Annotated in this window: 99 protein-coding genes, 2 tRNA genes and 1 riboswitch (2 of these 102 only partly in view); of the genes, 46 read left to right on the forward strand and 55 right to left on the reverse strand. The window is 70.7% G+C overall.

The features are described from left to right. From hutI to hutU, 4 genes are all read right to left on the reverse strand, one after another. Window positions 1-566, reverse strand: the 5' end (the start) of a protein-coding gene (gene hutI / locus ACIQ7Q_RS15005) for an imidazolonepropionase (RefSeq protein ID WP_403862111.1). 643 nt of this gene lie to the left of the window's left edge; 566 of the gene's 1,209 nt are visible here — the first part of the coding sequence; it begins with the start codon at window positions 564-566; its stop codon lies off the left edge, out of view. 56 nt (window positions 567-622) lie between these two features. Further along, complete coding sequence (locus tag ACIQ7Q_RS15010; protein ID WP_403860731.1) at window positions 623-1,960, reverse strand: formimidoylglutamate deiminase; 1,338 nt, start codon at window positions 1,958-1,960, stop codon at window positions 623-625. After that, a complete protein-coding gene (locus tag ACIQ7Q_RS15015) occupies window positions 1,951-3,141 on the reverse strand; it encodes an allantoate amidohydrolase (RefSeq protein ID WP_403862114.1) in 1,191 nt (396 codons plus the stop codon). The genes ACIQ7Q_RS15010 and ACIQ7Q_RS15015 overlap by 10 nt, the downstream gene beginning before the upstream one ends. 104 nt (window positions 3,142-3,245) lie before the next feature. Then, entirely contained in the window at window positions 3,246-4,907 is a 1,662-nt protein-coding gene (hutU, locus tag ACIQ7Q_RS15020; protein WP_403860734.1) for a urocanate hydratase, read from the reverse strand. 106 nt (window positions 4,908-5,013) lie between these two features. Between hutU and ACIQ7Q_RS15025 the strand changes: the two genes are divergently transcribed. The 7 genes from ACIQ7Q_RS15025 (at window position 5,014) to ACIQ7Q_RS15055 (ending at window position 10,698) form a co-directional block, all read left to right on the forward strand. Beyond that, window positions 5,014-6,336 carry a diaminopimelate decarboxylase gene (locus ACIQ7Q_RS15025; protein ID WP_403860737.1) on the forward strand — a complete coding sequence of 441 codons (1,323 nt, stop codon included), beginning with the start codon at window positions 5,014-5,016 and terminating at the stop codon, window positions 6,334-6,336. A gap of 103 nt (window positions 6,337-6,439) precedes the next feature. Next, complete coding sequence (locus tag ACIQ7Q_RS15030; RefSeq protein ID WP_403860740.1) at window positions 6,440-6,904, forward strand: SRPBCC family protein; 465 nt, start codon at window positions 6,440-6,442, stop codon at window positions 6,902-6,904. A 106-nt stretch (window positions 6,905-7,010) separates the two neighbouring features. Next, complete coding sequence (locus tag ACIQ7Q_RS15035; protein WP_403860742.1) at window positions 7,011-8,390, forward strand: APC family permease; 1,380 nt, start codon at window positions 7,011-7,013, stop codon at window positions 8,388-8,390. A gap of 156 nt (window positions 8,391-8,546) precedes the next feature. Beyond that, the gene (locus ACIQ7Q_RS15040) at window positions 8,547-8,945 is read left to right on the forward strand and encodes a hypothetical protein (protein ID WP_403860745.1); all 399 of its coding nucleotides are present in this window, start codon (window positions 8,547-8,549) and stop codon (window positions 8,943-8,945) included. Beyond that, entirely contained in the window at window positions 8,942-9,739 is a 798-nt protein-coding gene (locus ACIQ7Q_RS15045; RefSeq protein WP_403860748.1) for a transcriptional regulator, read from the forward strand. Before ACIQ7Q_RS15040 ends, ACIQ7Q_RS15045 begins: the two co-directional genes overlap by 4 nt. 79 nt (window positions 9,740-9,818) lie before the next feature. After that, window positions 9,819-10,205, forward strand: coding sequence for a roadblock/LC7 domain-containing protein (locus ACIQ7Q_RS15050; protein WP_403860751.1), 387 nt, complete (start codon window positions 9,819-9,821; stop codon window positions 10,203-10,205). 121 nt (window positions 10,206-10,326) lie between these two features. Beyond that, a complete protein-coding gene (locus tag ACIQ7Q_RS15055) occupies window positions 10,327-10,698 on the forward strand; it encodes a hypothetical protein (RefSeq protein WP_403860754.1) in 372 nt (123 codons plus the stop codon). Window positions 10,699-10,711: 13 nt separating this feature from the next. On the opposite strand, the gene ACIQ7Q_RS15060 is transcribed toward ACIQ7Q_RS15055, so the two are convergent. The 3 genes from ACIQ7Q_RS15060 to ACIQ7Q_RS15070 all read right to left on the reverse strand — a co-directional run bounded on the left by ACIQ7Q_RS15060 (window position 10,712) and on the right by ACIQ7Q_RS15070 (window position 12,729). Beyond that, window positions 10,712-11,272, reverse strand: a complete 561-nt coding sequence (locus tag ACIQ7Q_RS15060) for a hypothetical protein (RefSeq protein ID WP_403860757.1) — start codon at window positions 11,270-11,272, stop codon at window positions 10,712-10,714. Between the two features lie 110 nt (window positions 11,273-11,382). Further along, the gene (locus tag ACIQ7Q_RS15065; RefSeq protein ID WP_403860760.1) at window positions 11,383-12,219 is read right to left on the reverse strand and encodes a MurR/RpiR family transcriptional regulator; all 837 of its coding nucleotides are present in this window, start codon (window positions 12,217-12,219) and stop codon (window positions 11,383-11,385) included. A gap of 114 nt (window positions 12,220-12,333) precedes the next feature. After that, the gene (locus ACIQ7Q_RS15070) at window positions 12,334-12,729 is read right to left on the reverse strand and encodes a VOC family protein (RefSeq protein WP_403860762.1); all 396 of its coding nucleotides are present in this window, start codon (window positions 12,727-12,729) and stop codon (window positions 12,334-12,336) included. A gap of 166 nt (window positions 12,730-12,895) precedes the next feature. On the opposite strand from ACIQ7Q_RS15070, the gene ACIQ7Q_RS15075 reads away from it, so the two are divergent. Beyond that, on the forward strand, window positions 12,896-13,312 hold the full coding sequence (locus ACIQ7Q_RS15075) for a hypothetical protein (RefSeq protein ID WP_403860765.1): 417 nt from the start codon (window positions 12,896-12,898) through the stop codon (window positions 13,310-13,312). 371 nt (window positions 13,313-13,683) lie between these two features. Here the strand turns inward: ACIQ7Q_RS15075 and ACIQ7Q_RS15080 are convergent, their stop codons facing one another. Beyond that, window positions 13,684-15,069, reverse strand: coding sequence for a cystathionine beta-synthase (locus tag ACIQ7Q_RS15080; RefSeq protein WP_403860768.1), 1,386 nt, complete (start codon window positions 15,067-15,069; stop codon window positions 13,684-13,686). A gap of 181 nt (window positions 15,070-15,250) precedes the next feature. Here ACIQ7Q_RS15080 and ACIQ7Q_RS15085 point away from each other — a divergent pair, with 181 nt between their 5' ends. The 3 genes from ACIQ7Q_RS15085 to ACIQ7Q_RS15095 all read left to right on the forward strand — a co-directional run bounded on the left by ACIQ7Q_RS15085 (window position 15,251) and on the right by ACIQ7Q_RS15095 (window position 18,822). Further along, window positions 15,251-16,261: an SGNH/GDSL hydrolase family protein gene (locus ACIQ7Q_RS15085; protein WP_403862118.1), complete on the forward strand. Its 1,011-nt coding sequence runs from the start codon at window positions 15,251-15,253 to the stop codon at window positions 16,259-16,261. 236 nt (window positions 16,262-16,497) lie between these two features. After that, window positions 16,498-17,718 (forward strand): acetyl-CoA C-acetyltransferase, encoded by a 1,221-nt coding sequence (locus tag ACIQ7Q_RS15090; protein ID WP_403860771.1) that lies wholly within the window; start codon window positions 16,498-16,500, stop codon window positions 17,716-17,718. A 255-nt stretch (window positions 17,719-17,973) separates the two neighbouring features. Further along, the gene (locus ACIQ7Q_RS15095; RefSeq protein WP_403862121.1) at window positions 17,974-18,822 is read left to right on the forward strand and encodes a hypothetical protein; all 849 of its coding nucleotides are present in this window, start codon (window positions 17,974-17,976) and stop codon (window positions 18,820-18,822) included. A gap of 298 nt (window positions 18,823-19,120) precedes the next feature. Here ACIQ7Q_RS15095 and ACIQ7Q_RS15100 read toward each other — a convergent pair whose 3' ends face one another. Then, window positions 19,121-19,447, reverse strand: coding sequence for a hypothetical protein (locus tag ACIQ7Q_RS15100; protein WP_403860774.1), 327 nt, complete (start codon window positions 19,445-19,447; stop codon window positions 19,121-19,123). A gap of 99 nt (window positions 19,448-19,546) precedes the next feature. Between ACIQ7Q_RS15100 and ACIQ7Q_RS15105 the strand changes: the two genes are divergently transcribed. Further along, window positions 19,547-19,777, forward strand: coding sequence for a DUF4287 domain-containing protein (locus tag ACIQ7Q_RS15105; RefSeq protein WP_356637552.1), 231 nt, complete (start codon window positions 19,547-19,549; stop codon window positions 19,775-19,777). A 90-nt stretch (window positions 19,778-19,867) separates the two neighbouring features. Here the strand turns inward: ACIQ7Q_RS15105 and ACIQ7Q_RS15110 are convergent, their stop codons facing one another. After that, a complete protein-coding gene (locus ACIQ7Q_RS15110; RefSeq protein WP_403860777.1) occupies window positions 19,868-20,740 on the reverse strand; it encodes a Bax inhibitor-1/YccA family protein in 873 nt (290 codons plus the stop codon). Window positions 20,741-21,019: 279 nt separating this feature from the next. Continuing rightward, a tRNA-Leu gene (locus ACIQ7Q_RS15115) sits at window positions 21,020-21,101 on the reverse strand. Between the two features lie 364 nt (window positions 21,102-21,465). On the opposite strand from ACIQ7Q_RS15115, the gene ACIQ7Q_RS15120 reads away from it, so the two are divergent. Beyond that, on the forward strand, window positions 21,466-22,236 hold the full coding sequence (locus tag ACIQ7Q_RS15120; protein ID WP_403860780.1) for an ABC transporter ATP-binding protein: 771 nt from the start codon (window positions 21,466-21,468) through the stop codon (window positions 22,234-22,236). Between the two features lie 215 nt (window positions 22,237-22,451). Further along, complete coding sequence (locus ACIQ7Q_RS15125; protein WP_403860784.1) at window positions 22,452-24,989, forward strand: ABC transporter permease; 2,538 nt, start codon at window positions 22,452-22,454, stop codon at window positions 24,987-24,989. Between the two features lie 73 nt (window positions 24,990-25,062). On the opposite strand, the gene ACIQ7Q_RS15130 is transcribed toward ACIQ7Q_RS15125, so the two are convergent. From ACIQ7Q_RS15130 to ACIQ7Q_RS15140, 3 genes are all read right to left on the reverse strand, one after another. Beyond that, complete coding sequence (locus ACIQ7Q_RS15130; protein WP_403860787.1) at window positions 25,063-26,352, reverse strand: class I SAM-dependent methyltransferase; 1,290 nt, start codon at window positions 26,350-26,352, stop codon at window positions 25,063-25,065. A 256-nt stretch (window positions 26,353-26,608) separates the two neighbouring features. Continuing rightward, window positions 26,609-27,988 (reverse strand): NAD(P)/FAD-dependent oxidoreductase, encoded by a 1,380-nt coding sequence (locus tag ACIQ7Q_RS15135; RefSeq protein ID WP_403860790.1) that lies wholly within the window; start codon window positions 27,986-27,988, stop codon window positions 26,609-26,611. A gap of 517 nt (window positions 27,989-28,505) precedes the next feature. Continuing rightward, on the reverse strand, window positions 28,506-29,387 hold the full coding sequence (locus ACIQ7Q_RS15140; RefSeq protein WP_403860793.1) for an NAD(P)-dependent oxidoreductase: 882 nt from the start codon (window positions 29,385-29,387) through the stop codon (window positions 28,506-28,508). A gap of 96 nt (window positions 29,388-29,483) precedes the next feature. Here ACIQ7Q_RS15140 and ACIQ7Q_RS15145 point away from each other — a divergent pair, with 96 nt between their 5' ends. After that, window positions 29,484-29,840: a winged helix-turn-helix transcriptional regulator gene (locus tag ACIQ7Q_RS15145; protein ID WP_403860796.1), complete on the forward strand. Its 357-nt coding sequence runs from the start codon at window positions 29,484-29,486 to the stop codon at window positions 29,838-29,840. Window positions 29,841-30,005: 165 nt separating this feature from the next. After that, on the forward strand, window positions 30,006-30,800 hold the full coding sequence (locus ACIQ7Q_RS15150; protein WP_403860799.1) for a VOC family protein: 795 nt from the start codon (window positions 30,006-30,008) through the stop codon (window positions 30,798-30,800). A 30-nt stretch (window positions 30,801-30,830) separates the two neighbouring features. Here the strand turns inward: ACIQ7Q_RS15150 and ACIQ7Q_RS15155 are convergent, their stop codons facing one another. The 11 genes from ACIQ7Q_RS15155 to ACIQ7Q_RS15205 form a co-directional block, all read right to left on the reverse strand. Further along, window positions 30,831-31,772, reverse strand: coding sequence for an exopolyphosphatase (locus tag ACIQ7Q_RS15155; RefSeq protein WP_403860802.1), 942 nt, complete (start codon window positions 31,770-31,772; stop codon window positions 30,831-30,833). Between the two features lie 125 nt (window positions 31,773-31,897). Continuing rightward, the gene (locus tag ACIQ7Q_RS15160; protein ID WP_356632945.1) at window positions 31,898-32,416 is read right to left on the reverse strand and encodes a DUF501 domain-containing protein; all 519 of its coding nucleotides are present in this window, start codon (window positions 32,414-32,416) and stop codon (window positions 31,898-31,900) included. 59 nt (window positions 32,417-32,475) lie between these two features. Next, a complete protein-coding gene (locus ACIQ7Q_RS15165; RefSeq protein ID WP_403860805.1) occupies window positions 32,476-32,964 on the reverse strand; it encodes a septum formation initiator family protein in 489 nt (162 codons plus the stop codon). A gap of 114 nt (window positions 32,965-33,078) precedes the next feature. After that, window positions 33,079-34,368 (reverse strand): phosphopyruvate hydratase, encoded by a 1,290-nt coding sequence (eno, locus tag ACIQ7Q_RS15170; protein ID WP_403860808.1) that lies wholly within the window; start codon window positions 34,366-34,368, stop codon window positions 33,079-33,081. Between the two features lie 328 nt (window positions 34,369-34,696). Continuing rightward, a complete protein-coding gene (locus tag ACIQ7Q_RS15175) occupies window positions 34,697-35,362 on the reverse strand; it encodes a transglycosylase family protein (protein ID WP_403860811.1) in 666 nt (221 codons plus the stop codon). Between the two features lie 3 nt (window positions 35,363-35,365). Beyond that, window positions 35,366-35,537: riboswitch (cyclic di-AMP (ydaO/yuaA leader) on the reverse strand. A 276-nt stretch (window positions 35,538-35,813) separates the two neighbouring features. Continuing rightward, a complete protein-coding gene (locus tag ACIQ7Q_RS15180; RefSeq protein ID WP_403860814.1) occupies window positions 35,814-36,776 on the reverse strand; it encodes a transglycosylase family protein in 963 nt (320 codons plus the stop codon). Between the two features lie 141 nt (window positions 36,777-36,917). Further along, the gene (locus tag ACIQ7Q_RS15185) at window positions 36,918-38,180 is read right to left on the reverse strand and encodes a cytochrome P450 (RefSeq protein ID WP_403860817.1); all 1,263 of its coding nucleotides are present in this window, start codon (window positions 38,178-38,180) and stop codon (window positions 36,918-36,920) included. Then, window positions 38,177-39,181, reverse strand: coding sequence for a nucleoside triphosphate pyrophosphohydrolase (locus ACIQ7Q_RS15190; RefSeq protein WP_403860820.1), 1,005 nt, complete (start codon window positions 39,179-39,181; stop codon window positions 38,177-38,179). Before ACIQ7Q_RS15190 ends, ACIQ7Q_RS15185 begins: the two co-directional genes overlap by 4 nt. A 19-nt stretch (window positions 39,182-39,200) precedes the next feature. After that, window positions 39,201-39,851 (reverse strand): SurA N-terminal domain-containing protein, encoded by a 651-nt coding sequence (locus ACIQ7Q_RS15195; protein ID WP_403860823.1) that lies wholly within the window; start codon window positions 39,849-39,851, stop codon window positions 39,201-39,203. Between the two features lie 203 nt (window positions 39,852-40,054). Next, on the reverse strand, window positions 40,055-40,492 hold the full coding sequence (locus ACIQ7Q_RS15200; RefSeq protein ID WP_403860826.1) for a GtrA family protein: 438 nt from the start codon (window positions 40,490-40,492) through the stop codon (window positions 40,055-40,057). Continuing rightward, complete coding sequence (locus tag ACIQ7Q_RS15205; protein WP_403860829.1) at window positions 40,489-41,478, reverse strand: glycosyltransferase family 2 protein; 990 nt, start codon at window positions 41,476-41,478, stop codon at window positions 40,489-40,491. The genes ACIQ7Q_RS15200 and ACIQ7Q_RS15205 overlap by 4 nt, the downstream gene beginning before the upstream one ends. Window positions 41,479-41,602: 124 nt before the next feature. On the opposite strand from ACIQ7Q_RS15205, the gene ACIQ7Q_RS15210 reads away from it, so the two are divergent. Further along, window positions 41,603-44,002, forward strand: a complete 2,400-nt coding sequence (locus ACIQ7Q_RS15210; protein WP_403860832.1) for a YfhO family protein — start codon at window positions 41,603-41,605, stop codon at window positions 44,000-44,002. Between the two features lie 43 nt (window positions 44,003-44,045). Then, a complete protein-coding gene (locus ACIQ7Q_RS15215; RefSeq protein WP_403860835.1) occupies window positions 44,046-44,942 on the forward strand; it encodes a class I SAM-dependent methyltransferase in 897 nt (298 codons plus the stop codon). A gap of 19 nt (window positions 44,943-44,961) precedes the next feature. Here ACIQ7Q_RS15215 and ACIQ7Q_RS15220 read toward each other — a convergent pair whose 3' ends face one another. The 3 genes from ACIQ7Q_RS15220 to ACIQ7Q_RS15230 all read right to left on the reverse strand — a co-directional run bounded on the left by ACIQ7Q_RS15220 (window position 44,962) and on the right by ACIQ7Q_RS15230 (window position 49,339). Continuing rightward, entirely contained in the window at window positions 44,962-46,470 is a 1,509-nt protein-coding gene (locus ACIQ7Q_RS15220) for a protein kinase (protein ID WP_403860837.1), read from the reverse strand. Beyond that, window positions 46,467-47,123, reverse strand: a complete 657-nt coding sequence (locus ACIQ7Q_RS15225) for a hypothetical protein (RefSeq protein ID WP_403860840.1) — start codon at window positions 47,121-47,123, stop codon at window positions 46,467-46,469. The genes ACIQ7Q_RS15220 and ACIQ7Q_RS15225 overlap by 4 nt, the downstream gene beginning before the upstream one ends. A 164-nt stretch (window positions 47,124-47,287) precedes the next feature. Beyond that, window positions 47,288-49,339 (reverse strand): N-6 DNA methylase, encoded by a 2,052-nt coding sequence (locus ACIQ7Q_RS15230; RefSeq protein ID WP_403860843.1) that lies wholly within the window; start codon window positions 49,337-49,339, stop codon window positions 47,288-47,290. Between the two features lie 196 nt (window positions 49,340-49,535). On the opposite strand from ACIQ7Q_RS15230, the gene ACIQ7Q_RS15235 reads away from it, so the two are divergent. Next, on the forward strand, window positions 49,536-50,333 hold the full coding sequence (locus tag ACIQ7Q_RS15235; protein WP_403860846.1) for a DUF4190 domain-containing protein: 798 nt from the start codon (window positions 49,536-49,538) through the stop codon (window positions 50,331-50,333). 218 nt (window positions 50,334-50,551) lie between these two features. After that, complete coding sequence (locus tag ACIQ7Q_RS15240) at window positions 50,552-51,280, forward strand: uridine kinase (protein ID WP_403860849.1); 729 nt, start codon at window positions 50,552-50,554, stop codon at window positions 51,278-51,280. Between the two features lie 7 nt (window positions 51,281-51,287). Here the strand turns inward: ACIQ7Q_RS15240 and ACIQ7Q_RS15245 are convergent, their stop codons facing one another. From ACIQ7Q_RS15245 to ACIQ7Q_RS15255, 3 genes are read right to left on the reverse strand one after another with little or no spacing between them, the layout of a single operon-like run. Next, on the reverse strand, window positions 51,288-52,034 hold the full coding sequence (locus ACIQ7Q_RS15245; protein ID WP_403860852.1) for an N-acetyltransferase: 747 nt from the start codon (window positions 52,032-52,034) through the stop codon (window positions 51,288-51,290). Window positions 52,035-52,083: 49 nt separating this feature from the next. Beyond that, window positions 52,084-52,839: an HNH endonuclease family protein gene (locus ACIQ7Q_RS15250; RefSeq protein ID WP_403860855.1), complete on the reverse strand. Its 756-nt coding sequence runs from the start codon at window positions 52,837-52,839 to the stop codon at window positions 52,084-52,086. Window positions 52,840-52,861: 22 nt separating this feature from the next. Further along, entirely contained in the window at window positions 52,862-53,728 is an 867-nt protein-coding gene (locus ACIQ7Q_RS15255) for a hypothetical protein (protein WP_403860858.1), read from the reverse strand. Window positions 53,729-53,855: 127 nt separating this feature from the next. Here ACIQ7Q_RS15255 and ACIQ7Q_RS15260 point away from each other — a divergent pair, with 127 nt between their 5' ends. After that, on the forward strand, window positions 53,856-54,458 hold the full coding sequence (locus tag ACIQ7Q_RS15260) for a TetR/AcrR family transcriptional regulator (protein ID WP_403860861.1): 603 nt from the start codon (window positions 53,856-53,858) through the stop codon (window positions 54,456-54,458). Window positions 54,459-54,539: 81 nt separating this feature from the next. Further along, window positions 54,540-55,829 (forward strand): SGNH/GDSL hydrolase family protein, encoded by a 1,290-nt coding sequence (locus ACIQ7Q_RS15265; protein WP_403860864.1) that lies wholly within the window; start codon window positions 54,540-54,542, stop codon window positions 55,827-55,829. 144 nt (window positions 55,830-55,973) lie between these two features. On the opposite strand, the gene mfd is transcribed toward ACIQ7Q_RS15265, so the two are convergent. Further along, complete coding sequence (gene mfd, locus ACIQ7Q_RS15270; RefSeq protein ID WP_403860867.1) at window positions 55,974-59,507, reverse strand: transcription-repair coupling factor; 3,534 nt, start codon at window positions 59,505-59,507, stop codon at window positions 55,974-55,976. Between the two features lie 228 nt (window positions 59,508-59,735). On the opposite strand from mfd, the gene ACIQ7Q_RS15275 reads away from it, so the two are divergent. After that, window positions 59,736-59,999, forward strand: a complete 264-nt coding sequence (locus ACIQ7Q_RS15275; protein WP_403860870.1) for a type II toxin-antitoxin system Phd/YefM family antitoxin — start codon at window positions 59,736-59,738, stop codon at window positions 59,997-59,999. After that, complete coding sequence (locus ACIQ7Q_RS15280; RefSeq protein WP_403860873.1) at window positions 59,996-60,370, forward strand: type II toxin-antitoxin system VapC family toxin; 375 nt, start codon at window positions 59,996-59,998, stop codon at window positions 60,368-60,370. The genes ACIQ7Q_RS15275 and ACIQ7Q_RS15280 overlap by 4 nt, the downstream gene beginning before the upstream one ends. Before the next feature lie 111 nt (window positions 60,371-60,481). Here the strand turns inward: ACIQ7Q_RS15280 and ACIQ7Q_RS15285 are convergent, their stop codons facing one another. Together ACIQ7Q_RS15285 and ACIQ7Q_RS15290 are read right to left on the reverse strand one after the other, a co-directional pair. After that, window positions 60,482-63,055, reverse strand: a complete 2,574-nt coding sequence (locus tag ACIQ7Q_RS15285; RefSeq protein WP_403860875.1) for an ABC transporter permease — start codon at window positions 63,053-63,055, stop codon at window positions 60,482-60,484. After that, window positions 63,052-63,840, reverse strand: coding sequence for an ABC transporter ATP-binding protein (locus tag ACIQ7Q_RS15290; RefSeq protein WP_403860878.1), 789 nt, complete (start codon window positions 63,838-63,840; stop codon window positions 63,052-63,054). Before ACIQ7Q_RS15290 ends, ACIQ7Q_RS15285 begins: the two co-directional genes overlap by 4 nt. Before the next feature lie 397 nt (window positions 63,841-64,237). On the opposite strand from ACIQ7Q_RS15290, the gene ACIQ7Q_RS15295 reads away from it, so the two are divergent. The 4 genes from ACIQ7Q_RS15295 to ACIQ7Q_RS15310 all read left to right on the forward strand — a co-directional run bounded on the left by ACIQ7Q_RS15295 (window position 64,238) and on the right by ACIQ7Q_RS15310 (window position 68,697). Next, a complete protein-coding gene (locus ACIQ7Q_RS15295) occupies window positions 64,238-65,764 on the forward strand; it encodes an MFS transporter (RefSeq protein WP_403860881.1) in 1,527 nt (508 codons plus the stop codon). A gap of 161 nt (window positions 65,765-65,925) precedes the next feature. Next, on the forward strand, window positions 65,926-66,408 hold the full coding sequence (locus ACIQ7Q_RS15300) for a DUF485 domain-containing protein (protein ID WP_403860884.1): 483 nt from the start codon (window positions 65,926-65,928) through the stop codon (window positions 66,406-66,408). Continuing rightward, window positions 66,405-68,006 carry a cation acetate symporter gene (locus ACIQ7Q_RS15305; RefSeq protein ID WP_403860887.1) on the forward strand — a complete coding sequence of 534 codons (1,602 nt, stop codon included), beginning with the start codon at window positions 66,405-66,407 and terminating at the stop codon, window positions 68,004-68,006. Before ACIQ7Q_RS15300 ends, ACIQ7Q_RS15305 begins: the two co-directional genes overlap by 4 nt. Before the next feature lie 382 nt (window positions 68,007-68,388). Next, window positions 68,389-68,697, forward strand: a complete 309-nt coding sequence (locus tag ACIQ7Q_RS15310) for a hypothetical protein (RefSeq protein ID WP_403860889.1) — start codon at window positions 68,389-68,391, stop codon at window positions 68,695-68,697. An 84-nt stretch (window positions 68,698-68,781) separates the two neighbouring features. Here the strand turns inward: ACIQ7Q_RS15310 and ACIQ7Q_RS15315 are convergent, their stop codons facing one another. Both ACIQ7Q_RS15315 and ACIQ7Q_RS15320 read right to left on the reverse strand, forming a co-directional pair. Beyond that, window positions 68,782-71,436 carry an SUKH-4 family immunity protein gene (locus tag ACIQ7Q_RS15315; RefSeq protein ID WP_403860891.1) on the reverse strand — a complete coding sequence of 885 codons (2,655 nt, stop codon included), beginning with the start codon at window positions 71,434-71,436 and terminating at the stop codon, window positions 68,782-68,784. Window positions 71,437-71,443: 7 nt separating this feature from the next. Then, window positions 71,444-72,457, reverse strand: a complete 1,014-nt coding sequence (locus ACIQ7Q_RS15320) for an SMI1/KNR4 family protein (RefSeq protein WP_403860894.1) — start codon at window positions 72,455-72,457, stop codon at window positions 71,444-71,446. 232 nt (window positions 72,458-72,689) lie between these two features. Here ACIQ7Q_RS15320 and ACIQ7Q_RS15325 point away from each other — a divergent pair, with 232 nt between their 5' ends. Together ACIQ7Q_RS15325 and ACIQ7Q_RS15330 are read left to right on the forward strand one after the other, a co-directional pair. Continuing rightward, window positions 72,690-73,196, forward strand: a complete 507-nt coding sequence (locus ACIQ7Q_RS15325) for a YwqJ-related putative deaminase (protein WP_403860896.1) — start codon at window positions 72,690-72,692, stop codon at window positions 73,194-73,196. Between the two features lie 10 nt (window positions 73,197-73,206). Continuing rightward, complete coding sequence (locus ACIQ7Q_RS15330) at window positions 73,207-73,698, forward strand: SUKH-3 domain-containing protein (protein ID WP_403860899.1); 492 nt, start codon at window positions 73,207-73,209, stop codon at window positions 73,696-73,698. A gap of 134 nt (window positions 73,699-73,832) precedes the next feature. On the opposite strand, the gene ACIQ7Q_RS15335 is transcribed toward ACIQ7Q_RS15330, so the two are convergent. Next, on the reverse strand, window positions 73,833-75,161 hold the full coding sequence (locus ACIQ7Q_RS15335) for a sensor histidine kinase (protein WP_403860902.1): 1,329 nt from the start codon (window positions 75,159-75,161) through the stop codon (window positions 73,833-73,835). Window positions 75,162-75,279: 118 nt separating this feature from the next. Here ACIQ7Q_RS15335 and ACIQ7Q_RS15340 point away from each other — a divergent pair. The 8 genes from ACIQ7Q_RS15340 to ACIQ7Q_RS15375 all read left to right on the forward strand — a co-directional run bounded on the left by ACIQ7Q_RS15340 (window position 75,280) and on the right by ACIQ7Q_RS15375 (window position 81,442). Beyond that, a tRNA-Gln gene (locus ACIQ7Q_RS15340) sits at window positions 75,280-75,351 on the forward strand. A gap of 185 nt (window positions 75,352-75,536) precedes the next feature. Next, window positions 75,537-76,985, forward strand: a complete 1,449-nt coding sequence (gene glmU, locus ACIQ7Q_RS15345) for a bifunctional UDP-N-acetylglucosamine diphosphorylase/glucosamine-1-phosphate N-acetyltransferase GlmU (protein ID WP_403860905.1) — start codon at window positions 75,537-75,539, stop codon at window positions 76,983-76,985. A 124-nt stretch (window positions 76,986-77,109) separates the two neighbouring features. After that, complete coding sequence (locus tag ACIQ7Q_RS15350) at window positions 77,110-78,087, forward strand: ribose-phosphate diphosphokinase (protein WP_356639477.1); 978 nt, start codon at window positions 77,110-77,112, stop codon at window positions 78,085-78,087. A 289-nt stretch (window positions 78,088-78,376) separates the two neighbouring features. Then, window positions 78,377-78,973 carry a 50S ribosomal protein L25/general stress protein Ctc gene (locus tag ACIQ7Q_RS15355; protein ID WP_403860908.1) on the forward strand — a complete coding sequence of 199 codons (597 nt, stop codon included), beginning with the start codon at window positions 78,377-78,379 and terminating at the stop codon, window positions 78,971-78,973. Between the two features lie 139 nt (window positions 78,974-79,112). Further along, on the forward strand, window positions 79,113-79,706 hold the full coding sequence (gene pth, locus ACIQ7Q_RS15360) for an aminoacyl-tRNA hydrolase (protein WP_403860911.1): 594 nt from the start codon (window positions 79,113-79,115) through the stop codon (window positions 79,704-79,706). A 118-nt stretch (window positions 79,707-79,824) separates the two neighbouring features. Further along, window positions 79,825-79,977, forward strand: a complete 153-nt coding sequence (locus tag ACIQ7Q_RS15365; RefSeq protein ID WP_403860914.1) for a hypothetical protein — start codon at window positions 79,825-79,827, stop codon at window positions 79,975-79,977. Between the two features lie 58 nt (window positions 79,978-80,035). Next, window positions 80,036-80,509 carry a hypothetical protein gene (locus ACIQ7Q_RS15370; protein WP_403860917.1) on the forward strand — a complete coding sequence of 158 codons (474 nt, stop codon included), beginning with the start codon at window positions 80,036-80,038 and terminating at the stop codon, window positions 80,507-80,509. Between the two features lie 252 nt (window positions 80,510-80,761). Continuing rightward, window positions 80,762-81,442: a hypothetical protein gene (locus ACIQ7Q_RS15375; protein WP_403860920.1), complete on the forward strand. Its 681-nt coding sequence runs from the start codon at window positions 80,762-80,764 to the stop codon at window positions 81,440-81,442. A gap of 86 nt (window positions 81,443-81,528) precedes the next feature. On the opposite strand, the gene ppc is transcribed toward ACIQ7Q_RS15375, so the two are convergent. Beyond that, entirely contained in the window at window positions 81,529-84,258 is a 2,730-nt protein-coding gene (gene ppc / locus ACIQ7Q_RS15380) for a phosphoenolpyruvate carboxylase (RefSeq protein WP_403860923.1), read from the reverse strand. A gap of 214 nt (window positions 84,259-84,472) precedes the next feature. On the opposite strand from ppc, the gene ACIQ7Q_RS15385 reads away from it, so the two are divergent. The 3 genes from ACIQ7Q_RS15385 to ACIQ7Q_RS15395 all read left to right on the forward strand — a co-directional run bounded on the left by ACIQ7Q_RS15385 (window position 84,473) and on the right by ACIQ7Q_RS15395 (window position 88,052). Next, entirely contained in the window at window positions 84,473-85,492 is a 1,020-nt protein-coding gene (locus tag ACIQ7Q_RS15385; RefSeq protein ID WP_403860926.1) for an acyl-CoA desaturase, read from the forward strand. Next, complete coding sequence (locus tag ACIQ7Q_RS15390; RefSeq protein ID WP_403860929.1) at window positions 85,489-86,178, forward strand: TetR family transcriptional regulator; 690 nt, start codon at window positions 85,489-85,491, stop codon at window positions 86,176-86,178. Before ACIQ7Q_RS15385 ends, ACIQ7Q_RS15390 begins: the two co-directional genes overlap by 4 nt. A 158-nt stretch (window positions 86,179-86,336) precedes the next feature. Next, the gene (locus ACIQ7Q_RS15395) at window positions 86,337-88,052 is read left to right on the forward strand and encodes an FG-GAP repeat domain-containing protein (protein WP_403860932.1); all 1,716 of its coding nucleotides are present in this window, start codon (window positions 86,337-86,339) and stop codon (window positions 88,050-88,052) included. A gap of 137 nt (window positions 88,053-88,189) precedes the next feature. On the opposite strand, the gene ACIQ7Q_RS15400 is transcribed toward ACIQ7Q_RS15395, so the two are convergent. Then, the gene (locus tag ACIQ7Q_RS15400) at window positions 88,190-89,011 is read right to left on the reverse strand and encodes a trans-aconitate 2-methyltransferase (RefSeq protein WP_403860935.1); all 822 of its coding nucleotides are present in this window, start codon (window positions 89,009-89,011) and stop codon (window positions 88,190-88,192) included. Between the two features lie 132 nt (window positions 89,012-89,143). Here ACIQ7Q_RS15400 and ACIQ7Q_RS15405 point away from each other — a divergent pair, with 132 nt between their 5' ends. Further along, complete coding sequence (locus tag ACIQ7Q_RS15405) at window positions 89,144-89,641, forward strand: MarR family transcriptional regulator (RefSeq protein ID WP_356637267.1); 498 nt, start codon at window positions 89,144-89,146, stop codon at window positions 89,639-89,641. Here ACIQ7Q_RS15405 and ACIQ7Q_RS15410 read toward each other — a convergent pair. From ACIQ7Q_RS15410 to galT, 4 genes are all read right to left on the reverse strand, one after another. Next, window positions 89,600-90,391, reverse strand: coding sequence for a LuxR C-terminal-related transcriptional regulator (locus tag ACIQ7Q_RS15410; RefSeq protein WP_403862124.1), 792 nt, complete (start codon window positions 90,389-90,391; stop codon window positions 89,600-89,602). The genes ACIQ7Q_RS15405 and ACIQ7Q_RS15410 overlap by 42 nt on opposite strands. A 305-nt stretch (window positions 90,392-90,696) precedes the next feature. After that, complete coding sequence (galK, locus tag ACIQ7Q_RS15415) at window positions 90,697-91,809, reverse strand: galactokinase (RefSeq protein ID WP_403860938.1); 1,113 nt, start codon at window positions 91,807-91,809, stop codon at window positions 90,697-90,699. Continuing rightward, window positions 91,806-92,774, reverse strand: coding sequence for a UDP-glucose 4-epimerase GalE (gene galE / locus ACIQ7Q_RS15420; RefSeq protein WP_403860941.1), 969 nt, complete (start codon window positions 92,772-92,774; stop codon window positions 91,806-91,808). Before galE ends, galK begins: the two co-directional genes overlap by 4 nt. Next, a complete protein-coding gene (gene galT, locus ACIQ7Q_RS15425; protein ID WP_403860944.1) occupies window positions 92,774-93,814 on the reverse strand; it encodes a galactose-1-phosphate uridylyltransferase in 1,041 nt (346 codons plus the stop codon). The genes galE and galT overlap by 1 nt, the downstream gene beginning before the upstream one ends. A 231-nt stretch (window positions 93,815-94,045) precedes the next feature. On the opposite strand from galT, the gene ACIQ7Q_RS15430 reads away from it, so the two are divergent. Together ACIQ7Q_RS15430 and ACIQ7Q_RS15435 are read left to right on the forward strand one after the other, a co-directional pair. Beyond that, window positions 94,046-95,716: a sodium:solute symporter family protein gene (locus tag ACIQ7Q_RS15430; RefSeq protein ID WP_403860947.1), complete on the forward strand. Its 1,671-nt coding sequence runs from the start codon at window positions 94,046-94,048 to the stop codon at window positions 95,714-95,716. Between the two features lie 21 nt (window positions 95,717-95,737). Further along, window positions 95,738-96,010, forward strand: coding sequence for a hypothetical protein (locus ACIQ7Q_RS15435; protein ID WP_403860950.1), 273 nt, complete (start codon window positions 95,738-95,740; stop codon window positions 96,008-96,010). A gap of 8 nt (window positions 96,011-96,018) precedes the next feature. Here the strand turns inward: ACIQ7Q_RS15435 and ACIQ7Q_RS15440 are convergent, their stop codons facing one another. The 11 genes from ACIQ7Q_RS15440 to rsmI all read right to left on the reverse strand — a co-directional run bounded on the left by ACIQ7Q_RS15440 (window position 96,019) and on the right by rsmI (window position 110,046). Beyond that, a complete protein-coding gene (locus ACIQ7Q_RS15440; RefSeq protein WP_356637279.1) occupies window positions 96,019-96,711 on the reverse strand; it encodes a LuxR C-terminal-related transcriptional regulator in 693 nt (230 codons plus the stop codon). Window positions 96,712-97,001: 290 nt separating this feature from the next. Then, on the reverse strand, window positions 97,002-98,846 hold the full coding sequence (locus ACIQ7Q_RS15445; protein ID WP_403860953.1) for a PQQ-binding-like beta-propeller repeat protein: 1,845 nt from the start codon (window positions 98,844-98,846) through the stop codon (window positions 97,002-97,004). Window positions 98,847-98,898: 52 nt separating this feature from the next. After that, window positions 98,899-100,701 (reverse strand): PQQ-binding-like beta-propeller repeat protein, encoded by a 1,803-nt coding sequence (locus ACIQ7Q_RS15450; RefSeq protein WP_403860956.1) that lies wholly within the window; start codon window positions 100,699-100,701, stop codon window positions 98,899-98,901. Window positions 100,702-100,959: 258 nt separating this feature from the next. Continuing rightward, window positions 100,960-102,765, reverse strand: coding sequence for an ABC-F family ATP-binding cassette domain-containing protein (locus ACIQ7Q_RS15455; RefSeq protein ID WP_403860959.1), 1,806 nt, complete (start codon window positions 102,763-102,765; stop codon window positions 100,960-100,962). A 36-nt stretch (window positions 102,766-102,801) separates the two neighbouring features. Then, window positions 102,802-104,121 carry an acyltransferase gene (locus ACIQ7Q_RS15460; RefSeq protein WP_403860962.1) on the reverse strand — a complete coding sequence of 440 codons (1,320 nt, stop codon included), beginning with the start codon at window positions 104,119-104,121 and terminating at the stop codon, window positions 102,802-102,804. 80 nt (window positions 104,122-104,201) lie between these two features. Next, the gene (locus ACIQ7Q_RS15465) at window positions 104,202-105,134 is read right to left on the reverse strand and encodes a 4-(cytidine 5'-diphospho)-2-C-methyl-D-erythritol kinase (RefSeq protein WP_403860964.1); all 933 of its coding nucleotides are present in this window, start codon (window positions 105,132-105,134) and stop codon (window positions 104,202-104,204) included. Continuing rightward, window positions 105,131-105,991, reverse strand: coding sequence for a 16S rRNA (adenine(1518)-N(6)/adenine(1519)-N(6))-dimethyltransferase RsmA (gene rsmA, locus ACIQ7Q_RS15470; protein WP_403860967.1), 861 nt, complete (start codon window positions 105,989-105,991; stop codon window positions 105,131-105,133). Before rsmA ends, ACIQ7Q_RS15465 begins: the two co-directional genes overlap by 4 nt. Further along, window positions 105,988-107,193, reverse strand: coding sequence for a ubiquitin-like domain-containing protein (locus ACIQ7Q_RS15475; protein ID WP_403862127.1), 1,206 nt, complete (start codon window positions 107,191-107,193; stop codon window positions 105,988-105,990). The genes rsmA and ACIQ7Q_RS15475 overlap by 4 nt, the downstream gene beginning before the upstream one ends. A 442-nt stretch (window positions 107,194-107,635) precedes the next feature. Further along, window positions 107,636-108,535: a TatD family hydrolase gene (locus ACIQ7Q_RS15480; RefSeq protein ID WP_403860970.1), complete on the reverse strand. Its 900-nt coding sequence runs from the start codon at window positions 108,533-108,535 to the stop codon at window positions 107,636-107,638. Between the two features lie 57 nt (window positions 108,536-108,592). Continuing rightward, window positions 108,593-109,045 (reverse strand): hypothetical protein, encoded by a 453-nt coding sequence (locus ACIQ7Q_RS15485; protein ID WP_403860973.1) that lies wholly within the window; start codon window positions 109,043-109,045, stop codon window positions 108,593-108,595. A 122-nt stretch (window positions 109,046-109,167) separates the two neighbouring features. Further along, a complete protein-coding gene (rsmI, locus tag ACIQ7Q_RS15490; RefSeq protein WP_403860976.1) occupies window positions 109,168-110,046 on the reverse strand; it encodes a 16S rRNA (cytidine(1402)-2'-O)-methyltransferase in 879 nt (292 codons plus the stop codon). 62 nt (window positions 110,047-110,108) lie between these two features. On the opposite strand from rsmI, the gene ACIQ7Q_RS15495 reads away from it, so the two are divergent. Then, window positions 110,109-111,839 carry a dolichyl-phosphate-mannose--protein mannosyltransferase gene (locus ACIQ7Q_RS15495; protein WP_403860979.1) on the forward strand — a complete coding sequence of 577 codons (1,731 nt, stop codon included), beginning with the start codon at window positions 110,109-110,111 and terminating at the stop codon, window positions 111,837-111,839. Between the two features lie 231 nt (window positions 111,840-112,070). Next, entirely contained in the window at window positions 112,071-112,811 is a 741-nt protein-coding gene (locus ACIQ7Q_RS15500; RefSeq protein WP_403860982.1) for an alpha/beta fold hydrolase, read from the forward strand. A gap of 422 nt (window positions 112,812-113,233) precedes the next feature. Here the strand turns inward: ACIQ7Q_RS15500 and ACIQ7Q_RS15505 are convergent, their stop codons facing one another. Beyond that, window positions 113,234-113,506: the 3' end of an EamA family transporter gene (locus ACIQ7Q_RS15505; RefSeq protein WP_403860985.1), read on the reverse strand. Its footprint extends 603 nt past the window's final position; the window shows 273 of its 876 coding nt (coding positions 604-876); its start codon lies beyond the right edge, outside the window; its stop codon occupies window positions 113,234-113,236.

Consider the following 113,506-nt stretch of genomic DNA (forward strand, 5'->3'; position numbering starts at 1 on the left):
GCGGCGGGGTCGTCGGCGTAGTCGGGAGACACGATGTGCGCCCCGAGGTAGGTGACCTCGTCGGTGTGCGCGGCGGCGATCCTCAGGGCCCGCGCCTCGTCCTCGACGGTCAGCCCGTAGCCGGACTTGGTCTCCATGACGGTGGTGCCCTGGCGCAGCGCCTCCGCGAGGTAGCGGGCGACGTTCGCGTCGAGTTCCGCGTCGGACGCGGCGCGGGTCGCCGCGACGGTGGTGCGGATGCCGCCGGCGGCGTACGCCTGCCCGGACATACGGGCGTTGAACTCGGCGGTGCGGTCGCCGGCGAAGACGAGGTGCGAGTGCGAGTCGACGAAACCGGGGATGACGGCCCGGCCGTCGGCGTCGACCCGATTGTCAGTGGCGGGTGCTTTGCTCTTCTCACCGATCCAGGCGATGCGGTCGCCGTCGATGACGACGGCCGCGTCCTGGATCAGTCCGAGGGGGGATCCGTCACCGAGGGAGGGGTCGTTGGTGACCAGGCTGGCGATGTTGGTGATGACGGTGGCCGTCGCCGCGACGGCGCTGTTCGTCGTCGCGGGGGCGGGCATCGCCGGGGGGTTGTTCGTCGTCTCGGGGCCGCTGTTCATGATGCGGGGTGTCTCCTTCAGCCGTGCAGTGCGGCGATCGCGTCCGTCAGGGCTCGGGGAACGTCCGGGACGGCGGCGTGCTCCCCGTCCCGGACGACATGGCGGCCGCCCACGACCGTATGGCGCACATCCGCTGCCGACGCTGCGAATACCGCCGTCTCAGCTCCCAGACGCGGCGGTGGCCCGGCTGTCCTGACGCTGGTCAGGGCGATGGTCGTGAAGTCGGCGAGCGCGCCGGGCTCGAGGCTGCCGGCCTCGGGCCACCCGAGCGCGGCGTGGCCGTCGGCCGTCGCGGCGCGGAGCAGCGCGCCCGCCGTCCAGTGGCCGCGGGTGCGGGAGCGCAGGCGCTCGTTCAGCTCCATGGCGCGCGCCTCCTCGAAAAGGTCGATCACGGCGTGGCTGTCGCTGCCGAGGGACAGCGGCGAACCCACCGCCTGGAGGGCCGGCGCGGGGCCGATGCCGTCGGCGAGGTCGCGCTCGGTCGTCGGGCACATGCAGGTGGCCGTCGTCGTGCCGCCGAGCAGCGCGATGTCCTCCTCGGTGAGGTGCGTGTTGTGGACGCCGGTGGTGCGCGCGCCGAGCACACCGTGGTCGGCGAGCAGCCGTGTGGGCGTGCAGCCGTGCGCGGCGAGACACGCGTCGTTCTCCGCGGTCTGCTCGGAGAGGTGGACGTGCAGAGGCGCATGGCGAACGGAGGCCCAGGACGCGACCGTCGACAGCTGGTCCGCGGGCACGGCCCGTACGGAGTGGATCGCGGCCCCGATCCGTACGTGCTCACCGTCCTTCAGCGCGTCGGCCCGCTCGGCCCACGCGTCCGCCGTGCCGTCGCTGAAGCGCCGCTGGTGGTAGTTGGGCGGCTGGTCGAAGCCCGCGGCCAGATACGCGGTGTCGAGCAGTGTGATCCGGATGCCGGCCTCACCGGCCGCGGCGATCAGCGCCTCGCCCATCGCGTTGGGGTCGGCGTACGGGACGCCTCCGGGCGCGTGGTGCACGTAGTGGAATTCGCCCACGGCCGTGATCCCGGCCAGCGCCATCTCGGCGTAGACGGCGCGTGCCAGCGCGAAGTACGACTCCGGTGTCAGCTGCGAGGCGACCTGGTACATCACCTCGCGCCACGTCCAGAACGTCCCCGAGCCGACCTGCACCGTGCCGCGCAGCGCGCGGTGGAAGGCGTGCGAGTGGGCGTTGGCGAGGCCTGGGAGCGTCAGGCCGCGCAGGATCTCCGCGCCCGGCGGCGGGGTTGCGGCGCCGTCCCGTACGGCGGCGATGCGCCCGTCGGCCACGTGCAGCGCCACGCCCGGTTCGACGTGCGTGCCGAGCCACGCGTGTTCCAGCCAGTACGTCGTCACCTGCACGCCAGGCCCTCCAGTACGTCGGCGAGTGCGACCACCCCGACCACGCAGTCGTCCTCGGCCGCGGATTCGGCGGGGGAGTGCGAGACACCCGTGGGGTTGCGTACGAACAGCATGGCGGTCGGGATCGAGCCGGACAGGATTCCGGCGTCGTGTCCGGCTCCCGTCCCGAGAACGGGTACCGCGCCCCCGAGGATCTTGTTCAGCTCGTCGCGCAGGGCGTGCTCGAACTCGATCACGGGCGTGAACGACTCCCGGACGACCGTGAGGTCCACGCCGTCGCGTTCCGCGCGTTCCCGCGCGGCCTGCTCGACTGCGGAGACGACGGTGTCGAGAGCCGCCAGGTCGGGGGCGCGGGAGTCAAGCCAGCCGCGGACGAGGGACGGGATCGCGTTGACGCCGTTCGGCTCGACGGAGATCTTGCCGAACGTGGCCACTGCTCCCGCGAGTTCCGCCTCGCGGCGGGCGGCGAGGACGGTCTCCGCGTACGTCAGCATCGGATCGCGCCGGTCGACGAGCCGGGTGGTGCCGGCGTGGTTGGCCTCGCCGGCGAAGTCGAACCGCCAGCGGCCGTGCGGCCAGATGGCGGACGCGATGCCCACGGCGTCGCCCGTCAGGTCGAGCGCACGCCCCTGCTCGACGTGCAGCTCGACGAACGCGCCGATGCGGGCGAGGCGTTCGGGGTCCGCGCCGATGGCGCCCGGGTCGTGACCGGCCGCCTCCATCGCCTGCGGGAGGGTGACGCCGTCCGCGTCGCGGAGTTCGTACGCCTTCTCCCGCGTCAGCTGCCCGGCGGCGAGCCGGGAGCCGACGCAGGCGAGCCCGAACCGGGCGCCCTCCTCGTCACCGAAGTTGGTGATGGCGAGGGGCCGGGTGAACTCCGCACCTCTGCGACGGAGTTCGTCGAGCGCGGCGAAGGACGAGACGACACCGAGCGGGCCGTCGAAGGCGCCGCCGTCGGGTACGGAGTCGAGGTGCGATCCGGTGACGACGGCGTCACCCGCGAGGGGGTCGCCGAGCCAGGCCCACTGGTTGCCGTTGCGGTCGATCTCGCAGGTGAGCCCACGGCTTGCGGCCTGCGCCTCGAACCAGGCGCGGCAGTCCCGGTCCGCGGCGGTCCACGCGAACCGGCGGTAGCCGCGGGTGTCCGCGTGGCGGCCGATGGGGAGCAGGTCGCGCCACATCTCGTGGAACGAGGCCGGCTCCGCCGGGCCGCGCCCACCCGCCCCCGGAGCTCCACCCGGGCGGTGCCCCCGCTGCTCTGCGGGACGACGGCCCGCAGACCCGGTCACGCGTCGCCCTCCCGCATCGGGACGCGTACGCCCTTGGCGTCGGCAACCGACTCCGCGATGTCGTAGCCCGCGTCCACGTGGCGGATCACGCCCATACCCGGGTCGTTCGTCAGGACCCGGCGGATCTTCTCGCCCGCGAGCTTCGTGCCGTCCGCGACGGACACCTGGCCGGCGTGGATCGAGCGGCCCATGCCGACGCCGCCACCGTGGTGGAGAGAGACCCACGACGCGCCCGAGGCGACGTTCACCATCGCGTTCAGCAGCGGCCAGTCCGCGATCGCGTCGGAGCCGTCGAGCATGGCCTCGGTCTCGCGGTACGGGGAGGCGACGGAGCCGCAGTCCAGGTGGTCGCGGCCGATCGCGAGCGGCGCTGCCAGCTCGCCGCTCGCCACCATGTCGTTGAAGCGTTCTCCCGCGCGATCGCGCTCGCCGTAGCCGAGCCAGCAGATGCGGGCGGGAAGGCCCTGGAAGTGCACACGCTCTCCGGCCATCTTGATCCAGCGGTGCAGGGACTCGTTCTCCGGGAAGAGGTCCAGGATCGCCTTGTCCGTCTTGGCGATGTCCGACGCCTCGCCCGAGAGCGCCGCCCAGCGGAACGGGCCCTTTCCCTCGCAGAACAGCGGCCTGATGTACGCCGGAACGAAGCCGGGGAAGGCGAACGCCCGGTCGTATCCCGCCAGTTGTGCCTCGCCGCGGATCGAATTGCCGTAGTCGAACACCTCGGTACCCGCGTCCATGAAGCCGACCATCGCCTCCACGTGGCGGGCCATCGACTCACGGGCGCGGGTGGTGAATCCGGCCGGGTCCTTGGCCGCGTACGAGGCCATGTCGTCGAAGTCGACGCCCGTCGGCAGGTAGGCGAGCGGGTCGTGGGCCGAGGTCTGGTCGGTCACGATGTCGATCGGCGCGCCCTCCGCGAGCATCCGGGGCAGCAGGTCGGAGGCGTTGCCGAGCAGGCCGATGGAGAGGGGGCGGCGGGCGTCGCGGGCCTCGACGGCGAGCTGGAGCGCGTGCTCCAGGGAGTCGGCCTTGACGTCCAGGTAGCGGTGCTCGATGCGTCGCTCGATGGCGCGCGGGTCGCAGTCGATGCAGATGGCGACGCCGTCGTTCATGGTGACGGCGAGCGGCTGGGCGCCCCCCATGCCGCCGAGTCCGGCGGTGAGGGTGATCGTGCCGGCCAGGGTGCCGCCGAACTTCTTGGCGGCGACGGCGGCGAACGTCTCGTACGTGCCCTGCAGGATGCCCTGCGTGCCGATGTAGATCCAGGAGCCGGCGGTCATCTGGCCGTACATGGTCAGACCCAGCTGCTCCAGCCGCCGGAACTCCTCCCAGTTCGCCCAGTCGCCGACCAGGTTGGAGTTGGCGATGAGGACACGCGGCGCCCACTCGTGGGTCTGCATGACGCCGACGGGACGGCCGGACTGGACGAGCATCGTCTCGTCCTGCTTCAGGGTCTGCAGCGTGCGCACCATCGCGTCGAAGGAGCGCCAGTCACGGGCGGCCTTGCCGGTGCCGCCGTAGACGACGAGCTTGTCGGGGTGCTCGGCGACCTCGGGGTCGAGGTTGTTCTGCAGCATGCGGAGGGCGGCTTCCTGCTGCCATCCCAGGGCGCTCAGTTCCGTACCGCGCGGTGCCCGTACGGGGCGGGGTCCTGACATGGCGATGCCTCCTCGCAACGATGTGGGTTTTCTATTCACATACTCGCCATCTGAATAGATGTAGTCAACCGCTGCGGCGCGACCCGCCGGGTGATTGGCTGGCGCCATGACTGTCGACCGCCGGGATGTGGCCGTACGAGCGGCCGTGGAACAGGGACTTCTCACCGAGGAGCAGCCCGTGGCCGCCCTTCTCGATGTGGCGGGTATCCGCTCTTCGGTGGCAGCCCTGCGGGGCGCGTTCGCCGCCGTCACGGACGCGCCGGTGCTGCACGCCTTCGCCGTGAAGGCCGCCCCGCTGGTGCCCGTCCTCGCGCTGCTCCACGCGGAAGGAATGGGCGCGGAGGTCGCGAGCCCGGGTGAGCTCGCACTGGCACGGGCCGCCGGCCTGCCGCCGGACCGGATCGTGCTCGACTCCCCCGCCAAGACCGTCGCCGAGCTGAGCGAAGCCCTCGAACTGGGCATCGCCGTCAACGCCGACAACTGGCAGGAACTCGGCCGCCTCGACACCCTCGTCAGCGGCGGCGACGGGCAGCCCGCCTCCCCGCTCGGCCTGCGGGTCAATCCACAGGTCGGCGGCGGCTCGATCGGGGCGCTGTCGACGGCCACCCCCACGTCCAAGTTCGGCGTGGCGCTGAACGACGCGGGCGCCCGGGAGCGGGTCGTACGGGCCTACCTCGAGCGCCCCTGGATGACACGGCTGCACGCCCACTCCGGCTCCCAGGGAATGGCGCTGGCGCGCATGGCACAGGGCATCCACGCGCTGTACGAGCTCGCCGAGGAGATCAACGCGGCGGCCGGCCGGCAGCAGATCGACACGATCGACATCGGCGGCGGTCTCCCGGTCAACTTCTCCTCCGACGAACACACCCCGGCCTTCGCCGACTACGCCGGACTCCTGAAGGAACGCGTCCCCGGACTGCTCGACGGCCGGTACGGCCTGGTCACCGAGTTCGGCCGCTCGCTGCTCGCCAAGCACGGCACGGTCCTCGCCCGGGTCGAGTACGCCAAGTCCGCCGGTTCCCGGCCGATCGCGGTCACCCACGCGGGCGTCCAGGTCGCCACCCGCACCGTCTACGACCCCGTGTCCTGGCCGCTGCGAATCGCCGCGTACGACGTCACGGGCGTGCCCAAGGCCGGTCCGGACGTCGAGCAGGACATCGCCGGGCCGGCCTGCTTCGCCGGTGACCTGCTGGCGGAGAAGCGGCGGCTGCCGCTGCTGGAGGCGGGCGACGTGATCGCTGCGCTCGACACGGGCGCGTACTACTTCTCCAACCACTACGGCTACAACAGCCTGCCCAGGCCCGCCGTGCACGGCTTCACGGCCGGACAGGACAGCGAGGTGCGGTTCACCACCGTGCGGGAGGCCCAGAGCGTGGAGGAGATCGTCGCGGAGTCCGGCGGAGCACAACGGGACACGCTGCTCGATTGACAAGCGCAGCGCTGCCTCGGCCGGCCGAGGAGCGCGCTGGGACGCCTCGGCCGGTGAACGTTCAGCAGGGGCGATTGTCCGACCCCAATGGTTCCATGGACCCATGGCCACCAGCAGCGTTGTCGTCGAGCGTCTGATCCTCGCGCCGCCCGGCCCCGTATGGGATGCCCTGACCGACATCCGGGGCTGGGAGCGCACGCTCAGCGGCGTGGAGAAGGTCGAGGTGCTGACCGAAGGCGGCTTCGGCGTCGGCACCCGGTGGCGCGAGACCCGGCGGATGCTGGGCAAGGCAGCCACGGAGGAGATGTACGTGACGGTGTGCGAGCCCCCCGAGCGTTATGTGGTGGAGGCCGATTCGCGAGGCACCCACTATGTCTCCCAGTTCACCGTCGTCCCCGCCGGTCCCAAGGCGACGACCGTCCGGCTGACGTTCGGTGCCGAGCCGCCCGGCGGCTTCATGGGCCTGCTCGCCAAGGTCCTCGGTCCGCTCGGCGCCAAAGCCGTGCGCAAGGCGATAGCAAGGGATCTCGACGACGTGGCCGCCGCGGTGGAGCGCCGCGGCGGCTGACACGGCAGCGGCTCTCCCTCGGGTCCGCCCGCCTGGCGCAGGCAAGCATCACAGAGGGCTCACGCAGGGCAGAAACCTTCCCATCTGACTACGGGAGAGGTGTCTCATGGCCACATCCGCACCGACGTCCACCGACTCACCGGACCGGCAGCCGGCCCTGAAACGGGCCATCGGGCCGAAGCTGCTGATCCTCTTCGTGATCGGCGACATCCTGGGCACCGGCATCTACGCCACCACGGGCAAGGTGGCGGGCAAGGTCGGCGGCGCCCTGTGGCTGCCCTTCGCGATCGGCTTCGTGGTGGCCATCCTGACGGCGGCGTCGTACGTGGAACTGGTCGGGAAGTATCCGAAGGCCGCCGGTGCCGCGCTCTACACGCAGAAGGCGTTCAAGATCCCCTTCCTGACCTTCATCGTCGCCTTCATGGTGATGTGCTCCGGCCTCTCCTCGGCCAGCGCCGCCGCCCGGGCATTCAGTGGGGACTACTTCCAGGAGTTCACCGACGCCGTGCCGCCCACCCTCATCGCGATCGTCTTCATCGTCGCCCTCGCCGCGCTGGCACTGCGCGGTGTGTCCGAGTCCGTGAAGACCAACGTCGTACTGACCGCCGTCGAGCTCACCGGCCTCCTGGTGATCCTGTCGATCGGCGCCTGGGCCGTATTCACCGGCGACGGAGAGCCGTCCCGGCTGGGCGAGTTCCAGGCCTCCGGCACCGGCTACGCACTGATCACCAGCGTCCTCGGGGCGACAGCCCTCGGGTTCTTCGCCTTCGTGGGCTTCGAGGACTCGGTCAACATGGTGGAGGAGACCCGCGATCCGCTCCGCACCTTCCCCCGCGCGATCTTCATCGGTGTCGCCGTCACCGGCACCATCTATGTGCTCGTCGCGCTGATCTCGTCGCTGCTCGTCGACTACCGCACGCTGGAGAAGTCCAGTGGCCCGCTGCTGGAGGTGGTCAAGGCCGGGGGAGTCGACTTCCCGCCCAGGCTCTTCGCGCTGATCGCCCTGTTCGCGGTCGCCAACTCCGCGCTGATCAACATCATGATGGCGTCCCGGCTCTGCTACGGGCTGGCCAACGAGAAGGTCCTGCCGCGCGGCATGGGCAAGGTCCTCCCCAGGCGCCGCACCCCTGTCACCGGAATCGTGTTCGTGACCCTGCTGGCCATCGGACTGGTGTCGACGGGCGAGATCCAGGGGCTCGGGGACACCACCGCGTTCCTGCTGCTCTGTGTCTTCGCGGTGGTCAACGTGGCCGTGCTGGTGCTGCGCAAGGACCGTGTGGAGCACGCTCACTTCCGTACGCCGACGATCCTGCCGGTCCTCGGCGCGATCACCGCGATCGCCCTGGCCAGCCCCATGGCCGACCGGGCGGCGGACGTCTACGTCCGAGCCGGCGTGCTGTTGGCCATCGGCATCGTGCTGTGGGCCGTCAACAAGGCGGTGCTGAAGCTGCGCCACGAGGAGGAGGCCGACCGAGGGAAGGCATAGGGGGCTCTCTTCCTACACGTTGGGGCGGACCTTAACGGGCCCGCGCATGTTCCGCTGGAAAATGCCAGAAACCCCTCCGGCCGGCGCCACGGTGCGTAACCTTTCCGTCACTGCCGCGTTCGTGCGCGGCACACCGAGGCGGGGAGGGGAGTCCGCGTGCCCGGAATCGACGAGTGCCTGCTGCAGGCCATGGTGGTGCCGGGGGCCCGTGGGGCCTCCATCGTGGACTGGACGAGCGGGCTCGCCCTCGGCGCCGTCGGGGAGACCCCCGGCGGCGACCACGAGGCGACGGCGGCGGAGACGGCCGAACTGGCCCGGATGGCCGCCGAGTACCCGTCGTTCGCTCCCGAGGAGACCCACCCCGAAAGCCTCAAGGGGTTACCCGTCGAGGACCTCATCGTCACCACCCGCACCGGGTATCACGTGGTGCGGTTCGTGGAGACGACGTTCGACAGCAGTGTGTTCCTGCACCTCTGGCTCGACCGGGAGACCGGCAACCTGGCGCTCGCCCGGCTGCGCCTCGCGGACCTCGCAGAGCGGCTGGTCCTCGGATGACCGCACCAGTGACGGACGCGGCGACGGACGCGGTGACGGCCCTCTCGCCCATGCTCGGCAGGCTCGCGCAGGAGCGGGCCACCGGCGTCCTCGTCCGTGACCACGGTGCCCTCTACCTCGCCGACGGCCTGGTCGTGCACGCCGAAAGCCCCGCCGCGCCCGGTCTCGACGTCCTCCTGACGGCGGGCGGCCGCCTCCCGCGCACGGGTTGGGACGAGGCGGTCGCCAAGGCCGGCGCGCGCAGGGAGGTGGCGCGCTTCCTCGTCGACAGTGGGCAGGTCGCCGACGGGGAGCTGGAGATCTGCCACCTCGGCGCCCTCCACGACGCCGCGTTCTTCACGCTGGCACCCGGCAGCGGGCCGACCCGCTTCCGCTACGGCGTCGCCCACTGGATCGGCACCGTGCGTCCCGTGCCCGCCGCGGCCGTGGCCCGCGAGGCCCGCAGGCGGCGCGGGCTGCTCGACTCCGTCTGGCCCCACCCGGAGGTCGACACCGCGCCCCTGCGGCGCCTCCCGCCCGGATACGGCGCGACGGCCACCCCCAGACAGCGGGCGCTGCTGGCGCTCGCCGACGGTGTCCGTACCCCCTCTGCCATCGCCAGGGCCATGGGCCGGCCGGCCTTCAACACCCTGCTCGACGTACGGCGGCTGGCCGCGGCCGGGCTCGTCGAGACACCGTCCGGACCGGCCACGACCGATCCTGCCCCGCTGCCCGCCTGGGTCGCCGAATTCCCCGCCGACCCGGACATCGCCCTGCTACGCCGGCTCCGCGACGCTCTGGAGGCAAGCCTGTGACACACCGCACGACCCACCGGGCCCCGCGCACCGCGTCATGAGGCGTGCCCTGAGGCTGCGCGCCGAGAGGAGACAGCTCATGACGGCCGAGACCGAGGTGCTCGGTGAAATCAGACGCCTGCGCGCCCGTATGCCGCAGCTGACCGGCGTGCTCGCGGCGAGCATCGACGGCCTGGTGCTGGCGGCGGACACCACGGAGGCGGAGAGCGTCGCCGCCCTCACGGCGGCCGCGCTCTCGGTAGCGCAGCGGCTGACCGAGACCACCGGGCAGGGCGGCTTCAAGGAGCTGCTCGTCCGGGGCGAGGCGGGCTATGTCGCCACCTACGCGGCCGGCGCCTCCGCCGTGCTGACCGTGCTGGCCGAGCCCCGTACCAACGTGGGCCGGCTCCACCTCGAGGCCCGTCGGGCCGGTGCCCGTGTCGGGGCGCTGGTCGACGCCGCTCTCGAACGATCCCAGGACGCCTGACGCGATGGCCGCCTCCCCCGCGAACCCCGCGGAACCACCACCCGCACGGGCCGGCAGAAGCACCCGGACCGGCCGCACCACCGCAAGAACAACCACCAGACGGAAGGAAAGAACGCCTGCCATGGCCAACACAGAGACCGCGCTCAAGGAAGCCACCACCATCGAGGGCGCCATCGGCGCCGCGCTCGTCGACTACACCAGCGGCATGGCGCTGGGCACCATCGGCGGCAGCAAGGACCTCGATCTGACCGTGGCCGCGGCGGGCAACACCGACGTGGTCCGCGCCAAGGTCCGCACGATGGAGCACCTGGGCCTCAAGGACGAGATCGAGGACATCCTGATCACGCTCGGCTCCCAGTACCACCTGATCCGGCTGATGAAGGGCCGCGGCACCAACGGACTGTTCCTGTATCTGGCACTCGACAAGGAACGGGCGAACCTGGCGATGGCCCGCCACCAGCTGAAGAAGATCGAGGCCGAACTGGAGATCTGAGCCGGTCCGAGCCCTATCGGCGCCGCGCCCCTCCGGGCGCGGCGTCGCCGGCCGCGATCCCGGTGGTGCGAAACCCCTCGACCGGCCTGCCCGCCGCACCGGCGGCCAGCCAGTCGGTCCGCATCCACAGCAGCGCCTCCTCGGCACGCTCGCGGCGGCCCAGCCACGCCGCCTTGAGCCACAGACCCGTCCCCGCACCCGCCAGCACCGCCCCGCCCGCAGCCGGCAGCACGAGCGAGCTCGCCACAGCGGCCAGGAAGGCGAGCAGCAGCCACCAGCTCTTGGGCCGACGCACCACCCGCAGCGTCACCCGGCGGTCCTGGAGCACATCGTGCCGTCCCGCGCGCGTGGCACAGGAAGCGAGAAGTGTGTAGCGACCGCGGCGTGCGAGGGCGACGACAGCGGCCGTCACCAGGAACAGAGCGGCCCCCGCGAAGAGGCCGATACGACGGCCGGTGAGACCGGGCAGCAGCACACCGATCCCGGCGGCCAGAACACCCAGCCACCACAGGGGCGCCGCCCCTGCCCTCACGACCACCGCCACTCGCGCCAGCGACTGCGTCCCGCGACCCACTTCCGTACTCCCTCCGAGAGATCCGCACGGCCGATCCATGCCGTGGGCGCGGAGGATATCGGCCGTGTCTGAAGGGCGCCTGAGAAGAACCCCTTGTCCGGGCGGAGTTGTCACTCGGCGAAGAGACCGCGTTCGACCGCCCGGGCGTCGAAGTCCTCCAGCCGGGCCTGCGCGTCCGGCAGTCCGTCGCACATCGCCTCCAGCAGAACCCGTCCGAGCAGCATCGGCGCACACGCCGTGTCGAAGGCCAGGCCGGTGCCGACCGCCGCCGGGATCAGCAGATCGCTGTGCACGGCGACCGGCGCGAACGCCGAGTCGGCGACCGTCACCACCGTGAGGCCGACGGAGCGCGCGTACTCCAGTGCCTCGACGACCTCCTTGGGGTGCCGTGGCAGGGCGAAACACAGCAGCGCACTCGCGCCGGCCCGTCCGGCGGCGTCGATACGGTCCGGGAGCATCGAGCCGCCCTCGTCGAGCAGCCGTACGTCCGGGTGCACCTTGGCCGCGAAGTAGGCGAACCCGCGCGCCTGCGAGGCCGCGGCCCGCAGCCCCAGCACCGGCAGCGGCCGGGAGGCGGCCAGCAGCCGCCCGGCGCGCTCGACGAGCGCGGGCTCGGCGAGCATCTCCGCGAGCCGGCGCAGATTCTCGATCTCGGCCTGGACGGCCTGCTGGTACTCGTTGAAGGCGTCGCCGCCGGTGGCGGTCTCCGGCGGCACGACCTCGCGCAGATGCCTGCGCAGCGCCGGGTAGCCGTCGAAGCCGAGAGCGACGGCGAAACGGGTGACGGACGGCTGGCTCACCCCGGCGAGCTCCGCCAGCTCCACACTGGACAGGAACGGCACGTCGGCGGCGCGACGCACCATGCAGTGCGCGATGCGGCGCTGGGTGGGGGTGAGCCGGTGTCCCTCGAACAGCTGCTGCAGTCGTCCGGCAGGGCTGTCGCTCATGCCATCCCCCATCCTCCGGCCTGCCTATTCAGTCACCAAGAACTCTGCATGACGATATGCAGGCCGGGCAAGGCAGGCGGGGGTCGATGATCCGCGCAAGGAGCGGGCCGCGGCTCAGGACGCCGGGTGCGGCTCCATGAACTCCAGCCGGTTGCCGAACGGGTCGTGTGCGTAGAAGCGGTCGTGCCCGGGGAATTCGCCGTCCCACGTCACCTCGTGGCCGCACTCCTCCAGACGCGCGGCAAGGCTACGGAGAGAGCGGACCAGGATGCCGGGGTGGGCCTTGCGGGCAGGCGCGAAGTCCTGTTCGACACCGAGGTGGACCTCGAGGCCGCCGCCGCGGAACCAGCAGCCGCCTCGGGCGGCGAGCACCGGCGGCTTCTGCAGCTCGCGCATGCCGAGCACGTCCCCCCAGAAGCGGCGGCACCGGTCCTCGGCCCCGGGCGGGACCGCCAGCTGGACGTGGTGCAGACCGCCGAAGTGGTGGTCCGCGGTGACGTCGGCGCTCATCGGCTCTTCCCCCGTGTGTTCGACTGCGTCCGTCGGCACATGCTCGCACGGCGGTGGGACTCTGCTCCGGCTGTTCCCGAAGAAGATCCTCTTCCTGCCGGCCCCTGAGAAAGAGGGGGGCTACCCCCACTGACACCGCGGTCGGCCCGGCCGTAGTTTCTGTGCCATGGAAGCCCGCGACCCTGAGCTCAAAAAGGAGCTCGACGCCACCCTCCACGCCCGCCGCGACCTGGGCGAGGAGTACGAGTCCGCACTCGTCGAGTCGTTCCTGGAGAAGGTGGAGGAGCGGCTCGACACCACCGTCGACCGCCGGGTCAGGCGCCGGCTCGCCGAACAACAGATGACGGTCGCCCGCGGCCCCGGCCGGCAGCAGTCCGGGGACAACTTCGGGGAGCGCTTCGGCTTCGCCATCATCACGATGATCCTGGCCATCCCGCTCTCCGCAATCGGCGTGGCCAACGCTGACCTGCCGGGCCTGATCGTGACCTGGCTCGGGATCGTCGGCGTGAACGTGGCCCATGCGGCGCACGCCTGGCCCTGGCAGCGCAAGTCCCGGTCGGCAGGGTCCGAGTGGGACGAGTGACGGAGGCCGGCGCCGGCTGAGCCCGCCGCCCCGCGCAACGCGGTCGGGGTGCAGCACGGTTCGGCGCAACGCGATTCGGGGTGCAAAGTGGTGCGCGGGGACCGCCGCACCCCCGGCCGAGGGCCGGGGGCCGGGACGACAGCGGTCCCCGCGAAGGACACGGGCCGGGTCAGGACCGGTTTTCCGCGTCCGGGGCGTCTTTGGAGGTCCGGGAGCCGCTCCGGAAGTCCTGTGACGCCGCCACTTGTGCCGACCGGGTTACCTGCCCGGTACCCCCGCCGACATCAACCACTGTGCCGGACGCGTGTTAAGCGGGTGCTGCGCGTACATGACGTGCGCGTGCCGATTGCACGAAACGGCGTCCGTGAGGACTACTTGCCGCCCTTCGCGAGGAACGCCAGCAGGTCCTGACGGCTCACCACACCCGTCGGCTTGCCTTCGACCAGCACGATCGCCGCGTCCGCCGCGCCGAGCACCGACATCAGGTCGCCGACCGGCTCGCCGGAGCCGACCTGCGGCAGCGGCGCGGACATGTGCTTCTCCAGCGGATCGCCCAGGGACGCGCTCTGCGTGAACAGCGCGTCGAGCAGCTCGCGCTCGACGACGGAGCCGATGACCTCCGCGGCCATCACGTCCGGGTGGCCGGCGCCCGGCTTCACGATGGGCATCTGCGAGACGCCGTACTCCCGGAGCACCTCGATGGCCTGCCCGACCGTCTCCTCCGGGTGCATGTGCACCAGGCTGGGGATGCCGCCGGCCTCCTTGTCGCGCAGCACGTCACCGACGCACGCGGCACCCTCGCCCGCCAGGAAGCCGTAGTCGGCCATCCACTCGTCGTTGAAGATCTTGCTCAGGTAGCCGCGGCCGCTGTCGGGCAGCAGGACGACCACGATGTCGTCGGGTCCCAGCCGCTCCGCGACGCGCAGGGCCGCGACGACGGCCATGCCGCAGGAGCCGCCGACCAGCAGGCCCTCCTCCTTGGCGAGGCGGCGCGTCATCTGGAAGGAGTCCTTGTCGGACACGGCGACGATCTCGTCCGTCACGGTCCGGTCGTACGCGGAGGGCCAGAAGTCCTCACCGACGCCCTCGACGAGGTACGGACGGCCCGAACCGCCCGAGTACACGGAGCCCTCGGGGTCCGCGCCGATGATCTTGACCTTGCCGTCGCTGACTTCCTTCAGATAGCGACCGGTGCCGGAGATCGTGCCGCCGGTGCCGATGCCCGCGACGAAGTGCGTGATCCGCCCGTCCGTCTGCTCCCACAGCTCGGGCCCTGTGGTCTCGTAGTGCGAGCGCGGGTTGTTGGGGTTGGAGTACTGGTCCGGCTTCCAGGCACCCGGCGTCTCGCGCACCAGACGGTCGGAGACGTTGTAGTACGAGTCCGGGTGCTCGGGGTCGACGGCCGTGGGGCACACGACGACCTCGGCGCCGTACGCGCGCAGCACATTGATCTTGTCCGTGGACACCTTGTCCGGGCAGACGAAGATGCACTTGTAGCCCTTCTGCTGGGCCACGATCGCAAGTCCTACGCCGGTGTTGCCGCTCGTCGGCTCGACGATCGTGCCGCCGGGCTGCAGGGCGCCGCTCTCCTCCGCCGCCTCGATCATCCGCAGGGCGATCCGGTCCTTCACCGACCCGCCCGGGTTGAAGTACTCCACCTTGGCGAGGACGGTCGCAGAAATGCCTGCGGTCACGCTGTTCAGCTTCACCAGCGGGGTGTCGCCGACAAGACTGATCATCGAGTTGTGGATACGCACAATGTTCTCCGGGGTCTCCGTGATGGTGCGCCCAGCGTAAGCGGCCGAACGTGGGATTGGGCGACGGTGGCTGCGGGGCAGTTAGGTCATGTACGGCAACAAGGCCTGCGAGGGCTGCGGCCGCGGCGGCTGCGGCCCCGCGGGCTGCGAGGAGGTGGCTCGGACTGTGTCGAGGGCGAGGGTGGCGCGGCGTATCGCGGCAGGCGCGGCGTACGGCGGAGGCAGTATCGGGCTGCTGGGAGCGGCGGCGGTCGGTCTGGTCCTGGCGGAGGTCCAACTGGCCAAACGCACCGTCGGCGGGGGCAGGGCCCCCATCCCGCCACGGGGCGACGGGCTGTACGGGCTCGCCTTCGGCCGTGACAACCCCCTGCACCTCGGCGTCCTGGGCGACTCCACCGCGGCCGGCCAAGGCGTGCGCCGGGCGGGCCAGACGCCGGGAGCTCTGCTGGCCTCCGGCCTGGCCGCCGTGGCGGAGCGGCCGGTCGAGGTCCGCAATGTCGCACTCCCGGGGGCGCAGTCGGACGACCTGGAGCGCCAGGTGACGCAGCTGCTCGCCGACCGTACGCGTACACCGGACGTCTGCGTGATCATGATCGGCGCGAACGACGTCACCCACCGGATGCCGCCCACCCAGTCCGTGCGCTACCTCGCCTCCGCGGTGCGCAGGCTGCGCACCGCGGGAGCCGAGGTGGTCGTCGGCACGTGCCCGGACCTCGGGACCATCGAGCCGGTCTACCAACCGCTGCGCTGGCTGGCGCGCCGGGTGAGCCGTCAGCTCGCGGCGGCTCAGACGATCGTGGCGGTGGAACAGGGCGGTCGTACGGTCTCGCTCGGCGACCTGCTCGGCCCCGAGTTCGCGGCGAACCCGCGCGAGATGTTCGGGGTGGACAACTACCACCCGTCGGCGGAGGGCTACGCGACGGCGGTGATGGCCATGCTGCCGACGCTGTGCGCGGTGCTGGGCCTGTGGCCGGAGAGCGACACGCTGGACGCGGACCGGGACGAGGACATGCTGCCGGTCGCACGGGCGGCGGCCACGGCCGCGTCGGAGGCCGGTACGGAGGTCACGGGCGCTCGCGCCCCCTGGGCGCTCCTCAAGCACCGGCGGCGCCGGCGCCTCCCGGCACCAGAGGCCACGCCTCCGTCCGTCCCGGACAGCGAGCCCGCGAAGGGGCGCGCGGGGAGCGGCTGAGGCGAGGGCCCGGCCCGGGGGCTCCGCCCCCGGCCCGGGTCCCGCCGAGCGCGTGCGGGCACGGGCGGTAGCCGGTTTCGGGCAGGGCCGGGGCGGGGAAGAGCCCTTCCCGGAGGGTCATAAGCAAGCGCCCGCTTAGAAAAGAGGCCCGCATCACACCATCCGCACAGTGACCCACGCGGTACGTACCGGTAACTTCCCAAGCAGCCCTTCCGTCTTCCCCTCATGGAGCCGTGATGCCCGAAGCCGTGATCGTCTCTGCCGCCCGTTCCCCGATCGGCCGGGCCTTCAAGGGCTCGCTCAAGGACGTCCGCCCCGACGACCTGACCGCCGAGATCATCAAGGCCGCGCTCGCCAAGGTGCCCGAGCTCGACCCGCGTGACATCGACGACCTGATGCTCGGCTGCGGCCTCCCCGGCGGCGAGCAGGGCAACAACCTGGGCCGCATCGTGGCCGTCCAGATGGGGATGGACCACCTCCCCGGCTGTACCGTCACCCGCTACTGCTCCTCGTCGCTGCAGACCTCCCGCATGGCCATGCACGCCATCAAGGCCGGCGAGGGCGACGTCTTCATCTCGGCGGGCGTCGAGATGGTGTCCCGCTTCGTGAAGGGCAACTCCGACAGCCTGCCGGACACGCACAACCCCTTCTTCGCCGAGGCGGAGGCCCGCACCGCCGCCGTCGCCGAGTCCGAGGGCTCCACTTGGCACGACCCGCGCGAGGACGGCCTGGTTCCGGACGCGTACATCGCGATGGGCCAGACCGCGGAGAACCTCGCCCGCCTCAAGGGCGTCACCCGCCAGGACATGGACGAGTTCGGCGTGCGTTCGCAGAACCTCGCGGAGGAGGCCATCAAGAACGGCTTCTGGGCGCGCGAGATCACTCCGGTCACCACCCCGGACGGCACGGTCGTCAGCACGGACGACGGTCCGCGCGCCGGTGTGACCCTTGAGGGCGTGCAGGGCCTGAAGCCGGTGTTCCGCCCCGACGGACTGGTCACGGCCGGCAACTGTTGCCCGCTCAACGACGGTGCCGCCGCGCTCGTGATCATGAGCGACACCAAGGCCCGCGAGCTCGGCCTGACCCCATTGGCCCGGATCGTCTCCACCGGTGTCTCCGGCCTGTCCCCCGAGATCATGGGTCTCGGCCCGGTCGAGGCTTCCAAGCAGGCGCTCACGCGGGCCGGCCTGACCACGTCCGACATCGACCTCGTCGAGATCAACGAGGCCTTCGCCGCGCAGGTCGTCCCGTCCTACCGCGACCTCGGCTTCGACCTGGAGAAGGTCAACGTCAACGGCGGCGCGATCGCGGTCGGCCACCCCTTCGGAATGACGGGCGCGCGCATCACCGGCACGCTGATCAACAGCCTCCAGTTCCACGACAAGCAGTTCGGTCTCGAGACCATGTGCGTGGGCGGCGGCCAGGGCATGGCGATGGTGATCGAGCGGCTGAGCTGAACCGAGCCGGTCCGGCCGACGCAGGCGTTTGAGCCTGCCTCGGATCTCAGTTCGTGACTGAATCTCCCCCAGGATGTGACCTATGTCCTGGGGGAGAAGCCTTTCTGCAGGTCACAGCAGCTCCACTGCTGAACATGAGGCTCAAAGTCCTGTCCATTTCGTGACGTAATGCACTGACAGGACGCGCGGGTTCATCGCAAGCTGATGTAGAAGTCGGGGGATCCGATTGAAACCGGGAGTAAGTCAGTGAGCGCCATGTCTCTTGCCCTGCTGCTGACCACGGCCGCCGCCACGGCCGTGGGCGCCGCTGCCCTGCACGCCGCCCACGGGCTCCGTAAGCAGGTCACGGCCCTGCGCAGCGAGCTCGCCGCGGCGTCCGGGCTCGCCGCCCGTACCGCGTCCGTGCCCCACGCCCGCACCGGTGACGCCGCCGAGATACGCGCGGCCGTCGCCGAGGCGCTCGCGGAGGAGCGCGAGCGGGAACTGGCCGAGGCGCGTGCCTTCTGGGCCGCGCAGGAAGCCCGCGACGCGGCCGACGCCTCCGCCCGCTACTCCGGCGACGGCTCCGGTTCGGTGCTGGGCGGGCTGTCCGGCGTCGGCGAGGAGATCCCGCCGTTCTACGTTCCGCGCCAGGCCGACTTCGTGGGCCTGGAGTCCATGGACCTGGAAGCGATGGAGGGTCTCGACGACATGGCGGACCTGCCCGAGGTGACCGAGTTCGCCGAGGACTCACCCGAGCTGGCAGCGGCCCGCCGCCGCCACCCCTCGCACCCCGACTTCGTGCCGGTCCAGACTCCGGTCGTCACCGACCATGAGCGCACGGTGGCCAAGCTCGAGGAGCTGGCCGACGCCGCCACCGAGCTGGCGGACGTACGCCCCGGCCCGCTGGGCACGCTGGACGTCTACGTCTTCACCGACGGCACCACACTCTGCATGACCCCCGGCCACCGGGAGACCGCCGAGCGCCTCGCGGACGCGCTGCGCGCAGGCAACGCGCCGGTGCTGCTGGGCGGATCCGGGGTGTCCGGTGCGTACGCCCTGACGTTTTCCTGCGGCGACGAGAGCGTGTACATCCTCGCGGACCGCGTGATCGCCTCCCACTGAGCCCAAGCGCCCCAGCGACCCCCGCCGACCCGGACGCCCCGCGCTCCGGGCGCGGCGCAAGTTCGGTTCGGATCTCCTGCCCCCTCCCGGCAAGCTCTGCCCTGTCACGCCGCCCAGCACGCACGCTCTCCCCGTGCCCCTCCGGGCACGGGAGGTACCCCCAGCGTTGGCCAAAGCCCTGGTAGCCCCGTTGCAGAGACGTCCGGCCGCCTTGCGATCTCCCCCCGTGGCCCTCCGGGCACGGGAGGTGCTCCCGGCACCGGGCGACGCTCCTTTACGGGCATTGCCGGTCACGGCACTAGAGGCCCGACCGCACGCTCGCCGCTCGGACCAGCGCCACCGCCTCGTCGAGTTCGCGCGAGCGCGCCGGCACGGCCGACCGAAGCGCTTCGGCCAAATCGTGCGCCGCCACCATCAGTTGGTCCGCGACCGCGAACACCCCCGCGTCCGGCATGATCCTCGGCTCGCCCGCCGGCTCCTCGATCTGCTGCTCCATGGCCGCCAGTTCCCTGGCCAGAGCCAGTCCCTCCGCCGCGGCCCCCTGCTGCAGTCGGCTCTGCGGCGCGGCCCGCAGACGGTCCGCGAAGCGGTCCGCCGCGGCGGTCAGTTCGGTCGTATCAAGCACGCCGCGACCCTACGCGCCCTCCCGGGACTGTTGCCAATACGCGCACGCTCAGGCACGGTGGCGTGAAGAGCACAACGTGCAATGCGTCCGGAGGCGCCGATGTCCCAAGTCTTCTCCGAAGAGACCCACCGAAATCTGCTCTCCCGAATCCCCGAGTGCACCGGTCGTGAGATCTCCGACTGGCTCCGCACCGTCGACGAAGGGCCGTCTCTCTTCCGCTTCGAGGAGAAGGTCAGCTGGCTCCGCGGCGAACACAACCTCGCGTACGGCCATGCGAAAGCGATCATCCACGAGTACGACCTGAGGCGCGCCGCGCGCAAGCTTCTCTAGACACCTCAGGTGCCGCACACGACGGAAGGGCCCGCAGGCATTGCCTGCGGGCCCTTCGTGCGGCCGGTCGGTCCGTCCGGCCGCGGCCGACTAGTCGTCGCCGCTGAAGATCGCCACCAGACGCAGCATCTCCAGGTAGATCCACACCAGCGTCACCGTGAGGCCGAAGGCCGCCAGCCACGACTCCTGACGGGGCGCGCCGTAGGCGATGCCGTCCTCGACCTCCTTGAAGTTGAGAGTGAGGAAGAAGCAGCCGATCAGGATGGCCAGGATGCCGACGATCGCGCCGATCGGCCCGAAGCTGCGCAGCCCGCCGTCGTCGGCGACGCCGAAGACCACGAGAAGCAGGTTCACCGCCATCACGGCGATGAAGGCGATGGCGATGGTCATGCCGATGCGGGCATACCGCGCGGTGACCCGGATCCAGCGCTGCTTGTACACGAACAGCATGGCGCCGGTGACGGCCATGGTGCCGAGCACCGCCTGGAAGGGCGCGCCGTCCCAGCGGCTGTTGAACATCTCGCTGATCACGCCGAGGAAGATGCCCTCGAAGGCCGCGTAGCTCAGGATCAGCGCGGGCGACGGCTTGCGCTTGAAGGACTGGACGATCGCGAGGACGAAGGCCACGAGGGCCGAGCCGATGGCGATCCCATAGCTGGTGGGCGAAACCGGCAGGACCGCCCAGGCGAGGACGGCACCGAGGACGACCGTGCCCAGCGTCATGCCGGTACGCGTGACGACGTCGTCCATCGTCATGACGTCCGTGCGGACCTGCGCGGGCGCGCCGTGCTGGGTGTCCGCCGGAGCGTACGGGTTGGTGGCGTACGGGTTGCCTGTGCCCTGTGCGTACGGGTTCGTCGCGACAGCGGGGCCCCCGGCCTGCGGCTGCTGCGCGTTGAAGCCCGCGTAGCCGTTGTCGCGGCTGAACCCCCGTCGCGAGAAGACCGGGTTGCTGCTCCTCATCTCACTCCTCCTTGGCCACCGTGCGCGGCCTAGAAGTCAAGAGTAATGCGGGGGCAAAGGAATCGCCCTAGTGCTCGGGGAGGATCTTTCCGAGATCGTTGCACGGGGCCTGCCCGTGAGCTGCGGCCGGAGCCTCCCGGCGCCGCAGCGGACTCCGGTGCCGATCGTGTGTTCTTCAGCCTTCACGCACCGGGCCGAGTGCCCGCCGCCGTCGGGCGGCAGGGCTCTCGGCGGCTGCGGTCGCCCGGCCGGCACCGGCCTGGGGCGGCTGGGCGAATGTGCCCGGAGCCGGACTTGAACCGGCACGCCCCGAGGGGCAGCGAGGTTTAAGCTCGCCGTGTCTGCATTCCACCACCCGGGCGAGGCGCGACGGCTCCGCGTTGGCACCTGAGCCTATCGGTGCTGATCGCCTCGCCATCGGGGACGATGGCCCGATCTTGTCTTATTTTATTGGCGCCTGAGGGAGTGTCAGACCAGGTAGGGGAGTATTCGTGCCCGCCTGCTACCGCCTGCGGCCCCCGCCGGGGAGACCAGGGAATGACGGAAAAGCGCCCTCCGGTCCCCCATGCCGACGTCGGGGCACCGTCATCCCAAAGGAGGAGGGACGTGGCGGCCGGTCCGACCCAAGAGGGCCACAGGAACGGGCATCGGGACTGACGATCCGCGGCCTTGACGCGGACAGGATAGGAGAGTCGCCCACAGCACTTCCGACAGGAGCTCTTCTCGTGACCACCACCTCCATCGCTCACCGCGCCACCGCAGTGGCGGCCCGCGCCACGGACCTGTCCAAGGTGTACGGACAGGGCGAGACCCAGGTGGTCGCGCTGAACCACGTGAGCGTCGACTTCCGGCAGGCCGAGTTCACCGCGATCATGGGCCCGTCCGGCTCCGGCAAGTCGACGCTGATGCACTGCGTCGCCGGCCTGGACACCTTCAGCTCCGGCTCCGTGCGCATCGGCGACACGGAACTCGGCAGCCTCAAGGACAAGCAGCTGACGCAGCTGCGCCGCGACAAGATCGGTTTCATCTTCCAGGCCTTCAACCTGCTGCCGACCCTGACCGCCCTGGAGAACATCACCCTCCCCATGGACATCGCCGGCCGCAAGCCCGACAAGGAGTGGCTGCAGCGGGTCATCGACATGGTGGGGCTGCGCGACCGGCTCGGACACCGGCCCACCCAACTCTCCGGCGGCCAGCAGCAGCGCGTGGCCGTCGCCCGTGCCCTCGCCTCCCGGCCGGAGATCATCTTCGGTGACGAACCGACCGGAAACCTGGACTCCCGCTCCGGCGCCGAGGTGCTCGGCTTCCTGCGCAACTCGGTGCGCGAGCTCGGCCAGACCGTGGTCATGGTGACGCACGACCCGGTCGCCGCCTCCTACGCGGACCGGGTCGTCTTCCTCGCGGACGGCGCGATCGTCGACGAGATGCTGGACCCCACCGCGGACGGCGTCCTCGACCGTATGAAGGCCTTCGACGCCAAGGGCCGTACGAGCTGACGCCCCGGGGCCGCCGCCCCGCCCGTCCCAGGTTCGAAGCCCCCGAGCGCCGCCCGCAGGCAGCCTCGGTCCCGCCCGTGGCCCCGCCCGGCGCCACGTGCGACCGCGTGCGCCGGCGCCGCGCCGCCCCCTCAGACCTTCCCTGTACCGCCCGGCCCCGGCCGAGCCCGCACGGCTCGGCCCCGGCGCCCGGCGCCCACTCCCAGGACACCCACATGTTCCGTACCGCCCTGCGCAATGTGCTCGCGCACAAGGCCAGGCTGCTGATGACCGTCCTCGCCGTGATGCTCGGCGTGGCCTTCGTCTCCGGCACGCTGGTCTTCACCGACACCCTCGGCAACGCCTACCGCAAGCAGTCGGCCAAGAGCTACGACAACGTCGCGGTAGCCGTGACGACCTACGCCGGCCCCGCCGACGGCGCGAAGGACGCCGGCATCGACGAGAAGACCCTGGAGAAGATCCGGGCCGTCGACGGCGTCGCCGGCGCCACCGGCCGGGTATCCGGCTTCGCCGGCGTCGCCGACCAGGACGGCAGGCTGATCGGCAACGGCTGGTCCAACACCGGTGCCAACTTCGCCCCCGGCAAGGACGGCAAGGACGTGGCGTACACGTTCACCGACGGCTCGGGGCCGCGGGCCGACGACGAGATCGCCCTCGACAAGGACTCCGCCGCCAAGGGCGCGTACAAGGTCGGCGACACCGTGCGGGTGGCCACCAACGGCCCGGTGAAGGAGTACACCCTCGCCGGTGTCTTCACCACCGAGGACGGCGCGGTCAACGCGGGCGGCAGCCTGGTCCTCTTCGACACCGCGATCGCCCAGAAGCTGTATCTGCAGCCCGGATACTTCAAGGACGTCACGGTCGCCGCCGAGACCGGCGCCTCCGACAGCAAGATCCTCGCCGCGATGGAACCGCTGCTCCCCAAGGACTCCGAGGCGCAGACCGGGAAGGAACTGGCGGACGAGCAGGCCCGGCAGATCGAGAGCGGTCTGTCGAACATGAACACGATGCTGCTCGCGTTCGCGGCCATCGCCCTCTTCGTCGGCGTCTTCCTGATCGCCAACACCTTCACCATGCTGGTCGCCCAGCGCACCAGGGAGCTGGCGCTGATGCGTGCCGTCGGCGCGTCCCGCCGGCAGGTCAAGCGCTCCGTGATCCTCGAGGCGCTGGTCGTCGGGGCGGTCGCGTCGGTGGTCGGTTTCCTGCTGGGCCTCGGTCTCGCCACGGGTCTGCGATCGGCGATGAGCACCTTCGGCGCGAAGGTGCCGGCGGGACCGCTGGTCGTCTCCCCCACGGCGGTCGCCGCGGCCCTGGGCGTCGGTGTGTTCATCACGGTGCTGGCCGCATGGCTGCCCGCCCGCCGGGCCGCGAAGATCGCGCCGGTGGCGGCGATGAGCAGCGTGCACGCGGTGGCCACCACCAAGTCGCTGGTGCTGCGGAACACCATCGGCGGCGTGATCACGCTGCTCGGCGCGGCCACGATCGTCGCCGGTGCGGCGGCGGGCTCGGACGGCCGGATGATCATCGGTGGCGGCGCGTTCCTGGCGCTGGTCGGCATCATCGTCCTGATTCCGCTGCTGTCCCGCCCGGTGATCGCCTTGGTGCGGCCGCTGCTGCAGGGCGTCTTCGGGGTGGCGGGCAAGCTCGCCGGACAGAACGCGGTGCGCAATCCGCGCCGTACGGGGGCCACTGCCTCCGCGCTGGCGATCGGGCTCACCCTGGTCACCGGGATCTCGGTACTCGGCGCCACGATGGGCCGGGCCGTGGACCAGATGACCACGGACAACATCCGGGCCGACTACATGGTCTCGATGGCCGGCGGCGGCGCGCTGGACAAGTCGGCGCTCGACGCGATCGAGAAGGCGGAGGGCATCAGCGCCGTCTCCCCGCAGCAGGCCTCCTCGATGGAGATCAAGGGGGAGTGGCACTCGGCGTCCGCGGTCGCCCCGGGCGACGTGGAGCAGGTCTTCGATCTGAAGACGGTCTCCGGCTCGCTCGCCACGCTCGGCAAGGGACAGATCGCCGTCGACGACAAGACCGCCAAGTCGAACGGCTGGAAGACGGGTGACACCCTGCCCGCCGAGTTCGGCGAAGAGGGCAAGAAGAAGACCAAGAACCTGACGGTCGGCGCTGTCTACAAGGGCAACGAGTTCCTCTCCCCGATCCTGGTCGCCACCGACGTCGTCGCCCCGTTCGAGCCGAAGCCGTACATCCCCGAGGTCTGGGTGACGATGGACGGCGGCGCGACCGAGGCGAACGAGCAGGCGCTGATCGACGCGCTGGGCGACAACCCGGCGATGAGCGTCATGGACCAGCAGGACATCCGGAACATGTTCGGCGGCTTCATCAACACCGCACTGAACATCATGTACGGGCTGCTGGCGATGGCCCTGATCATCGCGGTGCTCGGCGTCATCAACACCCTGGCGATGTCCGTCTTCGAGCGTCAGCAGGAGATCGGCATGCTCCGGGCGATCGGACTGGACCGCGGCAAGGTGAAGCGGATGATCCGTCTGGAGGCCGTGGTGATCTCGGTCTTCGGCGCGGTGGTCGGCATCGGGCTCGGTTCGTTCCTCGCCTGGGCGATCGGCGAGACGATCCGCAAGGAGATCCCCGGCTATGTGCTCGTCATGCCGTGGGACCGGATCGGGATCTTCCTGCTGCTGGCCGGTGTCGTCGGTGTGCTGGCCGCGATGTGGCCGGCGCGGAGCGCGGCGAAGCTCAACATGCTGACGGCGATCAAGACGGAGTAGCGGCTCCTCGAAGGAAGGCCCCGTGGCCGTGTGCTGTGCACACGGCCACGGGGCCTTTTTGTCGTCCCGTCCCTCAGCGCCAGTCGCGGCTGCGCAGCGGCATTCCTGAGTTGCCGCTCTGCGGGGTCTTCACCGCGAGGATCTGGTTGACACCGATCCTGTTGCGCTCGAACGAGAGGGCCGACGCCGCCATGTAGAGCCGCCACACCCGGGCACGGCCGACCGATGCCGACCGCGCGGCCTGCGGCCACGCTCTCTCGAGGTTGTCGACCCATGCGCGCAGGGTGCGGGCGTAGTGCTCGCGGATGGCGTGGACGTCACGGACTTCGAAGCCCGCCTGCTCCAGGGTCGCGACGGTACGCCCGACGGGTGCCAGTTCGCCGTCGGGGAAGACGTACCGGTCGATGAACTCGTCGACGCGATAGGCGGCTTCGTCCTTCTCCGGTCGGCGGGCGATCTGGTGGTTGAGCAGCCGGCCGCCGGGCCGCAGGAGGGAGAACAGCTGGTCGGCGTACTCGCGGTAGCGGACCCGCCCGACGTGCTCGGCCATGCCGATGGACGAAATGGCGTCGTACGGCCCGTCCTTGACGTCCCGGTAGTCCTGGACGCGGATCTCGATCCGGTCGGTGAGGCCCTCGTCCGCGATGCGCTTGCGGGCGTACGCGGCCTGCTCGCGGGAGAGGGTCACGCCGGTGACCTGGGCGCCGTACTCACGGGCGGCGTGGATGGCCATGGAGCCCCAGCCGCAGCCGACGTCGAGGAGCCGGTCGCCCTCCTTCAGCTCGAGCTTGCGGCAGATCAGGTCGAGCTTGTCGCGCTGCGCGTCCTCGAGGGTGCCCGCCTCGTCCCAGTAGGCGCACGAGTAGACCATGGACGGCCCGAGCACCAGCTCGTAGAAGTTGTTGCCGACGTCGTAGTGGTGGCTGATGGCCTCCTTGTCGCGCCGCCTGGTGTGCAGCGGGCCGGTGCGGCGCCGCAGCTCCTCCACGGGCGGGGGCGGCGGCGGCAGTGGCCGTCCGAGCTTCAGCAGTCCGCGGGCGGCGGCTCGCAGCCGCGGGTCGAGCGCGGGGTGGACAGCGGTCTTCTGGTCGGGGCCGCGCTCCCAGACCAGGCCGGCGAGCACGTTCAGGGCCTCGTACAGATCGCCGTCGATGTCGATCTCCCCGGCGACCCAGGCCCGCGCGAGCCCCAGCTCGCCCGGCCGCCACAACAGGCGTCGCAGGGCGCGCCGGTGGCGTACGACGAGGGTGGGCGCGCCCGGTGGCCCGGATTCGCTGCCGTCCCAGGCGCGGATGCGTAGGGGGAGCGGGTCTCCCAGCAGTTCCTCGGCAAGAGTGGTCAGCCGCAACGCGGCATCGGCCATGGCGCACACCTCCGTGACGGTGGTTCCCACGAACGCCCGGCGGCCCCGGCGACGGGGTGCCCGGTGTACTTCCCTCAACATGCGACCACCGTCAGTGCTTCCCCGGAACACGCAACGCGCAGGCAGGTTGGCCGGAGATGACACCTGGTCGGAGGCAGCCGTCGGCCCGGCGGGGCAGCTGCGGGACGCGGGAACGCCGAAGGGGCCGTCCGCACCACGGATGGCGGACGGCCCCTTCGGAGGGGTACCGGTGCTGCTAGGAGGCCTTGGCCTTCTCGGCCTCCGGCTTGGCGACGACCGGAGCCGGCTTGGCAGCCTCGTAGAACTCCTCGCGCGGCGACTCCATCGCGCCGAGGGAGACGACCTCGCGCTTGAGGAACATCGCCAGCGTCCAGTCGGCGAACACGCGGATCTTGCGGTTCCAGGTCGGCATGGCCATGCCGTGGTACGTACGGTGCATGTACCAGGCCAGCCGGCCCTTGAGCTTGATCTTCATCTTGCCCATGACGATCATCGCGACGCCCTTGTGCAGGCCGAGACCGGCGACCGCACCCTTGTTCGCGTGCTCGTAGTCCTTCTGCGGGAAGCCGCGCATACCGGAGATGACGTTGTCACCGAGGATCTTCGCCTGACGCAGCGCGTGCTGGGCGTTCGGCGGGCACCAGGCGTTCTCCACGCCGGCCTTGCGGGCGGCCATGTCCGGGACCTGGGCGTTGTCGCCCGCGGCCCAGATGTAGTCGGTGCCCTTGACCTGGAGCTTCTCGGTGCAGTCCACGTGGCCGCGGGGGCCGAGCGGGAGGCCGTAGCGGGCGAGCGCCGGGTTCGGCTTCACGCCGGCGGTCCACACGATGGTGTTGGAGTCGACCTCGAGGCCGTTCTTCAGCACGACGTGGCCGTCGACGCAGGAGTCCATGGAGGTGGAGAGGTAGATCTCGACCCCGCGGGCCTCCAAGTGCTCCTTGCCGTACTTGCCCAGCTTGGGGCCGACCTCGGGAAGGATCTTGTCCGCGGCGTCGACGAGGATGAAGCGCATGTCCTCGCGCTTGACGTTGCTGTAGTACTTCGCCGCGTCGCGGGCCAGGTCCTCGACCTCACCTATGGTCTCGGCGCCGGCGAAGCCACCGCCGACGAAGACGAAGGTCAGCGCCTTGCGGCGGACGTCCTCGTCGGTCGTCGAGTCGGCCTTGTCCAGCTGCTCGAGAACGTGGTTGCGCAGGCCGATGGCTTCCTCGATGCCCTTCATGCCGATGCCCTGCTCGGCAAGGCCGGGGATCGGGAAGGTACGGGAGATCGCACCGAGGGCGATCACCAGGTAGTCGAAGGGCAGCTCGTACGCCTCGCCGACGAGCGGCGAGACCGTCGCGACCTTGCGGTCCTGGTCGATGGTCGTGACCCGGCCGGTGAGAACCTCGGCCTTGGGCAGCACGCGTCGCAGCGGGACGACGACATGCCGAGGCGAGATGCTGCCGGCAGCAGCTTCGGGAAGGAAGGGCTGGTACGTCATGTACGACCGCGGGTCGACGACCGTGACGGTCGCCTCGGCGTAGCGCATCTTCTTCAGAATGCGCCGAGCCGCGTACAGGCCTACGTACCCACCGCCTACTACGAGGATCCTGGGACGCTCCGTGGTGCTCATGCCATCGAGTATCCACCCCCCTCGGAGGGGGTGCTCGTGAGCCCCTTCACAAGGTCCTGGGTGCACTCTGCTACACTCCGCCGCCCACGTGACCGAGGTCATGGCGCCAACGGGGAACCACCGTGTATCCGAGGACGTTGATCACCGCTCTGAGCTGGCCCGCTGGGCCAAAGGGCGGGTGAACCAACCGGCCCTTCCGCTCTGTGGGCCACAGCAGCCGAACGCCTTCGAATGTGCTCGTCCGACCCCGGCAAGCGCGCAAGAAGGGGCGTTCGGGCCTCCGGAGAACCCCTCAGGGCCCTTTTCCTTGTGAAGAACTTCACGAACTTTCTCTTCGGAGCCGCGCGAGAGCCGCGCCGGAGCGGCCCGGGGAGGCCCGGGGAGGCCCCACCGGCCCCCGGGACACCCCCCGCGGCGGCCTCCGCGCCCCCTGAAAGGGCCATCACCGCCGCCCATGCCGGCGGTGGCTCGATCTGTGAGGAGCGGCACCTCCATGGCGTGGGGCGGCACCCCCCGATCAGCGCGTGAGCAGTGCGATCACGCCGGTTCCGTCCTCTTCGCCGTGCCCCTCCTCGAGGTGGCGCGCCATCAGTGACATGTAGGGGGTCAGCAGCTCCGGGCTGACTCCCTGCTCGTCCGCCGTGCGCAGCATGGTCGTGTTCCCCGCGACCATCATGGTGAGGTTGGAGACGACGCCCGTGGTGTAGTCACCGCTCTCCAGCCGGTCACCGGTCGTGTGCACCATGGGCGCCATGGCGACGAGCCAGTCCGCGAGCAGCGCGGCAAATTCCTTCGGCGCGATGTCCTCCTTGCGGATCAGCGCGAACGCATGGTGGATTCCGGCGAACATCCCCGTCATCGCGCTCAGCAGCGCCACGTCGTGAAGCGCGGCGAAGCCGTGGTCCTCACCCACGTACGTCGCGCCGGTCGGCACAGCCAGGGTGTCCCGGTGCTCCTCGAAGAGGTCGCGGGGGCCGCTGTAGAGGACGTAGCCCCCGGAGTCCGGCGCACCGATCATGGGCGGGACCGCCATGATCCCGCCGTCCAGCAGACGCGCCCCGCGCTCGGCCGCCCATGCGGCGCGGCCCCGCGCGTCACCGGGACTGCCGGTGGTGAGGTTCACGAGGTCCTTACCGGTCAGGTCGGCATCGGCGAGGACCTCTCCGACGGAGGCGTCGTCAAGCAGGCAGAGCACCACGAGCTCGTTCGCGGAGACGGCCTCCGCGGCAGAGGCGGCGACGCTCGCGCCCTCGGCCGCGAGCGGCTCGGTCCGGGCGGCAGTGCGGTTCCAGACGGTGACCGGATGCCCGGCGGCGAGCCAAGTGCGGGCCAGGGCGGTGCCCATGGCACCGAGCCCGAGAACGGAAAGTGGACGCTTTTCGACGGCGTTGTCAGTCATGCCGTTTAGCCTTGTCGCAGGCCCCACGACCATCAAGTACGCACTTTGAAGTGGGTGGTTACCCCGGGGTGAGTGAGCAGGCAGGAGGGGCGTGAGATGGCGCGTTCGCGAAGGCCGGGGGCATACCACTGCGGAATCGACGCAGCGATGGACGTGATCGGCGGGAAGTGGAAGGTGCTGATCCTCTGGGCGCTCGACGACCGGGCGTGCCGCTTCGGCGAGCTGCGCAGGCTGCTGCCGGGGGTGACGGAGAAGGTGCTCGCCTCACACCTGAAGGAGCTCGAGGCGGACGGCATCGTGCACCGCGAGGAGTACGACGAGGTCCCGCCGCGCGTCGAATACTCGCTCACCCGGCGCGGCGCGAAGCTCAACGCGGCGCTCGAGCCGCTCGCGGCATGGGGGCAGGAGCATGTGCTGTCCGGTGCGCCGGAGGCCGCCGAGGCCGTGTCGTAGCGAAGAGCACGTCGACGCCCGGGTCCGGTACGGGCCGCGCGTCGACGCGCGAGGGACCGTGCCCGGTGCCAGGCTGAAACACGCAGGATCCCAGAGATCTGCAGGATCCCAGAGATCTGCAGAACCCCGGACGGAACCGGGGAAGTCCCGGAGAAAGGGAATCGCGTGATCACCACTGACTTCGTGCCCGGCTCCCCCTGCTGGCTCGACCTCGGCGCCCCGGACGTCGACGCGGCTGCCGCCTTCTACGGCGCGGTGTTCGGCTGGCGGGCCCAGGCCTTCGACGAGCAGATGAGCAGTTACCAGTCCTTCCGCCTCGACGGCAAAGTCGTGGGCGCGGTCGGGCAGCTCACCGAGGAAGGCGCCCGCTCGGCCTGGATGATCTACTTCCACACTCCGGACATCGACGCCACCGTCAAGGCCGTCGAGCAGGCGGGCGGCTCCATCCGTTCCGCGCCCTCCGAGGTGTCGGAGGAGGGGCGCTTCGCCCAGGTCACCGACTCGCAGGGCGCCCAGTTCGCCCTCTGGCAGCCCGGCTCGTACGCGGGCATCGAGGCCGCAGACGGCCCCGGCAGCCTGTGCTGGGTCGAGTTGTACACCGCCGACTCGGCGGACGCGCAGACGTTCTACGGCACCGTCTTCGGCTGGAGTGGCCAGGACGTGGAGCTCCCGGGCGGCGGGGGCACGTACACGATGGTGACGCCCAAGGGCCAACCGCCGGAGCGGATGTTCGGCGGTGTCATGGCCGTACCGGACATGTTCGCGTCCGGGGACGCCAAGCCGTACTGGCACCCCGTCTTCGGCTCCGCGGACTGCGACGCGACGGTCGCCCTCGTGCGCGAGAACGGGGGCTCGGTGTCGATGGGCCCGGAGGACGCGGAGGGCATCGGCCGCCTGGCCGTGTGCAACGACCCGGCAGGCGCGGAGTTCGTCGTTCTGACCCCGTCCGAGGGCTCCTGACCCGGCCCGAGGCGCATGAAGCCCGGGGGCTCAGCCAGAGGCCTCGGCCGCGATGCTGTAGGCGATGCCGTCGAGGATGTCGTGCTCGCTCACGACCACCTCGCGGGCGCCGATACGCCGCATGATCGTGAGCAGGACGAGCGCCCCGGCCCCGATCACGTCGACGCGGCCGGGGTGCATCACGCCGATGGCCGCGCGCTCGTCGTGCGTGGAGTCGAGGAGCATGGTGGTGACCTCCTCGACCTGCTCGTAGGAGATCCGCGAGTGGTGGATGGCCTGCGAGTCGTACGCGTCCAGGCCGAGTGCGATCCCGGCGACCGTCGTCACCGAGCCGGCGAGCCCGACGAGGGTGTGCGCCTGACGGATGGGGACCGTCTTCTCGACGGTGTCCAGTGCCGCTTCGACGTCCGAGGTGATCGCGGCGATCTGCTCGGCCGTCGCGGGGCTGCTCGGCGCGTGCCGCTCGGTCATCCGTACGCAGCCGATGTCGACGGACAGGGCGGCGCGTGCGTGCTCCTCACCGACGACGAACTCGGTGGAGCCGCCCCCGATGTCGACGACCAGATACGGCTTCGCCAGATCGGGGCGGTTGGTCAGCGAGTTGGTGGCGCCGGTGAAGGAGAACTCGGCCTCTTGGTCACCGCTGATCACCTCCGGCTCCACGCCCAGGATGTCGAGGACACCGCCGACGAACTCGTCGCGGTTCTCGGCGTCCCGCGAGGCGGAGGTCGCGACGAAACGGACCCGCTGCGCGCCGTGCTCCTTTATGGCGGCGGCGTACTCGCGGCAGGCCGCGAAGGTCCGCTCCAGCGCGTCGGGCGCGAGTCGCCCCGTACGGTCCACGCCCTGACCGAGGCGGACGACGGTCATCCGGCGGTCGAGATCGACGAGCTTTCCGGTGGCAGGCTCCACGTCCGCGATCAGGAGGCGGATGGAGTTGGTGCCGCAGTCGATGGCGGCGACGCGGGTCATTGGGGTGGTCTCCTCGGGATGGGTTCTCTCCCCACTCTGCCCCCTGCCTGACGAGGGCAGGCCATCGCGGTGCACGCGGTGGCCTGCCACCGTCCGAAGGTCGGGAAGGGCCGGGGTGGGCGCGGTCAGGCTTCGGGGGAGACGCAGGGGCCCTTCGCCCACCACTCCGGCAGCATCGCGATCGCCTCGTCCCCCAGCGGGTTCACCCCGGGGCCGGCCGCGAGCGAGTGGCCCACCAGGACGTGCAGGCACTTCACCCGGTCCGGCATGCCGCCCGCGCTGGGGAAGCCTTCCAGGACCTCGATGGCGTCGCGGCGCGTGATGTAGTCCTCGTGGGCGGCCCGGTACGCGGCGGCGAGTTCCGGGTCGGTCGCCAGGCGCTCGGTCATCTCCTTCATGACGCCGTTCGCCTCGAGCGTGCCGATCGCGGAGGCGGCCCGCGGACACGTCAGGTAGTACAGCGTCGGGAACGGCGTGCCGTCGGGAAGCCGCGGGGCGGTCTCCACGACGTCGGGCTGCCCGCAAGGGCAGCGGTGCGCGATCGCGCGCAGGCCGCGCGGCGGCCGGCCGAGCTGTTCCTTGAACGCGGCGATGTCCGCGTCGGTGGGCTCGGTGGGTTCGGTGGTGGGTGGAGGGGTTTCCATGCCTGCCTTGTTCGCTGCCTGTTCGCTGCTTGGTTCGCTGACTTGCCGGTGCCGCGGATCTACTCGCGGTCGGCACCGTCGGCGCTGTCCACGCCGTTCCATACGTTCGAGTACCACGGCCGGTCGGCCGCGCCGTCGTCTTCGCGCTGCTCCTCCGCGGCCTCGGGGTCGATCACGGTGTAGCCGGTCTCCCCCGGCTGCACGTAGTGCAGGTGCTCCCGGGCCAGCCGCCGGATGTACATGTCGTCCTGGAGGCGCGCCTTTTCGTCCCTGAGCTGCTCCACCTGCTCTGCGGCGTCGTCGATCAGGCGTTCCTGCTCGGCGATCTCGGCGCGCTGCGAGACGTACTGGCGCATGGGATACGCGAGGGCGACGACCATCGAGCAGACGACCAGGGCGAGGAAGGCGGCACGTCCGGTCAACCGGGAGCGGCGGGCCTGACGGCGGTTCTGGGAGCGGTAGACACGGGCGGCGGTCTGCTCTCCGAGCAACCGCAGCCTGGTCGAGGTGGAGAACCGGTCCTGGTCCCCGGACGGCCTGCGTGCCATGTCTCTCGCCTCCCCGTTACGCGCGTACGTCCCCGGACACGGTACGGGACCGCGGCCGGGGACGAACGGAGGCGAGGGTGTCAGCCCTCGAACCGACTTCTTCTACTGGTCCCTCTACTGGTCCGCGTAGCGGAACCGCGGGAACGCGGAGCGGCCCGCGTACACCGCGGCGTCGTCGAGGATCTCCTCGATGCGCAGCAGCTGGTTGTACTTGGCGACGCGCTCGGAGCGGGCCGGGGCGCCGGTCTTGATCTGACCGCAGTTGGTGGCGACGGCCAGGTCGGCGATGGTGACGTCCTCGGTCTCGCCGGAGCGGTGGGACATCATGCACTTGAAGCCGTTGCGCTGGGCGAGCTCGACGGCGTCGAGGGTCTCGGTCAGCGAACCGATCTGGTTGACCTTGACGAGCAGCGCGTTCGCGGCGCCGTCCTCGATGCCGCGGGCGAGGCGCTCGGGGTTGGTGACGAACAGGTCGTCGCCGACGAGCTGCACCTTCGAGCCGAGCTTGTCGGTGATGGTCTTCCAGCCGGCCCAGTCGTCCTCGAACAACGGGTCCTCGATGGAGACCAGCGGGTAGGACTCGACGAGCTCCGCGTAGTACTCGGTCATCTCGGCGGCCGAGCGGGACTTGCCCTCGAACTCGTACGAGCCGTCCTTGTAGAACTCGGACGCGGCGACGTCGAGCGCCAGTGCGATGTCCTTGCCGGGGGCGTAACCGGCCTCCTTGATGGCCTCGAGGATGAGGTCGAGGGCGGCGCGGTTGGAGTCGAGGTTCGGCGCGAAGCCGCCCTCGTCGCCGAGGCCGGTGGACAGCCCCTTCTCCTTCAGGACCTTCTTGAGGGTGTGGTAGACCTCGGTGCCCCAGCGCAGGGCCTCGGAGAAGGACTCCGCGCCGATCGGCGCGATCATGAACTCCTGGATGTCCACGTTGGAGTCGGCGTGCGAGCCGCCGTTCAGGATGTTCATCATCGGAACGGGCAGCAGGTGCGCGTTCGGGCCGCCCAGGTAGCGGAAGAGCGGCAGGTCCGAGGCCTCGGAGGCGGCGTGCGCCACGGCGAGGGAGACGCCGAGGATGGCGTTCGCGCCGAGGGAGGACTTGTCCGGGGTGGCGTCCAGGTCGAACATCGCCTGGTCGATCAGGCGCTGCTCGGTGGCGTCGTAGCCGACGAGCTCCGGGCCGATCTGCTCGATGACGGCGAGGACGGCCTTCTCGACACCCTTGCCCTGGTAGCGGTTCTGGTCACCGTCGCGGAGCTCGAGAGCCTCGAACGCACCGGTGGAGGCGCCGGACGGAACTGCAGCACGACCCGTGCTGCCGTCGTCGAGGCCAACCTCGACCTCGACCGTGGGGTTGCCTCGGGAGTCCAGGATTTCCCGGGCTACGACGACGTCGATGGACGGCACGAGCATCTCCTTCTGGGATGTGACGCGAGAAAAAGTGCAGAGGTCTGCTTGGCCTTGCGGCAAGAGCCTAACCGGCCCGGGGGCAAAGGCAGGCCGATGCCCGCCCGCTGGGACGAAAAAGGGCACCAAGACTCTCGCCACCGGACAAACAGAGGCGGATCTACCTGCCGGTAACCCATGTTGGGCCTTTTCCGGCCCCTGACGGAGCGAACCCCGGCCCGGCGCGTTCGGGGGAAGGTGCGCCGGACCGGGGTGCTCGGATCCCGTGACGAGCGACGGTTGCGCCCTGCACCTGTCGGCGCGGGAGCCCCTCACCCACGGGGGGAGGTCAGCTCAGGTGGAGCTGCTGGCCCGGGTGGATGACGTCGGCGTTCTCGACGATGTCCTTGTTGAGGTCGAACAGCTTCTCCCAGCCGCCCTTGACCTTCTCGGCCTCCGCGATCGTGCTGAGGGTGTCGCCGGCCTTGACCTTGTACTCGCCGTCGCCCTTCTTGAAGGACTTGGCCTTGGGGGCGGCCTTCTCGGCCGGGGCGGGGGCCGCGGAGCGCTCGGAGCGCGTGGTGGGGGCCTCGGAGCGCTCGGTGGAGGGCTTCGACTGCTCGGTGGAGCCGCTCTCGGGGGAGGCGCTGGACAGGCCGACGCCGCAGTGCGGCCAGGCGCCCTTGCCCTGGCCGGCGAGGACCTTCTCGGCTATCTGGATCTGCTGCGACTTGGACGCCTGGTCGGCGGTCGAGGCGAACGCGGTACCGCCGTAGGCGGCCCAGGTCGAGGCGGAGAACTGCAGGCCGCCGTAGTACCCGTTGCCGGTGTTGATCGACCAGTTGCCGCCGGCCTCGCACTGGGCGACCGCGTCCCACTCGGAGGTGGTCGCGGCGGAGGCGGAGGTGGCGCCGAGCATCGGTGCGGCGATGGCGGCACCGGCGACACCGGCGAGCGTGGCGATACGGACGGCCTTCGAGGGGCGACGGTGCTTGGCCTTGCTGGAACGCAGCATGAAGCTTCTCCTCACCGACGCCTACGAGGTGAGCTGTCGGGTTCGGACCTGTGAGTGCCCGGCCGCGCATCCTTGCGCGCGGCTCCACCCCTAGCCGTTGACGGCCGTCCTCGCGGACGGCCGGGACCGGCACTTACCTTGGGTCCCCCGCTCCTGCCTTCGGCGCTGTGAGCGACGAGTGTTCCCTTCGACCGACGGCAGGATTCGGCGTGACGGTCGACGGTGCCCGCGGTGGCGAGCGGTTCAGACCGTAAACACAGCGCTCCCCGATGTTCAAAGACGAACATCGGGGAGAAATCGCCCAATCCGGCGGTCCGAGTGTGTCCGTTTTCGCAGGTGAGGGGCAAAGTGGCCGGAATCGGGGGGCGATTTGGGCCAGTTGCCGCAAAGAGACGCTTGTCTCACTGGAACAGAACGGACATAGAACAGCGAACCACCCGGCGAACTGGCCCTACGTCAGGCCCAGATCGAGCTGCTGACCGGGCAGGATGAGGTCGGGGTCGGACCCGACGGTCGTCTCGTTGGCCTCGTAGAGCGCCGGCCACCCCCCGGGGACCTTCCGCTCGGCAGCGATGTCGCACAGATTGTCGCCGGGCTGAACGGTGTATGCACCGGGGGCGCTTGCCTCGTCCACGCCGTTACGGGCGGAATCGTCACCCCGTGAGGCATGGCGACCGGTATCGCGCGCTTCGCCCGTCTCGCCGGTTCCCGCTTCGTCACCGGCGGGTGCGCCGCGGTGCTTGCCGGTGCCGCCGGCGGCATCATCGGCCGTACCCGTCCCCGTGGCGCCTTCCGAGGCGTCAGGAGCGGCCGGCTCGGACGGGTCGCCGCCCTTGGGGGCCGGCTGCTCGGCGGCGTCGCCCGACGGCTCTGCCGTGTCGGCGCCACCCTGCTCGCCGGACTCGCCCGAAGTGTTCGAAGTGTTCTCTGAATCGGTCGGCTCGGTCGATTCGGAGGTGTCCGCCGACGGCTCGTCGACGGGCGCGTCGCTCTGCTCCGGCAGCGGCAGGAGGCCCGGGTCGACACCGGTGTCGGCGCCGTCGCCCGTCAGCCCGGCGAGCGGGCCACAGGCGGGCCACGCCTGCGGGCCCTGAGCGGCGACCACCTTCTCCGCGACCGCTATCTGCTGGGAGCGGCTCGCGAGGTCGGCGGTCGGCGCGTACGCCGTACCGCCGTACGTCTCCCAGGTCTCCTGGGAGAACTGCAACCCGCCGTAGAAGCCGTTGCCGAAGTCGGCGCTCCACGCCCCGCCGCTCTCGCACTCCGCGACGCGGTCCCACACGTTCGCTTCTGCCGCGGATGCCGAGCCCGCGCCGAGCAGCGGAATGGCGATGGCGGAACCGGTCACCCCTGCCGCGACAATGAGGGCCGGAGCCTGGCGGGGTCGGCGGTGTCGTCCGTTCCCGGAGAGCATGCGGTTGCCTTTCGCGTGACAGCTGTGGACTGTACGGCCTGCTGATGCCTGCCGAGTCGTCGGTGAACGTAGCCGCATTCGAACGTGAGTCACAAGTCGATGCAGCGGAGATCACGTGAAAGTCACAGAATTGACGGGCCGTCAGTTTGTTTGAGGCGTGAACTCAACGGGCAGAGTGCGCAATCCACGCATGATGAGCCCCCCACGCCACCGCAAATCGGCCGGATCTCCCGCAAGGCGCAAGTCCGGCATTCTGCGGAGCAGCGTGGCGAGAGCCGTCTGCCCCTCGAGCCGGGCGAGCGGCGCGCCGAGGCAGTAGTGGATGCCGTGCCCGTATCCCAGATGCTGGTTGTCGCTCCGCGCCAGGTCGAGGGTGTCCGGTTCGTCGAAGCGTTCCGGATCGCGGTCGGCGGCCGCGAGGACGACGAGCACGGGGTCGCCCGACGCGATCCGCTGCCCGCCGACGGTGAGCGGCTCCGTGGCGAACCGCCAGGTCGCGAGCTCCACCGGCCCGTCGTAACGCAGCAGTTCCTCGACCCCGGTGGCGAGCAACTCGCTCTCGCCTGCGGCGAGCGACGCCTGGAGGCGCTCGCGCTGGTGGGGGTTGCGCAGCAGCGCGTACACCCCGTTGCCGATGAGGTTGACGGTGGTCTCGAAGCCGGCGAAGAGAAGGATGAAGGCCATCGCGGCGGCCTCGTTCTCGGTCAGGTGTTCGCCGTGGTCGGAGGCCTTGATGAGACCGGAGATGAGGTCGTCACCGGGCTGCCGGCGCTTGCGGTGGATCAGCTCCGCGAGATAGCCGCGCATCTTCTTCACGGAGCGGGCCACTCCGCCGCGCGGCCCCCCGCCGTGGCGGATCATCATGCCCGCCCAGTCGCGGAAGTCGTCCTGGTCCTCGCGCGGGACGCCGAGCATGTCGCAGATGGCATAGATGGGGAGCGGGAACGCGAACTCATGGATGAGGTCCGCCTCGCCGCTTCCCACTCCGTGCTGCTTTGCGAGGATGGCATCGATGAGCTGGTCCGTCAGCTCCTGCACCCGCGGCGCGAACTCGGCGACCCTGCGGGGTGTGAACGCCTTGGAGACGAGACGGCGCAGCCTGGTGTGGTCGGGCGGGTCGATGTTCAGCAGATGCGTCATCAGCTCCGCCTTGCGCTCGCCGGGGATGCCCGTCTTCCCCTTGGCGTGCGCCGGCTCGTCGTGATGCGCGGGGTTCTTCGACAGGCGCTGGTCGGCGAGAGCCTGGCGGGCGTCGGCGTAACGGGTCACCAGCCACGCCTCGACCCCGCTGGGCAGCACCGTCCGGTGCACGGGCGAGTGCTCGCGCAGCCATGCGTAGGCGGGGTAGGGGTCGGTCGCGAACTCCCAGGTGAAGAGTTCGGGGGCGCTGTTGGGGTCGTTCACCCCTCGACGTTACCGGCCGCGCCGGTGTGCCCCTCCGCCGCCCGGATCGCGTCCCGGTAGGCGCGGGCGGCGGCCCGCAGCGCGGCTTCGGGGTCGATGCCGTCCGCCTCCGCGCGCACGGCGAGAGCGAGGAGCTCGTAGCCGACGCCCGCGCCGGACGGGAGGTCGACGCCGAGGCCCGCCGTGCGGACCCGGGACGCCAGCTTCGCCGCGAGCGCCAGACCCGGCTGGCCGAGGGGCACGCCGTCCGTGACCGACTCGCGCTGCTTCTCGACCGCCTTGGTACGCAGCCAGTGTGCCTTGACCTCCTCCGGCGTCGAGGCGGTCTCGTCCCCGAAGACGTGCGGGTGGCGGTGGATCAGCTTCTCGACGATCGTGCCCGCCACGTCGTCGACCGAGAACGGCTCGGCGCCGTCCTCGGGGCGGCCTTCCTGCGCGATGCGCGCGTGGAAGACGACCTGGAGCAGAACGTCGCCCAGTTCCTCGCGCAGTTCGTCCCGGTCGCCGTCCTCGATGGCCTCGACGAGTTCGTACGCCTCCTCGATGCCGTACTTGGCGAGGCCCTTGTGGGTCTGCTGCGACGACCAGGGGCATTCGCGCCGGATACGGTCCATGACCTCGACCAGGTCCAGCAGCCGGGCGCCCGGCAGGTCGTACGCGCCCGGCAGCAGCTCCAGGTCCGGCATCTGCACCCGGCCCGAGCCGCCGAGGCGGGCCAGGCCGTCGGTGAGGGTCCGGTCGCCCTCGCCGGAGGCGAGCACCACGACCGTATGTCCGCCGGCGCAGGCGTCCACGAGCTCCTGCGCGCTCGGGGCGGCATGCTCCACGGCGATGCCCGCCTCGCGCAGATAGGACAGCTGCGGGTGCGCCGCGTCGGCGCACAGCACCCGGTCCGCGGCATGCAGCGTCTGCCAGGCGGGCCAGGACAGGAGTCCCGGTGCGACGCGGTGGCTGGCGGTGAGCAGGACGATACGGCCGGCGGCGGATACTTCGGTGGTCACGCCCCGAACCTACCTCCCGCTACGCGCCGGCCTCGACCGGCTCCGTGCCCTGCGAGACCTGCGTGATCCACGGCGCCTTGTAGGCCCCGAGCTCGAGCTTCTTGTCGTCCCAGGCGCCGTAACGCGGGTTCACGTCGATGTCCAGGGACTTCGCGGCGGCGGTGAACGCCTCGTTGAGCTTCTGCTGGCCCTCGGGGCTGTTCGTCGCTCCGATGGCGGTGGCGATCTTGCCGACGAGGATGTCGCGGCGTACGGCGCTGTCGAGCTGGTCCGGGGCCACGCCGCGCTGCTGGAGATACATGGCGGTGAGCTGCTCCTCGCCGCCGGACTGCTCGGCGAGCTCGTCCCGCCCCTCCTGGATCTCCTTGCGGCTGACGTCGACGCCGGCGTCCTCGGCGGCGCGCCCCACGACGCGGTCGACGATCAGGTCGTACAGCTTGGCGCGGCCGAGCTGCCCGGAGTCCTTGATGAGCTGGGCCGACTGTGGCGAGGCCTGCTGTGCGTCGCGCACGTCCCTGACCTCGGCCTGGACGGTGGACACCTCGATCCGCTGTCCGCCGACGACGGCGGCGGCGCCGGGATGTGCCTCGCTGCCGCAGGCGGCGAGCAGCGGTGCGGCGGCGACGAGCGCGGCGGAGAGTGCGAGCGCGGTGCGACGGCGGCGGTGCAAAGGAGCCTCCCGGCGTGATTGCAAAGGCAGGTGTGGCGCGCAGCGCCTCGTTGAGGGGTGGCGGTCGGGCGACGGGTGGGAACGAGACCTTGCGGTGATCGATGGTAGGCAGTGGACGTGACTTGGGCCACTGATTCGCCAAACGATTCGGCAGGCAGTTGGGGTGCGGGACGGATCCGCGTCGCCCCGGCAGCCCCTGGGTCTCAGCCGGCGGGGGTGCGTTCCGGCGCGGGAGCGCGTTCCGGCGCGGGGGCCGGCGCCGGGGTGCGGGCGTCCGGGCGGAGCATGATCGTGCGGGAGACGACAAACGTGATCGGGATCGCCGCGGCCGCCGCGATCAGCGGCGCGTAGCGGCTGCCGAGGTGGAGGACGTCCACCAGCAGGTAGACCCCGCACGTCGTGACCACGAAGTTCGCCGCGTTCGTGAGCGGGAACAGCAGGAACTTCCGCCAGGTCGGCCGAGTCCGGTAGGTGAAGTACGACGTCAGGAAGAACGAGCCGATCATGCTCAGCACAAACGCGACGACATGCGCCGCGACGTAGGGAAGCACGGTCAGCAGGGCCAGGTACAGGCCGTAGTAGGTCCCGGTGTTCACCACTCCCACCAGGGCGAACCTGACCATCTGGACCCGCACCGTCATCGTCGTACCAGTTCCCCCGCGCGCCTGTTTCCGTTGCTGCTCGACCGGTCGTCGTCCTGTCGGGGAAGGCCGGCGTTGGTCGCCTTCACCAGGAAGTGCGGCCGCCGCTTCACCTCGTAGTAGATGCGGCCGACGTACTCGCCGACCACCCCGAGCATCAGCATCTGTACACCGGCGAGCGCGATGACCGCCACGAGTAGGGTGACATACCCGGGGGTGTCGACGCCTTCCACCAGCGCGACACCGACGATCCAGGCCGCGTAGACCATCGCGACGGCGAGCAGCAGCATTCCCAGGTAGATCGCCGCCCGCAGGGGTTTGTTGTTGAAGGAGAGCAGCCCGTCGAGGCCGTAGTTGAGGAGCTTGCCGAAGCTCCATTTCGAGCGCCCCTGCTCGCGCACCGCATTCTCGTACTCGAATGTCGTCGTGCTGAATCCGACCCAGGCGAAGATTCCCTTGGAGAACCGGTTGTACTCGGTCAGCTCCAGGACCGCATCGACCGTGCGCCGTGACAGCAGCCGGAAGTCGCCCACACCGTCGACGAGCTCGACGTCGACGAGCCGGTTGATCAGCCGGTAGTAGGCGCGCGCGGTGACGGTCCGGGTGACCCGGTCGCCCTTGCGGGTGCGCTTGGCGATGACCTGGTCGTAGCCCTCCCCGTGCAGCAGCAGCATGCGCCGTACCAGCTCCGGCGGGTGCTGGAGGTCGGCGTCCATGATGACGACCGCGTCGCCCCGGGCATGTTGGAGCCCGGCGAGCATCGCGGCCTCCTTGCCGAAGTTACGACTGAAGGAGACGTATCGCGTACGGGAGTCGGCCTCGGCGATCTCCTGGAGGAGCGGGAGCGTCCGGTCCTGGCTTCCGTCGTCCACGTAGACCAGCTCGAATTCCTCATCGAGGAGGGCGAGTTCTTTGGTCACATGGTCGTGGAAGCGGCCGATGATCTCCTCTTCGTTGAAGCACGGAACCACTATCGAGATCAGCACAGGAGAACAACAAGCGAGCCGAATGTCCCGTGCCCGTTCTCCATATGACACTCAGGCGACCATTGGATGAACTGGCCTGTTCCCGGCCCATTTTCGCGGTCTGCGCTGGCATATTCGCTTCACCATGTGGACTCTGCTCTCCGCCTCGCGCGGCCGTGCCGCCGCGCTCGCCGCGCTGATCACCGTCGGGACCGTGTGCGCCGGCGACGCTGTCGCCCGCACCTTCCCCTTCGGGCCCCGCACCCGCAGCGTGAACGACCTCGGCAACCAGTTCGTGCCGTACCACGCCCATCTGTGGGACCTGCTCCACGGGCGATCGGACGGCGGACTGCTGCTCAACTGGCAGTCGGGCTACGGCACCAGCTTCCTGCCGGACCTCGGCACGTATCTGACGAGCCCGTTCTCGGTGCTCGTCGGTCTGTTCCCGCGGGACGAGATCGACCTCGCCGTGTACGTCGTCACCCTGGCGAAAATGGCCGCGGCCGGCGCGGCCATGACCTGGCTGCTCACCGCGCTGCACAAGGGCAACGGCCGCCGGTGGGCGGCCGGGGTGCTCGGGGCCTCGTACGCGCTGTGCGGCTGGTCGGTCGTCGAGGCGACGTACAACCCGATGTGGCTGGACGGGCTGGTCTTCTTCCCGCTGCTGTGCCTCGTCGGCGAATGGGCACGCACCGGGCGCCGGACGCTGCTGGGCACACTCGTCGTGGCGCTCGCCTGGATCGCCAACTTCTACACCGCCTACATGGCGACCATCGGCGCCGCGCTGGTCCTCGTCGTACGCCTGCTGCTGGAGGAGAGCCGGTCACGGGAGCGGATACGGGTGTTGCTGCGGGCGGTCCGGACCGTGCTGCTCGGCATAGGACTGGCCGCGCCCGTCCTGGTCCCCGTCTTCCTCGGGTCGCGGCACGCCTATCCGGGGTGGACCAAGGAGTTCGCGCCGGCCGGCTGGACGGACGTCTTCGCCCGGACGCTGCCGGCGACGTACAGCTTCTTCTCACCGGCCGTCTTCGTCGGCGGGGCAGCGCTGCTGGCGGCCTGTGCCCTGGCCTTCAACCGTTCGGTGCCGCCCAGGGAACGGTGGACGTGGACGGGGCTCGCGGTGGCCGTGGCAGTCTCGCTCCAGTGGGGGCCCACCCATCTCGTGTGGCATGTCTTCGCCACCCCCAACGGAAGCCCCTACCGGCAGACCTTCGTCCTCGCCGGAATCGTCGTGATCTGCGCCTGGACCTGCTTGTCCCGCGGCTGGCCCGGGTCGCGCGCCGTGCTCGGCGGTGGTGCGGTCGTCACCGCGATCGCGCTCGGGGCCGTCACCAGCGAACTCGTCTCGGTGTGGGCCTACCTGCTCTTCGCGGCCGGGCTGGCGGCGGCGGTGGCGGGCCTGCTGCTCGCCGCGCGCGGAAGGCTGATGGCGCTCGCCGCGGTGCTGCTGACCGGCGCGCTGACGGGACAGGCCGCCGCGACCACCGCATATGCCGACCGCGAGCGGCCGGCCCGGCTCGACGACTACCCGGCGTGGGGCGCTGCGCACAGTGCCCGGGAGGCGGCCGTCCGCGGCGCCGACGGCTGGCCCGAGTACCGCACGGACCCCGGCCGTGAACGGCTCACCGGCAACGACCCGATGCTGGTGGGCGGCCAGGGCGCCGCGTACTACAGCAGTCACACCCCGGACGTGCTCACCCGCACCCTGGCAGCCCTCGGCACGGGCTGGACGTCCCACGGCCGCAGCCTCCAGTCCCTCGACAACCCGGTCACCGACGCGATCTTCTCTGTCGGCGCCCGGGTCCGGACCGCTCCCGGCGGCTCGCCCCAGGTCCTGCACGAAGAAGCCCCGCCGCTGGTGACCGTACGGCCACCGGCCCCCGAACCCCGCTACGGCTCCGACCCCTTCCGCAACCAGGAACTGCTGCTGGGCGCGCGGGTCTACACGTCCCCCGTCGCGGGCGCGTGCCCGGTCGGCACCGGCGTCTTCCTGTGGGCGCCCGACTACACGGGCACCGCCCGTCTCGGTGACGCCCCGCCGGTCGACCTGCGAGGCGGCCGGCCGAAGCGCCGCGCAACCCTCACCCCGCTCGGCACCGTGACCGCCCCGGGCACCCCCGTCGTCTACGGCTCCGGCGCCCCTCGGGAAGCAACCGTCGGATGCCTGGACACCGCCGCCCTCACCGCCGCCGTCGCCGGGCTCAAGGCGACCGGGGCCGTGCGCGTGGACGTCTCAGGCAGCGGGGTCACTGCCGAACTCCCGCCCGGCACCACGGGCACAGCCGTCCTGGCGGCTCCCAGGATCGCGGGCTGGAGCTGCGAGGGCCGCCCGGCGGACTCGTATCTCGGGCTGGTGGCCGTACCCCTCGACGGCACACGGACCACCGTGCACTGCTCGTTCCGCCCCCCGGGGCTGCGCGCGGGGTCGGCCGTGGGCTTGGCGGCGCTGCTCGCGGTCACGGCGACGGTCCTCGCGCCGGCGGTGTCGCGACGCCGACGAGGCCTTCACACCCACGCAACCGAGACTTCATCCACCCAGCACTAAGGCTTGGTGGGCGGTGATGTCGTTCCCGCGTACGTTCCCAGTCATGCCCTCTTGGCCCAACCGTTTGACGAAGCGAGCCCTCCGCCCCGCCCTCCCCCTGGTGGACCTGGTGACCAGGTCCCTGCGGGCCGACGTCGAGGAGCTACGAAGAGAGCTCTCGGAGGCGAAGCGGCAGCAGTACGCCTACGGCCTGCTCCTCGACAGCACCGGCCGCGGCACCCACCGCATGCCGACGCCCGGCGCCGTCGACACCCTCGTGCGCCAGATCGAGAAGGTGAGCGGCAGCTCGCACGCCCGCCGGAGCGTCGTCACCGCCTACCGCACCGTCGTCGCGCAGGAGGCCCTCGGCGTCGGCAGGCTCGCCGGGTCCACGTCCAACGTCTGCGGCAAGCTCGCCACGATCCCGCTGCTCGCGCCGCCGAACGGCGACATCCTCGAGATCGGCACCCTGTACGGGCAGTTCGCCTCCGCCCTGCTGCGCATGATGCACCGCGCGGGCATCGAGCCGGAGCTGACCGTCGTCGACCCGCTGGCCGGCTCCCAGCTCCAGCCCGGCGCCTCGCCGCACGCGGACCCGACGGGGACACCCGTACGGGAGGACGTCGTGCGGGCCAACCTGGCGTTCGCCGGCAGCCCCGGCCCCTACCGCTCCCGGATCGAGCAGGGCTTCTCCTCCGACCCCGAGGTGCGGGCCGCAGTCTCCGACCGCACATACGGTGTGGTCGTCGTCGACGGCGACCACACCGAGGACGGTGTCCGGCAGGACCTGGAATGGGTCGAGGAGATCGTCGCCCCCGAAGGCATCGTCGTGCTCGACGACTACGGCGACAACAAGTGGCCCGGTGTGCAGGACGCGCTGGACAAGCACCTGGCAGGCGGCGACTCACGGCTGCGGATGCTGGGCCGGGTGTCCACCTCGGCGTATCTGCGCGCGAGTTGAACCGAGCGGCGCCGCCGGCTCAGCCCGAGCGGAACTGCTGCTGGCGCTCCAGGGCGCGGCGCAGTTCCGCCGGGAGCTGGTGGTAGGGGCCGTACGCGCGTTCCGCGTCGTGGAGCAGCGTACGGAACTGGTGCTGCGCCGCCGTGTGGTCGCCGACCGCGAGCAGCAGATGCCCGATGCGGTGGCGCACCTGGAGCGCACGGTCGCGGTCGGTGTTCTCGTAGTACGGCAGGACCGCGCGGTAATCGGCGAGTGCCGCGGCGGGTTGGCCCATCTGCTCGAGGCAGGCAGCCGCGTCGTAGCGGAACTGCAGGGACTGGGGGTCGGCCGGGCCGGCCTCCGCGGTGCGGTCGTCGGCGAGGCGGCGCAGCTCCGGAAGGGCGCGGCGGTACTGGCCGTCGTCCATCAGCGTCGCCGCGTACTGCTTGCGAAGGATCCGCACGACGGGTGAGTGCGCCCCGTGCTCCGCCTCCGCGGCGGGGAGGATGCCGCCGAGTATGTCCACGGCCTGCGTGATGCTGCCCTCGCCGAGGAGCCGCTTGACCTCGTCGACGGCGGCCGCGACATCGGGCCGGGACTCGGCGGCCACGGGCGGCGCGAGAGGGGGCGGCGGCGCGCTCGCGCGGTCCGGCCAGGGGGCGTAGGGCCGAAGGAACGGGCGGGTGGGGTCGAGCGGGCCCGACGGGCCGCCGCGCGCGGGCAGCAGGGGCGCCAGCGCCTCGTACACCTCCTGCGCCCCGGACGGACGGTGCTGCGGGTCCTTCGCCAGGAGCCGCAGGACGAGGGCCTCGAGGGGCTCGGGGACCTCGGGTCGCAGCTGGCGGACCGGAAGCGGGGGCTCGTAGAGGTGGCGGTGGAGGACGCCAAGTGCGGTGGAGCCCGCGAAGGGGACGTTGCCGCTGAGGAGTTCGTGCAGCAGGACCCCGAGGGCGTACAGGTCGGTGTACGGGCCGACCGCGCCGCCCATCGCCTGCTCCGGGGCCATGTAGGCGGGGCTGCCGATGGGCGAGCCGGTGTGGGTGAGCCGGGTGGTGTCCGTGTCGATGACGGAGGCGACCCCGAGGTCGAGGACGGTCACGGTGCCGTCGGGCTTCACCATCACATTGCGGGGCTTGAGGTCGCGGTGGACGATCGGCACCGCGTGCACGGCGGCGAGCACCGCGCACAGCTGGGCGGCGACGCCGACCGCCCACTCCCACGGGTACGGGTCGTGCTCGGCGATGTGGTCGGCGAGGTCCGCCCCCTCGACGTACTGCATCACGAGGTACAGGTCGTCGCCGTCGCCGCCGGCGTCGTGGACCGTGACCAGACCGGGGTGGCAGACCTGGGCGGTCACCCGGCACTCGCGCACGAACCGGCGGCGCATCTCGTCGGCGGCGGTGGCGGCGGCCATGTGGTCGGGGCGCAGCAGCTTGACGGCGACACGGCGGTCGAGACGTCGGTCGTACGCCGTCCAGACCTGCCCCATGCCGCCCTGGCCGATGAGCGCGGACAGCTCGTAACGGCTCGCGATGACGCGTCCGTTCACTTGCCCTCTTCCTTGCGGAGCAGGTCGCTGAGCTCGTCGAGCTCGGCGCGGACCTGGTCGATACGGCCGGGCTGCGGGCGAGTGGGCGCCTGAGGTTGGGGCTGCGGCTCCGGGTGAAGGTGCGGGTGGGGCGGGGGCGTCGCGGCCGGCTGGGGCGGCACCGAGTACGGGTTCTGCTGGGGCTGCGGGGGCGGCGTCGGTATCGCGTGCGGGGCCGGGGTGGCGGGTCCGTACGGGGGCGCCGTGGCGGCTTGGGACGGGTATCCGTAGCCGAACCGCGCTTGTGTCCGCGGGCCGTGGTGCGTCGACGGGCCGGTGGCATAGTGCCTGGTCTCGGCGAACAGGTAGTACCCCATCACCAGCACGCCTATGGCGAGCAGGAGGGCGATGGCGACGTTCGACCGCAGCAGGGTGAGATCCTCGGTGGGATCCGTCATGACCGTGCCGAAGCAGGCCATCACCGCGACCAGATTGGCCGCGAACAGCGACCAGTCGAGCGTCCGCCGGGTGACCAGCGAGAGCCTCAGCATCGTCGCCCACGACAACAGCCCGCAGCTGAACAGCGGCAGTATCGCGAAGAGCACGCGCAGCAAGACCACCGTCGCGGTGGTCTCCCGCGGGGGCTGCGGCGGCGCGTGGCCGGGGCCGTGCATGCGTGCTCCTGGGTGCCTGAGAAGCGAAGTTTCGGGATGAGCGTATACATCGACACCGACAACGGCTCCCTGGTTGTACGGATCCGTTGTGGAACTGATCAGCTCCCGGAATTCGGGGCCCCGCCCCGTCTTCGAAGCACCGGGCGGGTGGCAGGGTCGGGGTGTCAGACGCCGACAGAGCCGTCCGTCAGACCGTCGTACAGTCCTTGGACCAACCGCTCGCCGAGCCGGTTCGCGAGGCGCAGTGCGTCCTCGAAGGCGGCGAGTTCGCGGAACCGGTCCCCGTAGCGCTGCTGGTCGGCGAGGGCCAGGCGGGGCAGTTGCAGACGGCGCACGTCGAGCCGGGTGGCGGTCGAGGCGTAACTGCTGGCCTGGCGCTGGTTGGCGCTGCCGCGCAGGAACCCCGCGATGAACCAGGGGTCGAGCGCCTCGGAGTCGGGGCGCAGGAGTTGCAGGTTGCGGCCGAGTGCCGCGCCGGCCGTGGGTCCGTCGACGACGCGCACGACCGCGCCGCCGCCCAGGACGGGGACGACCACGTCGCCCTCCTCGACACGTACGGGCTCCTCGTCCGTGCCGTCGGGAAGCGTGCCCGACGGGGCCTTGCCCGACAGGACGTCCTGCTCGGTGAGGACGGGCAAGGGGGCGGCCGCCGCCGTGGCGCCGCTGGGTGCGGTGCCCGCGTGCAGGACGAGCGCGCCCGCGCGGGCCAGTTCGCCCACGGTGGTGGTGGGCCGGTGGGCGGGCTCGGCGGACGGCGGCGGCTCCACGGGCGGGGGCGTGAGCTCTCCGGTACGGCGCAGGGTGTCCGTCAAATGCCTGCGTACGGCCGCCAGTTCGTCGGCGCCGCCGCTCTCGGCGGGAGGCGGCAGGTGGCGGGCGGGGGCCAGGTCCACGTCGTCGTCGAGGAGTTCGATGACCGGGACGGAGCGGCTCACGCCGGGGGTCTCCTCCACGGTGCCCTGCCGGTCGAACGGGTGCCAGGCGTCGAGCACCGCCGTGCGGATGGCCTGCCAGTCGAGATTGTCGCGGCCCGCGGCGGCCGGCTCGGGCTGGGCCGTGTCGACGAGAAGCAGTTCGGGCGAGGGACGTTCGGCGGCAGCGGGTTTGCGCAGGACCCACAGGTGGAGCGGGATGCCGTAGGGGGGAGCGGCTCCGGCAGGCAGAGCGACGACGGCACGCAGGGCGCCCCTGCGCAGCAGCCCGGCACGGATGCGCCGCCCGGAGCGGCGGGAGGCGGCGGCCGGGGGCATCAGCAGGACGGCGGTGCCGCCGGGGCGCAGCCGGGCGAGGGCGTGCTGAACCCAGGCCAGTTCGGACTCGGTACGGGCCGGGAAGCCGTATTCCCACCGCGGGTCGTAGGCGAGTTCGTCGTGGCCCCAGTTGCGCTCGTTGAACGGCGGGTGGCACAGGACGGCGTCCGCGGCGAGCGCCGGGAACGCGTCCGCGCGCAGGGCGTCGCCGGCCGCTGCCCGTACGTCGGCATCCGCGTGCAGGGCGAGACGCAGCGCGGTGAGCGCGGCCAGGTCGGGGTCGGCCTCCTGGGCGTGCAGCGCGGTGGGGCGGTCGACGGCCCGCAGCAGTGTTCCGGTGCCGGAGGCGGGGTCGAGAACGGTCCCTGCCGGTCCGACGAGGGCGGCCATCAGCGCGGCGGGCTCAGCGGGTGTGAGCGTGTACTGACGGGGGTTGGCGTCGAGATGACGGCCCAGCAGGAACTCGAAGGCCCTGCGGGCCCCGCTCTCCGCGGCCAGCTCCGCGACGCCGCGCAGCAGAGGGACGGAGGGGGCGAGCTCGTCGGGGGCCGGTGTCCGTACGGTCCGCGGGACGCTGAAGCGCCGGGTCAGCACCTCTTCGAGCGCGACGGGAAGCACATCGGCCAGCCGCTGGTCGGAGACGGCGCTCAGCTCCAGCCAGCCGGCCGGCCTGTCGTGTACGAGGAGGAGCGCGCAGCCGGCGTGCACGAGGGCGGTGACGGCTCCGGCGGGGTGACCGGAGAGCTGCTGCCAGACCCGTTCACGGAGCGGCACCTCGGCCAGCTTTCCCTGGTCGCGCAGCCAGCGTTCGACATCGGCGAGGGCGAAGGACGGGCTGGTCTCCGTGCCGCCGACGGGCTTGGGGAAATCGGCGTGTCTGCGCCGCCAGTTGCTCACGGCGGCGCGCCCCACGCCGGCGAGCCGGGCGATTTCGGCGGCGGTCACCTCTGCTGCGTTCTCCGGCACTCGGCTGTCTCCCCGTCACAGTTCCGCTTGCTGTGACGGGAAGCGTAACGGCTTTACAGCCGCGCAGCACTTCACAGAGTGAAATTGAAATCGCAAGCACTTTTATGTTGACTCGGTTCACAGGCTCTGCTGTTATTGACCCATGGCAGCACGGGCCACGGAAGTCGGGCCCGCCACAAAACAATGGGGGGGACCCATGTCGCAGTACACCCAGCCGCAGCCGCCGTACGGCGGAGCGCCCGACCAGGGCACGGCACCCAACCCGGCGCGCAACGGTCTCGGCACCGCCGCGCTGGTACTCGGAATCATCGGCCTTGTCTTCGCGATCATTCCGTTCCTCTTCTGGATCGGCACCCTGCTCGGCCTGCTCGCGCTGATCCTCGGCCTCGTCGGCCGCGGCCGCGCCAAGCGGAACGAGGCCACCAACAAGGGCGCGGCCCTGACCGGCGCGGTGCTCGGTCTCATCGCGCTGATCGCAAGCGTCGTGGTCGGAATCGTCACGGTGATGGCGGTGGACGAAGCGGTCGACGAGATCAACAAGGCCGTCGAGGACACCGCCCCGAAGGAGCCGTCATCGGACGGCAAGGACGGCGCGGCCAAGGGCAAGAGCCTCGCCGCGGGCGACTCCTCCGTCTACGACGACGAGTTGAAGGTCACCGTCTCCGAGCCCACGTCGTACTCGCCCAGCGAGTACGCGGTCGGCCACACCAAGGGCAACAAGGCCTACAAGGTCACGGTCACCATCGAGAACGGCGGCAAGGAGAAGTTCGACGCCGCCCTCGTGACCGTCGACACCCGGGCCGGCAAGGACGGTGTGACCGCCGAGCAGATCTTCGACGACAAGGCGGGCACCGGCTTCGAGGGCTCGATCCTGCCCGGCAAGAAGGCGACCGTCACGTACGCCTTCGACGCTCCGGCCGACGCGAAGAACCTGACGGTCGAGGTCTCCCCGGGCATCATGCACGACGCCTCGCACTGGGAACTGACTGTCTGATTGCCCGACAGGCAGACGAGCCGACATGCCGAAGAGCTGAGGTTCGGCCGGCGAACAGCAGGCCCGAGGAGTCGGGGGTGACCGCCGCAAGGCGGCCGCTCCCGACTCCTGCGCGTGCACCGCCCCCTCGACCCCGACCGCCCGCCGGCCCCACCCGACACCCGCGTATCCCAACCGGCCGCCCGCGAACGCCCATTGGCCGCCGGTATGTTCATCGCATGGGTTCTCATCGGGCAGCCGTCCACCACTCACCGTCGACGTGGCAGCAGAGCTGCCCTTCCCCGGCCTCCCCGGAGCGCAGCGCGCTTGTGGCAGAGGTCGCGAAGCGCATCCTCGCCCTCGGCGAGGGCCGCCTCCTCGTGGGCATCGACGGACTGACCGCTGCCGGGAAGACGAGCTTCGGTCACGAACTGGCCGAGACCGTCGCCGCCGCGGGACGCCCGGCGCTGCGGGCGACGCTCGACGACTTCAAGAACCCGTGGAAGGACCGGCACCTCTACGACCGGGAGTCCGGCGAGGGCTACTACCGGAACGCCTACGACTACGACGCGGCCCGACGTCTGCTTCTGGACCCGTGCCGGTCGCCGGAGGCGACGTCGTGCGCGCTGTGCAGCATCGATCCGCTGACCCAGCTGGACCACTCCGCCGAGAGGACACCGCTGGCACCCGGCTCGGTCCTGATCGTGGACGGCGTCTTCGCGTTCCGGCCGCAGATCGACGCGTACTGGGACTACCGCGTCTGGTTGCAGGTGGACCCGGAACTGTCCGTCCGGCGAGGCGCCGAACGGGACCAGGACTGGGCCGGATCGGAAGCGGAGTCGATCCACCGGAACCGCTACCTGGTCGCCGAGCGCATCTACCTGGACGAGGTCGATCCACTGCCGCGGATGGACCTCGTCATCGACAACTCCGCGTTCGAGGCCCCATACGTCGTGGCCTCGGGCTGAACGCGGCTCACACCCGGTGCCGCACCCACACGTTGGGCTCCACGTACACGCCGTAGCCCCGCTCGGCCTCGCAGTGCACGGGCACCAGTCCGCCCTCCACCTCGACCTGGCCCGTCGTGTCGAACGCAAGGCCCGTCCACGTGCGCCACTGGTCCAGGGACCCGGTGACCGTCATCGAGGTCGGCGCCACCTTCTCGATGACGCCACCGGCCCGCACATGGACCCGTAGCCACGGGTCGTGCGGCAGCCCGTCCGCCTCGCGGGTGCGGTAGGCGTACTCGTCGATCAGCGCGAGGGGTTCCGCGCTCTTGGCGCTCGGCCGCACCGGCGCGATCAGCTCGTCGAAGCCGAGACGACGCACGTTGTCGCGCATCGCGGCCAGCATCAGCCCGGAAATCCCCTGCCCCTGCCGGCCGGTGGCCACAGTGATCTCGATCGCGCTGACGATGTCCGGCTTGCGTCCGTGCCTCAGGTCGGAGAACGCCCACAGCATGACCTGGTCCCAACCGCCTGCGGGCAAGTCCCGGCGCCCGTCCACGTCCATCGCCAGCGGCACGCTGAACGCCCGCCCCACGACTTCGCCCTCGGCGTCGGTGGCGACCAGCACGTACTCGGGCAGCTCCCCGACGATCCGCCCGATGTAGGCCCAGGCGATCGGATCGTGGGTCACGAACTCCACCCAGGTGTCCAGCATCTGCCACATGGGGCCCTGCAGCTCGGGCCGCTCGGCAAGTGTCGTGATCTCTATGTCCATGGCTGCAGGCTAACCACCGTCCGCCGTGCTCCCCACTGGTTTAGCGGCGTCACCCGCCGCACTGCGTCAGCATCATCCGCTTGTCGGCGGTCGTCACCGGGAGTTCGTACTTCACCGCGACCTGGGCGAAGCGCACCGCGTAGGAGCAGCGGATGGGCTTGCTCGGGGGGAGCCAGGAGGCGGGGCCCGAGTCGCCCTTGGCGCTGTTGGCGCGGCCCTCGACCGGGAGCAGGTTCAGCGGGTCGTTGGCCAGTTGCCTTCGCTTGGCCTCGTCCCAGCGGGACGCGCCCATCTGCCAGCTGTACGACAGAGGCACGACGTGGTCTATCTGCACCTCCGCGGCGTCCCGTTTGCGCCACTCGATGGTTCTGCCGGTGTACGGGTCGTGGACGGTCATTTCCACGACGACACAATCGGAACCCGATCGGAAGACCAGATCCAGGCCGTCGCGGGCGAGCAGATCGTTCCTGGTGTCGCAGCCGTTCCGCGCCAGCGGCACGCCGTCCGCCGTGTCCATCCACGCGTAGCCGAACTCGTCCCGGTCGTAACCGGTTCTCGGGCCACGGCCCTTGGTGGTCAGCCGCTCGATCAGCTCGCGGGCCTCGGCCCTCTCCTCCTCGGCGGCGAGAGGGGCGAGGCCGGGTTCGGTGCCACGGGGGTTGGCGAGCGGGCTCGTGCCGGTGTCCGGTGCGGCCGTGGGTGGTTTGGCGTCCCCCTCGAGGCCGATGCCGTCGCATCCGGTGAGCAATACACCCGCGAGCAGCACTGCCGGCGCTCCTCGCCCGACCACCCGACGTCTGTTCACCGTCCGTACGGTACCGCCGTCCTCAGACCTTGCCGATACCGAGGGTGTTCTGCATGGGGAGCAGCCCGGTGCCGAGCATCGCGACCCAGTACGCGCCGAGGAGTTCGGACAGACGGTCCGTGTCCTTTGGGCCGAGCGCGGCCCAAGGGGCGGCCGCCATCGTGTCCGTACGCCGCTCGACATCGGCGCGCAGTTCACGGCCGGCGGCGGTCGCCGTACCGTCGGCGTCCAACAGGCCGCGCTGGCCGAGCCGTTCGCGAGCGGCCGTCCACTCCGTCTCGCTCCAACCGCGGCTCGCGAACGTCTCGGCGGGGGCCGCCCCGATGGCCGCGAAGGAGACAAGCGCCTCGACGGGGTCGAGCCCGGCCGCCAGGAGCGCGGCGATGTGGCCGTCCCCGCGGTGCTCGCGCAGTCGGGTGGCCGCCTGCCACAGGACGACATGCGGTTCGTCCGCCCAGGCCAGCGCGGCGTGGGCGGCGGCGAGCGGGCGCCCGGCAGGGTCGGCGCTCTCGGCGGCACGACGGGCGAGCGCGGCTGCTTCCGCCAGCTCCTTCGACGCGACCGCCTCGCCGAGCACGTCCCGGTACGTACGGTCGGCGGCGCGCACCCTGGCGGCGATCACGTCCTTCGGTGCGGCCACCCGCCAGGCGTCCGGTACGTACTCGCGCACCATCGCCGGGCTGAAGCTGTAGAACGCCGAGCCGACCTGCGCCGCCCCGGCCTCTCCGAGCGGGGCGGCCCGCCAGGCGAAGTAGCTGGGCCACCGATCATCGGTCCGGTAGCCGAGCGCCGCGGCCTCCTCGAAGGCCTGCGGGGCGTAGTAGAGCACGGCGTGCAGTGGTTCGAGCAGATGCCACATCTGCCGTACGCGTCCGAGTTCGTCGGTCATGTCCGCCTCCCGGTCATGCGCCGTGGGGCGGTACAGCCATCCGCCACGGGCTCCGATCTAGCCAGTGACCAGATTGCGCCCCGACCCCGAAACTTGTCAATGTCAAGATGGGGCGTAGCCTGAATCCATGAGCACGAGCGGCACGTACCACCACGGCGATCTGCGGCAGGCGGTCATGTCCGCAGCCCTCGACGTCATTCGTGACGAAGGCCCCTCCGCCCTGAGCCTGCGCGATCTGGCGCGCCGCGCGGGGGTCTCGCACGCGGCCCCTGCCCACCACTTCAAGGACCGGGCGGGCCTGCTGACGGCCATCGCCACGGAGGGATACCACCTGCTGGCCGACGCCCTCGCGAAGCCCCCCGGTCTGCGGGAGCGGGGTGTTGCGTACGTCCGGTTCGCGATCGCCCACCCCGCCCACTTCCAGGTCATGTTCCAGCCCGACCTGCACCGCGGCGACGACCCTCGGCTGACGGCGGCCAAGGAGCGCGCCGCGGCCGAGCTCAGCGCGGGGGTGGCCTCCCTGGCCCCGCCCTCCGCCCGGGCCTCGGCCAAGGCCCCGGATCCGCGCACCGCCAGGATCGCGGCATGGTCCCTGGCCCACGGCTTCGCGACCCTGCTCCTGACCCACAATCTGGACGACCCGGCCGGCGACCGGGACCCCGCCGAGGTCTTCCGTTCCCTCGCCGGTCTGCTGTTCGCGTCCACCGAGCCTCAAGGGGCCCGGGAATAGCGGGAGTCGGCCCCCGCTTGATGCATGCGCGTGCACGCATCCATCGAGACGGGTATCGGAACAGAACAAGGGGCGGAACACATGGCTTCCACGAACTCCCTGCGCCGCACGGGCATTGCCCTGCTGGCCGCGACCACCCTCGTCGCGCTGCCGGTCGCCGGCACGGAGGGACTGACCGGGACTTCTCGAGCCGAGGCGGCACAGAACGGCGGCGGCGCGTGGCGGGGCGGCTGGGCCGCCTCACCCCAGGCCCCGACTGAGCCCTTCGGCCCGAACTGGTCCGAGCAGGGCTTCTTCGACCACACGGTCCGGCAGGTGGTGCGGGTGAGCACCGGCGGCAGCAAGGCCCGGATCGAGCTGTCGAACCGCTACGGGAGGACACCCCTGCGGATCACCGGCGCGACGGTCGCGCTCACCGACGAGGGCGCGTCCGTGAAGGCCGGTTCGGTACGTCGGCTGTCCTTCGGCCACAACGGTTCCGTGGCCATTCCGGCCGGGGGCAAGGTCTACAGCGACGGCGTGCCGTTCAAGGTCGGGGCCCTGCAGTCGGTGACCGTCACGCTGTACCTGGCGGAGCCGACCGGACCGGCGACCTTCCACTCCTTCGCCTCCGCCACCAGCTACCGGGCGCGCGGGGACCACCGCTCCGACCGGGACGGGACGGCGTTCAAGGAGACCAGCGACTCCTGGTTCTTCCTCTCCGGCGTCGAGGTGAGCGGCGGGAGCACCGCCCGCCGGGACGGCATCGTCACGTTCGGCGACTCCATCACCGACGGCGTCGGCTCCGGCCTGAACGCCGACAACCGCTACCCGGACGAGCTGGCCGAGCGCTTCGCCGCCGCCGGAAAGCCGCGCAGCGTCCTCAACCACGGCATCGGCGGCAACCAGGTCACCAACGACACGGTCTGGGCCGGGGAGAAGGGCATCAACCGCTTCAAGTTCGACGCGTTGAGCGAGCCGGACGTCGGCACGGTCGTCGTGCTCGAAGGCATCAACGACTTCGGCGGCGACAGCTGGCAGGGCTTCCCCGGCGGGCCGACTCCCGAGGTGTCCGTCGAGCGGCTGATCGAGGGCCACCGCTCGTTGATCCGCCAGGCACACGCCAAGGGGCTCACGGTGATCGGTGCGACCCTGACCCCCGTCAAGGGCTCCACCTACTACACCCCGGCCATCGAGGCGAAGCGCGAGGCGTTCAACCACTGGATGCGTACGTCCGGCGAGTACGACGCCGTGGTCGACTTCGACCGTGCCGTCGCCGACCCCGCCGACCCGGACCGCATCCTTCCGGCCTATGACTCGGGCGACCATCTGCACCCGGGCGACGCCGGCTACCGTGCCATGGCCGAGGCCCTGGACCTCGACGCGCTGTGACGGCCGATCGCGGATGACCGCCGTGCCGGTGACCGCGAGCCGATGACCAAAAGCCGATGACCGCGAGCCGATGACCGCGAGCCGGTGACCGGCGTGCCGGCCGCGCCCGCGATGAACGGGCACGGCCGGCACGGCCCGGCACGACTACGAGCCGAGGATCGTCGTCAGGAACTCCCCCGTCCACGCCAGCAGTTCCCGTCCCACCACCGGCTTGCCGCCGATCTTGCCGGTCGTCGGGCGCGGGACGAGGATCTGGTGGACGGCCGGCTTGATCACCGTGCGGGGGTAGAGGCGCTTGAGACGCAGCTCCTGCGATTCGCGCAGTTCCACCGGCGCGAAGCGGATGTTGGGGCCCTGGAGCACGATCTCGCCGACGCCGCACGCACGCGCCAGCATCCGCAGCCCCGCCACCAGCAGCAGGTTCTCGACGGGCTCCGGGAGCTTGCCGTAGCGGTCGGTGAGCTCCTCGCGGACCGCCTTGACGTCCTCCTCCGTGTTGGCGGAGGCGATCGCCCGGTACGCCTGGAGGCGCAGCCGCTCGCCCGGGGCGTAGTCGTGCGGGACGTGCGCGTCGACGGGAAGCTCGATCTTGACCTCGAGCGGGGGCTCCTCCTCCACACCGCCTTCCAGCGAGGCGCGGTAGTCGGCGACCGCCTCGCCGACCATGCGCACGTACAGGTCGAAACCGACGCCCGCGATGTGGCCGGACTGCTCGCCGCCGAGGAGGTTGCCCGCGCCTCGGATCTCGAGGTCCTTCATCGCGACGTACATACCGGCGCCCATCTCCGTGTGCTGGGCGATGGTCGCGAGGCGCTCGTGGGCCGTCTCCGTGAGCGGCTTCTCCGGCGGGTAGAGGAAGTACGCGTAGCCGCGCTCGCGGCCACGGCCGACGCGGCCGCGCAGCTGGTGCAACTGCGAGAGACCGAAGTTGTCGCCGCGCTCGACGATGAGGGTGTTGGCGTTGGAGATGTCGATGCCCGACTCGACGATCGTCGTGGAGACCAGCACGTCGAACTTCTTCTCCCAGAAGTCGACGACGACCTGCTCCAGGGCCGACTCCGACATCTGGCCGTGGGCCGTGGCGATACGGGCCTCGGGCACGATGTCGCGGAGTCGTGCCGCCGCCCTGTCGATCGACTCGACGCGGTTGTGGATGTAGAAGACCTGTCCCTCGCGCAGCAGTTCACGCCGGACGGCCGCGCCGATCTGCCTCTCCTCGTACGGGCCGACGAAGGTCAGCACGGGGTGCCGTTCCTCCGGCGGCGTGGTGATCGTGGACATCTCGCGGATGCCGGTCACCGCCATCTCCAACGTACGGGGAATGGGGGTGGCTGACATGGTCAGGACGTCGACGTTGGCGCGCAGCTTCTTCAGTTGCTCCTTGTGCTCGACGCCGAAGCGCTGCTCCTCGTCGACGACGACCAGGCCCAGGTCCTTGAACTTGGTCTCGGAGGAGAACAGCCGGTGCGTGCCGATGACGATGTCGACGGACCCGTCGCGCAGGCCCTCCAGGGTCGCCTTCGCGTCGGCGTCCGACTGGAAACGGGACAACGCCCTCGTGACGACGGGGAATTGGGAGTACCGCTCACTGAACGTACCGAAGTGCTGCTGCACGAGGAGGGTCGTCGGGACGAGGACGGCCACCTGCTTGCCGTCCTGGACCGCCTTGAACGCCGCACGGACCGCGATCTCCGTCTTGCCGTAGCCGACGTCGCCGCAGACCAGCCGGTCCATGGGGACCGTCTTCTCCATGTCCTCCTTGACCTCCGCGATCGTGGAGAGCTGGTCGGGCGTCTCCACGTAGGCGAAGGCGTCCTCCAACTCCCGCTGCCACGGGGTGTCGGGGCCGAAGGCGTGGCCGGGGGCCGCCATCCGCGCCGAGTACAGCTTGATCAGGTCGGCGGCGATCTCCTTGACGGCCTTCTTCGCGCGCGCCTTCGTCTTCGTCCAGTCGGCGCCGCCGAGCCGGTGCAGTGTCGGCGCCTCGCCGCCCACGTACTTGGTGACCTGCTCGAGCTGGTCGGTGGGGATGTAGAGCCGGTCGCCGGGCTGACCTCGCTTGGCGGGGGCGTACTCGACGAGGAGGTACTCGCGGGTGGCGCCCTGGACGGTGCGCTGCACCATCTCGAGGTAGCGGCCGACACCGTGCTGCTCGTGGACGATGTAGTCGCCGACCTCGAGGGTCAGCGGGTCGATGGTCTTGCGGCGCCGGGTGGGCATCCGCTGGCCGTCCTTGCCGGCGGCCTTCTGGCCGGTCAGGTCGGTCTCCGTGAGGACCGCGAGCTTGAGCGCCGGGTCGACGAAGCCGTGCTCGATCGAGCCGCAGGCGACGTGGACGAGGGACGGGCTGATGCCGGCCAGGTCGGCGTCGAGGCGAGCCGCGATGCCCTCGCCGCCGAGCACCTCGACGGTGCGGGAGGCGGGGCCGTGCGCCTCGGTGACGAACACGGTGCGCCAGCCGTCGGCGAGCCAGCCCTTGGTGTCGGCGAGCGCGCGGGCGGTGTCGCCGCGGTAGCTCTCCGGGGCGCGCATGCCCAGTTTGAGGGTGTCGTCCTCGAGGTCGGAGGCGTCCGCGGCGAACGGGGAGACGGACCACCACATCATGCCGAGCTCGCTCGCCCGTTCCCGTACGTCCGCGATGCCCCGGAGCGAGGCCGCGTCGACGTCGATCGGCGCCTCTCCCCCGCCGGCCGTCGCCGCCCACGACGCCTGCAGGAACTCCTGGCTGGTGGCGACGAGGTCCGCGGCACGCGTGCGCACCCGCTCCGGGTCGCACACGACGGCCATGGACCCCTTCGGCAGGACGTCCAGGAGCAGCTCCATGTCGTCGACGAGGACCGGGGCGAGGGACTCCATGCCCTCGACCGCGATGCCCTCGGCGATCTTGCCGAGCAGCTCGCCCAGCTCGGGGTGGGCCTCCGCGAGAGCGGCGGCCCGCTGCCGCACGTCGTCCGTCAGCAGCAGCTCGCGGCACGGCGGCGCCCACAGGCCGTGCTCGGCGACCTCCAGGGAGCGCTGGTCGGCGACCTTGAAGTAACGGATCTCCTCGACGTCGTCGCCCCAGAACTCCACCCGGAGCGGGTGCTCCTCGGTGGGCGGAAAGACATCGAGGATGCCGCCGCGAACTGCGAACTCGCCGCGTTTCTCGACCAGTTCCACCCGGGAGTAGGCGGCGGCCGCGAGGCCCTCCACGACCTCGTTCAGATCGGCCTGCTGTCCGGTGCGCAGCGCCACGGGCTCCAGGTCGCCGAGGCCCTTGACCTGCGGCTGCAGCACGGACCTCACGGGTGCTACGACGACGCTGACCGGCCCGGCGGCCGGGTCGTCGGGCGACGGGTGCGCGAGGCGGCGCAGGACGGCGAGCCGGCGGCCGACGGTGTCGGAGCGCGGCGAGAGCCGTTCGTGCGGCAGCGTCTCCCACGACGGGTATTCGACGACGCCCTCGCCGGGCAGCAGCGAGCGCAGCGCCGCGGCCAAATCCTCTGCCTCCCGGCCGGTGGCGGTGACGGCCAGCACGGTGCGGCCCGCGTCCCGGGCGAGGGCGGCCACGGCGAAGGGCCGCGCGGCGGGCGGGCCCACCAGATCGACGTGCGTACGGTGACCGTCCCCGGCCGCCCTGACCGCTTCGGCGAGCGCCGGGTCACGTACGACGGCATCGAGCAGACCGTGCAGGCTCATGTAGGACATCCATCCGGAAAGCATCTGGGGGGTGGGCATCGCGCACCCGGTGGGCAACGCGACGCGCCCGACACGTCGAACGGGCCGGGGGGTTCCAGACTACGACGTGGGGGTGTCGCTCGCGCGAGGGATTGAGGCCACTCCGGAGAGTGAACGAGCTCGCCCGGCCAGCGGTTGCACCGGTAGACTAAGTCCAGTACTTAGTCCACTTGACCCTATGGGGCCCCGATGGAAGCAGCCCGGCAGTACAACGTCCACGAGGCGAAGACACACTTCTCCAAGATCCTCGAAATGGTCGCCACCGGAGAGGAGGTCGTCATCAGCAAGTCGGGGTCACCCGTCGCGAAGGTGATCCCCCTGTCCTCGAAGGTCCGCAGGACCGCTCGCGGCTCTCTCGCCGAGCCCGTCGTCTTCCACGACGACTTCGACGATCTCTCCGACGACGAGGGCTTTGCCAACGCCTTCGGGCTCACTCCGGAGGCCGGAGAATGAAGATCCTCGCGGACACCCATGTCGTGGTGTGGTGGCTCCTGGACTCTCCTCAACTGTCCGACGAGACGAAAGACCTGCTCGACACCGAGGCTCTGGCCTACGTCAGCGCCGTCACCCCGTGGGAACTTGCCGTGAAGCAGGCCCTCGGGAAGCTGGACGGTCCAGAGGATCTGCCGGAACGAGCACGGGACTGTCAGCTGAAGCCACTTCCTGTCACAGGGCTGCACGGCATCCGCGCCGGACAGCTCCCGTTCCACCACCGCGACCCGTTCGACCGGATACTGGTCGCTCAGGCGCAGACCGAGGGCCTGACCCTGGTCACCCGGGACAAGCACATCCCCCTCTACGACGTCCCTGTCCTCCAGGTCTGAGGACCCTCGCGCGTCGGCCCCGGGCGTCCGCGTGGACACCCGGGGCCGTTCACGAAGCGGTGGATCCGGACCCCCGTACCGGGCCCCCCGCGGTCTCCCCTCCGTCGGTCGCTACTCGGTCGCGATCGCGTTCAGCACGTTCATCCGGCCGGCGCGGAACGCGGGCACCAGTGCCGCGAACAGGCCGACGAACGCCGAGCCCACGAAGACCGTGAGGATCGTCGGCCACGGGATCTCGAGGACGCCCAAGCCCTCCAGCGCCAGCAGCTTCTGTGCGGACGTTCCCCAGCCCATGCCCAGGCCGAGGCCGAGCAGCGCTCCGAAGAGGGCGATGACCACGGACTCCAGGCGGATCATGCGGCGCAGCTGGCGGCGCGAGAGGCCGATCGCCCGCATCAGGCCGATCTCCCTGGTCCGCTCGACCACCGACAGGGCGAGGGTGTTCACCACGCCCAGCACCGCGACGATGATCGCGAGCGCCAGCAGGCCGTAGACGATGTTCAGGAGCTGCCCGATCTGGTCCTTGAGGTCCTGCTTGAAGTCGGTCTGGTTCTGCACCTTGTACTGCGGGTACTTCGCGAGCGACTTCTTCAGGGCGGTGTACGCCTCCTTCTCCTGACCGTCTACGGCCTTCGCGAACATGATCATGTTTTCGGGCATCTTCTGGGCCGGGATGTACTGCGCGGCGGTCGTGATGTTCATGTACATCGCGCCCTTGTCGACGTTGGTGTCGTCGGACGTGATCGCGGCGACCTTCAGCTCGGCGGGGCTGCCGTTCTTGAAGGCGACCTTGATCGTGTCGCCGACCTTCACGCCGTGCCGGTCCGCGTAGTCGCTGCCGACGGACATCGCGTCCTTGCCGTAAGCGGCGGACAGCTCGCCGGCCACCGTTTCGCGGCGCAGGTCCTGGGCGTACGTCGGGTCGGCGGCGACCAGCTGCTCGTCCTCCGTCTTCCCGTTCGGCGGGGTGATCCTCGCCTCGACGCCCTTGTACTCGGTGATGTGCTCGAGGCCCGGCGCCTCCTTCAGGGCCTGCTGGGCCTGCGGCACGATCGGCCCCATGGTGGCGGACTGCACGATGAAGTCGGCGCCCACCGACTTGTCGAGCTCCTCCGTGGCCGAGGCGACCATGGAGGACCCGACCACCGACAGGCACGCCACCAGGGCGAGGCCGATCATCAGGGCGGCGCCGGTCGCCCCCGTACGGCGCGGGTTGCGCAGCGCGTTGCGCTCGGCCAGCCGGCCGACGGGGCCGAACATCCGCAGCACCAGGACGCTGATCACCCGGACCACGGCTCCCGCGAGCAGCGGGCCGAAGACGATGAAGCCGATCAGGGACAGGACGACGCCGAGGCCGAGGAACATCGATCCCTCGCTCGCCTTGTCGGCCTGGGTGGCGACCAGCAGCGCGGCCACGCCGCCGGCGGTGAGCACCAGGCCGATGCCGCCACGGATCCAGCCGGCCCTGGAGTCGGCCGGCATGCCGGTGTCACGCAGGGCGGCCATCGGGGAGACTTTGCCGGCCCGGCGTGCGGGGATGTAGGCGGCGAGGACGGTGACGACGATGCCGAGCGTGAGGCCGACGGCCGGGGTCGTCCACTTCACGGTCAGATCGTCGGTGGAGAGGTTCATACCGACGGCGGACATCATCTTCATCAGGCCGACAGCCAGTCCGACACCGGCCGCGACACCGGCGATGGAGCCGACGACGCCGAGCAGTACCGCCTCGACGAGCACGGACCGGTTGACCTGCCGGCGGCTGGAGCCGATGGCCCGCATCAGACCGATCTCGCGGGTGCGCTGGGCGACCAGCATCGAGAAGGTGTTGACGATGAGGAAGATGCCGACGAGGACCGCGATTCCGGCGAAGCCGAGCATCGCGTACTTCATCACGTCGAGGAACGAGCCGACCTCCTCGCGGCCGGCGTCCGCCGCCTCCTTCGCGGTCTGCAGCTTGTAGGGGGCGTCCAGCGCACCCGCGATGTCCTTCTTGAGCTGCTCTCCGCTCAGGCCGGGGTCCGCGGTCACCAGGATGTTGGTGAACAGGCCTTCCTTGCCGAGCAGTTCGCGCTGGGCGGTGGCGGTGTCGTAGTAGACGACGGCCGCGCCGGGGTTGGTGACCTTGAAGTCGGCGATGCCGGAGATCTTCGCGGTGAAGTCGCCGGTGACGGCGATGGTGCGCAGTTCGTCGCCGAGCTTCAGGTGGTGCTTCTCGGCGGTGTCACCGTCGACCATGACCTCCGTGGGGCCGCGCGGGGCGTGGCCGGAGGTGATCTCCATCGACTTGAGGTCGTTCCGCGTCCAGTTGCCGGCGATCGTCGGGGCGCCGGTCGTGGAACCCATGTTCTTGTTCTCGGAGTTGACGACGGTCACGCTGAAGCTGGCGATCGCGCCCTCGGCGTCCTTGACACCCTTGACCGACTTCACCTCGTCGACGAGCGAGGCGGGCAGCGACGCGGGCTTGCCCGTCGCCGGGTTCTCCGAGTCGTCGCCGGACCCCTTGGGGCTCACCGTGACGTCGGACGCGGAGACGGCGAAGAGCTTGTCGAAGGTCGTGTTCATGGTGTCGGTGAACACGAGCGTGCCCGACACGAAGGCCACCGACAGGAGCACCGCGACCGCGGAGAGGGCCATCCGGCCCTTGTGCGCGAGGAAGTTGCGCAGCGAGTTCCTGAGCACGGTCATGACGTGCGCCCCCGGGCGTCGAAGTCCTTCATGCGGTCGAGGACGGCGTCGGCGGTCGGCCGGAACATCTCGTCGACGATGCGGCCGTCGGCGAGGTAGAGGACGCGGTCCGCGTAGGAGGCGGCGACCGGGTCGTGCGTGACCATCACGATGGTCTGCCCCAGCTCGTCGACGGACCTGCGCAGGAAGCCGAGCACTTCGGCGCCGGCCCGCGAGTCCAGGTTTCCGGTCGGCTCGTCACCGAAGATGATCTCCGGGCGGGCGGCGAGGGCGCGGGCCACGGCGACGCGCTGCTGCTGGCCGCCGGACAGCTGGGTCGGCCGGTGCCGCAGGCGGTCGGAGAGGCCCACGGTCTCGACGACACGGTTGAGCCAGGCGGCGTCCGGCTTGCGTCCGGCGATGTCCATGGGGAGCGTGATGTTCTCCAGGGCGTTCAGCGTGGGCAGCAGGTTGAACGCCTGGAAGATGAAGCCGACCCGGTCCCGGCGAAGCTGTGTGAGCTTCTTGTCCTTGAGACCCGTGATCTCGGTGTCGTCGAGGTGGATCTGACCGGATGTGACGGTGTCGAGGCCGGCGAGGCAGTGCATCAACGTCGACTTGCCCGAGCCGGACGGTCCCATGATCGCGGTGAACTGACCGCGGGCGATGTCCACATCGACGTGGTCGAGCGCGACGACGCGGGTCTCACCGGCGCCGTACGCCTTGACGACCTGCCGCGCCCGTGCGGCGACGGCCGTGCGCCCTCCGGTTTCCCCGTGCGCGGGGGTGGTTACAGCCGTGGTCACGGTGGGTCTCCTCAGTTTCGGGAATCAGCGAATGGCGTCGCCGCGGGGCACAGGGTCGAGTCTCGCGACGGAAGCGGTCCGGCGCGCTGGTGCGCAGCGCAGTCTTGGTCCGGGGGTTTTCCCCACCCCTGGCCGGTACTGCCGTCGGCGCGGGCTTGATGCGGGCTTGCCGCGGGTCTCAGCTGCGGCCGTAAGACCAAGTTAAAGAACGGGTCCGTGCCTTCTCGTCGTCCGCCGGGACGAACGTCCCCTGCCCACAAGTAAGGAGAAGCCCCTAGGGGGACTCCACCCCCGGGTGGACCCGCGGTACGACGAGCCTGCACCCTCCCCTTGCGTGAGCCTCAAGTGAGAAGGTGGCCCACGCAAATAGATGCATGGGGAAAGGAACTGACGGCTCATGGGAAGCACCGGCCGCACGGAACGCATGCCCGGCGCCACAGCACCCTCAGCCACGCCTGGGCGGGGCCCGGTCGTCGCCGCTCTGATGATGGGCATGGCACTCGCCGCGCTCGACGGGACCGTCGTCTCGACCGCGGTGCCCCAGATCGTCGGCGACCTCGGCGGCTTCGCCGTCTTCTCCTGGCTGTTCTCCGGCTACCTGCTCGCCGTCACCGTCAGCCTCCCCGTGTACGGCAAGCTCTCCGACACCTTCGGCCGCAAGCCCGTCCTCGTCGCCGGCATCGTGCTGTTCCTCGTCGGCTCGCTGCTGTGCGCCGCCGCATGGAGCATGGCCTCGCTCATTGCCTTCCGCGTCGTGCAGGGACTCGGCGGGGGGGCACTCCAGGGCACGGTGCAGACCATCGCGGCCGACCTCTACCCGCTCGAGGAGCGCCCCAGGATCCAGGCCAAGCTGTCGACCGTCTGGGCGACTTCGGCGGTCGCCGGGCCGGTGGTCGGCGGGCTGCTGGCCACGTACGCCGACTGGCGCTGGATCTTCCTCATCAACCTTCCGGTCGGCGCGGTCGCGCTCTTCCTCGTCGCCCGCCACTTCGTCGAACCGGCCCGTCCCGCAGCGGCCGCCCGTCCCCGCGTCGACTGGGCGGGCGCCCTGTGCGTCTTCGCGGCGGGCGCTCTGCTGCTCACGGCCCTCGTCCAGGGCGGCGTCGCCTGGCCGTGGCTCTCCACCCCGTCGCTGGTCCTGCTCGGCGGCAGTGCGGTGCTCGTCGCCGTCACCGTGGTCGTCGAACGCCGTGCCGCCGAACCGATCATTCCCGGCTGGGTCTGGCGGCGCCGAACGATCGCCGCGGTCAACCTCGCGCTGGGCGCGCTGGGTCTGCTGATGGTGGCGCCGACCGTCTTTCTGCCCACCTACGCCCAGTCCGTCCTGGGCCTCGGCCCGATCGCCGCCGGTTTTGTGCTCTCGGTGATGACCCTCAGCTGGCCGGTCAGCGCCGCCCTGTCCGACCGCGTCTACACCCGAATCGGCTTCCGGTGGACCGCGATCATCGGGATCGGTCTGGCACTGCTGATACTGCTGGCGTTCCCGCTGCTCCCGTTCCCCGGCGAACCGTGGCAGCCGGCCCTCATCATGCTGCTGCTCGGGGCCGCGCTCGGCCTGTTCCAACTCCCTCTCATCGTCGGCGTCCAGTCCACCGTCGGCTGGTCGGAACGCGGCACCACCACCGCGTCCGTCCTCTTCTGCCGCCAGGTCGGCCAGTCCGTGGGGGCGGCCCTCTTCGGCGCGGTCGCCAATGCCGTCCTGGTCTCCCGCCTCGGCGGGGGCAGCCTCGACTCGGTCTCCCACGCCCTGGAGAACCCGGCCGCGCTCACCGCCTCGGCCACCGAGCACCTGCGCCGCGCGGTGGACGCGGCGGTCGACCACGTCTACCTGGGGGCGGCGGCCGCGGCCGGACTCGCCCTGCTGGCACTGGTGTTCGTCGCACCGAGGCGCTTTCCGGTCATCCAGGACAAGCGCGACGTTTGACGGAGGTTACCGCGGGTCCGTCCGCAGCCGCACAGGATCGTCACCGAACCGACATACCGCACGGTCGGAAACCCCTTACGCATCGCGCTACCGCTGAGTAACGTACGCGGACCACCAGCATCACCCGCCCCGGCCACCAGGGGTGGCAAGGAGCAAGCACGATGTCGTACCACCAGCTCTTCCCCGATCCCCCGCCACCGCCCCGGCCCTCCGGCCGCCACCGCCAGGAGGCGGCACCGCAGCCCTGGCACATGGCCGGCCCCGGACACGGACCGTCGGACGCGCCGTTCTCCTACGACGACCACGCCGATCTCGGCGGACTCCGCTCCGCCTACCGGAAGCTGCGCCGGGTCGCGACACTCACCGCGCTCGGCTACTTCGTCGTCTTCCTCCTTCTCTCCGGGTACGCACCCGAGATGATGACCGGCAAGATCAGCGGTGGACTCACCACCGGATTCCTGCTGGGACTCGTGCAGCTGCCGGTGGCCCTCGCCGCCATCGCCGTCTACGAGCGGATCGCCCGCAACCGGGTCGACCCGCTCGCGCGGTCCATACGGGAACAGGCCGAAGCGGCCACGGCCGCGAACACCGGCCGTCCGGAGCGTTCCGCATGGCCGCAGCCGCCGGGAGGTGCGCGCGCATGACCGGCTTCAGCTCCGAGGCCCAGACGATGTCGCTCATGGCGTTCATCGCCGTCATCACCATCACACTGCTGCTGTGCGTGATGACCGGGCCCGACCGCGACGACCTGGGCGAGTTCTACACCGGCTACCGCTCGCTGTCCCCCATGCAGAGCGGCCTCGCCATCGCCGGCGACTACATCTCCGCAGGCACCGTGCTCGGCACCATCGGCATCATCGCGCTCCTGGGCTACGACGGCCTGTCGCTCGCCCTGAGCACCGCGCTGTCACTGGTCCTGATGATGTTCCTGCTCGCCGAACCTCTGCGGAACGCGGGCCGTTTCACCATGGGCGACGTCTTCGCCCGCCGCAACCCAGGCCCCGCCGTACGGATCACCGCGGCCGCGGTCACCCTGACCGCCCTGCTGCCGCTCGTCATCTTCCAACTCGCGGGCGCGGGCGACCTGCTCGCCGTCGTCCTCGGCTTCCACGCCGACGGTTTCAAGACCGGGGCCATCGTCTTCCTCGGTCTGCTGATGATCGTGTACGCGGCGATCGGCGGCATGAAGGGCACCGCCTTCATCCAGATCGTCAAGACCGTGGTGCTGCTCGGCGCGGCCACCGCCGTCGCCGTACTCGTTCTGGACCGCTTCGACTTCAGCCTGCCCGCGTTGCTGGAGGGCGCGGCGCGCGGCAGTGGCGCGGGCGACGCGTACCTCGCGTCCGGGCTGCAGTTCGCCGGCGACGAAGTCGACATGATCAGCGCCCAGTTGACGGTCGTACTCGGCGCCGCCGTCCTGCCGCACATCACGATGCGCATGTTCACCGCGCGCAGCGCGACGGCCGTGCGGCGTTCGATGTCCTGGGCCGTGTCGACCGTCCTGGTCACCTGCCTGCTCATCGTGGTGATCGGCTTCGGCGCGGCGGCCATCGTCGGACACGAGGGGCTCGTCACCGGCGACCCGCAGGGCAAGACCGCGTTCCTGATGGTCACCCAGGCGCTCATGGGCACGGACCCGAACACCGTGGAGACCCTGCTGTTCACGGCGGTCGCCACGGCGATCTTCCTCACCCTGCTCGCCTCCGTCGCCGGCGTCACCCTCGCCTGCGCCAACACCCTCGCGCACGACCTCGTGGCGCACGGACTGCGCAAGGCGACGCTCAAGCACTCCACGGAGATGGCCATCGCGCGCACCGCGGCGGCGGGCGTCGGTCTCGTCGCGCTCGCCGTCGCCGCCGGGGCCAGGCACCTGAATCTCCAGGCGCTGCTGACCCTGTCGTTCTGCATCGGTGCTTCCGCGGTGGCCCCGGCGCTCGTCTACAGCCTCTTCTGGCGCCGCTTCTCCCGCACGGGCCTGCTGTGCACGCTGATCGTGGGAGCGGGCTCCGCGGTCCTGTTCATGACCGGGACCAACCTCGTGTCCGGATCACCGCAGGCGGTCTTCCCCGACTCGGACTTCAACTGGTTCCCGTTCACCACCACCGGCATAGTCTCGGCCCCGCTGGGCTTCATCGCCGGCTGGCTCGGCACCGTCCTGTACGAGCGCGACACGAACGAGGAGCGGCTGCGCTACGAGGCCGCGGAACCGGCCATCCTGGCGGGCGTGCCTCCCACGTCCTGACGCGGTTCTGAGGCGGCTCTGAGGCGGTTCTGACGCGCGCGAACGGGCGTCGGCGGGTACGCGTACCGCCGGCGCCCGTTCCTGTGCTCCGAGCAGCGCCGATATCGCTCCACACCATGCACCTTCAAGGCATTTTGTACGGTTTGACTTCTCTGTGGCGCGGTGCCTAGTTTGGATTCATATTGAACGATCCGAGGGACAGATGCCCCGCTGCGGATCACCCGATGCTGCGCCTTCGCGTGCGTGTCGGTGGTGGCACTTCTTGCCACGTTCGCCGGCATACCGGGTCTCTTCGGCGAACGCATCACGCCTCGCCTCTCGCACCTGAGGCGCGTGAGCGTGCGGGCCATCGGCCCCGTCTACGCCCCGGGAAGGAAGCACCATGCGGGCAGGGACGACAAGGATTCTCCAGCTCTCCGCCGGCCTCTTCGCCGCTGTGGGCCTCACGCTCGGCGGAGCCGGTGTCGCAAGTGCCACCAGTCCGTCGCAGGCACCCTCGTCCGGATACTGCGACTACTGGAGCAGTTACTACGACGACTGGTGCTACTACGACGGCCGCGGCGGCAACGGGGACCGCGACAGGTTCTTCGACGACCGGTTCTTCGACGACCGGCACCACCACGATCACCACGACTGGCGGTACAACGACTGGGACAACCGTGGCGACTGGGACGACCGTGGCCGCCGCTGACGCCTGAGAGCTGACAGAACGTCACCACGCCGACCGCCGGGCCCGGTTCGGTGAAACCGGGCCCGGCGGGAAGGCGTCAGCGCGTCAGAGCAGCCCGTCCCACATCTGCTCGAGCAGCACCGACCACCAGCTCTCCGGCGACGACAGAGCCGCCGGGTCCAGAGCTGCCAGCTGCGCCTGGAAATCGACCGTCCAGCGACCGGCCTGCTCCGGGGTGAGACCGAAGCGCAGACGCCACATGCGGCCGAGCAACGCCAGGCAGCGGACGAACTCCGGCAGGCCCGTGTTCACGAACTGCGGCGCCACGGGCTGGCCTCCGGGGCCCGCCTCCACCGGCACCGCGACGATGTGGGCCGTGCCGTACTGGACACAGATCGCCCGGCCGAAGTCGCTGCCGATCACCAGATACGATCCCGCGTCCGACGCGGGCTGCACCTGCCGCTGAGCGGCGAGCTCCGCCAGCGTCGGCACCACCGGCTGGGCCGGCTGCGCCCAGAAGAACGGGTTGAAGTCGCCGGGCAGACCCGCCCACACCAGCGTCGCCGCGACGATCTCCGGCACGCCCTGCCGGGAGACGGCCCGCTGGTCGAACCGGCAGATGCCCTGCGGCCCGAACGCACCCGCCAACTCCTGGGCGACACCCTCCGGCGGGATCGGCGGGGTCGGCGGAACCTGCGGCAGCGGCGCACGCACCGGCGCGGGGCGGGCGGGTCCGTCCGCCACCTGATGCAACTCACCCTGGTGCGCGATGAGTTGCTGCATGCCCTGCTGACGGGACGCGTGGTCCCTGCCGTACGGGGCGATCGACGTGATCCGTGCCTGCGGCCACGTCTCGCGGATCATCCGGGCGCAGTACGCACCCGGCAGCTCGCACGACTCGAGCTCCGTGTGCAGCTCGAGCACCTGCTGCGGCGGCACGTTCATGGCGCGCAGCTCGTGCAGGATCTGCCACTCCGGGTGCGGAGTGCCCGGGGCGGAACGACGGATCAGCTGGGCCTCGGAACCATCGGGTGCGCGGTAGCGCAGGACGGCCTGATAGCCGGGCCCGACCGTGGGCACACCGGTCGGCTGCTGCGGATACCCGTACGGCGGTCGCCCACCTTGAGGCGGCTGCGGCGCGTTCGGCACGGGTCCCGGCGGACCGGGCGGACCGGGGGGCTGCGGCGCACCGGGACCCATCTGGGCCGGACCGGCCAGCATCGTCGCAGCATGATGCACGCCCCCGCCGGGCGGCGGCGTCGAACCAGGAGGCGCCGGCGGACCAGGAGGCTGCGGGGCACCGGGAGGACCAGGAGGCTGAGGCGCACCCGGCCCCATCTGGGCCGGACCCGCCAGCATCGTCGCAGCATGATGCACGCCCCCGCCGGGCGGCGGCGTCGAACCAGGAGGCGCCGGCGGACCAGGAGGCTGCGGCCCCTCCGGGCCGAGCTGGGAGACCAGTTGGGTGGGCAGGTAGCCGCCCGCCGGGGCGCCGGGCACGCCCGGACCCGACGGCGGAGGCGCGGCGCCCGCGCCGGGGCGGGCGCCCGGAGTGCCAGGGGCACCGGGCGGCGGCGGAGGTGTCGCCCCCGCACCGCCGCGCGCACCCCGCGGGGGCAGCACGGCCTTGCTCGTCGCCGCGTCCGCTATGTCCGCCGCTCCGGCGTGCCGGGGCGGTGGGGTCGGCTGCGACGGCGACGACGGCTCGGACTGCGGGTTCAGGCCCGGCACGATGGCGGTCCTCGGCAGCTGACTGCCGCCGGACATCAGCGCAGTGGGCGCCTCCGCCGAAACCGACGGCGGAGGCGGAGTGGCGTCGTCCACCGAAACCGGCGGCGCGAACACCGTCGCCGGCAGCGGCACGGACGCGTCGTCCGAGCCCGCGGAGGTGGTGTCCGTCCAGCCGTTGCCCCTGCCGGCTCCCGCCGGGGTGGCGGGCACGCCGTCGGAAGCCGTCGGCTCGTAGTCGACAGACCCGGCACTCGGCCACGCGGCTCCGCTCCCCGACGCGCCTGTTCCCGAGCCAGAGCCGGAGCCGGACGACGATCCGGCCTCCGGCCACGCCGACCCGGCCGGGGATGCAGCCGAGGCGGGAGCAGAAGCGGGCATCGACGAGGACGACGAGGTCGACGAGGAAGAGGGCGAGGACAGGAAAGAAGAGGAACTGCCCGTCGCCTGAGAGGCGTTGGCCCCGATGGACCCCGACGCGTCCGGCTCGCCCACGTCGGCCGACCGGTCGGCATCCGCCGAGGGCAGCGACGGCACACCGGCGGCAAGGGACGGCGTCGCGTCCGCCGCCGGAGCGGAAGCGGCAACGGAACCGGCAGCGGCGTCGCCGGCCGCGTGCGCAGACCCGGACCCGGAAGAGGCCCGCCGGTCCGGGATGCCCAACCTGTCGGCGGCGTCCTGGAGCCACTCCGGGGGGCTCAACAGGAACGACGTCTGATTGAGGTCGATCCGCTCCGGCGCCTGTGCCCCCGACGCGGCCGGCGTCTCCTCCGTACTGCCGTACTCCTCCTCGTACCGGCGGATGACCTCACCCACCGGCAGCCCCGGCCACAGCGTCGCCTCACCGCTGTCCCTGGCGATGACCAACCGCTGACGACCGCCGTCGGAACGGGCACCGCCCTCGCGGTCCTCCGCCCACACCACGAACCCGAGCTCGAACTCGCGCACCCGCACCTCACGGTGCTGATACGCGGGCATTTCACCGTTGACCCATTCCTCGGCGCGCTCCTGCGCCTGTGCGAAAGTCACCATCGGACAATCACCCCTCGCCCGAAACCGGAACGGCACGCGCGAAGCCGCCGTCCACCATCAGATTCGCCACGGTCTCCAGCTCCGGCGGATTGCCTGCGAGCCGCTGCAGAAACGCGTCGAAGTCCTCGCCGCAGGGCAGCAGCAGCCGCTCCACACGCTCCTGCACGTGCCACCCGTCCTGGTCGCGGGCGTCGTCGTACGCGCAGAACCACACCGACCCCACGTCCGCCCCCTTCACCTTCAGCGCGAGGATCCCGCCCTGGACGAAGGCGACGCCCAGGTAGTCCTTCGTCAGATGGTCCCGCAGGCACTTGTTGACGTACACCAGGTCGTTGACCGCGGCCTCTTCGCGGACCGTGAAGAAGGGCTGGTCCACCAGCAGACCCAGCTCCGCGTCCAGCGCCGTGCCGACCGGGGCGGAACCGCCCGCGGCCTTGAGGAAGGAGCGGTACGCGCCGGGAAGGCTGTATCCGAGGTCCTCCTCGATGTGGCGGAGCTGCTGCTCGGTCACCGACAGCGCGCCCTTCGGCAGGCCGAAGTGTGCGGGCCGTGCCTCCTGCAGCGGGCGCGTGCCCCGCTTGCCCTGGTCCACCACCGCCGTCGCCATACCGCCGTGGTGTCGCAGCAGCGCCTTCACCTCGACCGGTACGAGCTCGAGCCGCCGCGACCGCCGCACGTGGTGCCACGTCCAGCCGTGCGGCGTCGCCACCGCCGGGATCGTGTCCCACAGCGGGTGGCCGTCCGCGTGCAGCGCGGCGTTCGCCGAGACGTAGTCCGTGAGGCGCAGCTCGTCCACGCCGAAGCCCTCGGGGGGCTCGGCGATCTCCGCGGCCGCGCGCGCGTACGGCGAGAAGTCCGGGTAACCGTCGTCGTCCATCCGCACCCCTCTGGGGTGACGGGAGGCCCGGATCGGGTCCGGGAAGTGCACGACCTGCCCGGCGTAGGCCGCATTCGGTGGCGCGGTTGGTGCGCCGGCCCCGGGGCCCATAGCTGCCCCCAGGCCTTGCCGACCTGTCGTCATGGCGTTCTGCCCCCTGCTGGCTTCTGGCTGGTTCAGCACAGCCTAAGCCGTGGGGCAAGAGTGGCGGCCGGGCCTCCGGTTCCGTGACCAAGAGTCACTTTCGAGTGACCCAAAGGCCCCACGGTGAGACCGGCCAGACACGTTTCAGCTACCCAGCTTCCTTACGTGCCACCCCATTTGGCAGGCTGTCTACCCGCACCACGGGGGAGTGCACGGGAGGGACGGCAACACCATGCACACAGCGCAACCAGGTACATCCGGTGATCCACGCCTCAGCTGGATCTCCGACGAGTCGGGACGGGCTCCGGGACTCCGGCACCGTCGCGACGGAATCCTGCCCGCCGTCGCCGCCGCACTCTCCGTACGCGGCGAGACCCTCACATGCACCGCCGGAAAAGGAGACCGGCCACCGCCGCTCCATCCGCTCGTGCAGGACTTCCTCGACACCCTCACCAGCGGCCAGCGGGAGCGCTTCACGGGGCGATGCCCGGAGGCGATCCTGCTCTCCCGGCACCTCGGCGCCGCGGAGACCCAGCGCTCCAAACGCGCGCAGCGAAAGCCCCTCACCCACGGCGAGGCCCGGCGGTCGCTCAAGCACTCCAAGCTCACCGCACGCCGTATCCGCGAGGACGGCGACCCGCTGCACGGCAGCTACGCACCGCCCTGCCGGTCGTGCACCGCGATGCTCGACCACTTCGGCGTACGCCCCGTCGATCCGACCGCACCCGAGAACGGCTGACCCGCGACCGATGCCCGACCACCTCAGCACCACCCGGTTCCCCGTCGCCGTCGACGCCGCTCTGCGCGACGCGGGCTGGCAGCCCGGCCGCTGGGACATCAAGCAGGCCGAACACTGGGCGGACACCCTGCGCGCCCATGTCTCCCCGGCCGGCCACCAGCACACCGTCTTCCCCGCGGCCGTCGAAGCCTGGGCGGAGTTCGGCGGACTGATCGTCACCGCGCCCGGCCCCGGGCGCCAGTACGCACCCGTTCCGCTGCACTTCGATCCGCTCGCCGGCCTCCATCTGGCCCGCACCCTCGCCGACCTCGGCCGGGCGCTCGACACCGAGATCTCGCCGCTGGGCATGGAGGGCGACCAGCAGGCGGTACTGGCCATGGACGTCGAAGGCCGCGTGTACAGCGTCGACCACACCGGCGACTGGTATCTGGGCCCGGACATCGACCAGGCGCTGACCACCCTCGTCACCGGCATCCAGCCGATGCGGCTCGTCCCGGGCTGAGCCGGGCGGGGGCCCGACCGGGCCGCTGCGTACCGGGCCGAGCCAGGTCGAGGCAGGTCGAGGCCGTCCGCACCACCTCGGCCCGGACCCCCTGCCGCACCGCTACCGCCACCGCAGGCTGATCTCGGCTGTCACTACCGCAGGCTGACCTCGGCGCGGTCCGGGAGCACCGCGGACACCCGAAAGCCCCCGACGTCCGTCGGCCCCGACACGAACACCCCGCCCAGGGCGGTCACCCGCTCCCGCATCCCCACCAGGCCGTTGCCGCCGCTGGGGAGGTCTGCGTCCGCCGCACCACCCGCCGCGTCCGGAGCGCCGTTCTCCACCTGCATCGCGACCTCTTCGTCACGGTGCGCGAGCCGCACCATCACCTTGGCGCCGACCGCGTGCTTGTGGACGTTCGTCAGTGCTTCCTGGATCACCCGGTACGCGGTCTGCTCCACCTCCGGCGGATACGCCCGTACGTCCCCCTGCACCGCGAGCTCCACCACCATGCCCGCCTGCCGGGACTGACCCACCAGCACCTCGATGTCCGCGATGCACGGCCCGTCCTCCGCGGCGGCCGCCGCGGCGGCCGCCGCGGCCGCGCCCACCGCCGCGAGCGGCACCTCGGCCTGCACCCGCGCCTGCGCCTCGCCGGAACGCAGCACACCGAGCATCTCCCGCAGTTCGGTCAGCGCCTGCCGGCCCATGTCCCCCACCAGCGCCGCGTTCTTCACCGCCTTCTGCGGATCCTTCAACGCCACGGCCTGCAATGCCGCCGCGTGCACCACCATGAGGCTGACCCGGTGCGCCACCACGTCGTGCATCTCCCGCGCGATCCGCGTCCGCTCCTCCTGGCGGGCCCACTGGGCGCGCTGCTCCGCCCGGTCCGCCAGCAGCGACAGCTCCTGCTCCAGGCTGTCCGCCCGCTCCCGCAGGCTCTCCATCAGCCGTCGCCGCGCCCCTATGTAGAGCCCGAGCAGCACCGGAGGGGCCGTGAGGCCGAGCGACATGGAGGCCGACATCAGCGGCACGTACCAGCCGCCGGGCGCGTCGAAGTCCGCCGACTCGACCTGCTGCCGCACCCGTACGAACGTCACGATGAAGGTCGCCGACAGGGCCATCCCCGCCAGAATCGCCGTGATCCGACGGGGCACTTCGGAGGCAGCGAGCGAGTACAGCCCGACGATCCCCATCAGATAGCCCATCTCGGCAGGTGTGGTCGCGACGGACACCAGCACCACGGCGATCGGCCAGCGCCGCCGCAGCACCAGCACCGACCCGACGACCAGCCCGAACAGCACCCCGAACGGCACCGGCAACGCGGCCTTGTCCGCGAACCCGACACCCTCCAGCGCACATTCAAAGGCGGAGACGACGGCCAGCCCCACGTCCAGCACGGCACTGCGCCGTCGTCCCCACCACAGCGGGCCACGGGCGGTCGGACCCGTGGCCTCCTGTTGCGCCCCCGTTGTGGTCATGTGTTCCAGCCTACGGGCGGGCACGAGTCATTTTCCTACCGTCTCGAGGAGCCCACCTGGCATAGTGTGGGGTGCCGGATCGGCAACCGAACGAAATGTCCGGTTCCGACGCATGCCATCCCCCGTGGTGTAATTGGCAGCACTGTGGCTTTTGGTGCCATCTGTTCGGGTTCGAGTCCTGACGGGGGAGCTTCCGGCCTTCGGCCCCGCATCGCAGGCCCCCGCTTCCCGGGGTGCCGCGTCTTCGCGGAACCGCATCTTGAGGTTCCGCATCTTCGGGCCTGCCCCATCCGGTCTCGACCCGCGCTCGTTTCCGGCCCGAAACCCCCCGGTATCCTTCGGTTGTCCCACCACCCGAAGCCGAAGGGCATTCCCGTGAGCGCCAATCGCCCGGCAGCCGTCGTCGTTCTCGCAGCGGGTGAGGGCACCCGCATGAAGTCGAGGACCCCCAAGGTCCTGCACGAAATCGCCGGGCGCTCGCTCGTCGGACATGTCGTCTCCGCGTCCCGTGAACTGGACCCCGAGCAGCTCGTCGTGGTCGTCGGACACGCACGTGAGCAGGTCGAAGCACATCTCGCCGAGCGCTGCGCCGGAACCCGTACCGCCTTCCAGGCCGAGCAGAACGGCACCGGCCACGCCGTACGCATGGGCCTCGAGGAGCTCGGCGGACAGATCGCCGGGACCGTTGTCGTCGTCTGCGGCGACACCCCGCTGCTCTCCGGCGAGACACTGTCCGCCCTCGCCGCCACGCACTCCGCCGACGGCAACGCGGTGACCGTGCTGACCGCCGAGGTGCCCGACTCCACGGGTTACGGCCGGATCGTGCGGGACGCCGCCACCGGCGCCGTCACCGCGATCGTCGAGCACAAGGACGCCACCGAGGAGCAGCGCGCGATCCGCGAGATCAACTCCGGTGTGTTCGCGTTCGACGGGCAGCTCCTCGCGGACGCCCTGAAGAAGGTCCGCACGGACAACAGCCAGGGCGAGGAGTACCTCACCGACGTACTCGGCATCCTGCGCGAGGCCGGGCACCGGGTCGGCGCCTCGGTGGCCGGCGATCACCGCGAGATCCTGGGCATCAACAACCGCGTGCAGTTGGCCGAGGCCCGGAAGCTGATGAACGAGCGGCTGCTGGAGCGGGCGATGATGGCCGGCGTCACCGTCGTCGACCCGGCCTCCGTGCTGGTCGACGTGACCGTGACGTTCGAGCCGGACTCGGTGGTGCACCCGGGCACGCAGCTGCTGGGCACCACCCACATCGCGGAGGGCGCGGAGGTCGGCCCCAACTCGCGGCTGACGGACACGACGGTGCACGCCGGCGCCCGGGTGGACAACACGGTGGCGGATTCGGCCACGGTCGGCGAGGGCGCGTCGGTCGGCCCGTTCGCCTATCTGCGGGCGGGCACGCGGCTGGGCGTGAAGAGCAAGATCGGCACGTACGTCGAGACGAAGAACGCGACGATCGGCGAGGGCACCAAAGTCCCGCACCTTTCCTACGTGGGCGACGCGACGATCGGCGAGTACACGAACATCGGCGCCGCGAGCGTCTTCGTGAACTACGACGGTGAGGCGAAGCACCACACGACGATCGGCTCCCACTGCAGGACCGGCTCGGACAACATGTTTGTGGCTCCTGTCACGGTCGGGGACGGCGCGTACACCGCCGCGGGCTCTGTGATCACAAAGGACGTACCGGCCGGCTCGCTGGCCGTCGCCCGCGGCCAGCAGCGGAATATCGAGGGTTGGGTGGCTCGTAAGCGCCCCGGAAGCGCGGCCGCGCAGGCAGCCGCGGAGACAACGGAACAGGTCGCCGAGGGGAACTGACCGGAAACAGGTGCGCCGAACTCGGCGTACCGTGATACGTGCACACAAATTCGGCTGGCTCGCGCCCAGGACCCTTGTGTCCAGGACCTTCGCGGCCAGAGAACACGTCTGAGGAGACAGTGCTGTGACCGGGATCAAGACGACCGGCGAGAAGAAGCTGATGCTCTTCTCCGGCCGCGCCCACCCCGAGCTGGCCGAGGAGGTTGCACACCAGTTGGGTGTCGGCCTCGTCCCGACGAAGGCTTTCGACTTCGCCAACGGTGAGATCTACGTCCGTTTCCAGGAGTCCGCGCGCGGTGCGGACTGCTTCCTGATCCAGAGCCACACGGCCCCCATCAACAAGTGGATCATGGAACAGCTGATCATGATCGACGCTCTGAAGCGGGCTTCCGCCCGGAGCATCACCGTGATCATCCCGTCCTACGGCTACGCCCGGCAGGACAAGAAGCACCGCGGCCGTGAGCCGATCTCCGCCCGTCTGATCGCCGACATGCTGAAGACGGCGGGCGCGCACCGCATCCTCACCGTCGACCTGCACACGGACCAGATCCAGGGCTTCTTCGACGGCCCCGTCGACCACCTCTCCGCGCTGCCGGTGCTGGCCGACTACGTGGGCGCCAAGGTCGACCGCAACAAGCTGACGATCGTGTCCCCGGACGCAGGCCGTGTGCGCGTGGCGGACCGCTGGTGCGACCGGCTCGACGCACCCCTGGCGATCGTGCACAAGCGCCGCGACAAGGACGTTGCCAACCAGGTGACGGTCCACGAGGTCGTCGGCGAGGTCGAGGGCCGGGTCTGCGTCCTGGTCGACGACATGATCGACACCGGCGGCACCATCTGCGCCGCGGCAGACGCGCTCTTCGCGCACGGCGCCGAGGACGTGATCGTGACGGCGACGCACGGCATCCTGTCGGGGCCGGCGGCGGACCGTCTGAAGAACTCGAAGGTGAGCGAGTTCGTCCTGACGAACACTCTGCCGACGCCGGGCGAGCTGGAGCTCGACAAGATCAAGGTGCTGTCGATCGCGCCGACGATCGCCCGCGCCGTGCGCGAGGTCTTCGAGGACGGCTCCGTGACGAGCCTCTTCGAGGAGCAGGCGTAACGAACAGCAGCCGTGGCGTCGACCAGGCTTGACGGCACAACCGTCGCACCCTTCGTCATCGTCGCAACCGTCGTAGCGAGAAGGGCCGCCCCGCGCCGGGGCGGCCCTTCTCGCTTCTCCGGTGATCCATTTTGGGCCCGGCCGAGTGCTGGGTAGACTGTGCAAGTTGCTCGGCGAGGGAGGCCGTGTCCTGTGGGACGCGGCGGTCCGTTATCGACGCGCTCTTCGTAGCAGGCCTGTCGTGGCCGGGTGACCGCCACCAGCTTTCTGCTCAATACGAGGAGTGCACATGTCCGAGGTGAAGCTCACCGCAGAGCTCCGTTCCGAGTTCGGCAAGGGCGCCGCCCGCCGCGTCCGCCGTGAGAACAAGGTTCCCGGCGTTCTCTACGGTCACGGCACCGACCCTGTCCACGTCACGCTGCCGGGCCACGAGCTGCTGCTCGCCCTGCGCACCCCGAACGTCCTGATCTCCCTGGACCTCGGCGGCAAGAACGAGCTGGCCATCCCGAAGGCCGTGCAGCGCGACCCGCTGAGGGGCTTCCTGGAGCACGTCGACCTGCTGCTCGTGAAGCGCGGCGAGAAGGTCAACGTCGACATCCCGGTCCACGCCGAGGGCGACCTGGCCCCGGGCGCGTTCCTGCTCGAGCACGTGCTGAACGCCCTGCCGGTCGAGGCCGAGGCCACCCACATCCCCGAGTCCCTCTCGGTCTCCATCGAGGGCCTGTCCGCCGGTGACTCCGTGCTCGCCAAGGACATCACCCTTCCGAAGGGCACCACGCTGGCCGTCGAGGACGACACCGTCGTCCTGCAGATCCTGGCCGCGCAGGCCGAGGAGCCGGCGGCCGAGGGCGCCGAGGGCGCGGGTGAAGAGGCCGCCGAGGCCTGAGCCGTAAGCTCATCCCGAGCTTGACGACTTGGAACACGGGGTGGCGGACTGGGACACGACCCGGCCCGCCACCCCGTTCCCCTTTCCACGGCCTGTCCGGCGAGTTCCACGTCCCGTCCTACGAGGAGACGCAGCACAGATGTCCGACACCAACGCGCCCTGGCTGATCGTGGGCCTCGGCAACCCCGGGCCCGGGTACGCGGCGAACCGTCACAACGTCGGCTTCATGGTGGCCGACCTGCTGGCGGAACGCATCGGCGGCTCGTTCAAGCGCGCCCAGAAGACGCAGGCGCAGGTGCTGGAGGGCAGGATCGGGGCCCCTGGCCCGTCGAACCGGCGGGTGGTGATCGCCAAGCCGATGTCGTACATGAACCTGTCCGGCGGTCCGGTGACGGCGCTGCGGGACTTCTACAAAGTGCCCACGGAGAACATCGTCGCCGTCCACGACGAACTGGACATCGACTACGGCACCCTGCGGCTCAAGCTCGGGGGCGGGGACAACGGGCACAACGGCCTGAAGTCCATGACGAAGGCCATGGGTTCGGACTACCACCGGGCGCGCTTCGGCATCGGCCGCCCGCCCGGCCGGATGCAGGTCGCGGACTTCGTGCTGAAGGACTTCTCCACCACGGAGCGCAAGGAACTCGACTACCTCGTGGACCGTGCGGCGGACGCGGTGGAGTGCCTGGTGATCGACGGCCTCGAACGGGCCCAGAGCACGTACAACTCGTAGGCGATGCGCGGGTCGCGGCGCCGACCTGGCAGTGGCGGCTCCACGCCCACCCCTTGCGACCGCACGGTTGGCCACCGACCCGTACACCTCCAGCCGCCTGCATTGTGAAGCGCGGCGCATGGACAGCGACGGCCTGGTGGGACTCGACGTTCCCGACGACGCGGGCGAGCGGTTCACCGCCTGCGGCGACCCACAACTCATGCGCACCTGGCTCAGCCGCGCCGTGACAGCCACCTCCGCCGAAGCGATCTTCACCGGGCCGATGGAGTAGCCGCCGACGCGAAGCCGAGGTTGACCTGGCGTAGTCCCATGGCCAAGGATCGCGCACCATGAAGAAGCGGAACTCCTCCGGCCGGATGTTGGTCCATGCACGTAACGCGGCGATGGCGCTCGTCGCCCTGCTGCTGCTGACCGCCGGATTCTGGTCCTCATGGGGCACCGCGCAGCACATCCTGCTGTCCAAGGGCCGCGAGCACGGCACCCTCACCGTCGCCCGTTGTGACGAGAATGTGTGTACAGGCCCGTACTCGCCCCAGGCGCCGGCGACCGACCGCGCGGACGTGACGATCGAGAAGACGGTCGCGGTACAAAAGGGCCAGACGCTGGCCGTCGTGCTCAAGCCAGGTACGGCCGAGGCCGTACGCACCGGGCCCGCGGGCGGTCTGCACGCCTGGGTGCCGCTGGGCGGGGCGCTGCTGCTGGCGGCCTTGGTGATCGGCGGCGGACTGCGGCTGACGCGGATCGCGTGGGGCACGGCGTTCGCCGGCGGGGCGCTGCTGATGGCGTCCTTCCTGGCGTTGTGAGACCTTCGCCGCTCCGCACCGTAGCCCGCTCTGCGCATCTCTCGGCGTCGCGCAGGTCTCGACGTCGCGCAGGTCGGCGAGCCCGAAATCCCCTGAGCGGAATGACGCATTCACCTGATCGTTATCAGGACTATCCGGACCACCGCGGACTCTTGGTGCGGATGAGGCGCGCACAGTCTTGACCGGCCCGTCCGTTCACAGGACGCTGAGCCGCCCCCCACGGCATCTCCCCTCTCACACGATGGACTGCCCATGCGCATCCGTACCTTTTCCGGCGCCCTGGTGGCCGCCGCGACGCTCTCGCTGACGGCCGCCACGGCCGCGTCGGCCACCCCGCCGGGCGACAACGGCACCGTGAAGATTCACGATGCGACGACCGGTGAAGAACTCCGCAAGAACGAGCCGAAGGTCTGCTCGTTCTACCTCGACGCCTTCAACTTCGACGCCGGTCAGCAAGTGGCCTGGCACATCGAGGCCTGGGCGAACAACGACGTCGACAAGGGCGTGACGGTCAAGTCCGGTTCGCTCACCCTCGACGCGGACGGCCATGAGCGCACCGAGGACATGACCCTGCCCGACGGGCAGTACAAGCTGTTCTGGAACTTCGACGGCGAGAACGGCCGCGCCAAGCACAAGGTCTTCAAGTCCGACTGCGAGGACGAGAAGCCGGCGCCGTCCGACAAGCCGTCCGCCACGCCCGGGGCGCCCGGTGAGCAGACCGGCACGCCGACCGCCCCGGCGGAGGACGGGTCCTCGAGCCCGGCCGCCTCCGAGCCCGCCGCCGAGAGCCCGGCGCCGTCCGACGGCGCCTCCGGCGACCTGGCGGAAACCGGCAACGGCGCGCCGCTCGGCGCGCTCGGCGCGGCCGCTGCGGCTCTGGTCGCCGTCGGCGGTTATCTGCTGACGCGGCGCCGCACTGTGCAGCGTCACTGAAACGACGGTGCCCCCACCGGAGTCCGGTGGGGGCACCGTCATGTCTTCGCGCGTCAGCGGACGTTGCGCTGACCGGACGTCGTGCGTCAGCCGGTGTTGCGCAGACCGGCCGCGACGCCGTTGACGGTCAGCAGCAGGGCGCGGGCCAGCAGCGGGTCCGCCTCCTCACCGCGTTCGGCCGCGTCGCGCTGGCGCTTGAGGAGCGCGACCTGGAGGTAGGAGATGGGGTCCAGGTAGGCGTCGCGGATGGAGAACGTCTGCTGGAGCACCGGGTTGGAGCCGAGCAGTTCGTCGTTGCCGGTCACCTTCAGCACCTCGCTGACGGTGAGCGCGTGCTCCGCCTCGATGTCCTCGAAGACATGCTTGAGGTGGTCGGGCACCAGCGTGTCGACGTAGTGGCGGGCGATCCGCAGGTCGGTCTTCGCCAGCGTCATCTCGACGTTGGCGATGAAGTTGCGGAAGAAGTGCCACTGCTCGTGCATCTCCGCGAGAACCGTGTCGAGACCGGCCTCGCGCAGGGCCTTGAGGCCCGACCCGACACCGAACCAGCCGGGGACGATCTGCCGCGACTGCGTCCAGCCGAACACCCACGGAATGGCCCGCAGACCGTCCAGGCCCGCGCCCGAGTCGGGGCGGCGCGAGGGCCGTGAGCCGAGGTGCAGCTCGGCGAGCTGGTCGACGGGGGTGGCGGCGAAGAAGTACGCGGGCAGGTCCGGGTCCTCGACGAGCCTGCGGTACGCGGCGTGAGCGGCGTCGGAGACGGTGTCCATGGCGGCGTCCCAGCGCGCGAGCGCCTCGTCGGACTGGCGGGGCGCGGTGTGCAGGGCGGAGGCCTGGAGCGTGGCGGCGACCGTCAGCTCAAGGTTCTCCCTGGCCAGGGACGGGATCAGGTACTTGTCGGAGATGACCTCGCCCTGCTCGGTCACCTTGATCTCGCCCTCGAGGGTGCCCCAGGGCTGGGCGAGGATCGCGTCGTGGGAGGGGCCGCCGCCGCGCCCGACGGTGCCGCCGCGGCCGTGGAAGAGCCGCAGCCGTACGCCGTGGCGGTGCGCGACGTCGCGCAGCCTGCGCTGGGCGCGGTGGATCTCCCACTGGGAGGTGGTGATGCCACCGAACTTCGAGGAGTCCGAGTAGCCGAGCATGACCTCTTGGACGTCGCCGCGCAGCGAGACGAGACGGCGGTAGGAGGGGTCGGCGAGCATGCCCTCGAGGATGACGTCGGCGGCCTTGAGCTCGTCGGTGGTCTCCAGCAACGGCACGATGCCGATCTTGGCCCAGCCGGCGTGCAGGTCGATCAGCCCGGCCTCGCGGGCGAGGACGGCGGCGGCGAAGACGTCGTCGGCGCCCTGGCACATCGAGATGATGTACGACTCGATGACCTCGGGACCGAACCGTTCGAAGGCTTCCTTGACGGTGTGGAAGACGCCGAGGGTCTTCTCGCCCGCGGCGTCCAGCGGAGCCGGGGTCGGGGCGAGGGGCCGGCGGGAGCGCAGTTCCTTGGCGAGGAGCTTCTGCCGGTAGTCGCGCGGCATGTCCGCGTACCGCCAGGACTCCTCGCCGAGCCGGTCGAAGAGCTGCCCGAGGGCGTGGTGGTGCGCGTCGGCGTGCTCGCGTACGTCCATGGTGGCGAGCTGGAGGCCGAAGGCGGACAGGGTGCGGATGACCCGGTCCATGCGGCCGTCGGCGAAGAGGCGGCCGCGGTGCGCGCGCAACGAAGTCTGGACCAGGGTGAGGTCGGCGATCAGCTCGGCGGTGCCGAGGTAGTCGCGGCCGTCCTCGTGGGGGGTGCCCTTCGCGAGGCGCTCGCGGGTGTTGACGAGCTTCTGGCGGATGCAGGTCGCCTTGAGCCGGTAGGGCTCCTCCGCGTTGAGCCGCTTGTAGCGGGGGCTGATCTCGGGCAGCCGTTCGAGGTCGGTCTGCAGGGAGGTGAGCAGCTCGTCGGTGGCCCCGGCGTAGCGGATGGAGTTCGACAGCAGCCCGCGGAGGTAGTCGATGACCTCGATGGCGTCGGTGATCCCGTGCTCGTGCTGGAGGATCAGGACGTCCCAGGTGACGGCGGGGGTGACGTTCGGGTTGCCGTCGCGGTCGCCGCCGATCCAGGTGCCGAAGGTGAGCGGCCGGGTGCCCGGGGGCAGCTCGACGCCGACGCGTTCCAGTTCGGCGGCGAGGTCCTCGAGGACGTCGCCCACGGCGCCGGCGTGCAGCTCGTCGAGGTAGTAGATCGCGTTGCGGGCCTCGTCGGCGGGCTCGGGGCGGACGACCCGCAGCTCGTCGGTCTGCCAGATGAGGTCGATGTGCTCGGCGAGCCGCAGGTCGTGGCGGCGCCGGTCGGCCTCGATGACCGGGCTCTCCAGCAGCTCGGCGATGCGGCGGAGCTTGTTGAGCACCGAGCGCCGGGCGGCCTCGGTCGGGTGGGCGGTGAAGACGGGCCGTACGTTCAGGTTCTTCACGGTCTCGCGCAGGTGCTGCGGGTCCGCGTCCTTCAGCCGGTCCGCGGTCCGGGAGAGCAGGCCGCCCTCCGCGGCACGCTTCTCGCGCATCTCGTGGCCCCGGTGCACCTGCTCGGTGACGTTGGCGAGGTGGAAGTAGGTGGAGAAGGCGCGTACCAGCTTGGCAGCGGTCTCGAGGTCGGTGTCGCCGAGCAACTCGGCGGCGGCCTCACCGTCGGTGCGTGTCAGGGCTCGGACCCGCTCGACGAGGTCGAGGAGTTCCGGCCCCTCCTGCCGGACGAGGGTCTCGCCCAGAAGATCGCCCAGTCGGCGGATGTCGGCACGCAGTTCTGCGCTGGCGGTGGGTGTCTGGTCGGCACTGCTCACAGGTGCGGCTCCTTGCAGTGTTTGAGCACGTCTGGAGGGGTACTGGAGGCTTGCGGACCGCGCTGTCCGACGTGACCCAGGATAGGTGTCCGTTTCCGCGGCGTTGTCCCCAGGTCTCTTGCCGCGCCGCCGGGCACTGCCATACTTACGTCGCCGTAGGTTACGGCACCGTAGCCAGGCACTCGTCCCCTCTCCCCACCCCCAGGGAACCCTCATGACCACAAGTCCGGACCTGCTGGACGAAGTCCCGAAGTCACCCGAGTCCGAGCTGCCCTTCGCCACCCGCGGCGGCGACAGCAAGCGGTCGATCGAGCAGATCACCCTGCTGCTCTTCATCACGGTGCCGTTCCTGGCCCTGCTGGCGGCCGTGCCGCTGGCCTGGGGATGGGGAGTGAGCTGGCTCGATCTGGGTCTGCTGGTGGCGATGTACTACATCGGCTGCCACGGGATCACGATCGGTTTTCACCGCTACTTCACCCATGGTTCCTTCAAGGCGAAGCGGCCTCTGCGCATCGCGTTGGCGATCATGGGGTCGCTCGCGGTCGAGGGCCCGCTGGTGCGCTGGGTGGCCGACCACCGCAAGCACCACAAGTTCTCCGACGCGGAGGGGGACCCGCACTCGCCGTGGCGGTTCGGCGAGAGTGTGCCCGCGCTGATGAAGGGGCTGTGGTGGGCTCACATCGGCTGGATGTTCGACGAGGAGCAGACCCCGCAGCACAAGTACGCACCGGATCTGATCAAGGACCCGGCGCTTCGCCGGATCTCCCGGGACTTCATCTACTGGACGATCCTGTCACTGGCGATCCCCCCGTTGGTCGGCGGTCTGGTGACGATGTCGTGGTGGGGCGCGTTCACCGCCTTCTTCTGGGGTTCCCTGGTCCGCGTGGCGCTGCTGCACCATGTGACCTGGTCGATCAACTCCATCTGCCACGCGGTGGGCAAGCGCCCGTTCAAGTCGCGTGACCGCTCGGGGAACGTGTGGTGGCTGGCGGTGCTGTCGTGCGGCGAGTCCTGGCACAACCTGCACCACGCCGACCCGACGAGCGCCCGGCACGGTGTGCTGCGCGGGCAGCTCGACTCCAGTGCCCGGCTGATCCGCTGGTTCGAGCAGTTGGGATGGGCCTACGACGTGCGATGGCCGCAGAAGTCCCGCATCGAGGCCCGTCGTGCCGAAGCCGCTGCCGAAGCCGGTGATGAAACCCGCCGCAAGGGCGACCCCGCAAACGCGGCATGATTGACGTCGTGGCCAGTGACGGAAGTATCGGCAGCTCGGACAAGACCAGGGCGTCGGGCAGCAGGCGCGCCCGACGCGTGCGCATGACCGGCGCCGAGCGCCGGGAGCAGTTGTTGGACATCGGTCGCGCCCTCTTCGCGGAGAAGGGCTTCGAGGGCACCTCCGTGGAGGAGATCGCGGCCAAGGCGGGGGTCTCCAAGCCGGTGGTGTACGAGCACTTCGGCGGCAAGGAGGGGCTGTACGCGGTCGTCGTTGACCGTGAGATGCGCCAGCTGCTCGACATGGTGACGGGGGCGCTGACCGCGGGGCATCCGCGTGAGCTGCTGGAGCAGGCGGCCTTCGCGCTGCTGGACTACATCGAGGCGTACACGGACGGTTTCCGCATCCTGGTGCGCGACTCGCCGGTGGCCCAGTCGACGGGCACGTTCGCATCTCTGATCAGCGACATCGCCACGCAGGTCGAGGACATCCTCGGGATGGAGTTCAAGAACCGCGGCTTCGACCCCAAGCTCGCCCCGCTGTACGCGCAGGCGCTGGTCGGCATGGTGGCTCTGACGGGCCAGTGGTGGCTGGAGACGCGCCGCCCCAAGAAGGCGGAAGTCGCGGCCCATCTGGTGAATCTGGCCTGGCACGGGCTCGACCGCCTGGAGCAGAAGCCGCGGCTCATAGGACACCGCAAGAACTGAGTGCGATTCCCGTACATCCATTGGCCCCTCCTGATGGTCTAGGTCTGTGCTTTCCCTCGTTCTTCTCACGAGGTTGAACTCACAACTTTTCCCCAGGGGGGGCTTTGACTTCAGTGGATTCCGGTCGTCCTGCGGTCGCTCGTCGCAGACCGCGTGTCGTGACTTGCACCGCTCTGGCCGTGTCGGCGGGCATGCTGATCGCGGCCGTGCCGGCTCAGGCGGATGACACTCCGGCGCCGCACGCACCGGTCAAGCGCGCCGTCCCGAGCGTGGAGGACCTGCAGAAGCCGTCGCTTCCGCACCTCCGCTCGGGCGACAAGCGGGCCGCCGAGCAGGCGGACCCGTCCTTCGGCGCGGCGATCGCCGTCGCCCGTCCGCGCAGTGACGTCGACGGCGACGGGGCCAGCGATCTGCTGCACCGCGCCTGGGACGGTCATTACTACGTGTCTCCGACCAACAGCGCGGAGACCTACGCGTACCCGCTCGGCACCAGCACCGAGATGTACAAGGACGCGTTCTCCATCGCCGGTCTGGACACGGCGAACCCGGACCGTCCCACGCACTTCACGATCTCCGCGACCGGCAGGCTCTCGTCGTACAGCAGCGGCGAGTTCGGCGCGGACCTGGTGTGGTCCGGCACGGGCTGGCAGCAGTTCAACAAGGTGTTCTCGCCCGGCGACCTGACCGGCGACGGCGTGGGCGACGTGCTCGCCCGCACCCCCGCCGGCGACCTGTACCTCTACCGCAGCAAGGGCGGCACGGCCGCCGAGCCGTTCGCGGCCAAGGTGAAGGTCGGCTCCGGCTGGGGGCAGTTCGACCAGCTCGTCGGCGTCAACGACGTGAACGGCGACGCGATCGCGGACCTGTTCGCCCGTGACACAGCCGGGGACCTGCACTTCTACTCCGGCACCGGCGAGCCGAGCCGTCCCTTCAAGTCCCGGGTCAAGGTCGGCAGCGGCTGGGGCCAGTTCAACCAGCTCTTCAGCTGGGACGACCTCAGCGGCGACGGCCTCGGCGACCTGGTCGCCCGCAGCACCTCCGGCGTCCTGTACCTGTACGAGTCCACCGGCACGGGCGCCTTCAAGCCGAAGGAGCAGGGCGGTTCGGGCTGGAACTACGTCTCCCAGTTCAACGGCGCCGGCAACATCCCGGCGTGGGGCAAGAGCGAGGTGCTCGGCGTCGACAAGAGCGGCGTCCTGTACGGCTACGGCGTGCAGAACAACGGCACACTCAGCCCGCGGTCGCGGATCAACGACGGCTGGGGCTCCGCCAAGCTGGCGCTGACGTCCTCCTTCGACGACGACGGCTTCGCCGACCTCCTCGAGGTCTTCGAGGGCACGCTGTTCAACTACAACGACTACGCCGGCGACGGCATCATCGGCAGCGGCTGGGGCATCTACAGCACCCTGGTCGGCCCCGGTGACCTGTCCGGCGACGGCAAGGGCGACCTGCTCGCCCGGGACAGCGCCGGCGTGCTGTGGCTGTACCGCGGCAACGGCAACGGCTCCTCGTTCGCCACCCGGCAGAAGGTCGGCAGCGGCTGGGGGCAGTTCAGCGCCCTCACCGGTGCCGGTGACATCGACGGCGACGGCCGCTCCGACATCCTCGCCCGGGCCAAGGACGGCAACCTGTACCTGTACGCGGGTACCGGCGTCGCCTCCGCGCCCTTCAAGGCGAAGAAGCTGATCGGCAGCGGCTGGAACCAGTACAACAGGTTCGTGTCGCCGGGCGACCTCAACGGCGACGGCCGCGGCGACCTGCTCGTCCGCGCCGGCGACGGTGTGCTGTACCGCTACGACGCCAACGGCAAGGGCGGGTTCAACGCCAAGGTCAAGATCGGCACGGGCTGGAACACCTACAACGGTCTGTACTGATCCGTTGCGGTCGGGCCGATCGGTTGCGGTCGGCCCGATCGGTTGCGGTCGGGCCGACCTGTGACGAGTGACGAAGGGCGCCCCGCACGGTGAGAACCGCGTGCGGGGCGCCCTTCCGCTTCAGGGCACCCTGGCGCTCAGGACAGCTTGCGAGCGACGGCGAAGATCCGGCGGAACGGGAACACCGTGCCGTGGGGACCGGGCGGATACGCCTTGCGGAGCAGGTCCCGGTACTGTCCGAGGAACTCGGCCTGAGCGTCCGGGTCGTCGGCGAGCTCCGTGAGCACGGGCCGCAGCGCGGTGCCCTTCACCCAGTCCAGTACCGGGTCCTCGCCGCCCAGGAGCTGGAAGTACGTGGTCTCCCAGGAGTCGGCGTCGCAGCCGAGGTCGGCGAGCCGGGTGAGGTAGTCGGCGGGCTCGAGGATGTGGACGTAGCGCCGGCCGTGGTCACCGAGGCGGGCCCGCCACTGCGGGGTGTCGCAGAGCTCGCCGAGGATGGCGTGGCTGGGTGCGGTGAAGTTGCCGGGGACCTGGAAGGCAAACGTTCCTCCGGGCGCGAGGCCGTCGATCCAGCCCGCGAAGGACTCGGGGTGGTTCGGCACCCACTGCAGGGCGGCGTTGGAAACGATCAGGTCGTACGGCTCCTCCGGGTTCCAGTGCGCCGCGTCCGCGGGGCGGAAGTCCAGCCAGCCGCCGCCCGCCGTGGTGCCCGCGTGGTCCTTCTCGGCCTGGGCGAGCATCTCGGGCGAGAGATCGAAACCGGTGATGTGGGCATCGGGCCAGCGGTCGGCGAGCAGCACTGTCACATTGCCGGGCCCGCAGCCGAGGTCGGCGATGCGGGCAGGACTCCGGCCCGACGGCAGGGTGGGTATGCGGGCGAGCATGTCCAGAAAAGGACGGGCGCGGTGCCCGGCATGGCGCAGGTATTGCTGTGGGTCCCATGTGGGCGCGGAATACATGTTCGAGTCCCCCTCGCAGGAACGGAGTGCCGAAACGGAACAGGGCTCCGGCCCGACCATGCCCAATAGTCAAGCCGAATATATCTTGACGTCAAGAGACTTCATGTCGACAGACCCTCTACACTGATCGACATGGAGGACGAGGTCGATCGACTGGTCGCAGCATGGCGCCGAGAGCGCCCGGACCTCGACGTGGAACCGCTCGAGGTGCTCAGCCGCGTCTCCAGGCTCGCCCGCCATCTCGACCGTGCCCGCCGCCTCGCTTTCGCCGAGCATCAGCTCGAGCCGTGGGAGTTCGACGTGCTCACCTCGCTGCGCCGCGCGGGCGCGCCGTACCAGCTTTCCCCCGGCCAGCTGCTCACCCAGACCCTCGTCACCTCGGGCACGATGACCAACCGCATCGACCGGCTCGCCAAGAAGAACCTGGTCGAGCGGCTGCCCGACCCCAGCGACCGACGCGGGGTGCTGGTGCGGCTGACTCCGGAAGGACGGGACCGGGCCGACCAGGCGCTGGCCGGGTTGCTCGCCCAGGAGCGCGCGATCCTCTCCCAGCTGTCCCGCGCCCAGCGCGCGGAACTGGCCGGGCTGCTACGCCAGTTGACCGCCCCGTTCGACAACGTCCCCGGCTAGCTCACCCAGATCGGCCGGCCCCACACCCGCCCGGCGGGCGAGTGCCACCGCGGCGAGGGTGGAGTGGACGCCCAGCTTGCCCAGCACGTTCTGCATATGTGTCCGGACGGTGTGCGGGGACAGGAAGAGGCGCTCGGCGACGGCTTTGCGCCCCAGGCCCGCGACCATGCAGCGCAGTACCTCCTGCTCGCGCGGGGTCAGCGACTCCACCAGCCGCTCGCTGTCCGTGCGGTGCTTGCGTGCCGCGGTCATCTCCCGCAGCACGCCGGTGAGCAGTGCCGGCGCCAGGTGGGTCTCGTCGCGCAGCACGCCGCGGATCACCGCGAGCAGCCGCTGCAGCGAGCAGTCCTTGGCGACCCAGCCCGAGGCGCCGGCCTGCAGTGCCAGGGCGGCCCGGCGGACGTCGTCCTTCTGGGCGAGCACGACGGAGCGCACGGCCGGCTGATGCGAACGGACGGCCGCCACCAGGGAGATCCCGTCGACCAGGCCCTCCTCGCCGCCCTCGGGCACAGAACGGGCGACCGCCATGCCCCGGGCCGGGGGAACGGCGGAGGCGACACCCAGATCCGCGTCGACGAGCATCACGTCGAACCTGCGGCCCTCGGCCGCGGCCCGCTCCAGACAGCGCAGCGCGGCGGGGCCGCTGCCGGCAGCGGCCACTTCGACGTCGGGCTCGGCGGCGAGGGCCGCGGCGAGCGACTCGGCGAAGATTCGGTGGTCGTCCACCACCAGGACCCGGATACGAACCACAAACACCCCCAGTGTCGGAGGAGGAACCGGCACGGGTACGGCGCCCGAGGGACGGTGGTGCAGCTCATCGCCCGGCCGCCGCCGTGCTGTGACTGATACCCCCGCCCCGGGTGCCGTACCCGGCTGTTTCGCCCCCTGATCAACACCGGCCCCCACCGGTGCTGTGCTTCAGAGTACGGACGCCGTGCGGTGGCGGAAGGCGATTTGCAGAACTGATCGACGCCGGTGTTCAGGGTGTGACGCGTGTTCCGAATCGAGACAGAAGTCGACAGGAAAGGTCGTGCGACCCACCCGTGGGGCCGCGCTCAGGACAGGCGCTTCGCGCCCGCCGACGGCGTTGCCGTGAAGACGCGCGGCTGCTCGAGCGAGGACGCCTCGAAGGCCTCCAGGACCGACTTCGCCACCGTCGGGGTCGCCGAGGTCTCCGTCAGCACGATCGCCGAGCCGCCGAAACCGCCGCCCGTCATCCGCGCCCCGAGCGCACCGCCCTCCAGCGCCGTCTCCACGACCAGGTCCAGCTCCCGGCACGAGATCCTGAAGTCGTCGCGCAGGGAGACGTGCCCCTCGGTGAGCACCGGGCCGATCGCGCGGACCTCGCCCGCCTCCAGGTGGGCGATGACCCGCTCCACCCGGTGGTTCTCGGAGACGATGTGCCGGACCAGCGCACGGACCTCGCGGTCGTCGATGCGGCCGAGAGCCCGCTCCAGCCCGTCGTAGGGCACGTCCCGCAGCGCCTCCACGCCGAGCGCCGCGGCGCCCGCCTCGCAGCCGGCGCGCCGCTTGCCGTACTCGCCGTCACTGTGGGCGTGCTTGACGCGGGTGTCCACGACGAGGAGTTCGAGGCCGTGGGCGGCCAGGTCGAAGGGGACCTGACGCTGGGAGAGGTCCCGGGTGTCCAGATGCAGGGCGTGGCCCTCGGTGCAGCAGGCGGAGGCCGTCTGATCCATGATCCCGGTCGGGACGCCCACGTAGACGTTCTCCGCGCGCTGGCACAGACGGGCCATGCGCCACCGCTCCAGGCCCAGTTCGTACAGGTCGTTCAGAGCGAGGGCGGTGACGACCTCGATCGCGGCGGACGAGGAGAGCCCCGCACCGGTGGGCACGGTCGACTCGAAGTGGATGTCGGCGCCGCCGACCGCATGGCCGGCGTCGCGGAGCGCCCAGACGACGCCTGCCGGATAGTCGGTCCAGCCGGCGGGGCGACCGGGCGCGAGGTCGTCGACACGCACCTCGACCGCTCCGCCGACGACGTCCGCGGAGGTGAGCCGCAGCACCCCGTCGCCGCGCCGGGAGACGGTCGCCACCGTGGTGTGCGGCAGCGCGAAGGGCATCGCGAAGCCGTCGTTGTAGTCGGTGTGTTCGCCGATCAGATTCACCCTGCCGGGTGCTGCCCACACGCCTTCGCCCGTGCGGCTCATGACGCGTTCTCCCTCCTGCGGGCGAATGCCCAGGCGTCCGACACGATGCCGGCCAGGTCGGCGCGGCTCGGCTTCCAGCCCAGGCGCTCCTGGGCGGCTGCCGCGGAGGCGACGAGGACGGCGGGGTCGCCGCCTCGGCGCTCCGCGACGACCTCCGGCACCGGGTGGCCGGTGACCTTGCGGACGGTCTCGACGACCTCGCGCACGGAGAAGCCGTTGCCGTTGCCGAGGTTGCAGATCAGGTGCTCGCCCGCGGTGGCGGCGTCCAGGGCGAGGAGGTGGGCTTCCGCGAGGTCCGCGACATGGATGTAGTCGCGGACGCAGGTGCCGTCCGGCGTGGGGTAGTCGTCGCCGAACACGGAGATGGACTCGCGCCTGCCGAGGGCCACTTGGAGGACCAGCGGAATGAGGTGCGACTCGGGGTCGTGGCGTTCGCCGAACTCGCCGTAGGCGCCGGCCACGTTGAAGTAGCGCAGGGACACCGCCGCGAGCCCGTGGGCCGCCGCCTCACCTGTGATCATGTGGTCCACGGCCAGCTTGGAGGCACCGTAGGGGCTGGTGGGGGCGGTCGGGTCGGACTCGGTGATGGGGGTGGAGACAGGTTCGCCGTAAGTGGCGGCCGTGGAGGAGAAGACGAGCCTGCGCACACCGGCAAGGCGCATGGCGGACAGCAGCTCCATCGTGCCGCCGACGTTGTTCGCCCAGTACTTCTCCGGCTTCGCGACCGATTCGCCGACCTGCGAGAAGGCCGCGAAGTGGAGCACCCCGTCGAAGGTGGCGTCGAGCCACCGGGCGGCGTCCTGGATGCGACCCTCGATGAACTCGGCGCCCGCGGGCACCGCCTCACGGAAGCCGGTGGAGAGGTCGTCGAGCACGGTCACCCGGTGACCGGCCTCCACGAGATGCTGGGCCACCACGCTGCCGACATATCCCGCACCGCCTGTGACCAGGTACTTCTTACTCACTAGCTCGCTACCTCTCGCAGTCGCATCGCCGCGGCCTCCGGCGGCACATCGTTGATGAACACGCTCATACCGGATTCGGAACCGGCGAGGAACTTCAGCTTGCCGGAAGTGCGGCGGATGGTGAAAAGCTCGAGATGCAGGGCGAAGCCGTCCCTCCCCTCACCCCTGAACGGCGCCTGGTGCCAGGCGGCGATATAGGGCGTGGGCGGTTCACCGTCGCCGAAGATCCGGTCGAAGCGCCTCAAGAGTTCCAGATAAATCTGTGGGAACTCTTTGCGCGCCTCCTCGTCGAGCGTCCGCAGGTCCGGCACGCGCCGCTTGGGGTGGAGGTGCACCTCGTACGGCCAGTGCGCCGCGTACGGCACGAAGGCGATCCATTGCTCGCCCTCCAGCACCACCCGTTCGCCCGCCGCCCGCTCCCGCTCCACGACGTCGTCGAAGAGGTTCCCGCCGGTCGAAGCGCGGTGGTCGGCGAGCGAACGGAGCATCAGCTCGGTGCGCGGCGTCACGAACGGGTAGCCGTAGATCTGGCCGTGCGGATGTCCGAGCGTGACGCCGATCTCCGCACCCCGGTTCTCGAAGCAGAAGACCTGCTCGACCCCGGGCACCTCGGCGAGTTCCGCGGTGCGGTCCGTCCATGCCTCGAGGACCAACCCGGCCTGCTCCTCGGTGAGGTCGGCGAAGGAGGCGTCGTGGTCTGAGGTGAAGCAGACGACCTCGCAGCGCCCCGAGTCACCGGCGAGGGAGGGGAAGCGGTTCTCGAAGACGACGACGTCGTAGTCGGGGGCCGGGATCTCGCTGAGGCGGCCGTCGCGCGAGGGGCAGAGCGGGCACTCGTCGGCGGGCGGGTGGTAGGTGCGGCCCTGGCGGTGCGAGGCGATGGCGACCGAGTCGCCGAGCAGCGGGTCGCGGCGGATCTCCGAGGTGGTGGAGATGGCATCGAGGGGCCGGTGGTCGACGGCGTCGCGTACGGCGTCGTCCCGCGCGTCGTAGTAGAGCAACTCACGGCCGTCGGCCAGCCGGGTCGATGTCTTCTTCACGCGCAGCTCCCCGCACCCCATCCAACAGAACCAAACATAAAGAACCACGAGCCAACGGGTGCCGTCAATGGGCTGCCGAGGCGGGCCTCCACGGACACAACGACACAAACAGGAACCGTAGCCGGTCGCGGGCATCACAATCAAACAAAGAACATCAACAGATGTGTTCAGTTTCTGAACATCTACGCGTAGGTTCCGGTCTGATCAGTTCGCGCGACGAAGCGAGTACTCATGCACTATCTGGCCGAAGGGCTCCGGCTCCCCACGAACGGGCTCGATTACGCGATCCTGGCGATCTACTTCGCCGTCGTCCTGGGCATCGGTTTCGCCGCCCGGGCCAGCGTGAAGACCAGCCTCGACTTCTTCCTTTCCGGCCGCTCGCTGCCCGCATGGGTGACCGGCCTCGCCTTCGTCGCCGCCAACCTCGGCGCGACCGAGATCCTCGGCATGGCCGCCACGGGCGCGCAGTACGGCGTCGCGGTCGTCCACTGGTACTGGATCGGCGCCATCCCCGCCATGGTCTTCCTGGGCATCGTGATGATGCCCTTCTACTACGGCTCCAAGGTCCGCTCGGTCCCTGAGTTCCTGCTCCAGCGGTTCGACAAGTCGGCGCATCTGCTGAGCTCGGTGCTGTTCGCGTTCGCCGCGATCCTGATCGCCGGCGTCAACCTCTACGCCCTGTCGATCGTCGTCGAGGCACTGCTCGGCTGGCCGCAGTGGGTGTCGATCGTCGTCGCCGGATTCCTCGTCCTCGCGTACATCACCATCGGCGGCCTGTCCTCGGCGATCTACAACGAGGTCCTGCAGTTCTTCGTCATCCTCGCCGCGCTCATCCCGCTGACCGTCCTCGGCCTCAGGCGCGTCGGCGGCTGGGACGGACTGACCGGGTCGCTCGAGCAGAGCCGCGGCGAGAACTTCCTCACCGCCTGGGGCGGCACCGGCATCGGCGACCCGAACCCGCTCGGCGCCAACTGGCTGACGATCGTCCTCGGCCTCGGCTTCGTCCTCTCCTTCGGCTACTGGACGACCAACTTCGCCGAGGTACAGCGGGCCCTGTCCGCGAAGAACCTCTCCGCCGCCCAGCGCACGCCGCTGATCGCCGCCTTCCCGAAGATCTTCATCGTCTTCCTGGTGATGATCCCCGGCCTCGTCGCCGCCGTCCTCGTACCGAAGATCGGCACCGCCGGGTCCGACCTCACCTACAACGACGCCATCCCGCTGCTGATGCAGGAACTGCTGCCCAACGGCGTCCTCGGCATCGCGGTGACGGGTCTGCTCGCCGCCTTCATGGCCGGCATGGCGGCCAACGTCTCGTCCTTCAACACCGTCTTCACATACGACATCTGGGCGCGGTACGTGAAGAAGGGCCGCGACGACCGGTACTACCTGCGCTTCGGCCGGCTGATCACGGCGATCGGCGTGCTCTGCTCCATCGGCACCGCGTTCCTCGCCTCCAGCTTCAGCAACATCATGGGCTATCTGCAGACCCTGTTCTCCTTCTTCAACGTGCCGATGTTCGTGGTCTTCATCATCGGCATGTTCTGGAAGCGGGCCTCCATGAAGTCCGGCTTCTGGGGTCTGCTCGCCGGCACCACGGCCGCGATGGTCAACTACTTCGTCATCTACCAGCAGGGCGTCATCGACATCCCGAGCGAGCAGGGCGCCAACTTCGTCTCCGCGATCGTCGGTTTCGTCGCCGGCGCGGTGGTGATGGTCGTCGTCACGCAGTTCACCGCGCCCAAGCCCGAGGCGGAGCTCGCCGGCCTGGTGTACGGCACGACCTCCCCGGGCATTGAGGAGGCGCCCGCCGAGGGAGACGACGCCTGGTACCGCAAGCCCGCACTCCTGGGCTGGGGCGCGATCGTCCTCGCCGCAGCCTGCTACATCCCCTTCTCCTTCTGATCCGATCGGAGGCACCGAACCATGTCCGAACTGCAACGCGAAGTCTCCGAGCTGGAGCGCAAGTCCGCGACCGCCGCACGTCTCTTCGACATCCGGCGCATCATTGGCGGCCTGTTCACGCTCTACGGCGTCATCGTCACCGTCGCGGGCCTGTTCGCTTCCGACACGGACCTGAAGAAGGCGGAAGGGGTCAACATCAACCTGTGGACCGGCCTCGGCATGCTCGCCCTCGGCCTGTTCTTCCTCGTCTGGCTCACACTGCGCCCCACCGCGCCGCCGACGCCCGTCGAGTAGCCCTGGCCCTACTCCTGCACGGTGCCGGGCGGCGACACGGTCGCCGCCCGGTCCAGCAGCCCGGTCCGGGCGGCCAGCGCCGCCGCCTCCAACCGGGAGCCCACGCCCAGTTTCATCAGCACCCGCTGCACATGCGTACGGGCCGTGCTCGGCGCGATGCCCATCCCGACCGCGATCAGCCGGGTGTCCTCGCCCTCCGCGACCCGCACCAGCACCTCGACCTCGCGCGGGGTCAGCAGATGCAGCAGCCGCTGGCCCTCGTCGTCGGGCTGCGAGGCCGGGTTGAGCAGCTCGGCGAACGCTCCCCGCAGCAGTTGCGGCGCCACCACCGCCTCCCCCGCTCGCGCCTTCACCAGCGCGCGCTCCACTCCCTCTATGCGTTCGTCGTGGCGCACATAGCCGGACGCGCCGGCGGCGAACGCCGCCGCTATCCCGCGGGGACTGGGCACGGGCCCCAGCACCACCACCGCCACCTGCGGCCGCTCCCGCTTGATCCGCACGATCGGGTCGAACGCGCCCGGCTCCGCCGGGGCTGCCGTACCCAGGAGGCACACCTCGGGGGACCGGGCGATCACGAGCTCGGCGGCACCGGCGGCGGGCGCGGCCGCCGCGAGCACCCGGTGGCCGCGCAGCTTCAAGGCAGAGGCCAGCGCCTCGGCGAGCAGTCTGTGGTCGTCCACGACCATGAGCCGTACGCCCATCGGGCAACCCCCTCCCGCGCCGGAGCCGGCCCCCGGCCCTCCCCCGCTACCCCGTTGGTCCCGGAAAGCTACACGCTTGTTCGACATCGCGCGCCCCTAACCGGGCAGAAGCCGCCCGTAATGCCGAATTCCTCGGCAATCAGGGCCACTTGCCCGCAGGGTCGCTTGCGCCGCACGTGATCCGCCGCGCAGGCTCTGCGGCGGCCCGATGCACACAGAACCGCGGCCCGGTCCGTCACCTGTGGCGATGGACCGGGCCGCGGTTCTGTGTGCTGCGGTACGGCGGGCGGTCAGCCCTTCGGGCCGAAGGAGATGGCCATGTACTTCGAAGAGCTCTCGCTGTCGGAGCCGGGCTCGCTCAGGGTGTCGTCCGCGATGAACAGACGGCCGCCCGCGAAGTGGTACTCGGAGCCGGTCTCCACGAAGCTCGTCTCGGCGTCCCGCACCGTCTTGTCCGAGGGGTTCTCCAGCAGAACGGTCTCCTCGAAGGTGGCGCCGTTGATGCTGACGACCTGGCCGCCCTTGTCGTACGGAGGCCACTTGTAGGCGATGACGTTGCCGCCGTCCATGCGCAGCGGCAGCGCGTGGTATCCGTTGCCGGCGTCCGCGCGGCCGCTGACGGCCTTGCCGGTCGCGAGGTCGAAGGCGACGATCTCGTTGGTCCGCGAGTACGACTCCCCGGTGCCTTCGTGCTCCTCCGTCGGCAGGTAGAGCCGGTTGTTGCCGACGACCACGAACTGGCAGCCCTCGACACCGTCACTGGCGGAGCACCTCGCCAGGTACTTGTCGCCGGGAATGGCGATCTTGGTGAGCAGCTTGCCGGTCTTGGCGTCGATGGAGAAGAAGTCCGAGATGCCGAACATCCCCGAGTCACCGACGTCGGCGGCGACGACCAGCGGGTTCGTGGAGACGATCCGCGCGTCGTCGACACCTTCCGGCATCTTGAACGTGGAGAGAGGAGTGCCCTTCTCGGGGTCGAGCGGCTGGATGGTCACCGACGGGTTGTCGTACGACCCGCACCGGCGCACCGCGACCAGCGCCTCGCCGCCGCCGTAGCCGATGTCGCGGCACTCGTTGGCGTCGACGGTGGGCTTCCAGCGGACGGCGCCGCTGGTCAGGTCGAAGGCCGCGCTGCCGCCGAGGTACCCGGCGGCCACGGTGTTGCCGCTGAGGGTGACCTGGTCGAAACGCGCGTTCTCGTCACCCGTGGAGTCGCCGGTGACGGACGTGCTCCACAGCAGCTTGCCGGCGGTGAGGTCCACGACGCCGACCTCGGTGCACGGCGGGTAGCCCTTGTCGCCCTTGGCCCGCTTCTTGGCCTCGAAGACGATCGCCGTCTTGTTGTCGTCGGTCATGTGACGCGAGGCGGCACAGACCTGACCCGGCAGCGGCAGGGTCCACAGGACGGAACCCTTCGCCACGTCGTGCGCCACGATCGAGTTGACGCTCGTCTTGACGAAGGCCTTGTCCGTGACCCAGGAGCCCGGCACGCCGGTCACGTCGAGGCGTGCGGGCAGCGGCAGCTGGAAGGCGACCTGGGAGGCGGTGTCGGCCGGGGCCTTCTCCTTGCCCGGACCGTCGGGCGCGGCCTTGGCCGAGTCCCCCTTGCCGCCCTTGTCCCCGCCGTTGCCGTCCGAACTGCCCTGGGCCTGGTCGCTCTTGCCGCCGTCCTGGGCGGAGGAGTACCAGAAGCCGCCGCCGATGATCAGCGCGATGGCGACACACGCCGCGATGACGATCTGCAGCTGAGTCTTGTTCAGCAGCTTGCCGCTGCCGCCGGCCGCGGGTGCTGCGGACTGCAGGTGCATGGGCTGCGTGGGCGCGCCGTAGGGCTGCCGGCCCGGTGCGCCCTGCTGCGGATAGCCCTGCTGCGGCTGGCCGGGCGGCGGCGTCTGCGGGTAGCCGTAGCCCGGCTCCGCGGGCGGCGGCGTCTGGGGGTAGCCGTACGGGGCTCCACCCTGCGGCGGAGTCGGCGGGGTGCCGTACCCACCGGCCGGCGGCTGGGTCGGCGGCGCAGACGGCTGGGCCGGAGGCTGGTCCTTCGACAGCCCGAATCCGCCGCCCTGCGGCTGGTTCGGGGGCTGACCCGGCGGCGGACCGGGCGGCTGGTTGGGCGGTGGCGGCGGCTGCGTCATGGCGTGCTTACCTCTGGGGAGCGGAAGTGGGATCCTGCGGCTTCGAAGACGGTCACTGGCCGAAGCCCATCATGGTCTTCGTCTCCTGCTCCGCCTTGTCGTTGGGCGCGCTCACGCGACCGCTGGCGATGAAGAACCGCCCGTCCGCGTAGGCCATCTTCGGGGAGTAGAAGGAGTTCTCGACCTCGGCGGTCGAGGCGGGGTGCTGAAGCAGCACCTTCGGCGCACCGCCCGTCGGCGCGACCGTGGCGACACCGCCACCCGTGTTGTACGTCGGCTGCATGTAGACGAGGACGTTGCCGTTCTCCATGCGCAGCGGGGTCATCTTGCGCTCCCCGCCTGCCGGCGCACGCCACTTCTCCTTGCCGCTGTTCAGGTCGAAGGCGACGAGTTCGTTGGCCTTGCCGTACTCGGTCTCGGTGGCCATGTAGAAGTTGTTGGCGTCCGCGGTGAGGCCGGAGCAGCCCTCGAGGTTCTGGCCGAAGACGACAAAGGAACCGCCGCAGCGGGGCTGGAACTTGTCGTTCTTGCCGCCCGAGATCTGCGAGCGCAGCTTGCCGTTGTCCGTGAGCGCGAGAATCGACCACTTCTTCTCCGGCTCACGCTGGGTGATGGAGATGACCAACGGGCTGACGGAGTAGACCTTGTCGACCTCCCAGCCCTCGGGCGTGTTGTACGTCCACTTGGGCTTGCCGCTGGTCGGGTCGATCTCCTGGAGCTGGTGCTTGGGCTTGTCGTAGTCGTCCGTCGGGCAACTCGCACCGGCGAGCAGCTTGGGTCCGCCGGCGAACGCGAACGGCTCGCAGCCGCTGCTCGGCTTGCCGAAGAGCTGCTTCCCGTCGGTCATCGAGAAGCCGTACGAGTTGCCGGTGCCGCCGACCGCCAGCGTGTCGCCGCTGATGGCGAGCGTGAAGTCGGAGAGCGAGCTGAACGCGCCGGACGCCTTCGGGATCGGCTTCTTCCAGCCGGCCTTGCCGGTCTTCAGATCGATCATCTGAAGGTCGTTGCACTTGGCCCTGTCGGTGAGGCCGTCCTTGACACCGATGACGATCTTGCTGTCGGCGGAGATCTGCGCCGGAGCGGAGCACACCTCGGCGGGGAGCGGCACGCTCCACTTCTTCTTGCCGTCGACCACCGAGTAACCGGCGACCTCGCGGTACATGGCCTTGACGACCGTGTCGCCCGCCACCCACGGCCCGAAGACGTCGGCGCCGTTGCGCGGCAGGTCGACGTCGTTCTTCGTCAGGAAGAGAACCTTGGCCTCGCCGTCCTTGCGCCCGGCGTTGAGGTCGTCGTTGCCCTCACGGCCGGTGCCGCTGCCGTCGCCCTGGTCGACGGTGGCGGAGCCGGTCGGCTTCGGGTCGTCGCTGGACTTGCTGACGCTCGGCTTGTCTTCCTTGTCGTCGCCGCTCAGGGCGAACCAGGTGCCGCCGCCGATGACGAGCAGCGCTGCGGCGGCCGAGGCGACGATGATGCCGGGCTTGCCCTTGAAGAAGTTCCCCGAGCCACCGCCGGTCCCGGGAGCCGGCGCCCCCGGGTACTGCGGCTGCGTCGGGTAACCGCCGTAGGGGCCGGGCTGGTTGTACGGGCCGGGCGGCTGGTTGTACGGACCCGGCTGGCCGGGGGGCTGCTGGGGGTAGCCGTAACCGGGCTGCGGCGCGGGAGGCGCCCCCTGCGGGTATCCGTAGCCGGGCGGCGTCATGGGCGGCTGCCCCTGAGGCGGTCCCTGCGGCGGAGCGGGCGGCATCTGCGGCGGCTGCGCGGGTGGCTGAGGCTGCTGAGAAGCGCCCTGCTGATGATCCTGCGGGGCTCCGAAGCCCGGCTGCGGCGGTTGCTGGCTGGGCGGCTGAGTCATCAGCGCCTCCCCCTTTTCGTACGGTCTGCTGCCCGGCCGTACTCCCCCGCTCCGGTTCCGGCCGGCAAGTTGCCCCGGAGTGGAGTGAATCGGACAAGGATTCCGTTGTTCTACGTCAGTCGAGCGGGCCTTCTTTGTATCACCCACGACGCACGCGGAGCGGGCCGGTCCTCCCCTGTTCCCAAGGGAGGACCGGCCCGTGATGGGGTTGTTACTCGCTCTGCACGGCTTCTCTACGCGGCTGTTCCCGCGGTCCGGTCAGGCGTCTTCCGCCAACTCGAGCCAGCGCATCTCCAACTCGTCACGCTCTCCGGCGAGTTCACGCAGCTTCGCGTCCAGTTCGGCCACCTTCGCGAAGTCTGTTGCGTTGTCGGCGATTTGAGTGTGCAGCTTGCTCTCCCGGTCGGAGAGCTTGTCGAGCTGCCGCTCGATCCGCTGCAGCTCCTTCTTGGCCGCGCGGACATCGGCGGCCGACTTCTCCTTGACCGCGGCGGCCTGTGCGGGCGGCGGCGTCGGGGCGGCTGCCTCGACCATCCGCGCCCGGCGCTCCAGGTACTCGTCGATGCCGCGCGGCAGCATCCGCAGCGTGCCGTCGCCGAGCAGCGCGAACGTACGGTCCGTGGTCCGCTCGAGGAAGAACCGGTCGTGGGAGATGACCACCATGGTGCCGGGCCAGCCGTCGAGGAGGTCCTCCAGCTGGGTCAGAGTCTCGATGTCGAGGTCGTTGGTGGGCTCGTCGAGGAACAGGACGTTCGGCTCGTCCATCAGCAGGCGCAGCAGCTGGAGCCGGCGCCGCTCACCGCCGGACAGGTCGCCGAGAGGCGTCCACTGCTTCTCCTTGCCGAAGCCGAACTGCTCGCACAGCTGGCCCGCGGTCATCTCGCGGCCCTTGCCGAGGTCGACCCGTTCGCGGATCTGCTGGACTGCTTCCAGCACCCGCAGGGTCGGCGGCAGTTCGGTGACGTCCTGCGAGAGGTACGCGAGCCGTACGGTCCTGCCGACGACGACCCGGCCCGCCACGGGCTGCTCGTCGCCCTGGGAGACGGCGGCGGAGGCAAGCGTGCGCAGCAGCGAGGTCTTGCCGGCGCCGTTCACGCCGACCAGGCCGAGCCGGTCGCCGGGGCCGAGCTGCCAGGTCAGATGCTTCAGCAGCACCTTGGGCCCGGCCTGGACCGTCACGTCCTCGAGGTCGAAGACGGTCTTGCCGAGGCGGGCGGAGGCGAACTTCATCAGCTCGGACGTGTCACGCGGCGGCGGCACGTCGGCGATCAGCTCGTTCGCCGCCTCGATGCGGTAGCGAGGCTTGGACGTACGGGCCGGGGCGCCGCGCCGCAGCCATGCCAGCTCCTTGCGCATCAGGTTCTGCCGCTTGCTCTCCTCGGTCGCCGCGATCCGCTCCCGCTCGGCCCGGGCGAACACGTAGTCGGAGTAGCCGCCCTCGTACTCGTACACCGCGCCGCGCTGCACGTCCCACATGCGGGTGCAGACCTGGTCGAGGAACCAGCGGTCGTGGGTGACGCAGACGAGCGCGGAGCGACGGGCCTGCAGATGCCTCGCCAGCCAGGCGATGCCTTCGACGTCGAGGTGGTTGGTGGGCTCGTCGAGGACGAGCAGGTCCTGGTCGGCGATCAGCAGCTGGGCGAGGGCGATACGCCGGCGCTCACCGCCGGACAGCGGCCCGATGACCGTGTCGAGCCCCTGCGGGAACCCGGACAGGTCGAGGCCGTCGAAGAGCCCGGTCAGCACGTCCCGGATCTTGGCGTTGCCCGCCCATTCGTGGTCCGCGAGGTCTCCGATGACCTCGTGCCGGATGGTCGCCTCGGGGTCGAGGGAGTCGTGCTGCGTGAGCACGCCGAGCCGCAGGCCGCCGCTCTGGGTGACCCGCCCGGTGTCGGGCTCCTCCAGCTTGGCGAGCATACGAATGAGGGTGGTCTTGCCGTCGCCGTTGCGGCCGACGACACCGACGCGGTCCCCCTCGGAGACGCCGAGGGAGACGCCGTCGAGCAGGGCGCGTGTTCCGTACACCTTGCTGACTGCCTCGACATTGACCAGGTTGACGGCCATTACTCTCCTGACGGGGGGAACGATCGACCTCCCAGCCTACTTGTCGGGCACGATGCCCCGGCCCGCCCGTTCCACCAGCAGCCAGCCGCCCAGCGCCATGGCCACCGCGGCGGGGGCGCTGACCTGCACGGCGATCAGCGTGGCCGTGCGTCCTTCGAGCAGCCCGCCGAAGCCGACCATGGACAGACCGAGGATGCCGAACAGGCAGAGCGTGATCCCGACGGCGGCGATCGGCCCGGTGCCCGGCACGGGCGCGGCCGCGGCGCCCGCCGGCCGCTCGAAGCCGCGGAAGACGGCGACGAGCAGCGCCGTGAGCCCCGCCGCGGCGGCGATGCGCAACGGCATCTGCGCCCACCAGCTGCCCGTCGCGGGCTCCGGCAGGGTGATACCGGTCGCGATCATGGCCCCGTAGATCCCCAGCATGGCCGTCAGATGCCACAGGAAAGCGGTCATGGCGATCCCGTTGGCAGCCACGACACCCCGCCAGACGCGCGGACGGCTCACCAGGGCCGCGCCCCGCCCCTTGAACAGCTCCACGGCGCCGACCAGCCACAGCCCGTGGCAGAGCAGGGCCAGCGTCGGGGGGGCCATGTTCGAGACCTTCTCGCCGGGCATGCCGACCATGGACAGCGGATACGGCCCGAGGGCGACGAGCGCGGCGGCCGCGGCGAGACCGGCCCCCGCGAGTGCGGCGGGCGCCCGGATGCGCCCGTCGGCTCGCAGGAAGCCGAGCTGGTGGACGGCGAGCCAGACGAAGGCGAAGTTCAGGAACTCCACAAAGGGAACGCCGGCGGCGAAGCGCAGCACGTCCACGGCGACGGCAGCGCCGAGAAGCGCGCCGAAGGCGGCCCACCCGTAGCGCTCGTGCAGCTTCAGCAGCGGCGGCGTGAACGCGACCATGGCGAGATAGATCCCGATGAACCACAGCGGCTGTGTCACGAGCCGCAACGCGACCCCGGTCATTCCGCCGCCCCCGCCGAGCAGTTGCACGACGAGCGCGGCCGTGCCCCAGACGAGCACGAAGGCCATCGTGGGCCGCAGCAGCCGCCGCAGCCGGGCACGCAGGAACACGGAGTACACGGACCGGTCCGGGTGCTTGCGTCGCAGCGAACGGTACGAGAGGGCGTGCGAGAACCCGCCGACGAAGAAGAACACGGGCATGATCTGCAGCGCCCAGGTGAGCAGTTGCAGCTCGGGCACGACGGCGAGCAGGTTCCCGACGCCGTCGTCGGTGACGGCGGCCATCAGCCAGTGGCCGGCGACGACGGTCCCGAGCGAGACCACCCGCAGCAGGTCGATGTACCGGTCCCGGGTATCGGGTGTGAGGTCGGCGAGCTCACGAGCGCTTGTTCCCATGCGAGTACGGTGCCGCGGGACCCGGGGCCGGCGGGAGGGCGCTCGTACTCACCTGCGCGCTGAGTACACGGCGCCCACGTTCAGCCCGCGACCACCGTCGCGCCCGCCGCAGGCGCCCCCGCGACCCGCGCCGTGCGGCACGTCCCCGACGCCGTCAGCGCCGCCGCGACCGCCCGCGCCGACTCCTCGTCCTTCGTCAGGAACGCCGTCGTCGGGCCCGAGCCCGAGACGAGGGAGGCGAGCGCCCCGGCCGCGACACCCACGGACAGCGTGTCCGCGAGCGAGGGGCGCAGGGACAGGGCCGCGGGCTGGAGGTCGTTCGACAGCGCGTCGGCCAGCGCGAGGACGTCTCCCGTGCGCAGTGCTTCCAGCAGCAGGGCGGAGGCCACCGGCTCCGGGACGCGCACGCCCTCGTTCATCCGGTCGAACTCGCGGTACACGGCGGGTGTCGAGAGTCCTCCGTCCGCCACGGCGAACACCCAGTGGAAGCTCCCGCCGACCTCCAGCTCCACCAGCTGCTCGCCGCGTCCCGTGCCCAGCGCCGCCCGGCCCACCAGGCTGAACGGCACGTCGCTGCCCAACTCGGCGCAGATGGCAAGCAGTTCGGCCCGTGAGGAGCGAAGGCCCCACAGCTCGTCGCACGCCAGCAGCGCGCCCGCACCGTCCGCGCTGCCGCCCGCCATGCCGCCGGCGACCGGAATGTCCTTGGCTATGTGGATGTGCACGTCGGGCGAGATGCCGTGCCGTGACGCCAACAGCTCGGCGGCGCGCGCGGCCAGATTGGTACGGTCCAGGGGCACCTGCCCGGCGTCCGGCCCGGAGCAGGTGATCGTCAGCGACGGCGCGGGGCGCACCGTCACCTCGTCGTACAGCCCCACCGCGAGGAAGACGTTGGCGAGGTCGTGGAATCCGTCGGGGCGCGCCCCGCCGACCGCCAGTTGCACATTGACCTTGGCCGGCACCCGTACGGTCACGCTCTCGCGCGCACCCTCCCGGCCCTCCCCAGCACTCACTTCTTCGCCTCCGCGATCCGTGCGAACTCCTCCACCGTCAGCGACTCGCCCCGCGCCTGCGGCGACACGCCTGCCGCGACCAGCGCCTCCTCCGCCGCGGCCGGCGAGCCGGCCCATCCGGCGAGCGCCGCGCGCAGGGTCTTGCGCCGCTGTGCGAAGGCCGCGTCGACGACCGCGAAGACCTCTGCCTTGGAGGCCGTCGTCGCCACCGGTTGCGCCCGCCGGACCAGTGACACGAGCCCCGAGTCCACGTTCGGCGCGGGCCAGAACACGTTGCGGCCGATCGCGCCGGCCCGCTTGACCTCGGTGTACCAGTTGGCCTTCACGGAGGGGACTCCGTACACCTTGTTGCCGGGCTTCGCCGCGAGCCGGTCGGCGACCTCGGCCTGGACCATGACCAGGGTCCGCTCGATGGTGGGGAAGCGGTCGAGCATGTGCAGCAGCACCGGCACGGCGACGTTGTACGGCAGGTTCGCCACGAGCGCGGTCGGCGGCGGTCCGGGAAGCTCCCGCACGTGCATCGCGTCCGAGTGCACCAGTGAGAAGCGCGCGGCTCGCTCGGGCAACCGCGCGGCGACCGTCGTGGGCAGGGCCGCGGCGAGCACGTCGTCGATCTCGACCGCGACGACGCTGTCCGCCGCCTCCAGCAGCCCGAGGGTCAGCGACCCGAGGCCGGGGCCGATCTCGACGACGACGTCGTCCGGCTTCACCTCCGCGGTGCGGACGATCCGGCGGACCGTGTTGGCGTCGATGACGAAGTTCTGGCCACGCTGTTTGGTGGGCCGTACGCCCAGCGCGGCGGCCAGCTCGCGGATGTCGGCGGGGCCGAGGAGTGCGTCGGGATCAGTGGTGCTCACCGATACAGCCTACGGCCGCAGTGCGGCCACGGACTCGCCCCCCGCTGCACATAGAGCTTCTTCGCCCGGTACGTCTGTTCCTCCGCGGGGGCGTCCTGCGGGCGGCCGGTGCCGCCGAGCGCGCGCCAGGTGCCGGTGTCGAACTGGTAGAGGCCGCCGTAGTTGCCCGAAGGGTCGACGGCGCCGGGCCGTCCGCCGGACTCGCAGTGGGCGAGGGCGGCCCAGTCCAGGCCGTCGGCGCCGCGCACCGAGGACGGCAGTTGCCGGGTGCCCACCCTCACCTGCTCGGTGACGGGCTCGCGCACCACTTCCTCGGAGATCCGCCGCGGCTTCTGGCGGACGCCGTTGACCGTTCGCAACGCGTAGACGACCCGGCGCACGCCGGGGGCTCCTTGCCGTACGACGACCTCGGTGCCGGCGAAGAGCGCCGCGTCCCTGGTCTTCTCCACGGAGAAGACGATCGGCTCCTCGCGTACTTCCCGGGTGTCGCTGATCCGCATGACGGTGATGGTCTGGCCGTCGCGCGGGAAGCCGGTGGGCGGTACGGAGGTGGTGTCCTGGCCACGCAGCACGATCCCCGCCTCGCCCAGTGCCTCGTGCACCGTGGCGGCGTTGGTGCGGATGGTGCGCTCGCGGCCGTCGGCCATGAAGGTCACGGCCCGCTCCGTCCGCACGTCCAGGACCAGCCCGGTGCGGGGGATCGCGGCGGAGCGCGGGACGGACAGATGCGCGCCCTCGGCACGGACCCCGAGGCCCCGCAGGGCTTCCTCGACGGTGCGGGCCGTCGTCCAGACGCGCTCGCGACGGCCGTCGAGGGTGAGCGTCAGCGGCCTGCCGTGGCTGACGACGATCTCGTCGCCGCTGTCGACGGCCGCGTTCGGGCCGGGGGCGACGACATCGTGCGCACCGACGTCGAGCCCTTCGTCGTCGAGGAGTTCGCGTACGTCGTCGGCGAAGGTGTGCATCGTCTTCGGTACGCCGTCGACGGTGAGGCGGACCGCCTTGTCGGCGGCGACGAAGGCGGACGTCCCGCCGGCGAGGAACGCGACGACAAGCGCTTGGGGCACGAGCCGCCGCAGGGTCTCCGGCCGCTCGGCGGGCTTCCGCCGACGCGCGGCCCGCCGCGCCTGCCCCCGCCCGCCCGCGCCGCCGTCCGCGCCTGTGTCGGTGGCCGTGTCCGCTCCGGGGGACTGCCGCGGCAGCGGCGGCCGGCCCGGGCCGGTGGGGCGCAGATCCACGTACGGCAGGGTGGGCGCCTGCGCCACGGCCTGTTGATGGTGCAGCGGTGCCGCCCGGCCGGCGTCGGCGCCCAGGTGCACGTACGGAAGGGTGGGCGCATACGCCGCCGCGAGCCGCGCGGCCACGACCGTGGGCTCGCCGGCGCCCCCGTGAACGGGAGCGACCGGGGGCCGTACCGAGGGCGGCGCCGCGTCCGAGGCGCTGTCGGTGACGGCCGGCGCCGGTCGCGTGGACGCGCGATGCCCGCCGCGCGTCGCGCGGTGACTGCCCTGCGAATTACCCACGCTCACGACGCTCCGTAAGGTCCGGTAGCCAAGTGGAATCGGACAGTAGCGGAGCAGTCGTCACTCTCCAAAGCGACGCGAACACTCTGCGTCGCCGAGCGGAGGGCTCACCCCGATCCGGTCAGTAACCGAACGCGCGGGCGGTATTGGCCGCGATCGCCGCGGCCATGGTGTCCTCGTCCACCCCTCTGACCCCCGCCATCGCGCGCAGCGTCACCGGAATCAGATACGGCGCGTTGGGCCGTCCGCGGTAGGGCGCCGGCGTCAGAAAGGGCGCGTCGGTTTCCACGAGCACCAGTTCGGCGGGCGCCACCGCGAGTGCGGCGCGCAGCGGTTGCGCGTTCTTGAAGGTCACGTTTCCCGCGAAGGACATGAAGTAGCCCGCGGCCGCGCACACTTGTGCCATTTCCGCGTCGCCGGAGTAGCAGTGGAAGACCGTTCGCTCGGGCGCGCCTTCCTCGGCGAGAATCCGCAGCACGTCCGCATGCGCCTCACGGTCGTGAATGACGAGCGCCTTGCCGCGCCGTTTCGCGATCTCGATGTGGGCACGGAAAGAACGCTCCTGCGCCGCAATCCCCTCGGGGCCCGTTCGGAAGTAGTCGAGACCGGTCTCGCCGACGGCCTTGACCTCGTCGAGGGCGGCCAGCCGGTCGATCTCCGCGAGGGCGTCGTCGAGTGCGGCGTCCCCGCCCGCCTCCCTGGCGCCCAGCCGTGACCCCCCTCCCCCGGCCCCAGGGGCCTGGGAGGTGCCCCCAAGATCTCCAAGCACGATCCGCGGAGCCTCGTTCGGATGGAGGGCCACCGCGGCGTGCACCTCGCGGTGCGCGGCGGCCGTCTCCGCGGCCCATCGGGAGCCCTTGATGTCGCAGCCGACCTGGACGACGGTGGTCACACCGACCGCGGCGGCCCGGGCGAGGGCCTCCTCGACGGTGCCGTCCTGCATGTCCAGATGGGTGTGCGAGTCGGCGACCTCGACACCGAGCGGTTCGGGCAGCGGCGGCGGTGCGGACTTCGAACTCATGGGCGCGATCCTACGAGTCCCGCGCAGAGGCCCGCGCCCATGGGCCCACCGCAGTGACTACTTGCGGTGCTGGAAGGGGTGCAGCAGGTCGGACAGGTGCCAGGGGCGCGACTCGCCCTGGGCGCCCTCGCTCGCCGGGGTGTCCGCCGCGGCCGTCGCGGCTCCGGCCGTCTCCCGGGCGGGCTGCCGCTCGCCCGGCACCGGCCCACCGGATGCGACGGGCGCCCCGGAGGGCGTGGTCGCCCCTTCCAGTTGCGCCATCATGTTCTGCACCGAGGAGACCCGCCCCGCCCGCATGATCCGCACGACGTGTCCGCCGCAGTTGAGGCATGTCGGACTGGACAGCGGTGACGGAACACGCCGACCGTCCGTCTTGTAGACGATGAATTCCTGACCCGACGTGTCGACGTGGTGCTCGATCTCGTAGGACTGTTCCCACCCGTGCCCGCAACGCATGCAGGCGAAGGAATATGCCTCATGAACCTTGGCGGTGCCTGTGGTCTCACTCATGCCGGCTGCTCCTCTCCACCGAACCAGTGGACGCCCTTTTCGGCGGGAGCGCATCAGCGCCTGTCGAGTCTTTGGTCCTTCCATACGAAAAGAGGGCAGGACACGGTCTGCGCTTTGCCTATTTACGATATCCCTTTACCCTCACCCGACGCCGGTCGAGCCGCATTCTTTGCCGCCACGACGGCATCGAACACCTCCCGTTTGGGAAGGCCCGCCTCCGCGGCGACAGCGGCGATGGCCTCCTTGCGCCGCTCCCCCGACTCCTCGCGCACCCGCACCCGCCGCACCAGCTCGTCCGCACCGAGATCCTCGGGACCGGTCTCCGGCGCGCCCTCCACGACGACGGTGATCTCGCCGCGCACGCCCTCGGCCGCCCAGGCCGCCAGCTCCCCGAGGCCCCCGCGCTTCACTTCCTCGTATGTCTTGGTCAGCTCGCGGCACACCGCGGCCCTGCGGTCGGCGCCGAAGACCTCGGCCATGGCGGCGAGCGTGTCGTCGAGCCGGTGCGGGGCCTCGAAGTAGACGAGGGTGCGCCGCTCCCCCACGACCTCGCGGAGCCGGCCCAGCCGCTCCCCTGCCTTGCGCGGCAGGAAGCCCTCGAAGCAGAACCGGTCCACGGGCAGGCCGGACAGCGCCAGCGCGGTCAGCACGGCCGACGGCCCCGGCACCGCGGTGACCTTGATGCCCTCCTCCACCGCGGCGGCGACCAGCCGGTAGCCGGGGTCGGAGACGGACGGCATGCCCGCGTCGGTGACCAGCAGCACCCGCGCCCCGCCCGCCAGCGCCTCCACCAGCTCCGGCGTGCGGGCGGCCTCATTGCCCTCGAAGTAGGAGACGACCCGGCCGCTCGTGTGCACGCCGAGCGCCTGGGTGAGGCGGCGCAGACGGCGCGTGTCCTCGGCGGCGACGATGTCGGCGCCCTGAAGTTCGGCGGCGAGGCGGGGCGGCGCGTCCGCCACATCGCCGATGGGGGTCCCTGCGAGTACCAGCGTTCCAGTCACAGTGGCCATCCTCCCAGCCCCAGGAGCACCAACCGCACAGCCGTGTTCCTTACGATGGCGCGGTGACCAGTACCGCGCCACAGCCCCTGCGGGGCAAGGACGACGCCGAACAGCAGCCGCCCGGTTGGGAGAACCGGCTGCGCCGATTCGGCTATACGCCCCGGCCCGTGATCGGCCTGCGGGACCGCCTTGTGCCGCCGTACACGCGGCCGTCGGAGCGGCTGTGGCCCGTGTTCGGCATCCGCCGGAGTGATGTGGAGCCGCTGCTGAAGATCGCCTCATGGGGCGGGCCGCTGCTGGTCGCACTGGTCGCGGGGCTGCTGCGGTTCTGGAAACTCGGCGAGCCGAAGGCGGTGATATTCGACGAGACGTACTACGCCAAGGACGCATGGGCCCTGGTCAACCAGGGGTACGAGGGCAGCTGGCCCAAGAACATCGACAAGTCGATCCTCAACGATCCGTCCGCCGTCACCGTCCCCACCGACCCCGGTTACGTGGTGCACCCGCCGGTCGGCAAATGGGTCATCGGCCTCGGCGAGAAGATGATCGACTTCTCGCCCTTCGGCTGGCGGTTCATGGTCGCCGTGCTCGGCACGCTGTCGGTGCTGATGCTCTGCCGCATCGGACGCCGGCTGTTCCGCTCGACGTTCCTCGGCTGTCTCGCCGGCCTGCTGCTGGCGGTGGACGGCCTGCACTTCGTGATGAGCCGCACGGCGCTGCTCGACCTGGTGCTGATGTTCTTCGTGCTGGCCGCGTTCGGCGCGCTGGTCCTCGACCGCGACTGGTCACGGCGCAGACTCGCGGCGGCGCTCCCCGAGGACGAGGGCGGCGTACTGCGGCCCGACGCGTGGGTCGCGCAGACACTGCGACTCGGCTGGCGGCCGTGGCGGCTGACGGCCGGCTTGATGCTGGGGCTGGCGGCCGGCACCAAGTGGAACGGGCTGTTCGTGATGGCCGCGTTCTGTGTGATGAGCGTGCTGTGGGACGTGGGCTCGCGGCGCACGGCGGGTGCGGTGCGGCCGTACCTCGCGGTCCTGAAGAAGGACCTGGTGCCCGCGTTCGTGTCGACCGTCCCCGTGGCGATCGTCACGTACATCGCCTCGTGGACCGGCTGGATCGTCACCGACAAGGGCTACTACCGGAACTGGGCGAGCTCGGAGGGCGGCAGGAACAGCGACTGGAGCTGGCTCTTCCCCGACTGGTGGCGCAGCCTCTGGCACTACGAGAACCAGGTCTACGACTTCCACGTCAACCTGACCTCCGGACACACCTACGAGTCCAACGCGTGGAGCTGGCTGGTGCTGGGCCGCCCGGTCTCCTACTACTACGAGGACCCGGAGCCGGGCGTCGCCGGCTGCCCGGAGGACGCCGCCGAAAAGTGCGCCGCCGAAGTCCTGGCGCTCGGCACGCCGCTCCTGTGGTGGGCCGCCTGCTTCGCCATCTGCTACGTCGCGTGGCGCTGGCTGTTCCGCCGCGACTGGCGCGCCGGTGCGATCCTGTGCGCGATCCTGGCGGGCTGGGTGCCGTGGCTGCACTACCAGGAGCGGACGATCTTCCTCTTCTACGCGGTCGTGTTCGTCCCGTTCCTGTGTCTGGCCGTCGCGATGATGATCGGCGCGATCCTCGGCCCACCGGGCTCCGACGAACGCCGCCGCGCGGTCGGCGCCATCGGAGCGGGCGTGCTGGTACTGCTGATCATCTGGAACTTCATCTACTTCTGGCCCATCTACACGGGCACCCCGATCCCGCTGGACGAGTGGCGCAACCGGATGTGGCTGGACACCTGGGTGTAGCTGCAGCGAGGACGGACTCGACCTCGAGAGGTCTCGAGCCCGTCGTCGGTGTCGGCGGTCATCGGGGGTCGGCTACGACCACCCCTGGACGGCCCGGACACGGCCCGACGACCAGGGTCTGTCCGGCGGATCTCGCCGGGCCCGCGCGCCGGAAGCGGCTGGAATCTCCCCCAGGGGGAGCTCCTACCGTCCTGACCGACCGCACAGGTGATGCTTCGAAAGAGGTCTGTCATGACGACGTTTCTGCTGGTCCCGGGGCTTTTCATGGGTGGCTGGGCCTGGGAGGCGGTAGCCGCCGAGCTGACCGCGCAAGGGCACCGGCCGCATCCGGTCACCTTGCCCGGCATGGCCGAGCGGGCGGGGGAGGGCCCCGCCGGCGTCGGGCTGGGCGAGCACACCGACGCCGTGACGGCGCTGCTCGACGCCGAGGGCCCGGGGGTTGTGCTGGTGGCGCACAGCTACGGCATCTTCCCCGCCCTGGCGGCGGCCGACCGGCGCCCCGGACAGGTCGCCCGGGTGGTGTTCGTGGACACCGGCTTCCCGGAGCCGGGTGAGTCGGTGGTGGCGCAGATGCCGCAGCTCGGCCTGCTGGACCGCGCCCTCGGCGGCGTCATCCCGGTGCCCGAGGAGATCCCGGCGGTGCACGCCGTCCCGCCGGCCGAGCTGGAGCGCTACCACCGCCTGGCCACCCCGCATCCGGTCCGGACCGTCACCGAGCCGATCGAACTGACCGGCGCCTGGCTCAAGCTCCCCACCACCGGGGTGTTCTGCCTCGCGAACGGCCTCAGCCTGGAGTTCGCCCGTACGCTGCACGGCACCGGCCTGCCGCGGTTCACCAAGCTCGCCGAGCCCGGAGTCACCTTCTTCGAACTGGCCACCGGCCACTACCCGATGCTCTCCACCCCGGTGGATCTGGCCGACGTCCTGGTGCGCGCGGCGGCCGGCGAGGGCGTCGGCCTGTACGAGGACTGACCGTGCGCCGGCCAGGTGCTGACGAGCGTCATGGTCACCCGCTTCGGGCGGGGCCGGTGCTCCCACGTATGCGCTGTGCGTTACCCCCACACACGCCCCAGCCACGAGCGACCGCAAGGCATCGGCCGTCCGGATCACGGATCCCCACCCCGACACCTGACGCGGCCGCAACACCATGCCGCCCGTTCCCGCCCGTACCGGCGGCGATGACAGATGCCAGGACGACGCCGTCGGCCCGACCGGTCCCACGAGCCCGACCGGGGCGAAAGGAGCGACAGGCGCGACCGGTCGCCACCACTGAGGTACCCGCAGAAGAGCTACGTGTCAGTCCGGCCACGACCGAGCCGGACACCTGGATGCAGGCGCTCTCAGGACGCACGAGCGACCGCGCGGCTCCGGTCCGGGTCGCCGGGCGCGGTCGGTCAGCCCGCCCTGAGCATCAGACCTATGCCCACGACCATCAGCGCTGCCGCCGCGATCCTGGGGGCGCCGAAGCGTTCCTTGAAGAACGCCGCCCCTATCGCCGCGCCCACGATGATCGACGACTCGCGCAGCGCCGCCACCGGGGCGAGCGGGGCGCGGGTCTGGGCCCAGAGGATCAGGCCGTACGCCGCCATGGACAGGGCGGCGCCGAGCAGGCCGCGGGCCGCGTACGGGCGCAGCTGGCCGAGCAGTTCGCCTCTGCGGGAGTACAC

Source organism: Streptomyces sp. NPDC096176 (assembly GCF_044763255.1).
Lineage (GTDB): Bacteria > Actinomycetota > Actinomycetes > Streptomycetales > Streptomycetaceae > Streptomyces.

Excerpts from the sequence above, each read along its gene's own strand:
- ACIQ7Q_RS15065 (WP_403860760.1), bottom strand. The coding sequence starts at position 12,219 with ATGAGCGACAGCCCTGCCGGACGACTGCAGCAGCTGTTCGAGGGACAC.
- ACIQ7Q_RS15145 (WP_403860796.1), top strand. The coding sequence starts at position 29,484 with ATGGCGCGTTCGCGAAGGCCGGGGGCATACCACTGCGGAATCGACGCA.
- ACIQ7Q_RS15305 (WP_403860887.1), top strand. The coding sequence starts at position 66,405 with ATGACCGGCTTCAGCTCCGAGGCCCAGACGATGTCGCTCATGGCGTTC.
- ACIQ7Q_RS15155 (WP_403860802.1), bottom strand. The coding sequence starts at position 31,772 with ATGACCCGCGTCGCCGCCATCGACTGCGGCACCAACTCCATCCGCCTC.
- galK (WP_403860938.1), bottom strand. The coding sequence starts at position 91,809 with ATGAGCCGCACGGGCGAAGGCGTGTGGGCAGCACCCGGCAGGGTGAAT.
- ACIQ7Q_RS15365 (WP_403860914.1), top strand. The coding sequence starts at position 79,825 with ATGGACAGCGACGGCCTGGTGGGACTCGACGTTCCCGACGACGCGGGC.
- ACIQ7Q_RS15400 (WP_403860935.1), bottom strand. The coding sequence starts at position 89,011 with ATGTATTCCGCGCCCACATGGGACCCACAGCAATACCTGCGCCATGCC.
- pth (WP_403860911.1), top strand. The coding sequence starts at position 79,113 with ATGTCCGACACCAACGCGCCCTGGCTGATCGTGGGCCTCGGCAACCCC.
- ACIQ7Q_RS15125 (WP_403860784.1), top strand. The coding sequence starts at position 22,452 with ATGTTCCGTACCGCCCTGCGCAATGTGCTCGCGCACAAGGCCAGGCTG.
- ACIQ7Q_RS15165 (WP_403860805.1), bottom strand. The coding sequence starts at position 32,964 with ATGGCACGCAGGCCGTCCGGGGACCAGGACCGGTTCTCCACCTCGACC.
- ACIQ7Q_RS15445 (WP_403860953.1), bottom strand. The coding sequence starts at position 98,846 with ATGACGCAGCCGCCGCCACCGCCCAACCAGCCGCCCGGTCCGCCGCCG.
- ACIQ7Q_RS15335 (WP_403860902.1), bottom strand. The coding sequence starts at position 75,161 with ATGACCACAACGGGGGCGCAACAGGAGGCCACGGGTCCGACCGCCCGT.
- mfd (WP_403860867.1), bottom strand. The coding sequence starts at position 59,507 with ATGAGCCTGCACGGTCTGCTCGATGCCGTCGTACGTGACCCGGCGCTC.
- ACIQ7Q_RS15275 (WP_403860870.1), top strand. The coding sequence starts at position 59,736 with ATGGAAGCAGCCCGGCAGTACAACGTCCACGAGGCGAAGACACACTTC.
- ACIQ7Q_RS15300 (WP_403860884.1), top strand. The coding sequence starts at position 65,926 with ATGTCGTACCACCAGCTCTTCCCCGATCCCCCGCCACCGCCCCGGCCC.
- ACIQ7Q_RS15210 (WP_403860832.1), top strand. The coding sequence starts at position 41,603 with ATGTGGACTCTGCTCTCCGCCTCGCGCGGCCGTGCCGCCGCGCTCGCC.
- ACIQ7Q_RS15025 (WP_403860737.1), top strand. The coding sequence starts at position 5,014 with ATGACTGTCGACCGCCGGGATGTGGCCGTACGAGCGGCCGTGGAACAG.
- ACIQ7Q_RS15370 (WP_403860917.1), top strand. The coding sequence starts at position 80,036 with ATGAAGAAGCGGAACTCCTCCGGCCGGATGTTGGTCCATGCACGTAAC.
- ACIQ7Q_RS15130 (WP_403860787.1), bottom strand. The coding sequence starts at position 26,352 with ATGGCCGATGCCGCGTTGCGGCTGACCACTCTTGCCGAGGAACTGCTG.
- ACIQ7Q_RS15030 (WP_403860740.1), top strand. The coding sequence starts at position 6,440 with ATGGCCACCAGCAGCGTTGTCGTCGAGCGTCTGATCCTCGCGCCGCCC.
- ACIQ7Q_RS15320 (WP_403860894.1), bottom strand. The coding sequence starts at position 72,457 with ATGACGACAGGTCGGCAAGGCCTGGGGGCAGCTATGGGCCCCGGGGCC.
- ACIQ7Q_RS15245 (WP_403860852.1), bottom strand. The coding sequence starts at position 52,034 with ATGGACATAGAGATCACGACACTTGCCGAGCGGCCCGAGCTGCAGGGC.
- ACIQ7Q_RS15390 (WP_403860929.1), top strand. The coding sequence starts at position 85,489 with ATGATTGACGTCGTGGCCAGTGACGGAAGTATCGGCAGCTCGGACAAG.
- ACIQ7Q_RS15385 (WP_403860926.1), top strand. The coding sequence starts at position 84,473 with ATGACCACAAGTCCGGACCTGCTGGACGAAGTCCCGAAGTCACCCGAG.
- hutU (WP_403860734.1), bottom strand. The coding sequence starts at position 4,907 with ATGTCAGGACCCCGCCCCGTACGGGCACCGCGCGGTACGGAACTGAGC.
- ACIQ7Q_RS15070 (WP_403860762.1), bottom strand. The coding sequence starts at position 12,729 with ATGAGCGCCGACGTCACCGCGGACCACCACTTCGGCGGTCTGCACCAC.
- ACIQ7Q_RS15375 (WP_403860920.1), top strand. The coding sequence starts at position 80,762 with ATGCGCATCCGTACCTTTTCCGGCGCCCTGGTGGCCGCCGCGACGCTC.
- ACIQ7Q_RS15095 (WP_403862121.1), top strand. The coding sequence starts at position 17,974 with ATGTCTCTTGCCCTGCTGCTGACCACGGCCGCCGCCACGGCCGTGGGC.
- ACIQ7Q_RS15440 (WP_356637279.1), bottom strand. The coding sequence starts at position 96,711 with ATGGGCGTACGGCTCATGGTCGTGGACGACCACAGACTGCTCGCCGAG.
- ACIQ7Q_RS15280 (WP_403860873.1), top strand. The coding sequence starts at position 59,996 with ATGAAGATCCTCGCGGACACCCATGTCGTGGTGTGGTGGCTCCTGGAC.
- ACIQ7Q_RS15295 (WP_403860881.1), top strand. The coding sequence starts at position 64,238 with ATGGGAAGCACCGGCCGCACGGAACGCATGCCCGGCGCCACAGCACCC.
- ACIQ7Q_RS15135 (WP_403860790.1), bottom strand. The coding sequence starts at position 27,988 with ATGAGCACCACGGAGCGTCCCAGGATCCTCGTAGTAGGCGGTGGGTAC.
- ACIQ7Q_RS15480 (WP_403860970.1), bottom strand. The coding sequence starts at position 108,535 with ATGAGTTCGAAGTCCGCACCGCCGCCGCTGCCCGAACCGCTCGGTGTC.
- ACIQ7Q_RS15260 (WP_403860861.1), top strand. The coding sequence starts at position 53,856 with ATGAGCACGAGCGGCACGTACCACCACGGCGATCTGCGGCAGGCGGTC.
- ACIQ7Q_RS15200 (WP_403860826.1), bottom strand. The coding sequence starts at position 40,492 with ATGACGGTGCGGGTCCAGATGGTCAGGTTCGCCCTGGTGGGAGTGGTG.
- ACIQ7Q_RS15450 (WP_403860956.1), bottom strand. The coding sequence starts at position 100,701 with ATGACTCAGCCGCCCAGCCAGCAACCGCCGCAGCCGGGCTTCGGAGCC.
- ACIQ7Q_RS15240 (WP_403860849.1), top strand. The coding sequence starts at position 50,552 with ATGGGTTCTCATCGGGCAGCCGTCCACCACTCACCGTCGACGTGGCAG.
- ACIQ7Q_RS15175 (WP_403860811.1), bottom strand. The coding sequence starts at position 35,362 with ATGCTGCGTTCCAGCAAGGCCAAGCACCGTCGCCCCTCGAAGGCCGTC.
- ACIQ7Q_RS15435 (WP_403860950.1), top strand. The coding sequence starts at position 95,738 with ATGTCCGAACTGCAACGCGAAGTCTCCGAGCTGGAGCGCAAGTCCGCG.
- ACIQ7Q_RS15285 (WP_403860875.1), bottom strand. The coding sequence starts at position 63,055 with ATGACCGTGCTCAGGAACTCGCTGCGCAACTTCCTCGCGCACAAGGGC.
- ACIQ7Q_RS15075 (WP_403860765.1), top strand. The coding sequence starts at position 12,896 with ATGGAAGCCCGCGACCCTGAGCTCAAAAAGGAGCTCGACGCCACCCTC.
- ACIQ7Q_RS15090 (WP_403860771.1), top strand. The coding sequence starts at position 16,498 with ATGCCCGAAGCCGTGATCGTCTCTGCCGCCCGTTCCCCGATCGGCCGG.
- ACIQ7Q_RS15265 (WP_403860864.1), top strand. The coding sequence starts at position 54,540 with ATGGCTTCCACGAACTCCCTGCGCCGCACGGGCATTGCCCTGCTGGCC.
- ACIQ7Q_RS15430 (WP_403860947.1), top strand. The coding sequence starts at position 94,046 with ATGCACTATCTGGCCGAAGGGCTCCGGCTCCCCACGAACGGGCTCGAT.
- ACIQ7Q_RS15500 (WP_403860982.1), top strand. The coding sequence starts at position 112,071 with ATGACGACGTTTCTGCTGGTCCCGGGGCTTTTCATGGGTGGCTGGGCC.
- ACIQ7Q_RS15055 (WP_403860754.1), top strand. The coding sequence starts at position 10,327 with ATGGCCAACACAGAGACCGCGCTCAAGGAAGCCACCACCATCGAGGGC.
- ACIQ7Q_RS15325 (WP_403860896.1), top strand. The coding sequence starts at position 72,690 with ATGCACACAGCGCAACCAGGTACATCCGGTGATCCACGCCTCAGCTGG.
- ACIQ7Q_RS15235 (WP_403860846.1), top strand. The coding sequence starts at position 49,536 with ATGTCGCAGTACACCCAGCCGCAGCCGCCGTACGGCGGAGCGCCCGAC.
- ACIQ7Q_RS15355 (WP_403860908.1), top strand. The coding sequence starts at position 78,377 with ATGTCCGAGGTGAAGCTCACCGCAGAGCTCCGTTCCGAGTTCGGCAAG.
- ACIQ7Q_RS15160 (WP_356632945.1), bottom strand. The coding sequence starts at position 32,416 with ATGGAAACCCCTCCACCCACCACCGAACCCACCGAGCCCACCGACGCG.
- ACIQ7Q_RS15255 (WP_403860858.1), bottom strand. The coding sequence starts at position 53,728 with ATGACCGACGAACTCGGACGCGTACGGCAGATGTGGCATCTGCTCGAA.
- ACIQ7Q_RS15225 (WP_403860840.1), bottom strand. The coding sequence starts at position 47,123 with ATGCACGGCCCCGGCCACGCGCCGCCGCAGCCCCCGCGGGAGACCACC.
- ACIQ7Q_RS15015 (WP_403862114.1), bottom strand. The coding sequence starts at position 3,141 with ATGTGGCGCGACCTGCTCCCCATCGGCCGCCACGCGGACACCCGCGGC.
- ACIQ7Q_RS15315 (WP_403860891.1), bottom strand. The coding sequence starts at position 71,436 with ATGGTGACTTTCGCACAGGCGCAGGAGCGCGCCGAGGAATGGGTCAAC.
- ACIQ7Q_RS15035 (WP_403860742.1), top strand. The coding sequence starts at position 7,011 with ATGGCCACATCCGCACCGACGTCCACCGACTCACCGGACCGGCAGCCG.
- ACIQ7Q_RS15215 (WP_403860835.1), top strand. The coding sequence starts at position 44,046 with ATGCCCTCTTGGCCCAACCGTTTGACGAAGCGAGCCCTCCGCCCCGCC.
- ACIQ7Q_RS15140 (WP_403860793.1), bottom strand. The coding sequence starts at position 29,387 with ATGACTGACAACGCCGTCGAAAAGCGTCCACTTTCCGTTCTCGGGCTC.
- ACIQ7Q_RS15105 (WP_356637552.1), top strand. The coding sequence starts at position 19,547 with ATGTCCCAAGTCTTCTCCGAAGAGACCCACCGAAATCTGCTCTCCCGA.
- ACIQ7Q_RS15110 (WP_403860777.1), bottom strand. The coding sequence starts at position 20,740 with ATGAGGAGCAGCAACCCGGTCTTCTCGCGACGGGGGTTCAGCCGCGAC.
- ACIQ7Q_RS15485 (WP_403860973.1), bottom strand. The coding sequence starts at position 109,045 with ATGAGTGAGACCACAGGCACCGCCAAGGTTCATGAGGCATATTCCTTC.
- ACIQ7Q_RS15460 (WP_403860962.1), bottom strand. The coding sequence starts at position 104,121 with ATGGGAACAAGCGCTCGTGAGCTCGCCGACCTCACACCCGATACCCGG.
- ACIQ7Q_RS15045 (WP_403860748.1), top strand. The coding sequence starts at position 8,942 with ATGACCGCACCAGTGACGGACGCGGCGACGGACGCGGTGACGGCCCTC.
- ACIQ7Q_RS15180 (WP_403860814.1), bottom strand. The coding sequence starts at position 36,776 with ATGCTCTCCGGGAACGGACGACACCGCCGACCCCGCCAGGCTCCGGCC.
- ACIQ7Q_RS15050 (WP_403860751.1), top strand. The coding sequence starts at position 9,819 with ATGACGGCCGAGACCGAGGTGCTCGGTGAAATCAGACGCCTGCGCGCC.
- ACIQ7Q_RS15310 (WP_403860889.1), top strand. The coding sequence starts at position 68,389 with ATGCGGGCAGGGACGACAAGGATTCTCCAGCTCTCCGCCGGCCTCTTC.
- ACIQ7Q_RS15405 (WP_356637267.1), top strand. The coding sequence starts at position 89,144 with ATGGAGGACGAGGTCGATCGACTGGTCGCAGCATGGCGCCGAGAGCGC.
- ACIQ7Q_RS15330 (WP_403860899.1), top strand. The coding sequence starts at position 73,207 with ATGCCCGACCACCTCAGCACCACCCGGTTCCCCGTCGCCGTCGACGCC.
- ACIQ7Q_RS15455 (WP_403860959.1), bottom strand. The coding sequence starts at position 102,765 with ATGGCCGTCAACCTGGTCAATGTCGAGGCAGTCAGCAAGGTGTACGGA.